We start from the raw sequence: 115,343 nt of genomic DNA on the forward strand, positions 1-115,343 counted from the left end.
GATGAGATTTCCCAGTATGTAAGACCCCTTGTAGACGACGAGGTAGATAGGTTCGGGGTGGAAGCGCGGCAACGTGTGGAGCTGACGAATACTAATCGGTCGAGGGCTTATCCAAGCAAGCTTTCCGTAAGGGAGCAGCAGCAGCTATATAGAGTTAGAGCTTCAGCGAGCTCATTTCGCATCCAGTTTTCAGGGTACAAACTTTGAAAGCCTGCCTAAGGTGGGCTTTTATTGTGAGAATCCTTGCAGTGTACTTACACTGCAGTTTATATACATACTAGGGGCCATAGCTCAGCTGGGAGAGCGCCTGCCTTGCAAGCAGGAGGTCAGCGGTTCGATCCCGCTTGGCTCCACCATTTTTTTATCATCATCAGGGCCCGTTGGTCAAGGGGTTAAGACACCTCCCTTTCACGGAGGTAACAGGGGTTCGAATCCCCTACGGGTCATCTTTATCCCATGGAGGCTTAGCTCAGCTGGGAGAGCATCTGCCTTACAAGCAGAGGGTCGGCGGTTCGATCCCGTCAGCCTCCACCATATTTCATATTGCGGAGCCGTGGTGTAGAGGCCTAACATGCCTGCCTGTCACGCAGGAGACCGCGGGTTCGAATCCCGTCGGCTCCGCCATTGCATGAGCCATTAGCTCAGTTGGTAGAGCACCTGACTTTTAATCAGGGTGTCGTAGGTTCGAGTCCTACATGGCTCACTTTCATTATCTTATGCGGTCGTGGCGGAATTGGCAGACGCGCTAGATTCAGGTTCTAGTGGTGTAACAGCCGTGGAGGTTCGAGTCCTCTCGACCGCACCACCTGCGGAAGTGGCTCAGCGGTAGAGCATCGCCTTGCCAAGGCGAGGGTCGCGGGTTCGATTCCCGTCTTCCGCTCCATCTTTATCCCCGCTTTACGGGATGTAGCTCAGCTTGGTAGAGCACCTGGTTTGGGACCAGGGGGTCGCATGTTCAAATCGTGTCATCCCGATAATAGGCATTTCCGGAAGAGACCTTCAATAGGTCTCTTTTTTTGTTGCTCCGAACCGATTTCGGAAAGTGACGGTCCCATCGCTTAGATGGTACAGCGGGACAAAGGGGTTTGGACATCACAGGAACGAAGTATGGAGGAAGACGGCTGCAGAGACGGTGATCTAAGAATGCGTGGAAGTGTGTGTTCCTACGCAGGTTGTAGCTATCTTTATGTATTTGCTTGCAAGTGCAGGAAATAAAGAGCCGGATCGGCCATAATGAAGGCGGAACCGAGTGTTGGAAGAAGGCAAGGGGGAGCAGGATAAAATCATGAGAACCGGCCAGATGGATCTGCTTGTATTGGGGAGTCCATTCTTCCAATAATACGTTCCGAAACAACCGGATCAAAAATACATTCGCGGATGGCATCAATATGACGAACGGCTCGTCCCATAACGTGATCGACAACAACTATGCCAGAGGAACCGGCGACGATGCGTTTGCCTTGTTCAGCGCTTCCGATGCAGGAGGTTCCTATAACACAGGGAACAAGTACGCGAATCTGACGGCAGTGAATGTAAGACGCGCCGCTGCTTTTGCGGTATACGGCGGTTCGGGGAACCTGTTCCAGAATCTCTACGGTGCGGATACATTAACTTATCCGGGGGTGACGGTGAGCAGTTACAGCTTTGGCTACAATACACTGGGCTTCGGTGACGCGGATACGGTATTCGACGGCATTACGCTGGACCGAACCGGCGGTGACTTCTGGACGAGTGTTGGCGCGGATGACAAGATCAATGACTACCAGAACTTCGGGGCGATCTGGTTCTATACCGGGGACCGGGCATTCAAGAATGTCGTGGTCAAAAATGTCGATATCAACAATCCGGTGTATTTCGGGTTCATGTTCCAGACCATGTATCCGAATGCGCTCCCGATGCAGAATGTGCGCCTCGAAAACATTACTATCAACAATCCGGCCCGCTATGGCATCAAGCTTGTGGTCCGTGCGGAGCAAGGACAAGGGCCGGTTGTCGGCGGAGCCAGCTTTACCAATGTGAAAGTGAATAACCCCGGGGTAAAAGCCATCTATGGGGAAGACAAAAGCCCGAACTTTAAAGTGGTCCGAGTGTCAGGAAACAACTGGTAATGGAGGTTTAAGTGAAAAGGAGCTCCGCACATGCTGCGCGGGCTCCTTTTCTTGAAATACTAGATATCTCCACCAGAGCTCGATCCTGTCTTCCTGTATTTCTTATAAATGCGCATCGTCCTTAAAGGACGGCGAAGCCGTTTATCTCGTGCCCTTCACCATCGGTGAACTCTTGGTGGGGCGGCGTGATTTACCGGGGCGGCAGCTTCCGTCTTTTGTAGCGCCCGTTGGCCTTCGCATACTGCAAGACGCGGCGGAACATCCGCTTGTTCTGAAGCTCGTTGAAGATCAGTGCATCGGGAGCCGTATTGACCTCGAGCACCCAAGGGTGCAGCTTCGTATCGATACCGAGATCGACGCCGAGCTCCCGGAATCCGGGGAAGCTCCTGCCGAGGCTGCGTGCAATGCGTACACCCAGGTTCTGCAGAGCTGCCGCATAGCGTCGTCTACGGGCAGGCGGAAGATGAGAGGCGAAGAGCACATGGAGCGGCAGCGGCCTTCCCTCACTGTGGAAGTTGGTTACCGCCCGCTTCGGATGGGCCAGCCTGCCGATAATGCCCGTGGTTCTCCAGCCCCTTCCCGGCGCCCGCTGTACCATGACCCTTATATCGAAGGGGCGTCCCTGCATCCGTAACAGCGGGATGCCTTGCTGCACAAGGTAGGGGCGGGAGAACTTGCTGCGGCACAAGGAAGCGTAGAAGAGGGGGAAGGATGTGAAGGTCCGGACCGTCTTGCCGTGCTGATATCGGAAGAACGTCGTCCCCCGAACTCTGCGCACCTCCACCCGGATCACGCCTTTGCCGCCGGAGCCCTTCACCGGTTTGACATACACCATGCGGTATTTGCGCAGCAGATACAGCAGGTTCGAGCGGCTCCAGAGACGCGTCTCCGGAATGAAGCCGCGCAGCTTCCGGCTGCGGAGCAGCCGCTTTGTTTTCGTCCATTTGCTCACCAAGGTTCGTTTGGCCGCCTTCAAGATAAGCAGTCTCCTTTACTGAAGGTATAGGTATTTCTTGTCTTCTCCCAAATCACCAGATTAGTGTATTCATGCAGCCGGAGGGAGAACAGGGGGAGGAGCCTGCAAAGGCATGCCGGATATGCAAAATAGGCGCTGCGGACGTAAGAGGTCCAGGTGATCAGGGGAGGGGCGGATGAGGGGGGACATAGAAAAAAGCCGGAAGCTCCCTGAAGGGGGATCCGGCTTTTTTGCGGGTGGTATGCTGCCTGGGAGAAGGGGCTCAGCGCTGCTCGTCGTCTTCTTTGCCATCCTTCCGCTCTTTCTCTTTCTCGGATAATTCCTTGTCGAGTTCATTATAGAGGAAGAAGGTCTCGTAACTGATGCCCATTTGACGGATAATATCTTCGACTTTCAAGGTTACCTTCATAATACCTCCGGATCCAAGTGGGGTGGGCGGTGCGGGGGAGCGGTGAAGTAAGGTTACCCAACATGGGTTGTAAGAGGAATATAGCAGATGGGGACTGAAAAGTATGTCGAAAGTCCTTAAAAAAACTTTAGAAGTTTGTCCTTCCAAGAGAATCAAGAACCCCGCCATAAGCCGTGGACCGTAAGCCCACGGGAAGAGAAGGGGATTACGGTCCTGGATTCAAGGGCGGGACTCTCCCGAAGGTCAGATTCTTGGCGGGACTCTCCCGAAGGTCAGATTCTTGCTATGACGTGGCGGGCGATCCAAACGCCGGCCGCGCCGGCCTGTGCCAGCCCCCGGGTCATGCCTGCTCCGTCGCCGCCGCAGAAGAGGCCGCGGATCTCGGTCTCGAACTGTTCGGTGAGCTTCGGGCGGGCAGAATAGAACTTGGCTTCCACGCCGTAGAACAGCGTATGTTCGGCTGCGATGCCCGGCGTTACTTTGTCCAGCGCCTGGATCATCTCGATGAGGCTCTTCATCGTAATATATGGCAGCACGAGACCAAGGTCGCCTGGCACGGCTTCCTTCAGCGTAGGCTCGAGGAAGCCTTCTTTGATTCGGTCCGGAGTAGAACGGCGTCCCCGTATAATATCGCCGTACTTCTGGATGATAACGCCCCCGTTCGACAGGTCGTTGGCCCGCCGGCAGATTTCCCTGGCGTATTCGTTGGGCTTATCGAACGGCTCCGTGAACTTGTGGGACACGAGCAGGGCGAAGTTCGTATTCGGTGAGCCTAGGTTCGCATCCTTATAGGAATGACCGTTGGCCGCCATGACGCCGCTGTGGTTCTCTACGACAACATGGCCGGAAGGATTGCTGCAGAAGGTGCGGACCCGGGTGCCGACCGACGTATTGTAGATGAATTTGCCTTCATACAAATGTTCGTTGATCTCACGCATGACAATATCGGAGGTCTCTACCCGCACCCCGACATCGACCTGATTGTTGAACATCCGGATTCTGCGCTTCTTGAGCACCTGGGCGAGCCAGGCGGAGCCGTCGCGACCCGGGGCGATCATGACGCTGTCGCTCTCGTAAGTCTCCCCGTTTGCAAGCACAATTCCTTTGACGATCTGCGTATCTCCGTCCTTCACGGTGATGATATCCTCGACTTCCGTCTTGAACTGCATGTCGATGCGCGGAGAGAGGTACTCGAAGATCGACTTCAGAATCTGCAGGTTCTGCTCCGTACCGAGATGGCGCACCTGTGCGCGCAGCAGCTTGAGGCCGGCCGCATAGCCTCTCTGTTCTATTTGCCGGACCGGCTCAGTGGTCGGGTCCGTCAAGTCGGGTATCGCGCCGTGATGCAGGTTAATGCCGTCGACATAGCGGATCAGCTCCAGCACCTGGGAGGGAGGCAGATAATCCGTCATCCAGCCGCCGAATTCGGTGGTGATATTGAATTTGCCGTCGCTGTAGGCCCCCGCGCCGCCGAAGCCGCTTGTGATTGAACAGGCTGGCAGGCAGCCTGCGAAGTCCTTTTTGCCCGCAGGAGGGGGGCAGAGGCGAATCTTCTCCTCGAGAATCGGACAGCTGCGCTTGTAGATATCGTGCCCTTTGTCCACGAGAAGCACCTTGGCTCCCGGATGCTTCAGCGTCATCTCGTAGCATGCGAATATGCCGGCAGGTCCGGCGCCGACTACGATGAAATCATACCTTTGACTCACAGGGGATCTCCGCCTTTATTATTCATAATGAAAAGCACCGGCGAACGAACAAATAAAAATCCCAGCTTCGCCGGGTATCACAAAGGAACCCGGTCGTAGCTGGGAAGTTATGGCTTCCCCGTAGAGACCTTCGGGCCAATTCCCGAAGATATACGACTGATTGATATATAAATATCATTTCATCCTTATAATAGTCGAACGTTATTCGTGAGTCAATAAGGAATGTTCGTTATTTATGTAAAGAAGAGAATAAAAAAAGGACGCTGAAATTCAGCGGCCTTTGGGTAGAGGCTTCCCTGCCGGGCCCGTGCAATCCTGGGGCTTGCAGGTTGTGCTTCCCTATGGGATGCGGACACCGGCTTTACTCTTCGTCCTGCACCGGTTCGGTCGAAAGCTTCATGCCGTTCTGTTCGTCGTGGTCGAGAACCAGATTCACTTCATGCGATTTCCCTGTCTTGGGGTCATACGATGTAACGCGTTCTTTCTGTTCATCCATGCGGATCACCTCCGCCTACTAGCATGAACCGGGCATGAGAAAATTATCCATGAGCAAGGCAGAGCTGCAAGCCTGATGCGGTCATCCGGGACGATCCGGCCAGCGGTTGGTCGGACGCTCCTTGGCGCTGCACACCAAAAGCCCGGCGGAAGGAGCAGACGTTGCTCTTTCCACCGGGCTTCGGAGGCACACAATTGGGCCGGATGCCTGGGGCTCCCGGCCGGCGCCATCCAGCGGCGGGGATTACTGCGGGATGTTGCCGCCGGCTATGCGGTCGCCCGAATTGCCGGATGGATCCGTCTTGTAATCATCCTCTGCCGCATGAATAACCAGTGACTTGCCGAGCAGGGAATGCTCGTCGCCCGCCGTCAAGGTGGCGCCCTCCACGATCAGCTCGGCTTTCGCTGTACCGTCCGCTTTCACTTCGAGGTTCATGAGGTCGCCGATGTGGGCGCCGTCCGGGTTATCGTGCCCATGCTTGGCTCCCTCGGGGTTGAAGTGGCCGCCGGCCGTCTTAAAGTCGCTTCCCTTGATCGCCGACTCATGCACGTGAATGCCGTGAAGCCCTGGCGTCAATCCGGAGACGCTTACGCTGATCGCGACGCCCTGCGGCGCTGCAGTCAGTACCGCGCTTCCGATATGCTTGCCTGCGGCATCGGTCAGCTGAACAAGTGGCTGGCCGATGGAGACCGAGGACGTGTTGCCGTCCCAATATACCGCTTCGGTGACCATCTGGCCGACCATGCGGAGCGGAACGTATGTAGTACCCTCATAGATCAGGGATGCCGGAACCTTGGTACCGTTATTGTCAAACTCGCCGTCTGGCGTCTTGTCCTCGCCGTTCACGAAAAATTTGAGCGGAGCGAAGGAGACGTCGATCGTCTGGGTGGCCGCATAGGATAAGCCGGAGAAGAAGAGCGTACCGCACAGGAAGGCGGCGGCAAGATGTTTTTTGCCGTAAGGTTGGTTTGGCATAAGTAATCCTCCAATTCATAAGGAAAATTTAGGATGTCATCCAGTCTATCCTACTATACCGCCAGAGAAGCTTCAACTTTAGTAGAAACTTCAACTTTTGATAGACTGGAAGGGAGTGAAGAATGCTTTCCTGAAGGTAACTAGGTAACGCCGATTTGCGTACTATCCGCTGGGAGAGCAGTAGGCTATAATTGCGCTGTAAAGAGATGAAAGCGGTACCCGGGGGACTGCCAAGGCATGATGCCGGCAGATCAACCGGGCAGCGAAAGGGAGATGAACCTTGAAATACAGACGCGTAGGGAACAGCGGGATTCAAGTGAGCGAAATCGGCCTCGGGAGCTGGCTGACGTATGGAACGGCAGCTGAGCAGCAAGCAGCGGACGCCTGCATCCGGACGGCCTTCGAGCAGGGCATCAATTTCTTCGATACGGCGAATGCCTATAACCGCGGGGCGGGGGAAGAAGCTGTGGGGGCGGCGCTGAAGTCCTACCGCCGGTCGAGCTATGTCCTGTCGACGAAGGTCTACTTCCCGATGGACAGCGGGCCCAATGACCGCGGCTTGTCACGCAAGCACATCATGGAGCAGTGCGAAGCGAGCCTCAGACGGCTGGGAACGGATTATATCGATATCTACTTCTGCCACCGCTATGATGACGGCACGCCGCTCGAAGAAACGCTCCGGGCGCTCGACGACCTGACGGCCCAAGGCAAAATCCTCTATGCGGCGGTCAGCGAATGGAGCGGTCCGCAGCTCGCGGATGCGGCGGAGATCGGCCGCAGGCTGAATCTGCGTCCGCTGATCGCGAACCAGCCGATCTACAACATGTTCGAGCGCTACATCGAGCGGGATGTCATGGGGGTAAGCGCCAGGCACGGTCTCGGCCAGATCGTATTCTCTCCGCTGGCCCAAGGCGTTCTGACAGGCAAATACAAGCCGGGTGCGGCGCTTCCGAAGGACAGCCGTGCAGCGAACGATGAGGTGAACGGCGTCATCCGCAGCTACCTCCAGGACCGGGTGCTGGAGAGCGTACGGAAGCTGGAGGACACGGCCGCGCGTACGGGGCTGACCCTGTCGCAGCTGGCGCTAGCCTGGGTGCTCCGCCGGCCGGAAGTGAGCTCGGCCCTGATCGGTGCGAGCCGCCCATCCCAGATTGAGGAGAACGTCAAGGCTGTGGAGGCGCAGCTTGGAGAGGACACACTGCAGGAGATCGAAGCCATTCTGCACGAAGTCCGTGATTTCGCACCGGCAAGGTAGGGCACACGCGGAAGACAAACGGGGGGGCGGCGCGTACACTGTGGGGGAAGGGAGGCTGCATACCAAGTGACCAGTCTGACCTACAACAACAAGTGGGTAAAAACCAAGTGGATGATGGGTAACCGGCAGCTCAGACCCCATGTTCCCCAGACAGAGCCTTTCACGAAGGCCCGTCTGCAAACCATGTTGAAGCGCTATCCCTCCTCCGTGTATTTCAAGCCGGTCCGGGGCTCCGGCGGCAACGGCATTGTACGGATTCAGCGGTTGAAGTCCGGGAAGTATCTGATGCGCCACCTGCAGGAGAGGAAGGTGCTGCCGTCGCTTGACAGTCTGTATGGCGTACTGAAGCGGTTCGCGGGCCGTCGCCCTTATCTGCTTCAGCGCGGTATCCGCCTCATGAAGACCAGAGGGAAGCCGTTCGACCTCCGGGTGATGGTGCAGAAGACGAAGGGCGGCAGGTGGCTGTCGACCGGGATCTTCGCGAAGATCGGCAAGCCGGGGAAGGTAGTGAACAACTATAACTAGGGAGGCCGGGTTGAGCTGCTTCCCGCTGTGCTCAAGGGTGCGGGAATCCCGAAGGAACGGCGTATCCGCATGAAGGGGCAGCTGAAGCGGATGGGATCGGAGGCGGGGCGCTGCTTCGACCGGCACCGCAGAGGCTTCCGGGAGCTGGGGCTCGATGTAGCGATCGACAAAAGCCGCCGCATGTGGATTCTGGAGATCAACACGAGGCCCCAGTTTTATCCCTTGAAATCATTCAAGGATGGGCGGATCTACCGGCGAATTTGCCGTTATGCCCGGCAGTACGGGAGAATGAGCGGCAGGTAGGCGGAAGCATGGCGGAAGAGGCGGCTGTGCTCTTGCAGGTTCCGTTCTCTTCGGGCGGGGGAATGCGGGGAGAGCGGCGCAAGGCAGGCAGCGGGTGAAGAGAGGGTCCCGGCGGTGCGGAAAAATAATTTGGCAGCGGGGCTGCAGAACTTGTTTCAAACGGCCCCCAGCGTGTAATGATGAGTATAACCTTATTCAAAGGAGACACATCCATGAACAAAGTACGCCATGTACTCTACGCGCTGATCCTGTCCCTCCTTCTGCCCGCAGCCGCTTTGGCTTCAAGCGACGGTTATACGCCCGTTCCTCCAAGCAGCAATACGCATCCTGCCTACATTACCGGCCTGACCCTTCAGGACGATTCCTTATATCTCGCCGCAGACTACATCCAGTGGTTCGAAGGTGACGAAGCGGACCGGGTGTTCGCGGAGAAAGAACCCGATTCGGGTCTGAGCCGGACGCCGAACGGTTACTATATCGTGAATGATAATCCGAAGCTGCGTACGCTGAAGGTAAGCGGTGATGCCAAGGTCCTCATGCAGATTTACAACCGGACAGGGAAGCCGGGCGGCGCCGACATCCGGTGGAACGAGGAAGTGACGCCGCAGCGGTTCGCGGAGATACTGAAGGAAGAGCCGTACCTGCTCGATTACCCGTACCATCTCGTTACCGAGAATGGAGAGGTCGTACGCATCGTGCAGCAGTATATTCCTTGAGCTTGAGCAATAGCTGATAAGATGAGAGAACCGGAGGCCGTCTGCAGGCTCCCTGGTTCTTTTTTTTCATTCCGCTTGAGGACTCCCCCACACTCCGGGATTTGTCCTGAGCAAGCTTAGGATTGTGCAAATATGGCTTAGCTTTGTCTATATTCGCTTCGGGGTCCCCCTTCTATAATAAAAACCAGGAAGACCAGCTCGCACATGTTCTAGGAGGGATAGATCCATGGAAACGGCACAACAGCCTGTCTTGTTGACGGATGAGCAGATGAGGACTTTTATTACGGAAGGATTCCTCATATTGAAGACGGATTTCCCCGAAGCGTTCCACCGCAGTCTGCTCGAAGGGCTGACACATGTCTATGAGAAAGAGGGGAATCCGGGCAATAACCTGCTGCCCCGGATCCGTGAGGTGCAGAAGGTATTCGATCACCCCGTTGTCACCGGCGCGCTGATAAGTGTCCTCGGCCCGAACTATATGATGCACACCCACCGGCACGGGCATTTTAATGCTTCCCCCAAAGCGGGGGGCTGGCATAAGGACAGCTATTGGGGCTACGAGCGTATGCGCAACCATCACCCCTGGTGGGCGATGATCATGTACTTTCCGCAGGATACGCCGGTGGAGCTGGGGCCGACGGGGATTATGCCAGGGACGCAGCATTACGAGTCAAGAACCTTCGAGGAAGACGACGTGCCGGGCGAAGCGCTCGCCAGCGGGGGAGCGGGGACGTTCGCACTTATCCATTACGATATCTGGCACCGCTCTACGCCCAATGTGCTCGGACAGGAGCGTTATATGCTGAAATTCGAGTTCATGCGGACGCAGGCTCCTGAGGCGCCGAGTTGGGACAACCGGGAAGCGCAGTGGAGGAGGCCTGCTGCGTTCAGCACGGAGATCGCGGAGCACGATCTCCTCTGGGAGGAGACGTGGAACTGGCTGTCGGGCCGCGTCGGGTCGCTTGCCGGCTCGGCTGCGGCGGAGGCGGAGGCAGGGCGGACGGCAGAGCTGGCGGCTCTGCTCGAGGCGGGGAGCGAGCCCCAGGCGCTGAACGCCGCCTATACGCTGGCCTGCCAGGGCGAGCCAGGCGTGCAGGCGCTGCTCTCTACGCTGGAGCACGGCAGCGAGCGCGCGTCGAGGCAGGCCGCGTACGGCCTCTCGGCGGCAGGCGCCGAAGCCGTCGACGGCCTGACCGCCGCGCTCGGCAGCCCGCAGACGCATACCGCCGTCGGCGCGGTGTTCGCGCTCGGCGAGCTGCGGCATCTCGCCGCCCGCAGCGTGCCCGCGCTGAACAGGCTGCTCGTCTCGGGCGCGCCGGAAGCGGTACGCCGTGCCGTGGCCGAGGCGCTGGGCCAGATCGGCACGCCGTCGGCGGAGGCCGTCGACGGGCTGTCGCGCTGCCTCGAGGATGCCGATGTGCAGGTGCGCTTCACCGCAGGCCTCGCGCTGTCCCGGCTGGGCGCTTCGGCGGAAGCCGCTGTTCCGCAGCTCGCTGCTGCGCTGGAGGATGAGAACCGCTATGTGCGGGGTCATGCGGCCGAAGCGCTGCATTATATCGGCACGGACCGGGCGAAGGACACGCTGATCCGCTTCCTGATGAACTCCCGCTGGTGCCCGTCCACGACGCCGCAGAGCACCTTCTATCCTTGAGGCTTACCTGGCGAGGGGGCGGGCTTGCACCAGGAGCAGCATAAAGCGTCCCGTCAGGGCGGAGTTGCCTCGATGGGATGATGGGCGCCCGGTCTGCGGCGTTATGCCGGACAGACCATTAGACAAGGAAAAACGGACCTCCGCGAAAGGAGGTCCGTTTTTATGTACATGATAAGTGCAGCGGAAGCTTACAGGCTGTTGAACGCGTCGGTGAGCACAGGGACAACCTGCGATTTGCGGGAGACTACGCCTTTGAGGACGGCTTGGTTGTTCTCCAGCGTCACATTGTACGCTTTCTCTACGGCATTCGTCTTGCTTCCGAGCGCCAGAGCGACGGAATCGTTGTTGAGGATATCCGTTACGACGAAGACGAAGAGGTCGAGGCCCTTCTCGCTGATGACCGCGTTCAGAGCGGCTTCAAGCTCGTCTTGACGGGAGAGGACGTCGTTCACGTCAACCGCGTTCACCTGAGCGATCTCAACCTTGGAGGAGCCCATAGTGAATTCCTTGGAGTCCAGGGAGATGAGCTGGGCGATCGTCTTGTCGCTGAGATCCGCGCCGGCTTTCAGCATTTCCAGGCCGTATCTCTCGGCGTTCACGCCTGCGATTTCGGCGAGCTCGCGTGCTGCAGCGACATCTTCTTCCGTGCAAGTAGGGGATTTGAAGAGCAGGGAGTCGGAGATGATCGCCGACAGCATCAGGCCTGCGATTTCTTTGCGGACCGATACGCCTTTCTCTTTGTAGATCTTCAGGAGAATCGTAGCTGTGCAGCCTACAGGCTCCGCGCGGTAGTACAGCGGGTAGCTCGTCTCGAAGTTAGCGATCCGGTGGTGGTCGATAACCTCCAGAACACGAACCTGATCGATGTCGCTCGCACTTTGCTGGCGCTCGTTATGGTCTACGAGAATGACGCTTTTCGTTTCATTCGCAACTGTGTCCACTTGGCGGGGGGCATCTACGCCGAAATGGTTCAGCGCATATTGCGTTTCCCCGTTCACGCTGCCGAGACGGACGGCTTCCACGCTTTGGCCGAGTTCCGTTTTCAGTGCAGCATAGGCGATAGCAGAGCAAATCGTGTCGGTATCCGGATTCTTATGTCCGAAAATCAGTGTTTTCTCCATGATCAGATCTCCCTTATACGTCATTTTATCGTAGAAATTGTACCATAGAATCCAAACTCCTACTAGATTATATCCCTAAAACCTCCTTATTCCAATTCCTTTACGCAGCTTATGGAAGATTGTCAAAAAAGCGCCTTAAACGAATCACCATTTTTTACATGATTTGTATGCGGATCCAAGGGGTATTTCTGCGGCGTCCGGTGCACTACAATAATAAATGTAAGCGCTGTCTATTTTAGGCAGACCAGTCATTCAAGGAGGTGATGTCCTTCCAGGATCCGTCTCTATGGCTGCACAAGCGTGTGCCGCCTCATGACAGGCAGGAACTGTAACCCGTTTCTTCCCTATCCCAAGGAGGTAGATTTCATGATCAAGAAAACTTGCAGTACGCTGCTCGCTGCGGCGCTCACGGGCGGTCTGCTCTTCGCTTCTCTCTTCCCGGCCGGCAGCCGGGCGGAAGCCGCTCCCGCCCCGTTCAACGATCTTCCCCCGCTGCAGCTCGTGAAGAACATGGCGCCGGGCTGGAACCTCGGCAATACGCTGGATGCCATTCCCACCGAGGGATCCTGGAATAACGCGCCGGTGACGGAAGCGGATCTCGATATGGTCCGCAGCGCGGGATTCAACTCGATCCGCATTCCGGTCACCTGGACGGATCATATGGGGGCAGGTCCCGACTACACGATCGACGCCGCCTGGATGGCGAGGGTCGAGCAGGTGGTGGACTGGTCGCTGGCCCGGGGATTCTATGTCATGCTGAACGTGCATCATGACTCCTGGCAGTGGGCGTACAATATGCCGGGGAATACGGCGGAGATGGAGAAGTTCAAGAAGGTATGGAGCCAGATTGCGGCACGCTTCAAGGACAAGAATGAGAAGCTCGTCTTCGAGATTATCAACGAGCCGAAGCAGACGTCCGCGCAGATGAATACGATCAACACCCAGACATTGCCGGTGATCCGCTCCTCCGGAGGCAATAACGACAAGCGGCTCGTGGTTCTGAGCGGAGAAGGGAACAACATCGAGAAGACGCTGAGCGGTCTCGTGCTTCCCAGCGACAGCCGGGTCGCCGTGGATGTGCACTACTATCCGTACCAGTTCACGACGAATTCGTGGAATATGCCGGTATGGAATATGCCCGAGAACAAGGCTGCCACGGAGAGCCAGTTCCAGCAGCTGCACGACAAGTATGTGGCGGCCGGCGTGCCGGTCATCTTGGGTGAATACGCGATGATGAGCGAAATCGTGTACGGACCGGAGGCGCGGTTCTATATGGACCACACGAATAAGACGGCCCTGAAGAACGGTATCGTCACGATGTTCTGGGATGACGGCTACAACGCGGGATTCGACCGGGTGAACAAGCGAATCAAGGAAGACCGGTACATCCCGTATATCCTCAAGTCGGCGGCCGGCGTTCCGAATTCCTTCGTCTGGCCCGCCGAGTTCTACATTAAGGCGGATGAAGCGGTGAAGGATTTCACGGCATCGCTCGACCTGAGTGGCAATACGCTGACCGGCGTCTACAACGGCTCCTCCCCGCTGGCGGCCGGGACGGATTATACGGTGAGCGGTACGACCTTCACATTGAAGGCAAGCTTCTTGAACCGGGTCCTGAACCCGTCCGTGCTCGGACAGAATGCGCAGCTGACCTTCAAGTTCAGCAAGGGGCAGGATAATATCGTGAACGTGAACCGCTATAAGGCGCCGACAGTCGCCCCGCTGACCATCGACAAGACGAAGCCGTTCACCGCGGATGTCGTTCTGCCGTTCAACTACAACGGAGTGAAGATCAAGCAGGCCAAGGCGTTCGAGAACGCGACGGGCGCTGCCGTGGACACCATCAACTCCTGGACGACGTGGCTGGAGGGCGGCGGGGACTATGTCTATGACAACCAGAGCACCGTGACGCTGCGCAAGGATTTTGCGAATATGTTCGACACGAATTCAACGGTCCGCTTCGAGCTGTGGCCGGAGGGCACAGTGGATCTGCAGGTCAATGTAGGCACAGGCAGCGGCGGCAATACGGGAAATGAGAACAATGCGGCGATCTCGCCGGTGTCGGCTTCTTTCGATAAGAACGCCGTCAATCAGGCAGATGTACCGGTGGCCCTCACACTGAACGGCCATACGCTGAGCGCCATCCGCAGCGGCTCGGGAGTACTTGCTGCGGGCACGGATTACACGGTGTCGGGTTCGGGGAGCTCCGTGAAGCTGCTGAAGACCTATCTGGCGAAGCAGCCGGTGGGCAGCCTGCCGCTTACCTTCGACTTCAGCGGGGGAGCGGACCCGGTGCTCACCGTTGCGATCACCGATACGACGGGAACCGGCGGCCTTCCCCCAGCAGGCAGCTTGAAAGTGCAGATGATGAACGCGGGTACGGCCGCGTCGGCCAATACGATCAGCCCGCAGTTCAAGCTGGTGAATACCGGGACGGACGCCGTATCCCTAGCGAACGTGAAGCTGAGGTATTACTACACGGCGGACGGGACGCAGGCGCAGAACTTCAGCTGCGACTGGTCGCAGGCCGGGTGCGCGAATATCGGGGGCACGTTCGTGAAGCTGCCCGAGGCGAAGCCGGGCGCCGACACGTATGTGGAGATTGGCTTCGGCAGCGGGGCAGGCACACTCGCGGCAGGCCAGAGCTTGAACGTGCAGACGCGGATCAACAAGAGCGACTGGAGCAATTATACGCAGACGGGCGATTACTCCTTCAATGCGGCGGCGACGGCTTATGCGGATTGGACGCGGGTGACCTCTTACCTGTCCGGCGCTCTGCAGTGGGGTGTGGAGCCGTAAGGGGGCTGGGGGGATCTGTCCGGTGGCGGCCCTCGCCCGCGCTGCTCAGACTGAAGAGGGTTTCGGGTACGCTGGAGTTGTAGGCAGCACGGACGGATAGCGGTAAGCCAGCGAAAGCCCGGGCCATAGTTCTCTACAGGAGTAGAGGCTCTGGCGCCGGGCTATTCGCTGCGGATGATAGGGCGGGCGGGTTTGGGCTATAATGGAGGAAGAGTACAAGGAAGCCGGGACCAGCCGAGGCTTGGGCGGCGTTCCTATCGGGTTGAACGGCGAGTGAACAGCTTCTTATTGCCGTTTGGGTCAGGGTGGGGTACAATGGTTCTTTTGAACGCGATCAAGTGACCACGAGAATCCATAAAACTAAAGAGTGCGCAGGTGACCAGTAATGATAGAGATCAAGGCATCCAAACTTAGCAACGGCGAATTTAACCGCGGGGTATTCGCCAAGCAGGATATTCCCAAGGGGACTATGTTCCATGAAGCTCCGGTCGTTCCCTACCTCAATGAAGACCATGAACACATCGAACAAACGATCCTGGCGGATTATGTGTTTGAATACGGGGCGAACCATACCGCCATTCTTCTGGGGTACGGCAGTCTGTTCAACCACTCCTATACACCGAATGCCACCTATGAGCTGAACTTCGACCAGCACACGGTGGACTTCTATGCCTATACGGATATCAAGGCGGGGGAAGAGATCCTGATCAACTACAATGGCGAAGTCGACTGCAATGATCCGCTGTGGTTCCTAGAAGAAGCTGCAGAAGAAGGCGGCGAAGTGAAGGAAGACGAAACCGAAGGCAAAAAAGAACAATAATCCTCAAGCTTCTAGCGCGGCGAAGCCACGTCCGAGTGCCGCGCGGGAGCACCGCTGCCCTCCCCAGCTCTGAAAATTCCCCAAGCAGGCAGTGCCAATTTTTAATGCGGAGGAAGAGCAGCATGAGCCAATTCAGCAATAGTTTTCATCTTAAAACGTCCGATCCAACCAAGGCAGTAACTCTTCTGAACGATGCTCAAGTAACAGGGTATGTCTATGAGGAGCACAATGGCTGGGTAACCTTCGCGGCCGAATATAAGGGTAGACATATCGATGAATTACTAAGTGAATATAATCCAGGCATCCTGGTTCATTATGTTTATCTTGAAGACCATATGTGGACATTAACAATATACAATAAAGACGAGCTTGTATTTCATTATAAGGCGGACTGGGCCGGATCAGCTTTACTTATAGAGAAGGATCTGTTCGATCTCGAATTTTTGGAAGAACTGGTGCTACAGCAAGGCAATAGTACAAGTGGCCTGGAACCAATCTTCGACTTTAAAGATAGCCCAATAAACGCTGAAAACCCGCCGGCCTATCTAATTGCACAAAGACTCGGATTATCTCATTTTGAATATGTATCCCCGGATTATTTGAGTAATTTGGACGAGGAACAGTTGGAGGAAGAGGGCATAGTCGCGGTTGGATTAGTATAGGAGGGTTATGCCGCGGAGGAAGGACCCGGATATAAACGCAAGGCTTCTCCACAACGGCTCAACACACCAAAAACCTTGCTTCGGCCTGTCGGCCTGAGCAAGGTTTTTGTGTGGGGGAGCGCGGTCACGGTTGGCGTCGGGTCCGCCAAGCCTGCGCGGCGGTGCGCAGCAGGATGGCGACACCGACCGACCCGGCCGCGCACAGCAGCAAGGAGAGGAGCGACCGCAGCGTGATGGAGGCCACCGGCGCGGTCAGGTCAGCGATCCAGACGGCTGCTTGGAGCACAAGGGCATGAGCCAGGTAAGCCGTGTACGAGTAGCTTCCCATGAGCTTGACGAGGCGCTGCAGGGAGCTCGGGGCATTCGCGGCGAAGCGGATAGCCAAGGCGTGCATGGCCACCACGGAGACGATCAGGAATACCGCCATGTGAGGCTGTACGAGGAACGTATCGTTATACCGCATAACGAGCTTCGGCTGGAGTTCAAAATGCGAGACGATCCGGTAGAGCAGATACAAAATGACGGCCGCGTAGGCTGCCAGGATCGCATAATGCCGGCGGGCAATCCATTCTTTCCACCGGGGCAGATATAGTCCGGCCGCGGCACCGAGCACGAAGTAGTACAGGAAATACCAGGCGTTGCGGTCCCTGTAGTCCCCGAACAAATCCGAGAGGACAGGCAGATGCAGGGCGATCATCGCGTCATCGACGAAGCTGTGGTGTCCGCTGTACCCGATGTACAGCAGGCCGAGGAGCACTAGAACCAGGGCGCCTTTGCTGCCCACCCAGCGGTCCACCCGGAGAATCGCCAGACGCAGCAGCGGAAACAAAAGATACAACTGGAACGTCATGATAATGTACCAGAAATGGTAAGAGGCTTCCCCGGTGAAGAGCAGCCTCCCGAAGGTTCGGGCGCCCTCCCAGGAAGCGAAAGCCGTCCCCCCCATAACCAGCAGCGCATACAGCGCGGCCCAGGGCAGGTAGGGCAGCAGGATATCCTTGCTCCGCTTACGGAGGAACGGACCGTACTCGACTCCGCCTTCGTAGTTATAGAACAGAACAAGTCCCGTAATAAAAATAAACAGCGGCACGGCAAACTTCGCGAGCAGAAGCAGGATGGCGAGCAGAACCCCATCGGCCAAAGGCAGATTCGGTGCATAAGCGTAATGACCGACGACATGCTGCATCACCACGGCGAGGAAGGCGAATCCGCGGAGGTAATCGATTTCTTCGATGACAGGCTTTCTTGGGCTCATGGGCTCTCCTTTAGGGGGGTATAGCATGCTTTCCATTATAGGCGGAATGGCGGCCGATTTCACCCCTGTATTTGGCAGGGGGAAGAGCGTCCCTGAACAGGGTAGGTTCCGTTATAATCAATATAAGGAACCCCTACGGGGCAACTCGTGGATGGACCCTGGAATCATTCTGTTCATAGAGCATATAGTTAGTAGCTTAGGTAACTCATGAGCTGCTTTATTCAATCTCTTGTTAGTGCCCGAGAAGACAACCAATGGAGGACCGGAGCCTTGATTCCACAAGTCAAAAAAACTAGCGATGATATGACCCTGAAGACCAAGTACCTGATGTACCCGGCTTCGCTGCTGTATGGCGCTACCATTGCGTTCGGCATTCCTTATCTGTGGAGATACGCCCTGCTGGCTCTGCTCACGGCAGCACTGACTTTCTTGATCGATGAGCCGATCCGGGGGCGGGTCAGAAAAGGAATTACGGTGCTGCTGTTTCTATTTTTGGTGGGGACGCTGACCGGCTTGGTGCTCATGGTGTTGAAGCTGCTCCTGCTGACAGCCTGGAATGGATAAAACCGAAGCGTTGGAGAGCCCTGCGGCTTCCTGGCCTGCTAGAGGGGACGTACGCTGGTACGGATAGGGGGTCAGCCCCCTATGCAAGAAAAAACAGGCGGAACGCACAGCGTTCCGCCTGTTAAGTATACGTCAAGCTATGTATTTGCAGTGGGATGCTCACTACCGCCAGTTATCTGCCGCTTAGCCCGGTGCCGCCGCCAAAGGAAGGCGCATACTGCAGCTCCTGGTCGAATGTTACATAATCGAGATTCACCATTAGCAGCAAATAACGCATTCCCGTCGCCGGATCGCTGATGATGATGTGGTCGCGGCCCGCGGCTTCGAGCCGCCCCTTGAAGATTTTGGCATTCCACTGCGAATTGTTCTCGTAGGTCATGTACAGCGTGGCGACTTTGCCGAGGTTCAGGCGTAGAATGTTCTCGATATAAGACTGTTCGATCGGGAGCTGGCCTGGCGCAGGAGGAGCGGAAGGGACTCCGGGTACCGGGTAGCCTGGAGGCCCTGGAGGCGGGAATGCGCTGCCGGGCATGGGTGACGGCATGCCATGGCCTGCCGGAGAACCGCCGGGTACGGCAGGATGGCCGGGGTGGCCCGCAGGGCCTGTGCCGATGGGATAACGGTAGTTGTACATGGTTCGAAGGAACCTCCTCAGAGCTCGCAGCGGGACGCTGCTTAATGGGATAAATGCATAGGCACACAATTCATTCTATGAGAAGACGCCGGATTTCTTGACTGGGCGGCCTTGTTTTTTTTGGGGGCGCCATCGCGGGAACGGTCCAGATGCCTGAGACCGGAGGCCTCCCCGGCGGTACTAGGGGAAGTTAGTACTTACCGTACGCTGCGGAAGTCTTACAATAAAGATAAGATCTTTGAATGGAATGGTGAGCGATGCGGGCATTGGTAACCGGCGGGACCGGGTTTCTCGGAGGAAGGCTGGCGCAGCGGCTGGCGATGCTGGGGTGGGATGTGACGGTACTGGGGCGGAGCGAGGAGAAGGGCAGGGCGTTGTCTAGGAAAGGGATCCGCTTTGTGCGGGCGGATCTCTGCGACCGGGAGCGGACCGAAGCGGCCTGTGCCGGGGCGGATACCGTGTTCCATTGTGCTGCGTTCACTTCGCCGTGGGGCGCAGCCAGCGAATACTACGCGAGCAATGTAACGGCCACCCGGCATCTGATCGGCGGCTGCCTGCGGCAGGGAGTAGAGCGGATGGTGCATGTGTCCACCGCCGGGATTTACTTCGATTACACGGACCGGCTGGAGGTAAGCGAGCGGAGTACGCTTCCCGCCCGCCCGGCGAATGCGTATCTGTATACGAAGCGGCTGGCGGAGCAGGAGGTGGAGTCGGCTGGCCGGCTCGGCCTGCGAACGGTGACCGTCCGTCCGCAGGCTATCATAGGCCCTGGCGGCGGGGCTTCCCTGCAGCGGCTGCTCCGGGCGAATGCCCGGCAGGGACTGCCTCTGATCGACGGCGGACAGGCGGTGGTGGACTTCACCTACATCGACAATGCGGTCGATGCGCTCCTTCTCTGCCAGGCGGCCCCCTCTTCGGCGCTGGGCCGGGTGTATAACATCTCGAACGGGGAACCGGTCCGTCTGGCGCATATCCTGCCGAGGCTGCTCGAGAGCCTAGGCGAGAAGCTGCGGGCCAGGCGGCTGTCTTATGGGGCGGCTTACGGGCTGGCAGCCGCGATGGAAGCGGCCTCCCAGTTCAGAGGAGGCCGGCCGGAGCCGCTGCTCACCCGCTACATGGTCGGTGTCCTCGGCCGCAGCCTGACGGTGGATATCCGTGCGGCCCGCGACGAGCTCGGTTACGACCCGCGGATTCTGGCGGCGGAAGGGTTGGTCCGCTTGGCCGAATCCCGGCAGCGGGGATGACGGATGCAGGGAGCGGCAGGGGGGCTCCGCGCTGGCTTTGGCCTTCTTCTTGTGCCACAATACGAAGTGCAGACGGGCAGGAAGAGGAGGGAGTTGGCGTGAAGAAGGGGAGCAAGGCAGGGCCTGCTAAGGTGTCCGGAGGGCCGATCGCACTCGTGACGGGAGCCTCAAGCGGTCTCGGGCTGCGCATTGCAGTGGCTTTGGCGGTGGAGGGTTACCTGGTGGTCGCCGCTATGCGGGATACGGGCCGGAGCGATGCGCTGCTGGCGGCTGCCCGCAGCAGCGGGGCGGAGGAGAGGATCGACTGCCGGGAGCTGGATGTGTGCGACGAAGAAGCCGTGAACCGGACGGTTCCCGCGGTCATGGCGGCGTACGGCGGATTGGATGTCCTCGTCAACAATGCAGGCTTTGCGGTCGGCGGTTATGTCGAAGACATCCCGATGGAAGCCTGGCGGGCCCAGCTCGAGACGAATTTCTTCGGGCTGGTCGCAGTGACGAGGGCCGTGCTTCCCGCGATGAGGCAGCAGCGAAGGGGCCGGATCTTGAACATCTCCTCGATCAGCGGAAGGGCGGGCTTCCCCGGGTATGCCCCCTATGCCGCTTCGAAGTTTGCGGTAGAAGGATTCAGTGAAGCGCTGCGGCTGGAGATGCAGCCTTATGGCGTGGATGTCGTGCTTCTCGAGCCGGGAGCCTACCGGACCGAGATTTGGCGCAAAGGCTTCGAGGGCATCCATGCGCCGGAGCCGTCGCCTTACCGGCAGGAGCTGGAGGGCATTCTACGCTATTCGCAGCGGGCAGCCGAGACGGCTCCGGATCCCCAGGAGGTGGCTGATGCGGTGCTCCGGGTGCTTCGCGCCCGCCGGCCGAAGCTGCGTTATCCGCTGGGGAAGGGCACGGCGATGACGCTGCTGGGCCGGGCACTGCTGCCGTGGCGATGGTATGAACGCCTTGTGAGGCGTACGCTAAGGTGAGAATTCGCGCCAGCCGGGGCCGGAGAGCAGGAGACACACCAATAAGCAAGAGACACCAATAAGCACGAAGCGCAGACCGGTTAGGTCTGCGCTTTGAGATGTACCCGCGTACAGCGAAGCGGCAGGCGGGTTAGATGGATATGGGAAATGAGAATAAGAAATCGGATCGGAAAGTTGAACCCGAAACCAGATTAGAAATTGAAATTGTCCGGATCCGGCCCGAAGCGCTTGTTCTGGTTGAGGCCGTCGATCCGGGTCATGTCCTCATCGGACAGTTCGAAGTCGAACACACCCGCGTTCTCTTCGATCCGGTGCTTCTTCACAGATTTGGGAATCGTCGCTATGCCGTGCTGCAGATCCCAGCGAAGAATCACCTGCGCCGGCGATTTGCCGTGTTTCTCGGCGATCTCGGCCAGCAGCGGCAGATCCAGGTTGCCTTGCATCAGCGGGCTCCATGCCTGCAGTTGAATGTTGTGCTGACGGCAGAACGCGCGCAGCTCCGTCTGCTGAAGCAGCGGGTGGAACTCGACTTGGTTTACGGCCGGTACTACACCGCTGTCTTCGATAATGTCCTGCAGATGATGGGGCTGGAAGTTGCTTACGCCGATCGAGCGGACATGGCCTTCTTTTTGCAGGTGAACCAGCGCCTTCCAGGTGTCTTTATACTTGCCTGCCACCGGCCAGTGGATCAAGAGCAGGTCGATGACCTGAAGCCCGAGCTTGCGGCGGCTCTCTTCGAACGCCCGGAGGGTGGAGTCGTAGCCTTGATCCCCGTTCCAAATTTTGGTGGTGACGAACAAGAGGTCACGCGGAATACTGCTCTCTTGAAGCGCTTTGCCGACCCCTTCTTCATTCTTATATGCGGCTGCCGTATCGATCAAGCGGTAGCCTGTCTCAATCGCGTTCGTGACCGCCTGCACGACCTCGTCGCCGTCTTTCGTCTGCCAAACGCCCAGTCCGAGCCAAGGCATATGTACGCCGTCGTTCAACAGTGTTCTGTCGCCGATTTGCTGATAAGTTGTCATGAATACTCGTCCCTCCCTGGTATCGTAAAAGGTATGGAGCTCCCTCACCGTTCATCATATCACAGCGGGGGAAAGCTTCAAAAATACGCAGACCTTAGCCATTCTTTACCCGCCGGACGGGCTGCCGAATCACGCAGAAGGAGGGAGGTCGGCTCATATACAAGATAATCGGCTTCACCGTCCTTTACTGATATAAAAAAACCGTAGGGCTGCAAGCCCTGCAGGTTACACCGCCAGATGCCTGCGCACCTGCTCCTCGCTCAGATCAGCCGAGCTGCCTTCGGCCACAATGCCCCCTTTATCCAGCACATAATAGTAGTCGGCAATGGAGGTCGCGAACGATAGGCTCTGCTCGATGAGCAGGACGGACATCGCGCGGCTCCGCTTGATCGACTCGATGACGCGCTCGATATCCATCACGATGGAAGGCTGAATGCCTTCCATCGGTTCGTCGAGCAGGAGCAGCTTAGGCTCCGACACAAGCGCGCGGGCGATCGAGAGCTGCTGCTGCTGTCCGCCGCTGAGATCGCCGCCTTTGCGGTGGATCATCTCGCGGAGCACCGGAAACTTGTCGAACACGTGCCCGGGAATGCCCGCCCGGCGCAGCCTGGCGTCCGCCGCTTCGAGGCCGAGCAGCAGGTTCTCCTCAACCGTCAGCTGCGGAAAGACGTCCCGGCCCTGCGGCACATAACCGATGCCCGCCTTGGCCCTTCGGTCCGGGGCTGACTTCGTATACTCCTGTCCCCCGTACAAGATGGAGCCGCGCTTCGGCTTGATGAGCCCCATGACGGTTTTCATCAGCGTTGATTTGCCGACACCATTGCGCCCCATCAGACAGACGACCTGCCCGGGGGGCACGGTGAGGGAGACATCCCGCAGAATCATGCTTTCCCCGTATCCTGCCTCGAGATGCTTCAGCTCCAGAGACGCGCCGGATGACGTCCCCGCAGCCTTCACGGATGCTCCTTCTGTGCTTACCGATGGTTCAGTCATTGCGCTCGCCCCGCCTTCCCAAGTACACTTCCGCCACGCGGTCGTTATTCTGTACTTCCTCCATCGTGCCTTCGCACAGGACGGATCCTTCGTGCATGACCGTTACGGTCTTGGCGAACTGCCGCACGAATTCCATGTCATGCTCCACCACCACCACGGTCTGCTTGTCGGAGATGCGGTGCAGCAGCTCGCCGGTCTTCTCGGTCTCGCTGTCCGTCATTCCCGCCGCCGGTTCGTCGAGCAGGAGCAGCTCCGGCTCCTGGATGAGCAGCATGCCAATCTCCAGCCATTGTTTCTCCCCATGGGAGAGGGAGCCGGCTTTCTCCTTCGCTTTGTCCGTGAGACCGATCATCCCGAGATAATGATGCAGACGCTCGCGCTGCTCCGGCGTCGTCTTGGCCACCAGGGTGCTGAGCAGGCCGCGCTTCTGCCGCATGGAGAGCAGCAGGTTCTCCTGTACGGTCAGCGTGATGAAGATCGACGGGGCCTGGAACTTGCGTCCGATGCCGAGCTGCGCGATCTGGTGCTCCTGATGCCGCGCCAGATCGGTCTGTCCCTTGAAGAGGACTTGGCCCTTGGAGGGTTTGACCTTGCCGCATAGGACATCGAGCAGCGTCGTCTTGCCTGCGCCGTTCGGGCCGATCAGAAAGCGCAGTTCGCCTGCCGAGAGGGCAAAGTCTAGTCCGCGGATCGCTTTGAATCCATCAAAGCTCACTTCGAGCTTCTCCACGCGGACGATAGGCTCGGATACGCCCTTCCTTGGTGACGTTTCATTATAATGCATAGCCATCGGCCTTCCTCCTTTTCGGATATCCCGGGGTAAGGTATGGATTAATGAATAGCGTCCTTGCATAGGGGATTGCGGCTGCTGGTCTTATTGCGGCTTGGACGGTTCCGTGTAAGCCAGTGGGGGTTTGGACCCCAGCATGCCGGCAGGCCGCGCTCTCCCGGTTCTCCATTTGTCCGCCGCGTCTTGGACGGTGCCTATGATGCCTTTGGGGAAGAACAGCGTGACGACAATGAACAGCGCGCCCATCAGGAAGGGCCAGAACTCGGGATACGCTTCACTGAACGTCGTCTTCGCCGCGTTCGTGATCACGGTGCCGAGGATGGCCCCGATTACGGTGGCCCTGCCTCCGATAGCGACCCACAGCACCATCTCAATGGAGGGTACGATGCCCATCTGGGCAGGGGAGATAATCCCTTCCTGCAGGACGAACAGGATGCCGGACAAGCCGGCGAGCCCGGCGGAGACACAGTAGATGAACACTTTATAGGCTACCGGGTTGTAGCCGATGAAGCGGACGCGGTTCTCCGCGTCGCGCACGGCCACCAGAATCTTGCCAAGCCGGCTGGAGGCAAGCCAGAGGCATAGGAGCAGCGTCAAGCCGACGGCCGCCACTGTCACGTAATAGAGCATGAGCTTCACGGCGGGATCGCCGAGCGTCAGGCCGAGGAACGTATCGAAGCTCGTCAGTCCGTTGGTGCCGCCCGTATAGCCCTGCTGTCCCACGAACAGCGTCACCGTGATGATGACGAGCGCCTGGGACAGGATCGAGAAGAAGGTGCCGCGGATCCGGTTGCGGAACGTCAGGTAGCCGAGCACGAAAGCTGCGGCGGCCGGTACGAGGATAGCCAGAAGCAGGGCCAGCCCCGCCGATTGGAACGGAACCCAGAACCAGGGCAGCTCTTCCACGCCGCTCCATGACATGAAGTCAGGCAGGCTGTCCGGGGATGCGGCCAGCTTCAGGTGCATTGCCATGCAGTAGGCGCCGAGTCCGAAATACACCCCGTGGCCGAGGCTCAGGATCCCCGTATATCCCCAGATCAGGTCGAGGCCCATGGCCAGTACGGCATAAGAGAGGAATTTGCCGAGCAGGGAGAGCCGGAATTCGGAGAGCACCATGGGAGCGAGCAGCATCAAGGCCAGGAGCCCCAAGCTGAGAATGAGTTTGGTCTTGGTACTGGAGCTGTGCAGCATCATGAGGGTCAGCACTCCTTCCTTATCGGTATCGATTAATCGAGCGCGCGCGATTTCATCGTGACCAGCCCCGAAGGCCGCCACTGCAGGAACGCGATGATCAGCGTGAAGACGATCACCTTGGCCAGCGTGGCGCTGGTAGTATACTCGAAGGCGGTGCTTAGCACGCCGATGCCGAGCGCTCCGGCTACGGTGCCGACCAGCTTGCCGACGCCGCCGAGTACGACGACCATGAACGCGTCGACGATGTAGTAGGTGCCGATCGAAGGTCCGATGGGCCCGAGCAGCGTCAAGGCACAGCCAGCGATCCCGGCCATGCCGGAGCCGAGCGCGAAGCCGAGTGCGTCCACGCGGCCTGTCGAGATGCCGAGGCAGGCGGCCATGCCGCGGTTCTGCATCACGGCCTGCATGCTGCGCCCGCCGCGGGTGCGGTAGAGATAGAGGTAGATGGCGGTGATGCAGACGATGACAAGGGCGATGATGAACAGCCGCTTATAGGGCAGGGTCAGCTCCGTGGTGAGGGCAAGGCCGCCTTCCAGCCACTCCGGCGCTTGGACGGCGACATTAGGGGCGCCGAAGATCGTGCGCGCCAACTGCTGCAGCACCAGGGAGACGCCCCAGGTGGCGAGCAGGCTGTCGAGCGGACGTCCGTATAGGAAGCGGATCAGCGTCTTCTCTAGCAGCCAGCCGATCGCCGCAGCGACGATGAAGGCGGCGAGGAGCGAGAGAATGAAGTAGTAGCCGAACGCCGAAGCGGGCAGCATCTTCTGGAAGAAGCCTTGAATCATGTACGTCATATAGGCGCCGATCATGATGAATTCGCCATGCGCCATATTGATGACGTTCATGAGGCCGAAGGTGATGGCGAGGCCAAGGGCGATTAAAAGCAGGATGGAGCTGAGCGAGATGCCGTTGAAGAGCTGGAGCAGAAGCAGGCTCATCGTCTATGCCTCCTTTGGGGCTGTTGAGTCTAATCGATTCGTGCAGGACGGGCAGGGCAGGGAGGTAAAACCGAGGGACTGCCCGAAGGCAGCCCCTTTTTATGTTTCTGTCTGAGGTTCCGAGGTCGTTGTCGCTTGTCACATGGTTCCTTGCGTTCCCCCTACTTCTTGGTCACTTTGGCGCCCCACGGGTAGCTCTTCAGGAAGGGGTCCGGCTTCTTCGGTTCCCCGGAGTTCCATACTTCCTTGAACTGTCCGTCCGCCTGGACTTCGCCGATTCTTACGGTTTTGTAGACGTGCTGGTTGTCGCCGTCGATCTTGACCTTGCCGCCGGGGGCATTCCATTCGATGCCCTTGGCCGCTTCCTTTACCTTGTCGACTTCGAAGGAGCCCGCCTTCTTCACCGCTTCCGCCCACAGATAGACGCCGAAGTAGCCGGCTTCGATCGGATCATCGGTTACGCGGTCCTTGCCGTATTTCGCTTTATAGGCTTCGACGAACTTCTTGTTCTCCGGCGTATCGGTCGTCTGGAAGTAGTTCCATGCGGCATAGTGTCCTTCGAGGACGGAGGCGCCGATCCCGCGGATTTCCTCCTCGGCGACCGAGACGGACAGGGTGGTGAGATCCTTGGAGGAGATGCCTGCGTCCTTCAGCTGTTTGAAGAAGGCCACGTTGCTGTCTCCGTTCAGGGTATTGAAGACGACATCAGGCTTTTCCTTCTTGATTTTCGAAATGATCGTATTGTAATCCGTATGGCCAAGCGGCGTATATTCTTCTGCAATCAGCGTTCCGCCCTCCGCCTTCAGCTGTTCCTTGATAATCTTGTTGGCCGTTCTAGGGAAGACATAGTCGGAGCCGAGGAGGAAGAACTTCTTGCCCTTGTTCTCGAGCAGCCAGGAGACCGCAGGTACGATCTGCTGGTTGGTGGTCGCGCCGGTATAGAAGATGTTCGGAGAGGCTTCGAGGCCTTCATATTGTACAGGGTAGAAGAACAGCCCCTTGTTCTGCTCGATAACCGGCAGTACCGCTTTGCGGCTCGCCGATGTCCATCCGCCGAAGATCACGACGGCTTTGTCCTTCTGGAGGAGCTTCTTCGTTTTCTCCGCAAAGGTCGGCCAATCGGAGGCGCCGTCTTCGACGATCGGCTTGATCTGCTTGCCGAGCACGCCGCCCGCCTTGTTGATCTCTTCGATCGCCATCAGGGTCGCATCCCGTACCGATACTTCGCTGATGGACATGGTTCCGGTCAGGGAGTGAAGAACGCCCACCGGGACGGTGTCGCCGCCGGATGCCGCAGTCCCGGACTTCGGTTCAGCGGTTGTGCCGGAACCGGAGGTGGCTGTCGGCTTGGCGGCGCAGCCGGCCAGCAACGCGGACAGCGACAAGCTGACGGCCAGTAGTGCGGTGAGTCCTCTTGTTCTAGGTTTCATTGATTCCACTCCCCCATAATGTTGGTAGTTCACCGTGAATCCTCATATCCAGGATGGAAAAGCCAGGAAGCTGAAGCAACTCACATGCCCTACTATAGGGGAATGATATTTGTGTGTCAATATAGTTAACATAAAATGTTTATCTTTTGGAATTTGTTCTTTTTGATCCGTCATGGTGTTATATATGCCTGATATATTTCCAAAATTCGGGGGAAAAGCGGATTATCTTATCTTTTTCATGTAATTTAAAATTACATAAAAGGTTTACAGAGGTTGGAATGGCGAATATAATAGAGATAAGAAAACATGAATATTCGGGTTTAAGAGCAAACGGTTGATTAATCGAAGGATAGGATGGAGGCCTGACATGTACCTGACAGAAAGGGAGAAGGAAAAGCTGTTGATTACGGTAGCGGCCGATCTTGCAAGGCGGCGGCTGGCCCGCGGCGTCAAGCTGAACTATCCGGAGAGCGTGGCGCTGATTACATCGGAGATTATGGAAGGAGCCCGGGACGGCCTCACCGTAGCCCATTTGATGCAGTATGGTACCACCGTGCTGACCTCAGACCAAGTCATGGAGGGTGTGCCGGAGATGATCCACGAGGTGCAGGTGGAGGCGACATTCCCGGACGGTACGAAGCTCGTCACTGTGCATCAGCCGATTCGTGCGCAAGCCGCAGCCGGCAGCGAGAATCCTTAGTAAGCAATATATGTAAGCATAGATGACATTACTACATGTCCGGGTGAATCCGGCACAGGGAAGGGAGCGGGAAGTTTATGATTCCAGGGGAATACCGCGTACGGACTGGCAGTATTGAACTCAACGCCGGCAAGGAGAAAGCGGATCTTATCATTGTCAATACGGGAGACCGTCCCGTTCAGGTGGGCTCGCACTACCATTTCTTTGAAGTGAACCGCGCCCTGCAGTTTGACCGTGAGGCCGCCTTCGGCATGCGTCTGGATATTCCGGCCGGTACCGCCGTCCGCTTCGAGCCCGGTGAGGAGAAGCCAGTGAAGCTGGTGGAGCTGGGGGGAGACCGGTTGTCGTACGGCTTGAACCATCTCTCCAGAGGCAGCGTGCGCCGGGGACAGCTGAGCGGACCGGTCCGGATTCGGTTGACCGAATGGGAGGAGGGCATGTAATTGGCGCATATGGACCGTAATGCCTACGCTCTAACCTTCGGGCCGACGACAGGGGATGCCGTGCGGCTGGCGGATACGGAATTGTGGGCGGTGGTTGAGGAGGACCGCACCGTCTACGGGGACGAGTGCAAATTCGGCGGCGGCAAAGTCATCCGGGACGGAATGGGGCAATCGAGCCGCCATACGCGGGATCAGGGCGTGCTCGACACCTTGATTACGAACGCGTTGATCATTGATCACAGCGGCATTGTCAAGGCGGATATCGGCATCAAGGATGGCCTCATCATCGGGATTGGCAAAGCGGGCAACCCGGATATCATGGACGGAGTGGATCCGAATATGATCGTCGGAGCTTCGACGGAAGTCATTGCGGGTGAGGGGAAGATCATTACGGCGGGCGGGATCGACACGCACATTCATTATATATGTCCGCAGCAGATCGAAACGGCGCTCTCTTCCGGTGTGACGACCATGATTGGCGGCGGCACGGGACCCGCGGCCGGCACAAGCGCTACGACCTGCACCCCGGGGGCTTGGCACATGTACCGGATGCTCGAAGCGGCAGAGGCGTTCCCGATGAATCTCGGCTTTACCGGCAAAGGGAATGCCTCGTTCCCTGAGCCCCTCGCCGAGCAGGTGGAGGCGGGAGCCATCGGCCTGAAGCTTCACGAGGACTGGGGGACGACGCCGGCAGCCATCGACACGTGTCTCGGTGTAGCCGACCGGTATGACGTTCAGGTCGCGATCCATACGGATACGCTGAACGAGTCGGGCTTCGTGGAGGATACGGTCCGGGCGATCGGCGGTCGTACGATTCATACCTATCATACGGAAGGGGCAGGGGGAGGGCATGCGCCGGATATTATCCGGATCGCCTCGGAGCTGAACGTGCTTCCCTCCTCCACGAACCCTACCCGTCCTTATACGGTGAATACGGTCGAAGAACACCTTGACATGCTCATGGTATGCCACCATCTCGACAGCCGGATTCCCGAAGACGTCGCGTTCGCCGACTCCCGGATCCGGCCTGAGACGATCGCAGCGGAAGACATTCTGCACGATATGGGCGTCTTCTCGATGATCTCCTCCGATTCCCAGGCGATGGGAAGGGTGGGAGAGGTCATCACCCGCACCTGGCAGACAGCGGATAAGATGAAGCAACAGCGCGGACATCTGCCTACACCGGATGAGGGGGCGGCCCCGGACCCACAAGAGGAGAATGACAACTTCCGCATCAAACGCTATGTGGCGAAGTACACGATCAATCCGGCGATCACCCATGGCATCTCCCATTTGGTCGGTTCCGTAGAAACAGGCAAGCTCGCCGATCTTGTCGTGTGGACGCCCGCCTTCTTCGGCGTGAAGCCCGACATGGTGGTGAAGGGCGGCATGATCGCCTTCGCCCAGATGGGCGATCCGAATGCTTCGATTCCGACGCCGCAGCCGGTCTTCGGGCGTCCGATGTTCGGCGCCTTCGGCCGCGCGCTGAACCACTGCATCACCTTCGTATCGCAGGCCGCTTACGATAAGGGCGTACACCGCGAGCTCGGTCTGCAGAAGCGTATCGAGCCGGTGAAAAACTGCCGCAGCGTAACGAAGAAGGATATGATCCATAACGGGGAGACGCCGAAGATTGAGGTGAATCCCGACACGTATGAAGTCAAGGTGGACGGGAAGGCCGTGACATGCGACCCGGTCAGCGTGCTGCCGATGGCGCAGCGTTACTTCTTATTCTAAGGAGAGGCCATGGGCAGAGCTGCTGAATTCGTACATAACACCATGGAAAGGGGCGCGGGGTATGCAGCACTTCGAGGGCTTCTCGTGGCTGGCCTATACGCAGCTTCTGGATTCGGCACTGCCGATCGGCGGATTCTCGCACTCGTTCGGACTGGAGACCTTGGTACAGGAAGGGCGGCTGGAGAAGCCGGAGCAGCTCAGGCGTTATATTGAAGAGATGCTCTTCCACAGCTGGGCGCCTGTCGATGCGTTGGCCGTCAAGGCCGTATACTTGTACGGAGCCGAGCGGCGGTGGGAGGATCTCTGGCTGGTCGACCGTACCCAGCATGTGCAGCGGGCGGCCAGCGAAACGCGGGAAGGCGTCGCCAAAATGGGGCGGAGGCTCTACCAGCTTGCGAAGTCGGTGTACCCGGACCTGGGCTGGGAGCCCTTGGCCGGAGCGATCGCCCGCAAAGAATGCATCGGCACCCATCCCCTGATCCACGGCTGGATCTCACGTGAGCTTGGTGTCCCGCTGGATAGGGCTGCGGAGGGGTACCTGTATACCTGCACGATGACCTGCATTAACAGCGGGCTGCGGCTGATGTCGCTCGGACAGACGGAAGGCCAGCGGCTGCTGGCCTCCCTTCTTCCTTTGATTGAGTCATCGTGGAAGACGGCGGCAGCGCTGGATCCGTTGGAGGACGGCTATGGGAGCAGTCCGCAGGCCGAAATCGGAATGATGCGGCACGAAGGGTTGTATTCCCGGTTGTTTATGTCCTGAAGAGGCAGCGGTACAGGGGAGGATTCTTTCCCTGATTTGTCCACTACTAATGTAACCCTAAGGAGGGCTTGACTATGTGCCAAGGCAGCAATCATCATCATCACGGATGGGAAACACCGGAGGGCCGCCGGCAGGAGCGGCCGATGCGCATCGGGATCGGCGGGCCGGTCGGATCGGGGAAGACCGCTCTGGTCGAGCGGCTGGCGCGCAGACTCGGCAGCAAGTACAGCATCGCTGTCATTACGAACGATATCTATACGAAGGAAGACGCGAATATTCTGATTCGGTCCGAAGCGCTGGCGGCCGACCGGATTATCGGCGTGGAGACCGGAGGCTGTCCCCATACGGCCATCCGTGAAGACGCTTCGATGAACTTCGAGGCGATCGAGGAGCTCGAAGGCCGCTTCTCCCATCTGGACATCATCTTCATCGAGAGCGGAGGAGATAATCTGGCTGCCGCTTTCAGTCCGGAGCTTGTGGACCGCTTCATCTATATCATCGACGTCGCTCAAGGCGAGAAGATCCCGCGCAAGGGCGGTCCCGGCATTATGCGTTCCGATATGCTCATTATCAACAAGATCGACTTGGCTCCGCATGTAGGCGCTTCTCTCCAAGTGATGGAAGAGGATACGGTGAAGATGAGAGGGAGCAAGCCGTTCGTCTTCTCCAACCTCTTCAACGGCCAAGGCTTGGATGACATCGTAAGCTGGGTGGAACACGAATACAGCCATGCCTAGGGTCACCGGCTCCATCGCGGCGGCTCTCACGCGGACCGGCGGAGCCACACAGCTGCAGTCCCATTCCCAGTCGTACCCGCTGAAGATCGCCAAGACGTTTCCGTTCCCGGGCCAGTCCCTGGGCGTGTATGTGATGGATGCTTCCCCGGGGATCATGGCCGGGGACCGCTACGATCTGCAGTGGCGATTCCGGGAAGGCACGCGCGCTTATATCACGAACCAGTCCTACACCAAGGTGCATCCTTCCCGCAGAGGGGAGGATCAGCCTTGGCATCCGAGCGCACAGCGGCAGAGCTTGGTGCTGGGCCCGGACAGCTACGTGGAGTATATGCCGGAGCCGCTGATGCTCTATGCGGATGCGGTACTGGATGCTGTCACCTCCATCGAGATGAAGAGCGGCTCCTCGTTATTCCTCAGCGATATCGTTTGTCCGGGGCGGAGCCATCGGGGCGAGACTTTTCACTACGAGCGCTACGCCAATAGGCTTACGGTGTCGTACGAGGATGAGCTCATCTTCAGCGGACGGCAGAAGGTAGAGCCGGGCAGGTCCGATCCGCGGTCTGTCTCCCGCTGGGATACCTATACGCATGCGGGCAGCTTGTATCTCTTCTCGGACCGGATCCGCACCGAGCATGCGCAAGCACTGCGTACCCGAATGGAAGAGCGGTATGCCGCCTTCCCACAGCTATACTTTGGCAGCTCGATGACCTATAAGCACGGTCTGGCGGTGCAGGTGCTCGGTCTGCGGGTATACGAAATCCAGGAGCTGCTGGAGGATGTTTGGGGTTTTCTCCGAAGTGAAATCTTCGGGCTGGAGCCCCTTCGGGTTCCGAAGTAGCCGGCACAACGTAACGTTCACGCAGTAGACCACTGCCGGGATCTTCGGATTCCGGCTTTTTGCCGTTCCGTTCTCCCGGCATGGATTGATTGATCTCAAGCCCCGCAAGGCAACTTGTTGCAAAGCGTTCATAAGTTGGGGGCGACATATCGACAATATTTTGAACTCCCCCCCTCCTTTGTTGTCAAACGTCCCCCTGGTTGATATTATTAAGGGGATTCGTTTAGCAAAGAACTGATGCATGCTACGATAGGTTTGTCTGGTTATAGAAGCTTCACACAAGGAGGTAACACGAATTGAAGGAACAAGCAAGCCTCGAACTGGGTGTCGAGACGGCGGCCGCAGCGGCGGATCCGGCGGCGGGGACGTCTGCCAGCTGGAGGGATTTCGTTCAATTGGCCAAGCCCGGCATCCTGTTTTCCAACTCCATGACGGCGTTCGGCGGGTTCTGGGTCGCTTCGGCTTGGAACATCAATTGGGTCACGATGATATTCGCACTGCTTGGAACCGCATTGGTCATGGCTTCCGGCTGTGTGCTTAATAATTACTTGGACCGCGATATGGACAACAAGATGGAGCGGACGAAGAAGCGGGCGCTGGTAACCGGCACGATCTCTCCGCAGACCGTGCTCTGGTATGGATTCCTCTTGGGTGTGCTCGGATTGGCTACGCTGTGGTTCGGCGCGAATCCGATCTCGGCACTGCTCGGTCTGATCGGACTGTTCCTCTACGTATGGATTTACACGGCCTGGTTCAAGCGGACTTCGGTCTGGAGCACTTTCATGGGAAGTTTCTCCGGAGCCGTACCGCCGATGATCGGCTATTGCGCCGTGACGCCTGAACTCGATGCCGGAGCATGGATTCTGTTCGGGATCATGTTCTTGTGGCAGCCGCCCCACTTCTGGGCGCTGGGCATCCGGCGGATGGAGGAGTACCGTGCCGCGGGCTTCCCGCTGCTGCCGGTCGTTAAGGGAACTTATATTACGAAGATGAGCATGATCCGCTATATCGTGCTGCTCGTTCCGGTTTCCATGCTGCTCTATGTGTATGAGTACGTGAATATTTATTATTTCTTAGCCGCGGCGGGTATGGGGCTTTACTGGGCATTCCTTTGTTTGAAGGGCTACAAACTCGACGGGGAAGAAGAAGTGCTCTGGGCGAAGAAGATGTTCATCTACTCGGTCAACTACTTGATGCTGCTCTTCATCATCATGATCGTGTGCACGAAGGGCGGACCGCTCGGCTAAAGAGAATCATCATACCTGTATGAATTAGGATCCCATGGCCTGCGCCTGGGATTTATTTTTTGAGCGAAGGGAAGAGAGCACATGCAGAGCAACGCATTTCGTACGGTTATCATTATTTTGCTGCTGGGGCTGATCGGTACACTGGGGTACATGCTGGTGAAGGGGAAGGAGAAGCAGATCGATGTCATCAAACCGGCAGCCGATTTCAAGCTGGAGAATCTCGACGGCCAGGAAGTGACGCTGTCGGGGACGCAGGGCAAGGCCAGATTGGTGTATTTCTTCTATTCGACCTGCCCGGACGTGTGTCCCCCAACCACCTATAATCTCTCCAAAGTGCAGGATGTGCTGAAGGAGAAGGGGGTATTCGGTACCAAGACGGCGATCATGTCCATCTCGTTCGATCCGGCCAAAGATACACGGGAGAGGCTGAAGGAATTCGCGGACCGATTCCATCCGGACTACAAAGGATGGTACTTCCTGCGGGGCGAGGAGAAGTATGTCATCGATCTGGCGAAGCAGTACGAGGTGCTCGTGGTGAAGAACCCGAAGGACGGTACGTTCACGCACTCGAATCTGTGGCTGCTCGTGGATGCCAAGGGACAGATTCGTACGTATTACAAAGGGGATGCCGAGGACCTGGACATTGAGCAGGTAGCCAAGGATTTGATCCAAATCTCCAAAGACTAGATTCATCCGGCGGCGGGCGTACCGCACACGGAGAGCCATTCTGCGTTCGAACCGGAGGCCCTGCCCATGACCTATCTTGTCCATATTCTGCTCCATAATGTGATCCCACTGACGATCATGATTGCCGTGGGCGTCATGCTCTACCGGGCCTTCAAGCTCGATATCAAGACTTTGTCCAAATTGAACTTCTATCTCTTCTCCCCGGCGCTCGTGTTCAAGATGCTGTACGAGTCGCAGCTCTCGTTGAACTTGCTGGGGCAGACGCTGCTGTTCTTCGGCGTGTATTTCGCCGCGATGTATCTTGTCATGGCATTGGTCATTCGCGTCCGCGGCTACCAAGGGGGAATGGTGCCGGCCATGCGCAACAGCGTCATCTTCTACAACAGCGCCAACTATGCGATTCCGCTGAACCAGCTTGTATTCGTAGGCGATGCGTTCACGCTGTCGATTCAGATTATCATCATGATGATGCAGAGCCTGCTGCCGAACACTTATGGGATCTATGCGGTGAATGCCTCGAAGAAGAACGATATGAAACAAACGTTCCGAACGATACTCACGCTGCCTGTTATCTATATCATTCCTGTCGCATTCTTCATGAAAGGATTCGATATTCCTGTACCGGGGCCGATCTATGCGCCGATTAACTACGTGTCGGATGCCTTCATTGCTACGGCGCTGGTCACCTTGGGCGTCCAGCTCGGCAGCATGAAGTGGCAGCTGAACTTCTCGGATGTCATGCTGTCCAATCTCTTGCGCCTCTGCATCGGTCCTGCCGTGGGCTTCCTGGTGGTGCTGCTGCTGGGAATCGAGGGAGTGATGGCGCAAGCCTTGGTGCTTTCTTGCGCCGTCCCGACCTCCCTTAGCTCGGTACTGATTGCAGTGGAGTACGACAACGAGCCGGAGTTCTCCTCACAGGTCGTGTTTTCCTCCACCATCTTCAGTATTTTCACCGTGACGCTTGTCATCTATCTTATGAAGTTTATTCCTTAGGTTAGTTCGGTGCGCTAAAATTTCTCGAAGGTCGGCAGCAGAGGAGGATACACGATGTATTCTTCCAAGCCGGCCTTTTCGAGCTGTTGGATCAGGTATTCGTCAGGCGTTCCTTCCACTCCAGCGTAGCCGCGGCGCGTATAGATTTGCTCCGCATCCGGGAAGGCATCGCGCAGAATGCCGCGTATTTTTTTGCCTGAAGCATCATTATCCGTAAAGAGAAACACCTCGCGGTCCTCCACTTTCTTCTTGAGCTCTTCGAGCCTCTGGGTATTCAAGGAACCGTAGGTGCAGAGAATGAGAATATCATCGGTAAGCAGCCGCCGCAGCCTGCTTTTGTCGTTTTTTCCTTCTACGATCAGAGCAATGGACATGGGAGATTCCTCATTTCGTGACAAGTTGGCCTCTCTCCGTAGTATAACCTGGATGGGGACCCATGCCCAATCCAGTAAGAATGGATTTCCCAAGAAATGTCGAATAGCGGAAGTTTGTCAGGCCTCCTCCCAGGCAGAAGGAAAGAGGCGGTCAAACGGCCAGTTCACCCGGGAAGGAGGGGGAGGCTCTACTACGATCGACCCTACAAGACAAACGGCTACGCCGTCCTTTAAGGACGATGCGCGTTTATAAAGTATATAAGATGACAGGATCGAAGCCCTGGCGAGATATAAATTCTTATATATTTAAAAGCAAAAGACCTGACACGAGTGCACGAGTGTCAGGTCTTTTGCTTGAGAGCTGCATAAATTGTATCGAAGTACTAGTTGATGAACTTTGCTGTCGTCAGAAGACGCTTCAGCATCGTAGCCGCTTGAGCACGGGTTGCCGTGTCGCGGGCACCCAGCGTGTCGTCGGTCAGACCGTCGACAATACCGGATTTGATAGCTGTGGCCACTTCCGCTTCGGCCCATACGATTTCATCGGAGTCGGAGAATTTCGCCAGCAGTGTGGATTGCTCGGAAGCTGTCACGGCAGGCTTCGCACCTGCGTAGTTCAGCGCACGGACAACCATAGCTGCGAGTTCTTCGCGGTTGATGGTTGCGTTCGGGCGGAAAGTACCGTCTTCGTAGCCATCGATAATCTTAGCGTATACGGCGGAGTTCACCGTACCGGAGAACCAGTCGCCGGATTTCACATCGCTGAAGGAAGAGCTTCCTGTCATCGTTTGGAGACCCAGGGAACGAACGACGAGTGCCGCGAATTCAGCGCGCGTGATGCTGCGCTCCGGTTCGAATGTCGTATCGGTTACACCGTCGACAACCAGCTTGTTAGCCAGCAGCTCAATGTTGTTCTGTGCCCAGTGTCCGCTGATGTCGCCGAAGCTCTTGTCGAGCTTGATCACCGCGTACACGCTGTTGCCGTTGCGTTTCAGGTCGGCATACGTCGAGCTGAATACCGTTGGTACGAAGGACAGCTTGTTCGTTGCCGTGTCGATCAGGACACCCGTTGTCGAAGACGCATCCACGGAAGCGGACAGCGGAATGTAACGGGAAACATAGTTGCTGCCGAGGTTGACTGGAGCCGTAGCGTTGTTTTTGCCTACGCCTGCCACGTTGAAGTCAACTGCGCCGGAAACAACCTCGCCGCCGAGCGCTTTAGCCGAAGCGGCTACGCTGTCAGCGATCGCTTGGCTTGCTTTGGCAACCGTAACTTTCACATTCAGCTCATCCGTCGTGACGGACAGCTGGGAAGCCAGGCCTTTGAGGTCGAGAACTTTAACCGGCAGCACGTAAGAGCCGTTCGTGCTCTTGACGATGACCTTTTTGTTGCTCGAAGTGAAGCCCACAAGTGCCTTCGCAGGGATCAGCGCGAATTCGCCTGTAATGTTGATCGTTACCGTATCATACTGGTTCAGCGAGCTTTTGAGCTGGTCGGCATTCACGGAACCGTCGGAGTTAGCGGAGATTTCGCCCGCTCCGGACGTGCTGCCGCCTCCTCCACCTCCGGGACCCCATCCGCCGCCGACGTAGTCAGTGCTACGATATACGGCCTTATATACGGATTTCGAGACATCCGATGGATCAATGAACTGCAGATTTACATAATCGTATGTTCCTGCAGTTACAGTGAAATCGAAGTACGTAATATTGGATACGTTACGGCTAGCATATGTAACTTTAGTTACATCCAATTTTTGTCCGCCGGGTGTATAAGCATATACAGATGGATATACACCCTCTTTATACACATCAAGATAAACTTGACCTGTAACCGTAGTATCTCTGTAAGTCGGCTCTCCACTGAATCCCGCACCAAAAGCGAGCACAGGCAGCAATACGGAGATGATCAGCATAAGAACAGTGACTTGCGCTGTCTTTTGAAGAACAGCAGGCTTCATTCGGGTTTCACTCCTATTCTGGTTTACAAATAATGAAGTTGAATCGTTGGTACGTTGAACAAATTTCCTGGACAAATGCATTCTCACCTCCTTCTTATCCATAAAATTCTTTGTTAGATGACTTCGACTGGACACGCCATTTTATGTCCGTCCTGCCATGTTTTGCACTGCGTAATCGAGGCAGTCTTAGGGGTATTACCCAAGCCCGTCCAGTACGAAACATCCTCGGTTACCAAACGTTCCCACGAATTGAAAGGTTGCAGCTCCGTGCAAAAATTTTTCCATAGTCCTCCATAAATAGGGGGAGAGTACCCTACTCGGAAGAGAGGCGGACGCCAAAAAGGCCGTCCGTAAAGGAACAGCCTTGAATGGCTCATCGAGAACCTACACGCGGATCGGATCTCGGGAGCGGCGCAGTGGAAGCAGCGATAAAGCGAACATGAGGCATAGGAACGCCAGGAAGTAGGACGAGACGTGCGACCGCAGCTGTCCGGCGAGCATGGGCCCGATGAAGGCGCCGATGGAATAGGAGATCGAGAGCAGGGAGAACACCCTGCCATACCTTGCGGACTTCGTGGAGGCGGCGAGCAGCGAGGCGATGGCCGGGAAGATGACCCCCTTGGCCATACCGATCAAGATCAAAGAGGCATACATGGGCAGTGGCCACCGGACCGACATGCCGAAGAAGATGAAGGCGAGCGCCAGGCTGCCGAAGGACACCCGTAGCAGAGGCGCGACCCGGCTGAGGAACAGCATGCTCAGCGTAACCAGCGCACCCAGGCTGACGAGGGAGAAAAAAACGCCGGAGGTGAGGATCGAGCCATGGGTCTCTTTCATAAGCGGCAGTTCGAAGAACAGAATGCCCTGCGAGCACGAGATGGACAAGGGGACCGTGAAGAACAACCAGGGAATGGGCCGGGCCTCGCCGGATGCGTCTCCCAGTGCATCGGGGCCTCCGCCGTGCGGCAGCGAGGAAGCGTAGAGGTCGGCCGCGGCCTTCTTGTACTGGCTCTCCCGGACGCCGATCCATGCCAGGATGCCGGTTGCGATGAGCCCCCAGCCCAAGAAGGTGAAGGAGCGCTCAAATCCGAATTGGGCGACAAGATAAGCGCCGGCCGCCGGGCTGAGCACGGAAGCGATCGTATGCACCATGCCGTTGCCGGCCATGAGCTTGCCCTGCTGCACACGGTCGGTAGCGATCTTGGCAAGCAGCGACAGGCAGGCGGGCGAGAGGAACGCGAGCACGAATCCGCTGATGGAACGGACCGCGAGCAGATCCCAGGGGTCGCTCACTTTGGACTGGGCAAGCAGCACGAGGCCTGCTACGATGAGGCTGAATACGATGAAAGGCTTGCTTCCGTATTTGTCGACCCCGTACCCGGCAAGCAGGTTGCCCGGGATATGAGTAATCGAGTAGACGCCGAGGATCATCCCGATAAAGGAGGGCGCCGCGCCGAGCGAGATGGCGAACGGGGACAGAATCGGGTATTGGGCATGAAGATCGAAGATCGCGACGAACATGAACAAATAGAGCCATACGGCCGTTTTCACCTGAATCACCTCGCATCATTGGTTGTCCGTTAGGAGTCCTTATCCATCTTACGTAGGGGCTGCTGCGGATAGTACAGGGATTTGGAGGGGCCGAAACCGTACGCGCTTCCCTGCGTTTAAGTAGGTAAAGAGGCAGAAAGCCTCCCAGGTCTTTTCCAAAAAAAAGTAATGAAGAGACCCTCACGGCTGTTGTATGATGAGTAGGCATAGAAAGCAGGACAGGAAAGAGATGGAGATAAGGGAGAGAGAAGGATCGTGGAATTCGTAACGGAGTTTTTGGCGCAGCGGTGGTATGTGATTGCCGGGGCGCTGGTCATACTGTTCCTAGTCATCAAATTGGTAAAAACCGTCATCAAATGGGTTATCATCCTGGCCGTTGTGGCGGCGGTCTACTTCTATGGAGCGAGCTATAAGGACCAGCTGCTCGAATACGGATCTGCCATCGGTTCCAAAGTGGCTGCCGACGTCAAGAACCAAGCTTACAAGACGGTAACCGAGGAAGCCAAGGAAGCGAAGTATACGCAGAACCCCGACGGGACTTTCACCGTGAAGACGAAGAGCATCCGGCTCGACGGCAAGCCCGGGGCGAGCGACGTGCAGGTGACATTCATGAATCAAACGTTCACGCTGAAAGTGGACGACGTATTGAAGCGGTTTATCGAAGGCGCCAAGGTCGGGACGTCAGGCTGAAGCGAGTCGCAGCCTAGAGAGGCGCTTGCTGCAGAATTCGCAGCAGATCCGGATGCCGGGAGGGCGGCAGGAAGGGGTGTAGTATGCACGTGTGGCAGTATGTAAGCCAGTTGAATATGGTCACGCTTCTGATCGCGTTGATCTTCGGCATTTCGGTCCTGCAGGGGCTGCTGCGCGGAGCCTCCTCCTCGGCCAAACGGCTCGCACTCATGGTGACGGAAGGAGCGGCGACCCTGCTGGGTCTCTTCCTCTCTTGGCAGCTTGCGGAGTGGGCTTCGCCGCAGATCCAGCAGCGGCTGGTGTCACTGGGCTTATCCATTCCTACGGATGAGCTCGGGTTCTGGAAGCAGGCGTATTATACGGCGGTGACGGGGCTGCGGGACTTTTCGCTGCTGCGGTTCGCGATCTTGTTCGTTATCGGCTACGGCCTCATCAAGCAGCTGCTCTACCGGTTGATCGATCCGTTCGTGAACGGCTGGCTGGCGGAGCCTGCGGCGGCTACGGAGCGCGAACGGAAGGCGCCTTCTTTCCTCAGTTCGCTCGTCGGCGGTGTGATCGGCGGCGTGACGGGTGCGGGCCGAAGCCTGATCATGATCGCGCTGCTGTTCATTCTGACGACCCTGCTGCCCCAGACGCCATTGTCGTCTTATATCGGTTCGTCGCAGCTGTACCAGAAGGGCGCGACGGAAGTGATCCGTCCCGTCACGGGAGACTTCATCGAGCAGAGGCTGCCGGTATTCACCCGTCAGGTCGAGCAGGAGTTCGCGGATATTCTGCAGCGCAAATACGAGGTCGTAGACGCGCATATCCCGGGCAATATAGCCGAGGCCGCCCAAGAAATTACGGCCAAAGGCAAGGATGAGGAAGAAAAAGCGAGACTGCTGTACCGATGGGTCGGGACGCGGGTAAAATACGACTGGGAGAAGGTCCGTCTCTACGAGGAGAAGCGAATCTGGAAAGAGCAGACGCCGGAAGACACCTTCGCCTCGAGGCAGGGCGTCTGTATCGACTTCTCCCGGCTATACGCGGTCATGGCCCGTTCGGCGGGGCTGGAGGTGAAGGTCGTCACCGGCCTCGGCTATGACGGAAGAGGCGGCTACGGGCCTCATGCCTGGAACGAGGTCTACCTGCCGCAGGAGAGGCAGTGGGTGCCGCTGGATTCCACCTGGGTGGCTTCCGGGGGGGACTGGTTCAACCCGCCGAATTTCCAGGAGACGCACATCAAAGATGTATAGCTCGCATGTGTCAGCATCGGTTCAAGCCGGTGTATAAAACCGGTGCAGCGGCAAGGGCCTGGAAGGAGCCGTAACGGCTTCCTCCGGTTTTTTTATCGTGGATTATTTTGTGGTACACTGAAAGGCAGTGGAAAGGTCGGGTGCATGCAAGTTGGGCAGAATCAAAAGATTGGAAGAATATGAAGCCGTGTTCTTTGATGTGGGGGATACGCTGCTGACCATCCCGGCGGCCCAGGTCATCATGGGACGGTTTTTAGCTGCGCGCGATTTTCACCCCGGCGAGGCAAGGATCGGAGAACTTTTTACGGAGGCGTTTCGTCTATTCTATTATGGCAAGGCCGTCGATGCGTTCGAGGAATGCACGCCTGAATCCGACCGGCAGTTCTGGATGAAGCTGTACCGGTATATTCTGGAGCATCTCGGCGTGGAAGAGCAGAAGTGGACAACGGAGCAGGTGCACGCCTGCTGTCATGAGCTCTATGATCTCTTCACTTCGCCCGAGCACTACTCCCTGTTCGAGGATGTGCAGGAAGTGCTCCAGTCGCTGGAGAGCCGGGGCTTTAGGCTAGGCATCATTTCGAATTTCGCACCGACCCTCCCCTCTATTCTGGAGAGCAAGGGGATCCTGCATTATTTCGACCCGGTCGTGGTATCCACGCTCGCGGGCCTGGAGAAGCCCGATCCTGCCATCTTCACGCTCGCGCTGAAAGAAGCGGGCCTGCATCCCTCGGATGTACTCTATGTGGGGGATCACGAGGTCAACGACGTGTGGGCGCCGGGCCAGGTCGGCATCGATGCCGTCAAGATTCTCCGCTATGATTATCATACCGGGGAAGGCATCCGTTCGCTGCGTGAACTGCTGACAATGTCATATCATTAGAAAACAAGAGGTCTCGTACTTATGAATACGTCCTTACAATCCAAGGAACCCGGCAAGCGCTCATGGGATACGAAGCGCATGCGGATGAATGTGCTGTTTTTTGCTGTGTTCGTGCTCTTCGCGATATTGGTCGTCCGTCTGGCCAAGCTGCAGTTTGTTCAAGGAGCGGAGCTCAAGCAGGCGGAGACCGAATTTACGGAGAGCTCGACGCCGATCCCGCCGATCCGCGGGAATATCTTCGACCGCAACGGGGCCCCTATGGCTTATACGGTCTCCACGCAGTCGCTCTTCTTCCGCATCACGGAGGGGGATCTCGGGGATCGGATGGATGAGATTATCTCGCTGGCGACGAGCCTGGAGAAGGTCTTCGCGGATTACGGAATCAAGAACGACAAGCCGCTGACGGCCGCCGAGATTGTGGAGCGGATGGATGTCGGGTTTGATATCAATAAGAAGGAGACCCACATCAACGGGTACTCCTACATGCCGCGCCGGATCAAGTCCGATCTGACTCCGCAGGAAATCGCGTACCTGCTGGAGCACCGGGATGAGCTGAAGTGGCTCGAGGTCACGGAAGAGAGCGCAAGGGTGTACGACGAGCGCAATCTGGCCGTCCAGCTCATCGGTTATCTGCGCCCCTTCTCTGCCGCGGTCAATGTCCAGAACTCCTACCTGAGTTCTTACCAGGCGAAGAAGGAAGAGTACCTGGGCGATGAATATGTAGGTTATGACGGACTGGAGTATCTGTATCAGGAAGAACTCCGGGGCCAGAACGGAACCAAATCGTATCCGATCAACGCAGCCCAGAAGATTACGGGGCCTTATACGCTGACTCCGCCGGTCAAAGGCAACAATCTGATCCTCTCCATGGACCGTGAGGTGCAGCAGGCCGCCGAGGATGCGGTAACGGAGCACCTGGCCGCGATGAAGAGGGCTCCCGGCGGCTCGGTGCTGGCCCAAGGGAGGGAAGCGGTGGCAGGCTATGCCGTTGCGATGGAAGTGGACACGGGCAAGGTGATGGCCATGGCGTCCATGCCGGACTACGATCCCAATATATGGCACGGGGGCGTATCCGGCTCGGAGTGGAGCGAGATCCGCTGCCGGTATCTCAACGGGGCGATCCGGGATCGGTGCGCCGATGTGCCCGAGAGCGAGATCAGCAAGCATCCGCCGTCCCTCGTGCCCCTGGGGTCGACCATCAAACCGCTGACCGTGCTGCTCGGCATGAACGAGAAGCTGTTCGGTCCGTATGAGACCTACAATGACACCGGATCCTATATCTACGGGAAAGACAAGAGCCGGGTGAATAACTCGGGGTTCAAAGCGAACGGCTATATCAACGCCTCCCGCGCGCTGGAAGTATCCTCAAATACCTTCATGGCGGCGATGGTCGGGGAGCGGCTCTATAACCGGGGCGGCAGCCCTTTGGATACTTGGGATAAGTATATGAAGATGTTCGGTCTCGGAGTCAAGACGGAGAGCGATCTCCCGGGCGAGAGTCCGGGCGACATCTATTATTACGATACCGTAAAGGAGGCCAGTATGCAGGCCGCGCTGGTGCAGGCTTCCTTCGGTCAGCAGGGTCGCTACACGGCGCTGCAGCTGGCCCAGTATACGGCGATGCTCGCGAATAAGGGCAAGCGGTTGAAGCCCCTCTTCGTGGACCGCATCGTCACGTACGACAACAAGCAGGTGGTCAAAGAGATGCAGCCGGTAGTCCTCAGCCAGGAGACATTCCCCGATACGTATTGGAATGTTATTCGAGAGGGCATGCTCAAAGTGTCGAAGACCGGCTTCGAGGGCAGCGAAGCGGATTATACCGTAGCCGCGAAGACGGGAACCTCCCAGATGTCGGTGGCCGGCAAGAGCCTGGAGAATGCCGTGTTCATCGCTTACGCGCCGGCGGAGAAGCCGAAGCTTGCCGTGGCGGTTGTGGTGCCGGAAGGCGGCTACGGGGCGTACGGAGCCGCACCTATTGCCAGGAAGATTTTTGATGCTTACAATGAACGCATAGGGCTTCATGGCACGCCGAAAGCCCCTGCAGGAGAGGAGCCGCAGTAAGGATGAAAAAGCCGATCGAGATGGAAGATCCGACGAAACAGGAAACGCAGAAACGACGTCATTTTACCATACGAATCAACCTGTTCTTCTTCTTCACCTTCTTCCTGTTCTCCGTCCTGATCGTGCGCCTTGCGATGCTCCAATTCGTCGAGGGGAAAGAACTGAAAGCCGAGAAGGACGAAATCAATAAGGCGAATACGCCGATCGCCCCGATCCGCGGGAATATCTATGACCGGCAGAAGGTGCCGCTCGCTTATACGACATCGACCCAGTCGCTGTACTTCCGCATTGAGCAGAACCAGCCGAAGGATGCGGTCGTGGCGCTCGCCCGGGAACTGGAGAGAATCTTCGCGACCTATGGACGCAAAGATGAGAAGCAGCCTACCGCCGAAGAGATCATCGCCGAGATGGATGTAGGCTACGGTCTTGATATGGTGAAGAATAATGACGCACCGAGTTATTATTCCGTACCGCGGCGGCTGAAGACCGATCTGGATAAGAATGAGATCGCCTATCTGATGGAGCATCGCGACGAACTCAAGTGGCTGGAGATTATGGAAGAGAGCATCCGGCAGTACGACTACGACAACACGCCGGCTGTCCAGCTTCTCGGCTATATGCGGCAGTTCTCCAGGGCGCGGGCCTCTAACTTGAACCTGGACTTGTACAAAGACAAAACGAAGACCAAAGGTTATCTCGATACCGAGTATGTGGGATATGATGGGATCGAGTATATGTACCAGGAGGAGCTGCGGGGGAAGAACGGGCTGAAGACGTATCCCGTGAACGCTGCCCACAAAATTATCGGCAAGGTGGACGTCACCCCGCCTACGAAGGGAAACAATCTGTACCTGACCATAGACAGGAATGTGCAGCTTGCCACCGAGAAGGCGATTACCGAACGTTTGGCGTGGCTGCAGGGGCCGGGCAGGTCCAACCGGTATGCCGCCAAAGGCTCGAATGCGGTTGCAGGCTACGCAGTCGCCATCGAGGTGAAGACGGGCAAAGTTGTGACGATGGCGAGTATGCCGGACTATGATCCGAAGGTCTGGTCAGGACCGATCTCGAACGAAAAGTATGCCGAAATTCAATCGAAGATCAATAATGGCACGATCACGACCGCTTATCCGGACTACCCCGAAGACAAGCTGAAATACCATCCGACGTCGATCGTTTACATGGGATCGGTCGTCAAGCCGCTTTCCGTGCTGATCGGATTGAATGAAGGCTTGTTTACAACCAATACCGTGTATCGTGATACAGGCGTCTTTACGTACGGGAAAGATAATAATGCTAAGCTGACCAACTCGGACGGCGCGGCTTGGGGCCCGATTAATGCCACGGATGCCATCTGGCACTCTTCCAACACCTTCATGTCGGCGATGATCGGACATGAGCTGCACCGCAGAAAAGGTACGGAGGCCGTAACGATCTGGAAAGATTACTTGGCCAAATTCGGCCTGGGTGTTACAACCGGCAGCGGGCTCCCTAGGGAGTATGCGGGACTCAGCGAATTCGAGAGCAATACCAAGGAATCCGTCCAGCAGCGTATGGTCTTCGCGTCCTGGGGACAGAACGAGAAGTATACGACACTGCAGCTGGCTCAATATGCGACCACACTCGCAACCCGGGGGGAGCGGCTGCAGCCCCTGCTCGTGGACCGGATCGAGACGTATGAAGGGCAGCTCATCAAGGAATTCAACGAAAAGGTCGTGCTGGACAAAACGGAGTTCCCCAAAACGTACTGGGATGCGGTGATTCGAGGGATGGCTAAGGTTGGCGTGCAAGGCTTCGACGACTTCCCTTATACACTCGCCCGCAAAACCGGTACGTCAACCCAGCGCGTGGCCGGCGGCAAGGAAATCGATAACGCGGTGTTCATTGCTTTCGCACCGATCGAGGATCCGAAGCTTGCCGTCGCGGTGGTTGTTCCCGAAGGGGGCTTCGGTTCCTACGGTGCCGCACCGATTGCCCGCAAGATCTTTGATGCTTACGATCAATATTACGGCCTGGACGGCAAGCCCAAAGGTCCGAAAACACCAGTCACAACTCCATAGGTGACCACTGCAGAACCTCCCTTGGCGGGAGGTTTTCTTTTTTATTTAATTGTTGCATAAGGGAAACTTATTTGTGTATAATAAAAATATAGTCGGGTGGGCAATAAATATTGTCCCATACAACAATTAAGGTCTAAGACAACTTTTTGACACCATATATATGGAGGAATAATACTATGACAAAGATTGGAGCGAAGGCTGTGAAACCGAAGACTCCCATGCCGTCCTCATGGAAACGGTTCATCATGACGATTCTGTTCCTGGGCTTGGCCGTCAGCCTCACGGCCTGCGGACAGGATGAAGCTGCCGGTGCCGGGGCATCCGGCAAAGTGAAGATCACGGCGACGACCGGCATGATAGCGGATATCGCGGGCGAAGTTGGCGGAGATGACGTGGAAGTGACCGGGCTGATGAAAGCGGGGGTGGACCCCCATTTGTATAAGGCGTCCCAAGGGGACGTGAAGAAGCTCGAGCAGGCGGACATTATCTTCTACAACGGACTGCATCTGGAAGGCAAGATGGTCGAAATCTTCGAGAACATGCAGAAATCGAAGCCAACCGTGGCGGTCTCGAAGAACATTCCGGAGTCGAAGCTACGCAGTATGGATGACGGCACCGCTTCGCATGACCCGCATATCTGGTTCGACGTCAAGCACTGGATGTCGGCGACCGAGACCGTCCGGGACGAACTGGCCCGCGTGGATGCGGGCCATGCGGAATCCTACCGGAAGAACGCCGAGGCCTATCTTGCGAAGCTCAAGGAACTCGACACCTATGCCAAAGAGCAGATCGCCACGATACCGGAGTCCCAGCGGGTACTCGTCACCGCGCATGACGCCTTCGGCTACTTCGGGGATGCTTACGGGATTAAGGTCATGGGGCTGCAGGGCATCTCGACCGCCTCGGAGCCCGGTTCCAAGGATGTGATCGACCTGCGCGATTATCTCGTACAGCACAAGATCAAGGCAGTGTTCGTCGAGTCGAGCGTCCCGAAGAAGTCGATCGAAGCGATGATCGAAGGGGCCAAGAAGCAGGGACATGACATACAGATCGGCGGGGAGCTGTTCTCCGATGCGATGGGGGCGGAGGGAACGGCCGAGGGGACGTACTTAGGCATGGTTCGTCATAATGTGGACACGATCGTGAAGGCATTGAAATAAGGGTGTCCCCACATATCAAGCGAGCGGCGCCCGAGAGCGCCGGCAGGGCAGAGGAGCGGAAGCGTTATGGGAGTATCATTATCACCGTTATCGGTAGAAGGCTTGACGGTAGCCTATCAGAAGAAGCCGGTGCTGCGGGATATCCGATTCGAGATTCCGGAAGGAAAGCTGATCGGTATCGTAGGACCGAACGGTGCGGGCAAATCTACTTTGATCAAATCGGTTCTCGGTCTCATCCCGCGCGTGACCGGCGAAGTATCGATCTACGGCCGGCCGTATGCGGAACAGCGCAAGCTGATCGGCTATGTCCCGCAGCGCGAATCGGTGGATTGGGATTTCCCGACTTCGGCCCTGGATGTCGTGACCATGGGCCGCTACGGCCATCTAGGCTGGTTCAGGCGGCCGGGAGCCAGAGAGAAGGGCATTGCCATGGACTGCCTCGAGAAGGTCGGCATGGCGGACTTTGCCGGACGGCAGATCTCGCAGCTGTCGGGCGGGCAGCAACAGCGCATCTTCCTGGCGCGGGCTTTGGCGCAGGATGCCAAACTGTATTTCATGGATGAGCCCTTCGTCGGCGTGGATGCGGCTACGGAGAAGGCGATCATCACCCTGCTGAACGAGCTCAAGAAGCAGGGCAAGACGGTGCTGGTCGTCCATCATGACCTGGCTACCGTGAAGGAGTACTTCGACTGGATCATGCTGCTGAATGTAGAGCTGATGGGCATCGGCCCGGTCAGTGAATGGTTCACCAAAGAGCATCTGCAGCGGACCTACGGCGGACGGCTTGCTCTCTTGGACCGGGACGATGAGGCAGTCATCGTCCAGGCGAGGTGAACGCCATGCTGACCTTACTCTTCGAGATGTTCCGGGACCCGAACGCCCAGTGGATTCTGCTCGGCAGCATGCTGCTTGGTCTCAGCAGCGGTGTGCTCGGCAGCTTCGCGTATCTCCGCAAGCAGAGCCTGATGGGCGATGCCCTGGCCCATGCCGCGCTGCCGGGCGTCTGTATCGCCTTCATGCTCACCGGGTCGAAGTCGATCTTCTTCTTCCTGATCGGCGCCGTCCTCGCCGGACTGACCGCCACGTTCGGTATCGGTTATGTGACGCGCCATACCCGGATCAAGCAGGACTCGGCCCTTGGGATCGTGCTCTCCGTCTTCTTTGGTCTCGGCATCGTGCTGTTGACCAAGATTCAGCATGAAGGCAGCGGCAACCAGAGCGGCCTCGACAAGTTCCTGTTCGGTCAGGCCGCCTCCATGGTCTTCAAGGATGTCGTGACGATGGCCGTGGTCGCTGCGCTGCTTGTACTCGTCTGCACGCTGCTCTTCAAGGAATTCAAGCTGCTGAGCTTCGACCAGGGTTTTGCCAAGGGGATTGGGATGCCGGTCGCTTTCCTCGACCAATTCATGATGTTCTTGATCGTCGTAGCCGTCGTGGTCGGCATTCAGACCGTCGGTGTCGTGTTGATGTCCGCACTGCTGATCACGCCGGCCGTGTCGGCACGCTATTGGACGGAGCGCCTCGGAGTGATGGTCGTTCTGTCCGGACTCTTCGGCGCGGTGAGCGGCTTCCTCGGCACGTGGATCAGCGGGGCGGCCAACAACCTGCCGACCGGGCCGCTTAGCGTACTGTCGGCAACGGCGCTGTTCGTCGTGTCGGTGCTCTTCGCTCCCCGGCGGGGGCTCGTAGCGAAGCTGCTGGAGCGGACGGCGGTCAAAAGAAACGTCGTCAGCGTGCAGCAGCCGCAGGTGCGCCTGAACAGCGTGCAGCAGCCGGTCTCGGCCGCAGGAGAGGAGGGAAGGCCATGAATGACTTTTGGATTATTCTTACGGCCTGCCTGGTGGCCTGCTCCTGCAGCATTCTCGGCTGTTTCCTGGTACTGCGGCGCATGGCGATGATCGGCGATGCGATCTCGCACTCCGTACTGCCGGGCATCGTCATCGCCTTCCTCATCAGCGGCTCGCGGGACTCGCTGTTCATGATGCTGGGCGCTTCCGTGATCGGCCTCTTGACCGTATTCCTTATCCAGTGGTTCCACCAGAGCGGCGTGCAGTCCGATGCCTCGATCGGTGTCGTGTTCACCGCCTTGTTCGCGCTCGGCGTACTGCTCGTCTCTATGTATACGCGTCAAGTTGATCTGGATCTCGACTGCGTCCTCTATGGAGAGATCATCGCCGTCCCATGGGAGACGCTGCAGCTCGGCGGCATAGACATAGGTCCCAAGGCGGTCTGGGGGCTCGGGCTGGTGCTGACGCTCAGCGTGCTGTGTATCGGCCTGTTCTACAAGCAGTTCAAAATCTGCGCGTTCGACCCGGCCATGGCGGCCGCGGTCGGCATCCCGGTAGCCTTGTTCCACTATCTGCTCATGGGACTCGTATCGGTGACGACCGTCGCCTCCTTCGAGAGCGTCGGTGCGATCCTCGTCGTCGGTATGCTGGTCGTCCCCGCGGCAGCGGCTTACCTGCTGACCGAAGTGCTCAGCCGCATGATCTTCTACAGCATGGGCATCGGCATCCTCAGCGCCGTGTCGGGATACTATCTCTCCGTCTCGCTCGATGCCTCCATTGCAGGGTGCATGATCACCATGGCCGGCGCCCTGTTCGTCCTGGCCCTGCTCTTCTCCCCCTCGCACGGCGTTCTCGTCCGCAAGTGGAGACAGAAGCGCAGCACCGCTGCCGGGACCTACTGAGTCTTCTACGCCCGTGCGCCAAGCGTGGCTGAATCCACAAGCAAAAGGCTCCTTCCCTGTGATGGGGAAGGAGCCTTTTGTGGTAGGGTCTGCATGGGTTTGCGGGTTGCAAATGCTGGGAACGGGTTGGCAAGTGTGGGCTGTGTTATGCTTCGTTCTTTGTCATAGCTGTTGTTCTTGCTATTGTCTGTGCTCTTGCCTTCGCTTAGGCACTTGCTTTGCCCTTGCACTCGTCCTTGCCCTTCCCCCTGCACAGCGAAGTATACCCTTTTTGAAAGTGACCTTTGAGCGAAGCTCAAAGGAACGCAAAAAGGGTATTACGAGTATCTCAAAAAGGGTATCACGAGCCTCCTACGAGCGTCCCCAAACCTTCCCGAACCCTTCCCGCGAACGCACCAGAAGCTCCTCCACCGGCTCAGCAGACGGCTGCGCCGTCAGCACTTCCTGCGCGACCACGCCCGTGTAGCCAATCTCCTGCAGCCCCTGCAGGAAAGCGGCGAGGTCAATTACGCCTTCGCCAGGGTAGACGCGGTCATTATCCAGCACCTCGGGCAGCGGCACATCCTTGGCGTCGTTGATATGCACATGCACGATCTGGTCCGCCCGCAGCTTGCGGATATCCTCTAGCGTGCCTCCGGTCGTATACCAATGATAGGCATCGTACAGCAGCCCCACATTGCTGCATCCGATCGCATCGATCCATTCGAGCGTTTCCCCGGCTGTCCAGATGAACGGATGCTTCCACCGGGTGCGCAGATGATGCGGGCCTACGAATTCCAGACCGAGACGAATGCCATATGCACCGAGAATCTCGGCGCAGGTACGCATCCGGCGGGTGGCGACAGCCATGAAACGGGCCGCAGGGTAGTCGGTTGAGGGCAGCACATAAGTGCAGCAGGAGGTTACCCCGAGCTTGGCAGCCGCTTCAGCGTCCTTGGCTAGGCGGGAGAGGCCGGCGCGGAACACGTCCTCCGTTTGTCTCCATTCCGGAGACAAGCCGATGGCGCCGATGATCACGCCCTGGTTCTGCAGTTCCTGCAGAACCACTTCGCTGCCGGCGGCATCGATCCACTCTTCGAGCTCCGAGCCGACGGCATCGACGGCACCGAACCCGTAGCGGGAGGCAAGGGAGACGAATGCGGGCAGGGGAGGGGGTTGGCCGAGTCCGGCCCGTGTAAGTCCTTTGATCATGAAGAACACGCTCCTTTTCCACGTACGATAGATAGGGACAACCTCTGGACGGGCAGCCCTTAGGCGCCTTCATTCTAACGAACCGGCCGCAGGCTGTCTACTCGGAAATCACGACATTCCCGTGCAAAAGGACGCCATTTCCTGAAAACGCTGCGAATATGGTATACTGTTGTATCGGACTATTACGTATGCGCTGACGGCGCGCCGCCATGCGGACACCGCAGCTTGAGGAGGAAGAACACCATATGTGCGGGATCACCGGCGTGATGTATTTTGAGGACCGCGTACCGTCCCCGTCCCTGCTGAAGAGCATGACCGATTGTATCGAGCACCGGGGACCGGACGATATCGGATTTTGGAGCGAGAGCCGCATCGGGCTGGGGTTTCGCCGCCTGTCCATCATTGATCTGAAGGAAGGACACCAACCGCTGGCCAACGAGGACGACACGGTATGGATCGCTTTCAACGGCGAGATTTATAACTATAAACATTTGAGGGACACGCTGCAGGCAAAGGGACACCAGTTCAAAACCCACAGCGACACCGAGGTTATTGTACATATGTACGAGGAATACGGCGAGGATTGCGTGAAGCAGCTGCGCGGGATGTTCGGGTTCGTCATCTGGGATCAGCGCAAGAAGCGACTCTTCGGGGCACGGGACCACTTCGGGATCAAGCCGTTCTATTACCGCAAAGACGGCAGCCGGTTCCTGTTCGGCTCCGAGATCAAGAGCATCTTGGCCGCCGGCGTGGAGCGTACGATCCACACCGAGAGCCTGCTCAACTATCTCACGTTCCAATACGTGCCGGAGCCGACCACGATGTTCGAGGGCATCTTCAAGCTGCCGCCGGGCCACAGCATCACGGTGACGGCAGACGGGGACATGAAGATCCGCCAGTACTGGGACTCCATGCTGGAGCCGCAGGAGCAGCAGTCGCTGGAGTCGTGCATTGAGCAGATCCGCGAGAAGCTGCAAGACTCCGTCGTCCACCACATGCAGAGCGATGTGGAGCGGGGCTGCTTCCTCTCCAGCGGGATCGATTCTACAGCCATCGCCGCCCACATGAGACGCATCGAGCCGATCCGCACCTTCTCCGTCGGTTTTGAAGGGGCGAACAACGAGACGATCATCGCCCGGCAGACCGCCCAGGCGCTGGGAACCGAGCACTATGAGAAGGTGATCACGCAGGAGGACTACTTCGCCACGTTGCCGAAGGCGGTCTGGCACCAGGATGAGCCGGTGGCCGATCCGTCGGCGATCGCCCTCTACCATGTGGCGCAGCTGGCGCGCCAGCAAGTGACGGTCGTCCTCTCGGGAGAAGGGGCGGACGAGCTGTTCGGCGGCTACCGCATCTACAACGAGCCGAATTCGCTGGCGCCGATCGAGCGGATGCCTTTTGCGGTGAAGCGCATGCTGAACGCACTGGCCCGGCTTCTGCCGGAAGGCGTCAAAGGCCGGAATTACCTGCTGCGGGGCACCACGCCGCTTGAGCAGCGTTTCCTCGGCAACGCCAAGATTTTCAGCGAGGATATGAAGGCGGAGCTGGTTCGCGTCGACCGCGATATGCTTCGCAGCTACAAGAATCCCGTGGAGATTGCCAAGACCTTCTACGACAAGAGTAAGCATCTGGATCCGGTATCCCGTATGCAGTATATTGACATGAACCTGTGGATGCCTGGCGATATTCTCATGAAAGCCGACAAAATGACCATGGCGCATTCGATCGAACTGCGTGTGCCGTTCCTGGACGTGGAACTCTACGAAGTATCCCGCCGAATCCCGGCGAAATATCGGATTGCCGGGGGGACGACCAAGTATGTGTTCCGCAAGGCGATGGAAGGCATCATCCCGGACAACATCCTGAACCGGCCGAAGCTCGGGTTCCCCGTGCCAATGCGCGATTGGATGAAAGGGCCGCAGGGGAATATCATCATGGAGCAGATCGCAGGCAGCGGCATTGAGGACTACATCCGCATGGATACCGTCCGGAACATGCTGTCCGCCCACCGCAGCGGCCATGGCGATTATGCCCGCCGCATCTGGACAGTCTACATGTTTGCCCTCTGGCACAACACCTACATGGAGGAACTGCCGAGCCCTTCCCTCGCTCATGCTCAGTAGACGGCAGCCTCACCTTCCGACCGGCCTGTCCGCCTAGCGGCGGCAGCGCCGGTCAGTTTGGCGTACGGGCGGCTGACGCACCAATAAATAGAATCGGAGTCCGCCGGCTAAGGGGCCTGGAAGGGGGCTGCCAAGCTCCCCTCCCGCGCCCTGACCGCCGGGCTTCTCTTATGGAGGAAGCCCCATGCAACGTTATAAACTTATTGCGCTAGACCTCGACGGCACCCTGCTGACCGACGACAAGAGCATCTCCGCGGAGAACCGGGCCGCGATCCTCGAAGCGACAGACCGGGGCGTAACCGTCGCCTTCTCCACCGGCCGGGGCATTCAGAATGCGCTGCCGTATGTGGAAGAGCTCGGCTTGAAGTCGCCAATCGTGACCGTCAACGGGAGCGAAATCTGGAAAGCCCCGGGGGTGCTGCACCAGCGCCATCTGCTCGATCGTGTACTGCTCCGGCGGATGCACCAGCTCTCGGTGCAGTATGATACGTGGTTCTGGGCCTACAGCGTCGGCGACATTTACAACAAGGACCGCTGGGCTACGGAGACGGAGATTGAAGAGAACGAGTGGCTGAAATTCGGCTACTACATCGAGAATGCCGAAGTGCTCGAAGTCATCCGCAAGGAAATCGAAAGCTGGGATCTCCTGGAAATTACGAATTCCCATCCGTTCAACATGGAATTGAATCCGAAGGGGATCAGCAAGGCGAGCGGGCTCGAGCAGGTATGCGGCATGCTCGGCATTACTATGAACGAAGTGATCGCTATGGGTGACAGCCTCAACGATGTGGCGATGATCCGCGCGGCGGGCTTGGGCGTGGCCATGGGCAATGCCCAGGAAGAAGTGAAGGCGCTGGCCGACACGGTCACGGTAACCAATGAAGAACACGGCGTGGCGCGCATTATCAGGGAGTATGTATTAACCTAAAATCGAACTGGAGTAGCACAGAAGAAGGGGGAATCAGCAAATGACCATTGCTGCTTGGACCATTATCGTTCTGTTGTTTGCGGTGGGCATGGCGGGAGCCGTGTACCCGATCCTGCCGGGAGCCCTGGCCATCTATGCCGCTTTCTTCGTCTATGGCTTCATGATCGGCTGGGAGCCATTCGGCTGGTGGTTCTGGATCGCGCAGACGACGCTGGTAGCGGTCTTGATGGTCGCCGATTATGCAGTGAACGCAGTCGGCGTGAAGAAGTTCGGGGGCAAGCGGGCCTCGGTCATCGGCAGTACCATCGGGCTGATCGTAGGGCCGTTCCTTATTCCAGTGGCGGGGCTGCTCATTGGCCCGTTCCTCGGAGCGGTCATCGGGGAGCTCGTGACGGGCACCGAGATGAAGCAGGCCGTACGCGCAGGCGTCGGCGCGCTCGTCGGTTTTTTCTCCGGTCTCGTGACCAAGGTACTCCTGCAAGGACTGATGATCGTCCTGTTTGTTGTCTGGCTGGTTTTTTAATACAAATGTAATAAGTATGGATATCGCGCCGCTTCTACCGTTTCGCACGTTCTTGGCAGACGTACAGCATCCCTCAAAAATGGCGAGGGCTGGCGTTTACCGTGGGTTCGGCAGGATCCAAGTGATGGAAGGAAGCGGTCCATGGGGAAGAAGGGAACCTTGTGTCATCATCTAAAGATTCGTTAGTGAAAGGAACGCTGATCCTGTCCCTGGCTGCCCTCGTGGCCAGGGCGCTTGGCGTGATTCAGCGGATTCCGCTCGTCGCGCTGCTTACTATGGCGGGAATGGCCCCGTTCGGGGTTGCGTTCAATCTCTATTCCGTGCTTCTTGTGGTGGCTACGGCGGGCATCCCGAGCGCACTCAGCAAAATGATCTCCGAGCGGACCGCCCTCGGCCGGTATGCCGAAGCCGACCGGATCTACAAGGCGGCGCTGCAGTTCGCGGTGGGAGCGGGTATTGTCATGGCCCTCATTCTATGGTTCGTAGCCCCCGCGTTCGCGGCAAGCAGCGAGCAGCCGAAGGCCGTGATGGCCATTCGGGCCATTGCCCCGGCGCTGCTCTTGTTCCCCGTCATCGCGATCATGCGGGGCTACTTCCAGGGCCGCCGGATGATGGCACCGAACGGGATCTCGCAGGTGATCGAGCAGATCTTCCGCGTCGTCACTTCCGTGGCGCTGGCTTACCTGCTGCTCGGTCGCGGCCTGGAGTATGCCGTCGCCGGCGCTTCGTTCGGCGGTGTCGTCGGCGGCGTGGCCGCTCTGGCGGTCATGCTGTACTACGGCCGCAAGCTCCGGAGACAGGATCAGCAGGAGAGGGACGGCAGTCCTGTGCCGCCGGAGCAGAAGGCTGCCGCGGCCGCACTGACCGCGGGTTCGGTCTACAGGCAGTTGTTCCGTCTGTCCGTGCCGATCGTGATCTTCTCGGTCACCGTGACACTGGTGTATCTGATCGATTCGTGGCTGGCTACTCCGCTGCTCAAGGAAGCGATGGGCGTGGAGGATGCCGGCCGGGTGCTCGGGATTCTGACCGGTCAGGCCCAATCGCTGGCCGGCATTCCGATCATTCTGGCCGTGGCGCTCAGCCAGTCGGTCGTACCGATCATTTCGTCGGCCTTCGCGCAGAACGACATGAAGCAGGTGTCGGAGCAGACAGGTAAAGTGCTGCAGCTGTCGATTCTGACCGGACTGCCCGTCGTTCTTGTGATCGCGCTGGCCGCCCGGCCGTTGAACTTCTTCATCTTCGAGAACGAAGCAGGGACGCTGATCGACGATAGGTTTGCGCCGGGTGTGATCGCGGCACTTACGATCACCGCGATCTTCCAGATCGTGATGCAGACCTCCGGAGCCGTCCTCATGGGGATGGGGCGGATGAAGCCGCTGATGGCCGGCGTCGGCATCGGGATCGCGGTCAAGCTGGCGGCCAGCTTCTTCCTGGCCCCGCTGCTGGGCATCTACGGCCTGGTCGCTGCTACCGCACTCTGCTTCATCGTGATGGCCGCAATCAACCTCAGCGTACTTCGCGGGGCGGTAGCTTACCGGGTGTTCTCGCCGCAGCGCTGGATGGGCCTTGTTGTCTCCACAGCGGCTGTCGCCGGTGTCGGTATCGCGCTCGACGTCTTCTGCCGGGATAACCTGAATCCCTTCGGCATCCTGCGGGCGGACAGCTTCCTGCAGGCTGCGGTCGTCTGCGCTGTCACTGGCACGGCCTACATCCTGCTGCTGTTCCTGACGCGCGTCATGACGCTGCAGGATCTGGACCGCATGCCGGGGCCGCTGCGCAAGCTGGCGAAGCCGCTTCAGCGCCGGTTCGGCCGGGCCGGGCAGAACGGTTGACGGCAGCCGCGGTGCCCGGAACCGTATCAAGGCGGGGCGTTTACATATAGGGCAGCGCATCGTGTCTTAGTTCAGCGACATGCCGGGAGGCGCGATGCTTATGCTCAGGGCCTTGAGATATGCCATGGCAGTGGCAGAAGAACCGGCCTCCACTAACTACATGCTCATAAGCAAAGAGCCCTGAACCGGCTCCTCTACGGAGGAAACGGTTCAGGGCTCTTTCGTGCAGCAAGTCCAATGGTTATCGCTTGGCTCATACGGCTTCACACGTTCCAGGCCACACCTGGGCCATCCTTCAAGGACGGCCCAGGTGTGGCCTGGAACGTATCTCATTGCAAAGTAGAAGCCGTATAGCCGCCGCCGCCGGTCTCGAACCTCGGGACCGGCGGCCTGCCATCCGGTTTGTGATGCCGGACGGTCATAGAGCAAGCTGCCGTGTGCGTACAGGTAGACATTCCTTATGGCAGCGGCGTGGCCGGTACGTTCGCGATTGTCACCGCTTCAGTGAACTTCGCGGAGCCGTTCTGCCGCAGACGCAGGCTGCCCGCGCCCGAAGCGCTCGGGTTGATCTGTACGTTCACGATCTTCTCGGCATGTCCGGCGGCATCCGCCGTCACCGAGAAGGTGGCGCTGTAGCCGTAGGAGGAAGGCCAAGTGCCGCTGCTGTTCTGCACTTTGGCTACCTGGGTGCCGGAGCTCGTGTAGATGCCGAGATCGTACCCGGAGACGGTGCTGCCGGGCGTCAGGCCGTTCAGGACGACCTTGATCTGGAATACGGCGTTGTTCGGGAGCTGCGCTTGATGAACGAACCCGTAGGCTGCCGTAGGCGTTCCACCGCCGCCGCCCGGTGTAGTGCCGGCGCCGTAGGAGCCTGCTTTGAACGTTGACGGGTCCCACCATTTGTAGCCCGCTGCCGGTGTCGCCCAAGGCTCAGCCTGCGGTTCCGTGGATGCGGATGGCTGCTCCCAGCTGTAGAGTGCGGTCGGCTGGTCGAGCGTAAGGCCCGGAACCTGGCTCAGCGATGTGTAGTTTTCTTTGGCCGCCAGCCAGTTCACGATATTGACGAGCAGCGTGCCGTCGTTCTGTTCCTTGAAGCCGTCATACGTCGTCTTCGACGCGCCTGTTTCTTCGCGCTTGTACTTCGGCGTCGCATCTTCCACTGGCGAGGAATCGCCGATGAAAGCGGCCTTGCCTCCGCCTACCTTCGCCACAGCGGCGTAAGGGCCTTCGGCTTTGCCTCCGCCGTTGTACACGCCTTGGTCTACGGCATTGCTCCACTTGGCCGTGGTCGACGGCAGATACACGATGCCCTTGGCTTTGTTCCCGTCCGTGATGGCAAGGGTCGAGCCCGCATGCATGGCAACCGTGGAGACGCCGGTTGTAATCCCGAACGCCTGCGACGGGGCGACGATCGAGTTGGCGGTTACGTCGCCGATGGCGTTGTAGCGGAACCGCACCCCGAAGTTCGATGACAGCCAGTCGGAGCTGGCTACGCCCTGCATAGCGGCAGAAGAGGCTTCCTCGCTGCTCATGCCCTTGGCCGGATTCGTCCATGCCCCGCGGCGGTAGCCGTTGAACACTTCCGACGCGTCCCAGCGGTTCTTATTGCGGTCCGCATTGTAATGGTCGGAGACGAAGAAGAGCGAACCGCCGCCCTGCACATACTGCAGCAGCGCCGCTTGTTCGGAGGTTTTATACGGAATGTTCGCTTCGCCGAGCACCACCACATCGTAGCCGGTCAAGTCGCCGGCAACCAGAGGCGTTGTTTTGCGCAGCTCCTTCACGTAATAGCCCTTGCCTGCCAGCGCATTCGCAAAATCGGAGAACCCGCCGTCGATCACCCAGTCCGCCGCGCCGGCCGTCTGGCCGTGCGTATTGTCGAAGAGCACCTTCTTGCCGTTCGGGCTTGCGGGGTTCAGCACGGGAGCCGGATCGTTCGGCCCTTCGGCCAGAGCTGCCGCAGGCAGCGATACGGCAGCGGCCAGACCGCCTGCCATCATCCATCCGCTAATTCGGCGCAGCAGTTTTCTCGTGTTCTTCCAATTCAACGTTATCTTCCTCCCAGTCATTCCTAAATTTGAGTATTTACGTCAGGAATACCCTCTTTCTTCATCGTACCACAAAGGGGTGGGACATGGTTTTAATCTTTTATAAAGGTCTTAGTTCCTCGCTTCATTCCAGCAGGTCTCCGGCCAATACCGCGAGTTCGATTCGTCCGAGGCCCGTGCCGTAGGCTTGGGTCATCTCGAAGGATGACGGAGGCTCGACTGTCCGGAAGTAAGCGAGCACCTCCTCGGTACGGAACCAATCGCCGGGCTCGGACGGGGCTATAGGGCGGTCGCTCCAGGCAGACTGCAGCGAGGGACTGTACAGCGGAAGAGCGCCGGGCCGCAGCCGGCAGCCGTCCAGCCGTTCCTTCAATTCGCCGCGGGGGATGCGAGGCCCTTGTCTCTTGGGAGCGAACAAGTGGGGCCAGAAGTCGGCACGCGATCCTGTATGCCTGCTTCCGGAGACGAAGCGCAGCACGCCTTGATGCACGGCCGGCAGACCGAACAGAATACCGTATAGTTTTTTGCCGACTTCGATACGTTCTTTCTTGCTGCTGAAGTCTTCCACGGTCACCCCGGCGAGCCGGATCAGACGGCCCTCCCGGTAAGGGAACACGACATGATTCAACTGCAGGAGGGATTGGGTATGAAAGAAGAGCGTGTCCAGCACGGTACGGCGGTAGAGGGGGTGGCGGACAACCCGGTCTTCGATATAATGCTGTTCGTTCACGATCAGGCCGATGGTCAGCGGCACAGACCTGCGGTCTTCCCAGAACTGCTCCCAGACTCCGCACATAAAACGCGATACGCCCAAGAGCGGCAGCAGGTGGAACAGCGGACGCCGCTGCCGTAGGCTCTCCTCGTAGAGCAGCAGCTGGGCGTACGCGTCCCGGAAAATAAGGGCATTGGCCCGTTCCAGGAACGCGAATACATTCCGGCGCTGCTCCTCGCTAAGCAGATAGGGGAGCAGTTCGCCCTGCAGGTCCGTCATGCTCCATCCTCCGTTGCGGGAGACCATATGGGCCAGCAGGGCCCAGTGCAGTTCGGGATGCCGCGCATACATACGGCCGTAAGCTTCCGTCCTTGTGACATTGTTGCGGTTCCACCCTTGGCTCTCCCCGCGGATCCGGTCGATCAGGAGCCGGTCCTCCAGCCCTGCATAGGCGGGGCCTGGTTTCTTGGCCGGATTCGGCAGCGCCTTCAATCGCTGACCCAGCGCTTCTACAGCAGAGGAAGGCACCTCCAGAGAAAAGGAAGTATCGAGCAGCGCTTTTTCGTAGGCTCCGGTATGCAGCTTGGCTTTCACCCACACGACGGCTTCCTCCGGCCACTCCGCAAGCTTCTTCAGCAGGTCTTTACCGCTCCAGCGGTGATTGCCGATAGTCAATCTCATCCCACCTAAAGGTTTCTTTAGCTACAATTCGTATACATTTATGTATCAAAAGTGCAACGTTTTGGATTCCGGTGCGTACAAAGGGTTATGAAATTCTTTACACATTATTCTTATGATTCCAGGAGGTTTGTATGAAAAGGAAAAATTGGAGCATGAAGCTCAGCGCCGCTCTGGCAGGCGCACTGCTTGTCCTGGCGGGCTGCCAGCCGGTTTCGAGTGTCGATGTGAACAAAGTGTTGAATGGCTCGTTCGCGGTGAAGTCGGGGGAAGGCCGCTCGACGGTTGCCTTTGAACTGACGCCGGATGGTTCTGCTACCACGACTGCCGAGCAGAAGAAAGCGCTCGAGCTCTTCGGCAAGATCAAGCTCGACATTACGGAGGCCAAAACGCAGGATGCCCTGCATGCCTCCCTCAAAGGAACCCTGGAATACTCCAAGGGGAAGATTCCGTTCCATCTGGAAGTGTCCGAGATGGACTACATCGTGTGGCTCGAGGGAGCGAAGAAGCCGATCGTGTTCAAGAACAACCCGGCGGCATTCCCGCAGGGCGCAGCGGGCGAAGTAGGTCTGTCCGTTCAGCTCCAGAAGCAGATCGAGGATCTTGCGAAGAAAGCGGTGGAGAAGTCGCCGGAGCTCGGCAGCTTCTTCGTGAATAACTTCCCGAATCCGAACAAGATCACGGCCGGCCCTGTTACGGAGACCGTGTACGGCGAGAGCTTGTCCCTGACGAAAGTGCATGCCGAGCTGTATGGCAGCGAGCTCGTATCGATCGTCAAAGGCTTCCTCACGAACGTGCTGGCAGATGACGCTGGTCTGAAAGCGTTCATCGGTACGCTCTACGACCTGTATGCTCCGCTCGTGAAGGCAGTCGTGGAGGAGCAGAGCAAGTCGGGCGGCAGTGATGAGATGAATGCGGCCATCGCTCCTTACCTCAATAACAAGACGCTGGCCGTCGAGTTCCTTCACACCTACATCAAGTCCACGCTGCAGAAGGCCGTAGACCAGTATGATCAAACGGCAGCGTCCCTGACAACTTCCCCTACCGGTGAAGGCCTGAAGCCGCTGCTGAGCGACCAGCATTGGTTCAAGGTTGATCTGTGGGTCGACAAAGACTACCTCCCGCGCAAATCCGCGATGGAGTGGAACTTGACGCTGTCGGAAGGCAAGGGCGACGGCATCAAGGGCATTAAAGTCACAAGCACTTCCGAGAACTGGAATGTGAACAAACCGGTTACCGTATCCAAAGTCGATGTGTCCAAAGGGGTAACCGAGTGGGAGCCGTCGAGCCGCTTCACCGCAGGCAGGCTGCTGGCTGCACTGGAGCCGAATTCCACGCTCTACAAGCTGCTGAAGGACGACCTGCATGTCACGCACAAGAACATTCGTCTGAACGCGGCTGAGGCGGGAGAGGTATACGGCACACAGCCGTATAACGATAACGGTACAGTCATGGTGCCGGTCCGCTTCGTCACCGAGCAGCTCGATGCCGATGTGAAGTGGAATGCCGAAGCCAAGAAGGTGACGATTACGGATCCGCTGAGCGGCTCGATCATCGAGCTGACGATCGGCAGCAACCAAGCTACGGTAGGCGGTAAGACGCTGACGCTGGAGAAGCCGGCCCAGCTTGTGAACAGTGCGACTTACGTGCCGGTCCGTATCGTATCCGAAGGAATGGGTGCAGACGTGAAGTGGGAGCAGGATACTCAATCTGTCGTAATTACACGCGAGTAGCCTTATCGGGTATAAGCAAGCCCCAAAAACCGTACCTTCCGGGGTACGGTTTTTGGGTGTGTGCGCTTCGGGCTGAGCAGAGGAAACGGCGGCCAGACACATAGAAGGCAGGTGGGGCACCGGTATAGTCCCGCTGCCCTTAGAGAAAGGAACGCTGCTGATGGCGCTGCGGGAGGGGGCGTCGGACCGATGGTTCCAAAAGGGGAAGGCCTGGCAGCAGGTCCCCAGAAATCGATGCCGCTGCGGCAGATGGACGCTCACCCGCCTTAACGCTCACCACGTCTCATCGCCTTGAGCTGCTGCGTTCCTTCCTCTCCAGCCCTGTCTACCGATACTCCCTCTTGGCCGGGCTGCGGCATGGCATGGATCACCGCCGGCTATACCGCAGCCCGCGAGTGCCGCCCGCTTCCGAGAGACACCAAACAGCCCCTTGATCCCGCTCCGTGGGGATCAAGGGGCTGTTTGGCTATGCTGCTGCGCGGCTCAGGCCTTCGTGTCCGGTTCCCTGCCGCCCGGGCGTTCGGAAGGCCGCGCGGAAGGAAGACGGCCGGCCCGCAGGGCGGCTTCCCGCAGGAGGAACTCGATGTGTCCGTTGACGCTGCGGAACTCATCCTCCGCCCAGCGCTCGAGCACTTCGTACAGCTTGGGGTCCAGGCGCAGGGGAAATTGCTTTTTGGATGCCATGCTCTGGGCCTGTTAGTAGAGACTGCCTGTGTTGATGATAGGATTCGCGGAGCGGTCCGAGACGATAGCGACCAGCAGGTTGTTGATCATGGCCGCTTTACGCTCTTCGTCGAGTTCGATGATGCCTTCCTGCTGGAGCTGGGCGATCGCCATCTGGACCATGCCTACCGCCCCTTCGACGATCTTGGCGCGGGCCGCGATGATCGCGGAGGCCTGCTGGCGCTGCAGCATGGCGCTGGCGATCTCGGTGGAGTAAGCGAGATGCGTCAGCCGCGCTTCAAGCACTTCGACGCCTGCCACGGTCAGCCGCTCCTGAAGTTCCCGGCTGAGCTCCTCGGCGACTTCGTCGGAGTTGCCGCGCAGCGAGTACCCGCTTTCATCGAAAGCATCATAAGGATATTTGCCCGCTACATGACGCAGCGCCGTCTCGCTCTGGATCTCGACGAATTGTTCATAATGATCGACGTCGAAGGTAGCCTTGGCGGAATCCGTCACGCGGAAGACCACGACAGCCGCAATCTCGACCGGGTTGCCCTCGATGTCATTGACCTTGAGCCGGGTGCTGTTGAAGTTGCGGACCCGCAGTGACACTTTCTTGCGGACGGAGAACGGAACCGTCATCCAGAACCCGCTGTCCTGAAGCGTGCCGGCATAGCTGCCGAAGTAGGTAATAACCAGCGCCTGGTTCGGCTGTACGATGGCGAATCCGGTCAGACAGGGAATCGAGGCGGCGAGCAGCAGGCCTCCAAGAATAGGCAGGGTCTCGGTGTACAGCAGCGTGAGACCGGCGGCATACAGAAGCAGGACGAACAGAATTCCCATGAATCCGCTCACGGCCCAAGCTTTTCTTTCCTTCATACGGCAGCACTCCTTCAAGTGTCATGTGGATGTGACACCTTATTTTGATATTTATATGATATCACTTTTTGAAATAAATGTAAACCAATCCTAGACATCTTCCGTTGGTTTGACAGACAGAACGGGGAATGCTACCCTAAGGCAAAACAATAGAAGGCGGTGCCATTCATGGAACAAATCCGTACCGATGCGGGATTCAGGGAGAAGGTCGGCGCCTCCAAGCCTACGATCGCCGTATTCAAGGCGACTTGGTGCAAGGACTGCCATTTTATCGAACCGTTCATGCCTCAGATCGAAGAAGCCTACGGGGACAAACTTACGTTCATCCACATTGACCGAGACGATCTGCCGGATCTCTGCTCCGAACTCAACATTCTCGGCATTCCAAGCTTTATCGCCTTCCGTGAAGGAAAGGAGCTCATCCGCTTCGTGAGCAAGCTCCGCAAGAGCAGGGAAGAGATCGAGGAGTTCCTGGACCGGGCTGTTCAGGTGTCCGAAGCGCTGCCGCAATAAACGGTCCGAAGCCATCCCTCTACAAGGAGGACGCACAGCAGCCCCCGCCGGCGAATGGGAAAGCCATCGGCGGCCGGAGGGCGGCTTTGAGCCGCATGCATGAATATCAGTCTGCCGGAAGCCTGTCCGGCAGGCTTTTTTTGTTAGCTAAGAATGTATATCTCGCCGGGGCTCGATCCTGTCATCTTACATATCTACTGAACGGGCATCGTCGTGAAAGGACGGCGAAGCCGTTTATCTTGTCTTCCGAAGGGAAGAGTAATAAGGGGCCGTCATGTCTGCTGAACAGGCCCGAGGCGGGTTCTGTTTCGATTCTATGAACACTCCTCTCCGGCTGATTCTTCTTTCAAGGCTTTGTAACAATTGCGCATGGATTCCGTTTCTGTTTATCGCTATAATGTAGAGGAGTCTCAGGCTTGTCAGATGGTGTCGACATTTCGAACGGGGAACCGTCCTTGTCTTCGCCACGGCATGCATCACTGATAATAGAAGCGGGTGAAGTTTGCATATGAGGATACAGAAATGGCTCAAGCAATTATCCTTTGCTTCCATGGCGGGAATGTTTCTGATTCTGGTCATGGGCGCGCTTGTGACCAAGACGGAATCCGGCCGCGGCTGCGGCGATGATTGGCCGTTATGCAACGGCAAGTTCGTGCCTGCCTATACGATTGAATCCTTTATCGAATACAGCCACCGATTTGTGGTGGGCGTCGTCGGCCTGATTCTTCTGGCCACAACGATCCTAGTGTTCCTCTGCAGTAAGCGCAAAGATGCGAAGTGGTATGTAGGGGGCGCGATGTTCTTCACGGTACTGCAGGCTATTCTGGGAGCGCTCGCTGTCATATGGCCGCAGTCCTCGGCGGTGCTTGCGCTGCACTTCGGGTTTTCGCTGCTCTCGTTCGCCTTCACGCTGCTCTTGTATCTGGTCTTCACCCGGTACGGCGAAGCGATGAATAAGGGAGACGGCACCCGCCTCTCCGGCGGTGTGAGAAGGTCCGTCTGGGCTGTCGTGGTCTATTCTTATGTCGTGGTCTATTTGGGTGCGTTCGTAAGGCATACGGAAGCCGTAGGCGGGTGCATCGGCTGGCCGCTGTGCAACGGCCAGGTTATTCCCGAGATGGTCGGGGCAACGTCCATCGTGTTTATCCACCGAGTTGCGGCTGCCCTTCTCGGTTTGTCGCTCCTGGCCCTGTTCCTGGTGGTCCGTACGCAGGCCGCGCCCGGCAGCGCGGTCTATCAGGCGGCACGGTTGTCCCTGGTACTCGTCATCTTGCAGATTCTGAGCGGCGGGTTCGTGACTCTGGCCATCGGCCATGACATCTATCTGCTTGCCAGTCTGCTTCACGCCGTGCTGGTATCGTGCTTGTTCGGCATTCTTTGTTATCTTGGCATTACATCGCTGTATACAGCAGAGAGAAGTACGATGCAGGCTTACGCGGCCCCCCGGCTGCCGTAAGTCTTCTTCTGCTTTCTACATAGACCAACAGGACGGTAGCCGCCGTCTTAGGGGAGGCATACTTAAGATGCAAGAGCCTGCATCATCATCCCGGCTGCTGCCGCATATCGGCTTCGTTATCGTCTATGCCCTGTGGGGAATTAACATTTGCTCCATGAAATTCGGAGGCGGCCAGTGGGATCCGCTTGTCTTCGGCGCCCTGCGGTATACGTCCATCCTTCCGTTCCTATGGGGATACACGTGGTGGTACTACCGGAAGCACCGAGACCGGCTGAAGCTGTACATCGCCCCGCGGGATCTGGTTATGGTGGCGGTGCTCGGCGTTGTGTCGGCCGTAGGCATGGAGGTGGTGCTGCAGTATGCGCTGCAATATTCCAATTCGGCGAACGGTGCGGTCCTCGGGCGCGGCTTCATGCCGGTTATTACCGCCTGCATCGCGTTGATGCTTAAGGACCTTCGGCTGACGCCTTCCGTTATGGCGGGGATCCCGCTGGCCCTTGGCAGTGTCATTCTGATCGTGGCCGGAGGGCCGAACGGATTCCATCTCGGTCAGGAGACGCTCCGGGGCGACGCACTTCTCTTGCTCCGCAGCTTTCTCGGTGCGCTGTATCTTATCGGGATGAACAAACTGGTAGGGCGCTATCCCCTGACGCTGCTCGTCTCCCTGGAGATGACGGCCGGGGCTGCAGCGCTGCTGCCGTTCCTTTTCCTGAACGCGGATGCCGCCTACCTCTGGTCCCGAACAGACCTGGCTTGGCTCTCCTTGTCCTATACGGCATTGTTCGCGACACTGGCCGGCTTCTCGATCCATAACTGGAGCCTGGCGCGGCTGGGGCCGTTCAAAGCCTCTGTATATGGGTATCTGCTGCCTGTAACAGCCGCAGCCGCGGGCTACGTCCTGCTCGGCGAGGAACTGGGATGGAACCAGTATGTAGGAGGAGCCGGCGTGCTCCTTGCCATGTATCTGGTTCAGCGGGACCGGATGCAGATTATGAAAGCCTCCGTGTCCTCGCCTGCCGGCGCGGCGGATAAACCGGTCTAATCCCTGTCCTTCGGAGGGCGTAGACGACCCAGAAAAGCTCCCTCTGCCCAAAGGCGGAGGGAGCTTTTCTGGATATTGCTATCTTTCGAGGGGAAGTGCGCCATGGCAGCAGGGCCTGTGGGCGAGCAGGGTTAAGCCTCCTCGGTCGCGAACACGACCGGTTCGTCCAGTACGCGCTCCTTCCGTGGGACACGGGGCTCCCGGAAGCTAGGAAGCAGAGCGAAGCGAACGGCGCCCAGATCGTCAGGCAGGGCAGGGGTGACGAGGAAGCTCAGGTGGGCTTGGGGACCACCGCCCTGAGAGCCGTTATGCCGAATCGAATATCCTTCCGCCGGTTCGACCGCGAGCCGAAGATTCGGTTGAATGGAATCGATCCGGTGTGCATCCTCCGCCTGAAGCTGGATTTTCAAATGGACCTCACTTCCGTTCTCATACTGCATCATATGCGTCAGTACATATTCAACCCCATCCTGAAGGGTTGTCTGCATCAGAGGGATGACCTGACGGAGAGCCCCGGGTTCGTAGGGCTGGTACTGAAAATCATTATGAGTATGAAACAACCCATGGAACAGCCACTGCAGCAGGGTGAAGTCCAGGCCATACTGCTCGCTCCATGCTTCGAGCATCGTCTTCGGAGGAATATACGGCTTACTCTCGGTTATCTGCTTGCGTTCATTCAGCAGCTGGACGATATTCTCGTCGACCGGACGAAGCCTTTCATCATACTCCACTTTTGTCAATCCGCTCCAGCGCATGGCTGATCACTCCTTCTTATCGAATTTTAAGGGCGCGCTCTGTGTCCAGCATACCACTGATTTACAGATGCTTCCATTCAGGTTTTCACCCCTGCCCTTTTCGGGTATACTACCTTGACATCTTATCTTTACTAATCGAACAACGGAGACGTGACCTATGCTGAGATCCCTATTCGGAGAACCACCCCGTCAAGAGGCGGGAGAACTGCAGGAGGCCAATCTGGCCATCCGGGAGTACCTGCAGAAACTAGCTGCCATCCCATCCCCCAAACAGTCGCCGCAAGAACGTAAATTCGTCATTTGGAGCCAAAGCTTTATCCGGGCCCTCGATGAATTGGAACAAAGCCAGTATGCGGCTGCCCGTTACGGAGAGCAGGTGGACAAAGCCTACATTGATCAGATGCCGGCGGAAGAGCTCGTGAATTATCACCGTCATATCTATTTCTACAAAAACGCCATTATCCGGTTATTCGCCATTCTTGATAAGCTGGGCTATTTCATGAACGAACGCTTCGAGCTGAGAACCGAAGGCATCAAACCGCGGTTCTCTTACTTCACGGTATTGCGTAATATGCATGAGAACGGGCTCTACCCGGATCTGGAGCAGATGCTGTTCGACCTCAAGGTGAAGCACAAGGAGCCGGTTACCCGCCTGCGCAACCAGCGCAACACCGAGATCCATACGATCAATGCGGACCTGCTCGATGACCTGCTTCAGGCAGCCGAGGCCAAATACGGCGAACGGACCCGGATCGAGACCGAGGATATTCGCGGCAATATGAAGGACTTGGATGAGGGCTGTCTCATGACCTTCCAGACCGTCGCCACAGCCTTCCGCTATCTTGTACATCCCCCTGCCGCAGAGGCACAGAAGGCCAGGGAGCAGGAGAAGGGCAGATAGAAAAGAGGAGAGTTGAATCCCATCCGGGCATCCACTATACTTTGAAGGAGAGGGTAGCAAGAGAGCTATTCGCAGTCCGGAGGTAGGCGTCATGGAACAGGGAAGAAGAACCGCACTCGTCACCGGAAGCGCCAAGGGGTTGGGGAAAATGACCGCGCTCCTGCTGGCCGAACAGGGCTTCAATCTCGTGATCAACTATGTGAACAGCGAGCGGGAAGCGGAGGAGCTCAGCGATTCGATTCGGGCCAGAGGAGCCGAGTGCCTGACAGTGCAGGGAAGTGTGGCCCGGCCGGAAGACCGGGAGCGGATCGTGGCGGAAGCGGCGGCACGCTTCGGCAATATAGATGTACTGATCAACAACGCCGGCCCCTTCGTCCGCGAACGGAGGCTGTTCCGGGAGTATGCAGCGGACGAGATGATGGAACTGATGCAGGGGAACTTGCTTGGCGTGATGCATTTGGACCATCTTGTGATTCCTATGATGCGGGCGAGGCAGTGGGGGCGGATCATCCACTTCGGGTTCGGCCATGCGTCGGAAGCGCGGGGATGGCCGCACCGTGCGGTGTATGCCGCAGCGAAGGTAGGGCTGGTGTCCTTTACGAAGACGCTTGCAGTAGAGGAAGCGGCGAGTGGGATTACGGTGAATATGATCTGTCCTGGAGATATCCGGGGGGATAACAAAGAGCGGATGATTCATGAGGTGGAGCATCTGCTGGACGCGGAATCGCCTAGAGGACGTCCGGGGACCGGAGAGGATATCGCCCGGGTTATTGGATTCCTGTGCGAGGAACGGTCCGACTTTCTCACCGGCAACATCATGGACGTATCGGGAGGGCTGGACCCGATCCGGGCCAACATCGCTCCAGGTACCCTGGAAGCCGGAAAGTAGGCAAGGTAACGCAAAATAATAGCCCTGCGCCTTCCGCACATGGTGCGGGGCACAGGGCTGTACTTTTCCGTATGACGGAGGATGGTTCTAAGGAGACCGGATTGTTCTTCTTAGAATACCTGCATGACCTCTTGTACGCCTTCTACTTCTTCCAGCAGGGCCCGTTCGATCCCAGCTTTCAGCGTGATGGTGGAGCTAGGGCAGCTGCCGCAGGCACCAACCAGGCGGAGTTTGACGATTCCGTCTTCGACATCAACGAGCTCTACGTCGCCGCCGTCGCGCTGCAGGAACGGACGCAGTTTATCTAGAACTTCAAGCACCTCGTCATACATCGTCGTGCTTTGTTGTGTATTCTCGCTCATTTGCATCATCTCCCTTCTTTCTTATATTATATTACAAACCGACCCAAAATAAAATGGCTCAGAGGCAGGAGAGCAACGGTATGAGACCCATTATTGAATTTTGCACGAACAATATGCACCATGGTACGGGAAAGCTGATGCAGAGGCTGGAGGCGAATCCCGACTATGATGTCATCGAATATGGCTGTCTTGGCAACTGCGGCGAATGTTACTTGGCGCCCTTCGCTTTGGTGAACGGCGAGAGTGTGGCGGCGCAGAATGCCGAAGAACTCGAGGCCGGCATTCTGCTCAAAATCAAAGAGATCGAGGATATGCTCGATCTCTTAGGTGACTGACTTTCTATCCCAGGTGGAACTTCGACATCCATAGGACACCGCTTTTGAGCGCACGCGGCATTTTGCCCGTCATTACGGTGCGCTTGCCCATCAGGCCGAAGCCTGATTTCTTGCCGAGCGAACCAAGAACTCCCTTGAGCTTGATTTTGCCGAGCCGGGGAGTTTCTTGTTTCCAGAGAGCCTGGAGCACTTCCGCGACCTGCTTCCCCTGCGCCTCCGCAGCTTGTCCGCTCGGAGAGAAGGGAAGCGACGCACAGTCGCCGACGACATAGATGTCCGTGTAATCAGGAAGCTGATGATATTCGTTGATGGTAAGCCGTCCTTGGTTATCCTTGGGCAGGTTCAGCTGCTGGACGATGGGACTTGGCTGGATGCCGGCTGTCCAGATCGTCATATCCGTGTGGATGATCTCCTGCTGGTTGTACAGCAGGCCGCTTTCGAGTCTTGAGAGAGAGACATGAGATCGCATCTCGATGTCATGCTCCGTCATCCACTCCCGGACGAATCGCTGCAGCTTCTCAGGGAAGGGAGACAGCACGCTGGCCCCGCGGTCGATGATCCGGATGTTCAGATCCGGACGGCTTTCGCGCATCTCCGCCGCCATCTCGACCCCGCTCAGTCCTCCGCCGACAATGGAGAGCTGGCCATAAGGAACGATATCATTGGCGCACTGGTACGTCTTCCTTGTAGCGGAGAGAGACTGGATACTGTTCGAAAATTCCTCCGCACCCGGGATGTTATGATACTTGTCCACACAGCCGAGGGCAATGACCAGCCAATCGTAGGAGAGCGGCTCGTCGTTCTCGAATCGGATGAGCTTGTTCTCCGGATCTACGGAGGTGACTTCTCCGTACTTCAAGATAAGTCTCGGATCCACAGGGAAAGATACCCGGATATCCTTATCGGAGACAGTACCCGCCGCAAGCGCGTAGTATTCCGTCTTTAAGCCTTGATAAGGCATCCGGTCGATGAGCATCATGACCGTATCCGGCGGCAGGTCTCCATCCAGAAGTTCTTGGGCTACGGTCAAACCGCCATAGCCCCCACCCAAAATCACAAGTTTTTTCATATGACGGCAAACCCTTTCTGTATTGCGTATTAATAGACCTTAATTTCGTTATAGAAGGTATCCCGTTCGACCGGGATCCGTCCGGCTCCCTTGATCAGGAACACGAGTTCATCCCGGGTCAAGCCTTCTGGTGAGAGGGCACCCGCTGCATGGGAAATCCGTTCTTGGATGATCGTGCCGTGCGCATCGGAAGCCCCGAAGGTTAGGGCAATCTGGGTCAGCTGCGTGCCAAGATTAATGAAGTAAGCTTTGATGTGTTGAATATTGTCGAGCATCAGGCGCGAGATGGCGATAGTCTTCAAATTGTCGTGTGCCGATACGCGGCGCTTAAGTCCGGCGCCACTGGCGGGTTGGACCGCATTCGGAATAAAGACCATGAAGCCGTTCGTTTCATCTTGCAGTTCACGGAGGTAGATCATGTGCTGGATACGCTCCTCCAGCGTCTCGATGGAGCCGAAGAGCATGGTGGCATGCGTCTTCATACCGAGCTTGTGTGCGGTACGCTGGATCTCCAGCCATTGGTCCGTAGAAGCTTTGTCTACCAGGTGCATTTTCTTGCGGTAGCGGTCCGAGAGAATCTCGGCGCCGCCGCCAGGCATGGTGTCCAGACCCGCGTCCATAAGCTGCTGCAGCACTTCTTTATAACTTACCCCGCTGAGGCGGGAAAAAAACTCAATCTCGGCAGCAGTATGCGCTTTGATCGTGACATTCGGATAACGCTTCTTCAAGGAGCGGATGCTCTCGAGGTAATACTCGAACGGGACGTTCGGGTTATGGCCGCCGGTGATATGGAATTCCTGCAGGCCTGGATGGTAATGCTTGTCAATATACTCAGCCATCTGATCAGGGGTCATCGTATAAGCGCCTTCTTCCCCTTCGTCCCGGCGGAAGTGGCAGAAAGCACAGTGCTCTTCACATACATTCGTGAAGTAGAGGCTCATGTTGTCTACGAAGTAGACCTTTTTGCCGTTCTTGCGCAGGTTCACCTGGTTGGCCATCTGACCAATGGTCAGTAAATCGTCCGATTCGTATAAGAATACCCCGTCTTCGAGGGTAAGGCGTTGGCCGTGCTCCACTTTCTCGGCGATTTCAGCCATACGTCTTTCTTGGCTGTTGATGATGGTGCTCATTGAATTACCCACCTCCATAAACTGTATAGGCGCCCGGCACACAAGGGACCGGAACGCGGAAGTATAACTGCCGGCTGGAATGATTTCTTTGCATGCAATGCTTTTTTGAACACAATATTCCTATTATAAACCTCCCATGAAGAAGGGGCAATACAGGAATCGACATAGCGCCGCCTTGACCCGGGACTCCGTGACAGGGATTCGAACTTTGTTGAAAAGGGCAGGTGGCAGCGCATCAAAAATATGGAGGATTTCCTATTTTCAATACGATTCCTTTTTAGTATACTTACTTCTTGGTATCTGAGAAGCACAATTTGCTGGCTATTCATTCCTCTATAAGGCGGTGCAGTGTTGCTCATCCCTGGTTCCCTTGATTTGCAGGCAAGCCTATCCCGTGAGATCGAGAAGCTCAGGGAGCAGTTGGTTACTCTGGGGATCCGATTCGGCCTCATGCACCCGGAAGTGCAGCAGTGCAGCCGACAATTGGATGAACTGCTTCTACAGTATTACGATATCGCCGGCCTTCGCAAAGATAAGCCCTCTTGAGCCGCGGTGCTGCAAGGAGTATAATTTAAAGTAAGCGGATGGATTCTTGCCCCGCGGGCTTATACTAGAACAATCTTCGAACCTTCAGGGTGCGTGATTGAATTCGTAAGGGAGGCTGAAGTCATGATTGCAATCAGCGAATCGGCTACAGATAAAATCAAACAAATGCTGGCGGCGGAAGAAGCGCCCAACCTGTTCCTGCGCGTCGGCGTGAAGGAAGGCGGATGCAGCGGATTTTCCTACGGCATGGGTTTTGACGATAACCAGCAGGATCAAGATAAGGTGTTCGATATTCATGGGCTTAAGGTCGTTGTCGACGAGGAGAGCTCCAAATACCTCTACGGCGTAGAAATCGATTACCAGGATTCCGGGATGGGCGGCGGCTTCACCATCAATAATCCGAACGCAGTGGCATCCTGCGGCTGCGGTTCCTCGTTCAAGCCTGCCGGCTATGAGGGAACGCCGGAGAAGTGCGACGAGTAAACGTTAAGATGATGCGGCATTTCTCAGCAATTCGCTTCCTAGAGTGAGCGGCTGTGGCGTTACACTGCCGCCGGCAAGCCGGATTTACCGAATGTCCATCGATCCCGTTGAGACCTCCTGACGTTTGTTCCGTATGAACCTTCGTTCGGGGGTCTCCTTTGTCCGCGGACTGGGGATAATGCATTCCTGCAGATACCGCGAAAGCGTTGGCGGCCACCTATACGAACCCTATATGAGAGGCGTCACTTTAGGCTATTATCTGTCATCTCTTCAATTGACATGCGCGGTAGCCCATGGAGGTCTGGCCGTTAGGTTAGGTTAGGTTAGGTTCTCGAAATACACAAAGCTATTCTCGCATGAGAATGGCTTTTTAAAGTTGATGTTACTTAAGCAGCGGGAGACATTTCTTCAGCTGGTCAGACGATCTGCCTGAACGGATAGAACTCCTTAATCTGAGTCCAAAGGTAATGTCCTTTGGCCGTCGCGTTCAGGAGCCCATCGTATACTGCGACGGGAACATCAATGAAGATATACACGGTCCCCGAATGAAACTTGACGCACAGCTCGCGGGTCTCCGGATTGTAGCCGATCCATTTTACATCCATCGACATAACCTCCTTCAACTGTGTAACGCTAACTTATGTGTGGCGGCACCCAACCTAGTGAATGTTTTCACATAATGTTGTGAAATAAATCACTTTGTATTGAGCATAATGGAAGGGGTACGCTTTGTAAAGAGGGCTGCCGAACTTATTTCTCTTAATTAACGCAGGGCAAGAAAAACCGCCGCAGGTCCAGGGGAGGACTCATACGGCGGTTTTTAAGTGTGCGGTGCGGTATTAGCGGTCGAGCAGCACCTGAATTCCTTTCACCACGTTATAAACGATCACCAAGCCATACAGTATGGCCACTGCAATCCCAAAAAGAAACAAGCCGGTAAGGGTAGGGGCGATCAACCATAAGATCACCATAAGAAACAGTGAGAAGAAAGGTAGAATATGGGAAATAAGGGCCTTCTTGGCGTGATACCGTACCTCGTAATCATTAGTGATGAAATAAACGACGGCTGGGATTAAAAATCCGGCAAAGAAAATGCTGAAATAACAAAGGGATGCCGTTATTTTCCGAGTATCCATGCTCTTATCCTCCTCTTTCTGAAGTGATGGGTATGTTCACGGTTCGAGGCCATATCTTTTGCTAGCATGCTAAGTAATACGTTTTATTGACCTTGTCGGTTCCGATCGATATGGCGAAAGACAAGGGTGATAGGCTTGAAGATAACGATCGTTTTTTTTTATCAACCCGAGACCTGCTCAGCTTGTGCATAACCTTGTCCACATAACCCCCTGCGTGGCGCTTGAAAATATCCAGTTATTAACACACTATACACATGTTGTGCACAGGAAGTTGTGGATAAGAGGAACGCTTGTTCTAATTTTCGGTGCGTGATAATATGATGGTACTTTAAGGAATAAGGTGATTCTTTCCATGAAATTGATTAGCAATGAGATTCTGGTGGATTCCTATTTCAAAGCCGTCAGTCTAAAGTTGGAAGAAGAGTTTGTGGAGCTGCTCCTTGAAGAAATTCACCGAAGAGAAATTAAATTAGACTACTATCAAGATGGCGAAGCCCAGGTGAGTTAGACCTGGGCTCTTTTTTTGCCAGCTCAAAAACGCCCCGTCCGGTCGGAAGGGGCGTGAAGTAAGCTAGAGGTATTACATTTTCATATTGGAGCTGTGGCCAGGGGATAGCTTCGCCGTAGGATCAATGTACACCTTGGCATTGTTGATTGCTGTAGGCGCTTCGCCGAAACCGACGGCAATGAGCTTCAGCTTGCCTGGGTAAGTGGTGATATCGCCTGCAGCGAAAATGCCGGGGATGTTCGTTTCCATACGGGAGTCGACTACGATGGACCCATTGTCGATTTGGAGACCCCACTCGGCGATAGGCCCGAGGGAAGAGACAAAACCGAAGTTCACGATGACAGCGTCCACTTCATGCACGGTTTCTTCGCCGCTCTTCACATCCTTGAGCGTTACCTTCTCGATCAGGTCTTCGCCTTCCAGCTTGGTGATCTCCGTAGGCGTGATGATTTGAACTTTGGAGTTCATCAGGTTCTCCACGCTGTGCTCATGAGCGCGGAACTTATCGCGTCGGTGAATGAGCTTCACGGAGGCTGCGATCGGCTCCAGCATGAGGGCCCAATCCACCGCGGAGTCGCCTCCGCCGCTGATCAGCACATGCTGGCCCTGGAACCGGTTCAGGTCGCTGACGAAATAGTGCAGGTTCTTCTTCTCGAACCGGGCCGCCTCGGGCAGCTCCAGCCGTCTTGGTTCGAATGCGCCGACACCCCCCGTGATGATGACTGCACGGGATTGGTGTGTGCCTTTGTCCGTCGTCACTTCGAAGAGACGCTCATCCTTCTTGTCGACCTTGAGCACCTTCTCTTCGAGGCAAACCGAAATAGGGAAATGTTTCATCTGGTTATGGAGATTGTTGACGAGCTCCTGCGCCGTCACCTTGGGGAACCCTGCCACGTCATAGATGTACTTCTCGGGATACAGGGCAGCGAGCTGTCCGCCGAGCTGCGGCATGCTTTCGATGATTTTAACCGATGCCTGACGCATGCCTCCGTAGAATGCCGCGAACATACCGGCCGGGCCGCCGCCCACAATAATAATGTCAACCACTTCGCTGTTCATGATGAAATGATGCACCTCCGTAACATGTTTATCCATTTTATTATAGTCGCACTTATCCGGTATGAAAATACGAGTTCCTTTTTTCATGCGAACGATTTATTTGATTGGTCTGATAAAATATTTAAATCGAATTAAAAAAAGGAACTCGGGGAAGGGAGGCTGATCCTTGATAGGATGCCGATTTTACTGGGATTTTAATCAAAATAAAGCTTGCTATTTCACACATATCATTATATTATTTCAGGTGAATTGGTTAAAACTGTTTCTTAAAACGCACTTGACAAGCTTATAATTTACGTAATTGAAGTGAAAAATAGGCAGAGAAATCTATTTTTTGGCTTTGCTTGTGTAAAATTTCACAAATTGTTTTGGCTGATCTTACAATAGAGAAAATTTAATGTGATGGAAGGGATAGAACCATGAGTCGAATTCCTAGAATAGTCATTTTGGGCGCAGGATACGGAGGCATTGTAACGGCTATTCGTTTGCAGAAAGAGCTGAACTACAATGAAGCGGATGTAACGTTGGTCAATAAACATGACTACCACTATATCACAACCCATCTGCACATGCCGGCTGCCGGTACGGACAATCCGGAGAACGCGCGTGTCAACATCTTGAAGCTGATTGATGAGTTCAAAATCGACTTCGTGAAATCTACTGTAGTGCAGATTCGTCCCCAAGAGAAGAAAGTGATTCTTGAGGAAGGCACGCTGTCATACGATTATCTGGTTATCGGTCTCGGCGGCGAGCCCGAAACGTTCGGCATTCCGGGTCTTAAGGAATATGCCTTGAATATCCGCTCGATCAACAGCGTACGCTTCATCCGCGAGCATATCGAATATCAGTTCGCAAGATTCAAGCGCGAGCCATCCCGTACGGACTACTTGACGTTTATCGTCGGCGGTGCCGGCTTCACGGGGATCGAGTTCGTCGGCGAGCTGGCGGACCGCATACCGGAACTGTGCAGAGAGTTCGACGTCGATCCGTCCCTGGTTAGAATATATAATGTAGAGGCAGCTCCTACGGCCTTGCCGGGCTTCGACCCTGAGCTCGTGGATTATGCTATGAACGTGCTGAAGAACAAGGGTGTAACGTTCAAGATTGCGACAGCCATCAAAGAATGTACGCCGGAAGGCGTGGTGCTTGCCACAGGGGAAGAAATCAAATCGGCCACCGTCATCTGGACGGGCGGCATCCGCGGCAATCACATGCTGGATGAAGCCGGATTCGAAACGATGCGCGGACGGATCAAGGTGGACGAAACCCTGCGTGCACCGGGGCATGAGAACGTCTACGTGCTTGGGGACTGCTCTATTGTTATGAGCCCGGAGGGGCGTCCGTATCCGCCTACCGCCCAAATCTCGATGCAGCAGGCGGATGTCTGTGCGCACAACCTGGTAGCCCAGATCCGGGGCTCCCAGCTCAAGGGCTTCGAATATAAGCCGAAGGGGACAGTGGCCTCCCTGGGACGCGGCGAAGCCATCGGGATTGTCGGCTCCAAGAAGATCAAGGGAGGCACGGCGGCGGTGATGAAGAAGATCGTCGATCTGCGGTACCTGTACATCATCGGAGGCATTCCGCTTGTCCTGAAGAAAGGCCATTTCTAAACGTGCGGCACTGCAGTGTCCAAGTTCGGGGGCTGTTGTCCCGCAGCGAGCTGGACCGCTACAACGCGCTGATCGATGTAGGCCACTACCTGGAAGCGCAGGACCGGTATGATTTGGTACATACCGTCCAGAAAGAAATCGATATTCTCATCCTCCCCGCCATCGAACGGCTGAAGGAGAAGTCACGCCAGCGGGACCGCGATACGGAAGAATACCTCCGCCGTAAAGAAGTCGAACGGCAGATGGCGCTTCTCGAAGCGGAAGACGAGGAATAACAAGTGTGCCCAGCCCTGTTTTACCGGTACTCCGGTAGCAGGGTTTTTTGATGTCTTATCCTACCTTGGTCCTGATATCACTTATGGAATCATCTGCTTGTATCTTTCTCTCTACGAATCTCTTACTCTAGGGCTATCAACTACATAACCCACCTACGAGGAGAGACATCATGAGAAAAAGTTCCATTCTGGCCGCGTCCTTAGCGGCATTGCTGCTGGGATCCCTGGCTGCCCCGGCAGGCACAGTGAAAGCGGTTTCTAGTAAAGTTGTTCTTGGCTATTATAACGTTTATTATGCCGGAGATACGCAGTCGTATAATTCGGTTTCCAGCTACGGTACTTATTTTAACTCGATGTCTACGATGACCTTCAGCGCGGATGCTGCGGGTAATGTAACCGGCACTGCTCCTGCGAACGCCATTACGCTTGCCGCCTCCAAGGGGATCCAATCTTATGCCGCTGTTACGAACCAGGCGAACGGAGCGTTCAGCTCTACCGTAGCCCATGCGATTGTTAGCGACCCGGCCATTCGGGCGAACACAGTGAGCCGGATCCTGGCCCTGGCCAAATCGAACGGCTACCAGGGCGTAAACATTGACTTTGAGGATATGCTGGCAACAGATCGTCCCTACTTTAACCAATTCATCAGCGAGCTGTCCGCCACGATGCGGACGAACGGACTGAAGACCGTGGTCTCCGTTATCGCGAAGACCAGCGATTCCCCTGGGAGTGCTTGGTCCGGCGTGTATGATTACAACGCCCTGGGACAGAATGCGGATCTCATTCAGCTTATGACTTATGACCAGAACGGCCCATGGGGTGCACCGGGCCCTGTGGCAGGGCTGCCATGGGTGGAGTCCGTACTGAAGTACGCTGTAACCCAGATTCCTTCCGTTAAAATTATGATGGGGCTGCCCGCTTACGGCTATGATTGGAACACGACTACGAATACAGGGCATAAGGCGGTAGCTTGGAAAAGCCTTCCTGCACTGCTGACCAGCACGGCTGCAGTACCAAAATGGGACGCCCTACAGCAGTCCCCGTACACTACCTACACGGCGGCGGACGGCTCCTCGCATACCTTATGGTATGAGAATGCGGAGAGCATCGAAGCCAAGGCGCGCCTCGCCAATATCTATAATCTGGCGGGCGTGTCGATGTGGTGCCTGAGGTTGGAGGACGAGTCGTTCTGGAAGGCAGTGCAGTCCGGATTGAACACGACGGCAACGACGACGAGCCCGACGACAACGACGACGAGCCCGACGACAACATCGACGACGAGCCCGACGACGACGAGCCCGACGACCACGGCGACGACGAGCCCAACGACAACGACGACAACGAGCCCGACGGCAACGACGACGAGTCCGACGACAACGACGAGCCCGACGACAACGACAACGACTAGCCCGACTACCACGGTTGTTTCAAGCAAGACTTCCCTTACACCGAGCAAGAGCACTTATCTGGCAGGTGAAACGGTGTATATTACAGCCAAGGTAACCGATGCGTCCGGCAAATCGGTCTCTGCGGCTTCGGTTACGCTCTCCGTCACTTCTCCGGCAGGCACAGTAACGAAGTACGCGGGCACGACCGATGCAGCAGGAGTCAAGAAGTTCGTGATCTACACGTCGAAGAAGACGGTGAAGGGACTTATAAAGCCCAGGCAGCCACAGCGGCCTCCACGAAGTACACTGCAAGCTCGGCTCTTGCTTCCTACATCATTAAATAGAAGAACATGTGCAAAAAAAAGAAAGCCGGATTCCCAGGTTCAAGGGATCCGGCTTTTTCTTCTATCGAAAGCTTATGATCGTATTACAGCTTCAGCATAGCGGCCATTTTCTCCTGGTCGAGCAGGTTGCCGACATAGAAATCGCCGAATTCGCCGAAGCGGGCGCTGGTCTCGTCGAAGCGCATCTCGTGCACGATCTTCTTGAACTGCAGCGGGTCTTCCGCGAACAAGGTTACGCCCCATTCCCAATCGTCAAGGCCGATCGATCCGGAGATGATCTGCTTTACCTTGCCGGCGTAACTGCGGCCGATCGTACCGTGGCCGCGCATGAAGTTGCGGCGCTCCTCAGCAGACAGCATGTACCAGTTGTCGTTGCCTTCGCGGCGTTTGTTCATCGGATAGAAACAGATATGCTTCGCTTTCGGCAGCGTCGGCTTCAGGCGGGCCAGAATATCCGGATCCTGCATCGGATCGGTGCCCGGCTTCGCCATATAGCCGCCAAGCTCGACGACCGAAACATAAGAATAGGTAGGCACCGTAACTTGGGCGAAGATCGTCTTGTTGAACTCCGTCTCAAGCTCATTCAGCTCGTCAAGCGTCTCGCGAAGGTGCATAAACACAAAGTCGGCCTTCTGCCCGACGATCGAGAAGAATGCGGTACTGCCCTGCTTGGCGTCTTCTGTATCCTGATAGCGGCGAAGCAGGCCGTACAGCTCGTCCTCCGCGCGGCCTCTCTCCGAAGCGGTCAGACTCTTCCAGGCGTTCCAGTCGATTGCGCGGAAGTCATGCAGGGCGTACCAGCCTTCCAGTGTGTTGACGACATCACTCATGTGGATCTCTCCTTTGTATGTAGGGGTAGTTAGTTATGCGCTCCGACAGTCCTTCTTGCTCCATCATTGTAGCGAAAAGCGCTCCAAAGGGCAAATAAACCCAGGTGAAGATTCTCTGAACATGCTATGGAAAAGAAGTATGGGAAAGGGTAAAATCCGGACGGCCAAATTCCGATGTAAGTGTATAAGAAGAGAGGAGGACGGCCGCATGCGGACTATCAGTACATTTCACCTGGGCATTCTATGGGGAGTCCTCCTCAGTCTGCCCCTGTGGGCAGCGATCATCGGCTGGTTCCAGCTGATCTGGTCGTTGTTCGCAGGATAGCGCGGCCAGCTCTTTCAAGTTCAACAAGCGTTCACTTTACCCTGATGAGGTTTTTATATACAATGAAGCCATAAGGATAAAAGGGAGTGTTCGCCTTGCTGCAGTTGATTATCGTCACCGTGCTGCTTTTCGTGCTTTTCTTCGGGCTCGGTTTTATACTAAACATGCTCATGAAAACCACCTGGTTTCCCATCTACGGATACATCGCCCTTCTGATCGGGCTTGTCATCTACTGGGGCTGGGGGACCGGCTCGCTGACATCGAACATCACGGAGTACGCGTTCGCGGATTACATCCCCGCCTTCGGCGGCCTGATCGGCGCCATCCTGAGCGGCTCCACGATCAAGTATTTGCGTACGAACGGATATAAGATGTTTTAAGATTGCAGCTACCGGCCCTGCCACTCTTGGCAGGGCTTTATTTAACTAAACGCGCGTCATCCTAAGGACGGCGAAGCCGTTTATCTCGATCCGGCCGATCGGCGCACCGCTTCCGATAACCGGCATAGCCTGCTTTTTCCTTCTACAAGGATGGGGCTACCTATGCTAGAATGAAGAGTAAGACTCAACACATGGATGGGGTTAGACCTGAATGCGGATTACGAACGGGCTCCACTTTTCTGAATATCACCGCTTCTGCGTGCTGCGGGACTTCTCGCTGAGTCCCTTGGATTATAAGGTGCTTTCGACGATGTACCAGCCGATGATCGGCGCTTATGCCATCGCGGTCTACCAGACGCTCTTCCAGCAGATACCGGCGGACAAGGTCGGCTGCTCTGCGATGGAGCAGCAGCGCAAGCTCTTCATGGCGCTGGAGCTGGAGTCCGGGGAGCGGGGGCGCCAGCAGTTCATTGAGATGACGTCGAAGCTCGAAGCCGTAGGGCTTCTGAGGACCTGCAGGCGGTTCGCGGCGGCTTCCGAGGACTATGTCTACGAATATACGCTGTACGCGCCGCTGCCGCCGGGCGAGTTCTTCCGCAATCAGCACCTGACGCTGCTGCTGAGGGACAAAGTCGGTAAATTCACCGTATTCGCCCTCCGGGATGAGCTGCTGCAGCCGGTCTCCGAAGATCTCAAGGAGGCGAACACCGAGAACTTGTCGGTGCCGTTCTATGATCTGTTCCGGCTCAACACGCAGGTCATCGATTACGAGCTGGAGCAGGCGTTCTTCGAAGCGTCGGCGGCCGGGGCTAAGGAGACCAAGCCGGAGCTTGCACCGAAGGGCTTCCAGTATGCGGAGATCATTATGCATTTCCCGAGCTACTCCATGAACCGGGAGTACGTGGAACAGCTGAAGTATGAGCCCGAGCAGATGGCGACGCTGAATTTTGTGGCAAAGAAATACAACTTGTATCTGACGGATTTGTGCCGGCTGCTGGATGAGGACGGGGTGTTCGATGACCGGGGCCAGATTAACCTCGATCTGCTGCAGGCCAAGGCCAACCAGACCTTCTTGGCCGACCGCAAGCGCAGCGACGAACGCAAACTGGTTCTGGCCAAAATGAATGACGGCCAAAAGCCGAAAGACGGCCAGTCTGCCGCGGGCGACAGCAACGAATCTTTGGGCGATAAAGTAGTAGAGATGGAATTTTATCTCGAAGTACCCGATAAGTTTCAAGGCGAATGCAATCAGCACCAATATAACTACATCCTGCGCAACGAACCTTATACCTTCCTGCTCGACAAGATTTTCTCCAACGGCTCGGTGCCGACCAAGCTGCTCGAGATCATCGCCGAGATCGTGCTCGTGAACGGGCTTCCGGAACCGGTAATCAACGTACTTATACATTATATTTATGTGAATAAAAGATCTTGGTCCAAGACCTCGATTGTCCTCACCGCTACCGACATGCTCGGCAAGCAGGTACAGACCTTCGAAGGGGCGGTCCAATATATCCGGGAGCAGGAGAAGTTCCAACAGCAGCAGAAGGCCCGGGGGGCGGCAGCAGCCGGCGGGGGAACCAGAGGAGGCCGGGGACGCCAGAAGCCGGTCATTCCTATGGTGAAGGAATCGGCGCCGAAGAAGCTGTCGGCTGCGGAGCGTGAAGAGCTTCGGCGGATGGCCGAACAGCTCGACAGGCAGCGGGTTCGCAAAGAATAGCAGCAGGACATCTTGGGAGGGGTGAAGACGGGTGGAATCGCTTGGAGAATTGCTGGGCAGGGGACAGGGACGCAAGCTGCTCAAGCAGGCGGAGGACAAGCTGCGCGAAGTGGCGACCGATCCGCTCATTGTGAAGCTGAGGCAGAAGCACCCCCAGCTCGATTATCAGACGATGAAGCTTAACCTGAACAAGCTGCATCAATATGTGAAGGAATACGAGAACTGTTCGAATTGTCCGGGGCTTGACCGCTGCCCGAACGACATGCAGGGACATTACTCGATGCTGTCGGTGGAAGCGGGAGAGGATCGCACGAGAGTCCATGACCAGAAGGTGGCCTGCAAGAAGTTCCTCGCCCATGAAGCGCAGCAGTCGGTCCGCAAGCGGATCCGCAGCTTCTATGTGGACGAGCGGGCCCTCTCCGAAGGCTATTCGACGATCGAGATTATGGACAAGGATGACGAGAGGGAACCGGCCGTAGCCCAGGTGCTGCGCTACATCTTCCGGACCAGGCAGGAAGGACTCCAGAAGAACGGCTTGTACCTCGAGGGGCAGTTCGGCACGGGCAAGACGTTCCTGATGTGCTACATGCTGCATGAACTGGCGCTCGACGGGTACACGGGGGCGATCGTCTATATGCCGGATTTTGCGGAGGACCTCAAGTCCATGTTCAATGATCCGCAGAGGTTGAAGGAGACCATCGACATCCTGAAGGATACGGATCTGCTCGTCTTTGACGATATGGGGGCGGAGAACCTGAATCCGTGGCTCCGGGACCATGTGATGGGAGCCATCCTCAACTACCGGATGAACCGCAAGCCCACGTTCTTCACCTCGAATCACGACCTCGATGCGCTCGAGAAGCACTTCAGCTTCACGAGCAAGGACGGGGACGAAGAGTTCAAGGGCCGGCGGATCATGGACCGGATCCGTCCGTTCGTGGAAGTTGTGACGGTGGCCGGGTACAACAAGCGGGGCGCGGTATCCTGACATAGGACAGCCTGCCCGTACTGTAGCCGTATGGCGATGATAAATAACAATGCAAGATAAACGACCTCGCCGTCCTTTAAGGACGATGCGCGTTATTAAGATATATAAGATAACAGGATCGAACCCTGGTGAGATATAAAATCTTATATATCTTATATATCAAAAAAGCCTCTTGTGCCTTGGCGGCACAAGAGGCTTTTTTATCGTTCATGGACCGTTGCTCGGCGGCAGGCTTGCTTGCCAACCCTCTTACTTAACCAGCAGCGAAATGATGGTAGCTGCGATACCCATCAGGAAGAGGGCTCCGAAGAATACGCCAAAGCCAATCGCCGTATCCATCAAATCGTCCCGGCCTTCCTCGTACACGTGCAGTTCCGGATGCTTCGAATCGTTGGTCATGACAAGTACCTCCTTGACACACATATAGAATTAGTATACCCAAATTTCAAGATGCATGTAAAGGACAGGAAGTGACAATTGTGCAAACTTTGGTCCGGTTGAAAAGTGGGATTGATGTGGTATACTTTACATATGGACATTATTCCGCCTAAAGGAGAGAGTTGAACTATGGCTATCGTAAATGTATCTGACCAGTCCTTCGGAGCTGAAGTAGAAGGAACCGGTACAGTTCTTGTTGATTTTTGGGCTCCTTGGTGCGGTCCCTGCAAAATGATCGCTCCTGTGCTTGAGGAGCTCGATAAAGAGATGGGCGAGAGTGTCAAGATCGCCAAAGTAAACGTGGATGACAATCCGGAATCCGCATCCCGCTTCGGCGTGATGAGCATCCCGACGCTGATCGTCTTCAAGGACGGCCAGCCGGTAGATAAAGTGGTCGGCTTCCAGTCCAAGGATGCCCTCAAGAACGTACTGGGCCGCCACCAATAAGAGGCAGCGGGGTATCTCGCCGTGATCCGGATAGCAGAGCCGCTTGGCGTTTCGCCTCCCGGATCATGAACCAAAGCTCTTTTTCTGCTATGCCGGGGAAAAGAGCTTTTTGCCGTTGTCCCTCCGCTGGAGGTATGGGGAAAGGGGAGAAGCAAGGAAGATGGCTACATCACAGGGAGAGCTCGGTCCGGAAGAGCGCAGGAAGCTGCGCGAGACCATCAAGAACAAGCTGGCACTCGTGCCGGAACAGCCCGGCTGCTACCTGATGAAGAACCGGGACGGCACCGTGATCTACGTTGGCAAGGCCAAAGTGCTGCGCAACCGGCTGCGTTCTTATTTTACGGGGAGCCATACGATTAAGACGCAGCTGCTCGTCAATGACATTGTCGACTTTGAATATATCGTGACAGCAAGCAATATGGAAGCCCTCATTCTCGAATGCAATTTAATCAAGAAGTATTATCCTCGGTATAACGTGCTGCTCAAGGACGATAAGTCCTTTCCCTATATTAAGATTACGAACGAGAAGCATCCGCGGCTGGAGGTCACGCGGCGGGTAGTGAAGGACAAAGGCAAGTACTTCGGGCCGTACCCGAACCCTTATGCAGCGAATATGACCATGAAGCTTCTCGAGCGGTTGTATCCGCTCCGCAAGTGCCGTACCCTGCCGGATAAAGTATGCCTGTACTATCATCTGGGCCAGTGCGTCGCCCCCTGCGAATACGAGGTCGAGCAGGAGACCTACGACAAGATGGTGACCGAGATCGCCAAGTTCCTGAACGGCGGGCATAACGAGATCAAGAAAGACCTCAGCCGGAAGATGCAGGAAGCGGCGGAAGAGCTGAATTTCGAGCGGGCCAAGGAGCTGCGCGACCAGATCCAGCATATCGACACCGTCATGGAGAAGCAGAAGATCACGACGATCGATACGATAGACCGTGATGTGTTCGGGTTCGCTGTGGAGAAGGGATGGATGTGCGTACAGATCCTCTATATGCGCCAGGGCAAGCTGATCGAGCGCCATGCGTCCATGTTCCCGTATTACGGCGAAGCGTACGACGATTTTCTATCCTTCGTCACCCAGTATTACAGCGACAATCCGGCGCTGCCCAAAGAAGTGTTCCTGCCTTCTTCGGAGGAGGATGCCATGGAGGATAGCGAGGCGTCCCCTTCTGCGTCTGCGGCAGCGGCAACTCAAGCAGCCGAGAGTCCGGGCGAGTCACCGGGCCAACAAGCTGATGAGGAGGGCACGCCGGAATCCAAGACCTTTATCAAGGATGCGCTCGAGAGCTGGCTGAAGGTCAAGGTACATGTGCCGCGCCGGGGCCTCAAAAAAAACATGGTCGATATGGCCGTGGACAATGCGAAGGTAGCGCTCGACGAAAAATTCCGGCTGATCGCAAGGGATGAGGAACGGACCGTCAAAGCTGTCGAGAATCTCGGCGAATATCTCGGCCTCGGCATCGTGCGGCGTATCGAGGCCTTCGATAACTCGAATATCCAGGGATCCGACCCCGTCTCCGCGATGGTCGTCTTCACGGACGGGAAGCCGGACCGCAAAGAGTACCGCAAATATAAAATCCGCACGGTTCAAGGACCGGACGATTACGAAACGATGCGTGAGGTCGTACGCAGGCGCTATGAGCGGGTGTTGAAGGAAGGGCTGACACAGCCCGACTTGATTGTCATCGACGGCGGGCGGGGCCATATGTCCGCGGCGATCGACGTGTTGGAGAACGAGCTGGGGCTCTTCATTCCGGTCTGTGGTCTCGTGAAGGATATCAAGCATAAGACGGCCCAGCTGCTGATGGGCGACCCGGCCGAGATCGTTCCTCTGCCGAGGGACAGCCAGGAGTTCTATCTCCTGCAGCGTATTCAGGAGGAAGTCCACCGCTTTGCGATTACGTTCCACCGCGATATCCGGGCGAAGTCGATGGTCGTCTCTACACTGGACTCGATTCCGGGCATCGGGGAGAAGCGGCGCAAGGCGCTCCTGAAGCATTTTGGATCCCTCAAAAAAATAAAAGAGGCTCAGCCCGAAGACTTTAAGCCTCTTGGTATCGGAGAGAAGCTGGCATCCCAGATTCTCCAGTCCTTGAACGGTTCGGATGGGGAAGCTACGGCTGAGGAGACGGAGGAGGAAACAGGGTCTGCGTCTGCGGAGACGACGGAGGCTTAGGCCCGAGCCCGGCATGCAGCCAGGAGAGCAGCCATCCGACGAGGGCGGGTACGAGCAGATACAGCGCCCCGATGGCCGTCTGTACGGAGCTGCCCGTCATCATCAGGGACAGTCCCATGAGGATGCTGTCCATCGCCGCATGGGCGAAGACCGCGGTCAGGAGGCCGTAGCGCAGGAATACGTAGCCGAAGATCAGCCCGATCACGCTAACTTCGACGAGCCGGGTATATACCGGGTAGATCGGATACTGCGTGTGGCTCATTGCCCAGATGATGCTCGGCAGAAGAACCGCCAGGAAGCGGCTTCTAGTCAGCTTCAGGACCAGTGCGATACCTAGCAGCCTGTATACCGCTTCCTCCGAGATGGCCGCCGCCCAGGCCATCAGCGGGAAGAGACCGGGAACCTGCATATTATAGATGGAGTCCGAGGGCTCGCTGACGGCCCAGACGTCGAACAGCTCGGCAGCGGCGAAGAACATCACCTGCTGCAGGCCGAGTACGAACAGACAGAAGAGGTACCCGCGGATCATGGCCGTCCGGACGCTGCCGCCGAATGAAGCGTCACTCCATACCGGCCAAGGGTTCAGCCCTCTCCGCAGCCAGAGCTGTCTTCCGGCGAGGAGGGAGAGATAGGTGGACACGGCAAGGAACAGCACGAAGATGTTGACGAACCATAAGTAGAAGACGGCTTGCGGCTCGGACGGGCCGCTTCCGTGTTCCGTCCGGAAAGCAGGGAACATGTTAAAGTTATTAAGAATATAAACCCCCGCAAAGACCAGGGACAGGATCAGTCCGCGGCCGAACCGGATCTCCCGCCGGCTGCGGATGATCAGGACGAAAGCCGTAAGGGTCATCACGGTGGAGAGCCCCATCGAAATCCAGGTCATCAGGGAAGCCTTGTCATCCTGCGCATCCTGCCAGGCGATGAAGGAGGCGGGGGGAGGGAACTCGGGACGGAACAAGGTGATCCGGCCCCGGGTTTCTTTGACGTGCAGCTCAAGGGCGGTGTCTCCGATCGCGTCCGTCTTGCTCCGGTAGATTCGCAGTGCACCCGGAGACGGCTCGCCCGCTCCGCTTTCCTCTATGACAAAGTTGCCTGGAAGGTAGCCCATCGCTTCCATCGTTTGGCGGATGGCCGCTTCGGTGTCCAGGGGAGCTTCAGAAGATACTCCCTCGCTGCGGGCGGTCGCGGAACGGCCTGTCTCCCAGCCGATGATGCTAAGAGTCGTATAATTCACCTGAATGTAATGCGTTCTCCCGGTTCCGGGATCCCCGATCTCCACTTCGTAGTAGTCCAAGGGCAGCTTCTCGCCGAACCGCTTTTGATAGTCATCGTACAGCCGTTCTTTCTGTAAATACCCGCTGCGCTGCGCTGCGGCTTGATAGATTACGCTCGTCTCGGGTGCGGCGTTCTGGAGGCCGAGGCGGCTTCTGGCGAAGGTCACTGCGGCCTCCGCCGCTTGGGCTTGGTTGATGGAAGGCGTGCTTTCCGTCACTTCCTCCATACGGTCCGCATCCTCCATATACGGACTTAGGAAGGAAACGCCAAAATAAAGGAGGCATCCGATAACGGCGAGCAGAAGAAGCGGCGGCTCCTTGAATCGTTGGGACATGGGTAGCTCCTTTGCTTGGCAGAGTTAGTTGCAGAGTCAGGTACATTATATTCTTCTAAATTAGCATACATGCTTCTGTGAAATCCAATGATTTCAAGAGCAAGAACCGGAAAACAGGTGATAGGAAGAGCGTCTATGGTTAGTTAACGCTTACAAGGATCTATTCCTGCTGAAAATCGTGCGTTTTAAGGGATTAACAACTTTGTGCTCCGGGATAAAGAGGATTATAATTCAAATCAATTGAATATAAAGCCGAATTTCTTAATGAAAACGGGGGAACCATGAGTTTAGGGGTGAATTCAACGGAAGGCCGCTCTCGGCCCGAAGATGATAGGATGCCTGTAACATCCGAATCCGTCAGCTAACCTCGTAGGCTTTGTTACAGGAACCTATTTATTTGACATTGGGTTTCCAGTGTCTTTTTTGTTGTCCAAAAAGCCTGATGAGGAAGAGCCGAGGTGTACGCCGTGAAACCCGCAGCCAAAAAATTCGAGCTGAAGCCCCCGCAGATTCTGGTGCTGGGATTTGCCGCCATTATTCTGATCGGGACGATCCTGCTGATGCTGCCAGTCTCCTCCGCAAGCGGGATGCCGACGCCGTTCCTGGACGCCTTATTTACGGCGACCTCCGCAACCTGTGTAACCGGGCTGGTCGTAGTGGATACGGGCACGCACTGGACCGTGTTTGGACAAATTGTCATTATCCTGCTTATCCAAATCGGCGGACTCGGATTCATGACCATGGCGACGCTGTTCGCTTTTGTGCTGAAGAAGAAGATCTCGCTGAAAGAAAGGCTGATCCTGCAGGAAGCCATGAACCAGGGATCCATGGAGGGCATCGTCCGGCTGATCCGCAAGGTTATCCGCTACTCGCTTACGATTGAAGCGATAGCCGCCGTTATATTCTCCATCCGTTGGTCCTTTGATCTGGGCGTGCCGCGGGGCATCTATTATGGCATCTGGCATGCGATTTCGTTCTTTAATAATGCGGGGTTTGACTTGTTCGGCCCGATCACAGGCAAGTTCAGCTCACTCACATCTTATGCGGATGATTGGGTGATTAATCTGGTTGCAATGATGTTAATTATTCTCGGGGGTCTCGGATTCATCGTCATCTCCGATCTTATTGACTATAAGAAAGTCAGGAAGCTCTCCCTGCACTCCAAAGTAGTATTGAGCGCGACCGGGTTTCTCATCGTGATCGGTACGGTCGTGATCTTCATCTTCGAGTTCACGAATATGAAGACCCTGGGGCCGCTGAGCTGGTCGGGCAAGTTCCTGGCTTCGCTCTTCCAGTCGGTCTCTCCGAGAACCGCAGGGGCCAACTCGGTGGATATAGCGGGATTGCGCCAAGCGACCCAGTTCTTCATCGTCATCCTGATGTTCATCGGTGCCTCCCCCGGCTCGACGGGCGGAGGGATCAAGACCACCACCTTCACTACGCTGATCGGAGCGATCGTGGCCATGATCCGCGGCAAGGAAGATATCGTGCTGTTCCACTACCGTCTCGGCAAGGACCGGATTCTGAAGGCCATCACACTGACGATGATTGCGCTGTTCCTGGTCATCTTCGTGACGATGCTGCTCAGTACAACAGAAGACCACGCTTTCCTAATGATTCTGTTCGAAGTCACTTCAGCCTTCGGCACCGTGGGATTAACGATGGGGCTGACCCCGGACCTGACTGAATTCGGCAAGGTGATGATTGCCTTGATGATGTTCGCCGGCCGTCTGGGCCCGCTGACCTTGGCTTATGCGATCGGGCCCAAAACCGAAAAAGAACTGTACCGTTACCCGGAAGGTAAAATTACGATTGGATAAGGGGATTAACCGCAGATGAAACGCAGCCAATACGCTGTCATCGGACTGGGCCGCTTCGGCTCCTCCGTAGCAAAAGAACTTATGAAGCTCGGCTATGAGGTGCTGGGGATCGATAGGGATGAAGAAGCGGTCGAAGAAATGGCCGACAAACTGACCCATGCCGTGGTAGCCGACGCTACGGACGAGGAAGTGCTCCGGTCGCTCGGCATCCGGAATTTCGATTGCGTGGTCGTATCGATCGGCGATGATATCCAGTCGAGCATCCTGACGGCAATCCTGCTTAAGGATATCGGCGTGGGCACGGTCGTGGCCAAGGCGCTCTCGGAGCTCCACGGCAAGGTGCTCGGCAAAATCGGCGTGGACCGGATCATCTATCCGGAGCGGGATATGGGCATCCGGGTCGCTCATCAGCTCGTATCGCCGAACCTGCTCGATTATATCGAACTCTCCAAGGAGTATACGATTGCCGAACTCGCGGTGCCGAGCTGTCTGTCCGGCCGCTCGCTGAAGGATCTGGATACAAGGGCGCGGTACGGCTGCAGCGTGGTGGCGATCAATAAGAAGAGCGGAGTCATCATTGCTCCGACGGCTACGGACACGGTGGAAGAGAAAGATATCATGGTGATTATCGGGACGAACCAGCAGATCGAGACCTTCGAGAATGCGGTCATCCGTTAATCCGGCTCCTCTATATAAGAGTGAGGCCGGGCCAACACGCTAAGTTGAATTGCAAAGGTGGAACCCACAATGGAGCAAGGCGTCTCCTTGGATCATGTGCTGTATTTACTTGTCGTCATTCTTCTGACGGGCATGCTGTTCGGTAAACTGTCCGGCTTGCTGAAGCTGCCCGACGTAGCCTTGTTCCTGATTGCCGGCATGGGACTCGGACCGCTGCTTCACTGGATCGAGGAACCGAGCTCGTCGTTCACGAACCAGTTCATCCTTACGATCGGCTCGGCACTCATCCTATTCGACGGAGGCCGGAATATCCGGCTCAGCGGCCTCAAGAAAGTGTGGCTTACGTTGACCCTGCTGAGTGTCCCGGGCGTGATTATTACCTGTGCGGTGGTGGCTGCCGCTTCTCACTGGCTGCTGCATCTCCCTTGGCTGTACGCTCTTCTGCTTGGCGCCATCATCTCGTCCACCGACCCGGCTACGCTGATTCCGGTGTTCAAGCAGGTGCGGGTCCGCGCCAAGGTGAGAGAAACGGTAGAGAGCGAATCCGCCTTCAATGACGCAACCGGCTCCATCCTAACCTTCACCCTGCTGGGCGCCATCACCGGAGGGGGAGCGATCTCCGTGGGCAGCTCCGTGATGGAGTTCCTGGTGACGGCCCTGGGCGGTATCGGGATAGGAGTGGCCCTTGGCCTGCTCTGTGCCGCTCTTGCAGCGCACCGCAGTTATGGACTGCTCCGGGAGTATTCGGGCATCCTGATGCTGGTTACCGCAGTAGGAGCCTATCTGGCCGGCGAAATGCTGCACGTCAGCGGATTCATGGCGACCTTCGCGGCCGGGCTCATCTGGGGCAATGTCGATCTCTTCCGCCTGGATTTCACCGCGCAGAAGCAGGAGCTGCACCATCTCGCCGAGAACCTTACGGTTCTCATGCGGATGCTTATCTTCGTGCTGCTCGGCAGCCAAGTGGACTTCGGCGTCATCATGACGTACCTCTGGCCGAGTCTCGGTGTTATCGCCATCTTCATGCTGGTCGCAAGGCCGCTCACTGTGCTGATCTGCGCCCTGCCGGACAAGCGGGCAGAGTGGGAGCGCAATGAAATCCTCTTCATGTTCTGGGTGCGTGAGACCGGTGTGATCCCGGCGGCCCTGTCCGGCATGGTGGCCGGGATGGGTGTGGCGCATGCGGACATTATCGCATCGGTGACGTTCATGGCCGTGCTGCTTACGATTGTGCTCCAGGCCGGTACGACCGCGTATGCGGCCCGGAAGCTGGGGCTGGAAGAGAAGAGCGCATAAGGCAGGCACCGGATAGTAAGCCACCTATTATAATAGGAAGAAACATCTACCGGTCAGCCGCCTTCGGCACGGTAATGCTTGATGGCATGGTCGATGAACCGGCGAATGGAAGGCTCGAGAACGGCCTCCTCTGTGAATAACAGAGAGGTCGTTCTTTTGGTTTGTTCGAGCTCCGGAATGAAGCAGACGCTGACTTCATTGTCCGCGAGCCAGTCGTGCCGGACATACGACTCGGGCAGAAGCGTAGCGGCTTTGCAGGTGGAGACCAGGCGGATGATCGCTTCGAACGAATCGATCTCCATCTTCACGTCAGGGTACACTTCATACCGGTGGAACATCTCATCCATGAGCACGCGGTACCAGGTCCCGCGGGAGAAGAGAATCATCGGCAGTTCATGCAGGTCGCGGATATCGATGTCCTCTTTGCCCTGCAGGGGGTGAATTTCGGGCAGCACGAGACAGAGGTGGTCATCGAAGAGCGGGACACAGGTTAGCGCCGGGTCATTCATCTGGGAGGCGACGAGTCCGATGTCCACCTTTTTGTCTTTGACGAGCGGGACGATCTCATGGGTCTTGCCTGTCACGGCCTTGATGTCGGTGTGCGGATAGGCGTGCGTATAGATGGTAATCAGTTCGGGCAGCGTAGACTGCAAGGTCGTCAGGGAAGCGCCGATCACGATGCTGGCCGGTTTGCTGTCGGTCGTATAGGCCTGCAGCGCTTGGCGGAGCTTGCGCTCGAGCCTTTTTTGCTCGATGGCGTACTCATAGCAGATCTCGCCGGCCCGGGTGAGCTCCAGCCGCTTGCCCCGGCGCTTGAAAAGCGCCGTACCGAGTTCCTCTTCGAGCCTCATGATCTTACGGGAGAGAGCCGGCTGCGAGATATTGAGAAGCATAGAGGCTTTATTGAGGCTCTGCTGCTCGACGACGGCGGCGAATTCGATCAGATGCTCCATACAGGTATGTGGCCCCCTATTGTTATGCATAATGGTTATAAGCCGATATAAATAATCTGCACTTCCATTATAAGCGAAACGGGAGTAGTATGGTAATGTCACGGACTGTTCACAAAAATTGCCCCGAACTGCATAAAAGATTGTCGATTCATGGAAAATATGATGAGGGTAATTGGTTGACGCTCCAAGTATGCGGGAGTACAATGGTAAATGGTTTTGACGAACGGTGACAAGCCTTATCTTGAGGGGGGAACGGATTGTAATGTTTAAAAACTCGTATTATTCTCGAAAGCTGCATTCATTGTTAGGTGTTATCCCGGTCGGTTTCTTCCTGATCGAACACCTGCTGACGAATTACTCAGCGTTCAAGGGCGGGCATGAAGGATTCCTGGAACATGTCGAATGGCTCCATGGCCTTCCGCTCGTGCTTGTGCTGGAGATTTTCGGGATTTGGATCCCGCTGGCCTACCATGCCATCTATGGCTTGTATGTGGCTTACACCGCGCGCAACAACGTGAATAACTACGGTTACTTCCGTAACCAGATGTTCTTCCTTCAGCGCGTAACCGGTGTCATCACCTTCATCTTCGTAGCGTTCCACTTCTTCCAGACGCGGCTTCAGATCTCGCTCGGGAATGTGGCGCAGGAAGCGATCGGCGTGCAGATGCACAGCATCGCAACCGACACCGTTAATTTTGTGCTCTACTGTATCGGGATCGTGGCTGCCGTATTCCACTTCAGCAACGGTATGTGGTCATTCCTTGTCAGCTGGGGAGTTACAGTCGGCCCGCGGGCACAGCGCGTATCCAGTTATGTGTGGATGGGCGTGTTCGTAATCATGTCTATTATGTTCATTCTGTCTCTGACGGCCTTCACGGATCCGCAGTTCCAGCAAGTGCCGCAGATGGCTACGCACTAAGGGGGAACGGACAATCATGGCGAATTCAAAAGTTATTGTAGTCGGTGGGGGCTTGGCAGGCTTGATGGCGACCATCAAAGCGGCAGAGGCCGGCGTTCACGTCGACCTGTTCTCCTTGGTACCAGTGAAACGTTCTCACTCCGTCTGTGCGCAGGGCGGCATCAACGGTGCCGTCAATACCAAAGGGGAAGGCGACTCGCCTTGGGAGCACTTTGACGACACGGTATACGGGGGCGACTTCCTTGCGAACCAGCCGCCGGTCAAAGCGATGTGCGAAGCCGCACCGGGCATCATTCACCTCATGGACCGGATGGGCGTTATGTTCAACCGGACGCCGGAAGGCTTGCTCGATTTCCGCCGTTTCGGGGGAACGAAGCATCACCGTACCGCGTTTGCGGGCGCCACGACGGGCCAGCAGCTCCTGTACGCGCTCGATGAGCAGGTACGCCGCTGGGAAACTGCAGGTCTCGTCAAGAAGTACGAACACTGGGAGTTCCTCGGCGCAATCCTCGATGACGACGGCGTATGCCGCGGGATCGCAGGACAAGACCTGCGCAGCATGGAAGTGAACACGTTCAAAGCCGATGCGGTCATTCTGGCAACCGGGGGCCCCGGCATTATCTTCGGCAAGACGACGAACTCTGTCATTAACACCGGCACCGCGGCTAGCGCCGTGTACCAGCAGGGCGTACACTATGCCAACGGCGAGTTCATCCAGATTCACCCGACGGCGATCCCGGGCGACGACAAGCTGCGTCTGATGTCCGAATCTGCACGGGGCGAAGGCGGCCGCGTATGGACTTACAAAGACGGCAAGCCATGGTACTTCCTGGAAGAGAAATACCCGGCATACGGCAACCTCGTGCCGCGGGATATCGCAACGCGTGAGATTTTCGCGGTCTGCGTAGACATGAAGCTCGGCGTCAACGGCGAGAACATGGTATACCTGGATCTGTCTCATAAAGATCCGAAGGAGCTGGATGTGAAGCTCGGCGGCATCATCGAGATCTACGAGAAGTTCATGGGCGATGACCCGCGGAAGATTCCGATGAAGATCTTCCCTGCAGTTCACTATTCCATGGGCGGCATGTGGGTCGACTTCAACCAGATGACGAACATCCCGGGACTCTTCGCCTGCGGCGAGTGCGAGTACCAGTATCACGGCGCGAACCGTCTCGGCGCGAACTCCTTGCTGTCGGCGATCTACGGCGGCATGGTTACCGGGCCGAAGGCGATCGAGTACATCAAGGGTCTGGACAAATCCGCCGAGGACATCTCTTCCTCCGTATTCGACCGTTATGGCAAGCTTCATACGGACAAGTACGAAGGCATCCTGAAGATGGACGGCAAAGAGAACGCGTATGTGCTGGGCAGAGAGCTCGGCGAGTGGATGACCGACAACATGACGGTTGTTCGTTACAACAAGAAGCTGGAGCAGACGATCGCGAAGATCAACGAGCTCAAGCAGCGCTACAAGAACATTAACATCAACGATTCGGCGCGTCACAATAACCCGGGCGTAGCTTATACACGCCAGCTGTGGAATATGCTCGAACTCTCCCATGCGATGACGCTCGGCGCCCTGCTGCGTGACGAGAGCCGCGGAGCACACTACAAGCCGGACTTCCCGGAGCGTAACGACGAGCAGTTCCTGAAGACGACGAAGGCGGCATGGACGGCCGAAGGCCCCCAAATCTCGTACGAAGAAGTCGACGTCTCTCTTATTGCACCGCGTAAGCGTGACTATACGACCGATAAGAAGAAGGGAGGTCATTAATCATGGCCGAAGCAACCGCAGCTGCAAGCAGGAAGGTTAAATTCATCGTCACCCGTCAGGATTCGACGGAGGGCAAGTCCTATACCGAGGAATTTGAAGTGCCTTACCGCCCCAACATGAACGTCATCTCTGCGCTGATGGAAATTCAGCGGAATCCGGTGAACGCTTCGGGCAAGCAAACGACGCCGGTATGCTGGGAATCGAACTGCCTCGAGGAAGTGTGCGGCGCCTGCTCCATGGTCATCAACGGCAAGCCCCGCCAAGCCTGCTCGGCTCTGGTCGACAAGCTGGAGCAGCCGATTCGCATTGCGCCAATGTCTACGTTCCCTGTCGTGCGCGACTTGGTCATCAACCGGGAGCGGATGTTCTCGGCTCTGAAGAAGGTCAAGGCGTGGATTCCGATCGACGGTACGTACGATCTGGGGCCGGGACCACGGATGGCCGAGTCCAAGCGCCAGTGGGCCTACGAGCTGTCCAAATGCATGACCTGCGGCGTCTGCCTCGAGTCCTGTCCGAATGTCAACGACAAGACGGACTTCATCGGGCCGGCGGCCGTATCCCAGGTCCGCCTGTTCAACTCGCACCCTACGGGTGAGATGAATGCGCATGAGCGGCTCGAAGCGCTGATGGAAGACGGCGGGATCGAGGGCTGCGGTAACTCGCAGAACTGCGTGCGTTCCTGCCCGAAGGGAATTCCGCTGACAACGTCGATCGCGGCGATGAACCTCGATACGACGAAGCATTTGTTCAAGAAATGGCTTGGCGTGTAACAGGTCTTATCCGGCTTCTCTTCGCTGCGGTTGCAGGGAAGGGAAGCTTTTTTCAATAGTTAAGAATCTGTAGAGTGTTATGAAAAGCATTGACGCATAGAAATGGAGGGAGTACAATGAATTTAAACGTTTCAATTATTCGAATGATGGATTTTATTCCTGATTCCAACGGGCGAAAGGGGCCAAGGGAGAGATGAGCAGAAAACGCCAGATTACCATCGTAGACCTCGCTGAAGCCGCTGGCGTTTCGATTGCAACCGTCTCGAATGTGCTCAACCGCCGGAATGTGCCGATGTCAGAGGAAACGATCCGCAAGGTCGAGGAGGCCGCCGAACAGCTGGGCTATCGCCGCAATGTCATGGCTGCGAATCTCAGCCGCCGCAAGTCCTATGAGCTCGGCATGCTGGTTCCCGGCTTCGCGGGCTATTACGGCCGTTTCGCGGAAGAGATGCAGCGCATGGCTCACCTGCACGGTTACCATCTATCTGTGTTCTCGGCTGCCGGATTCGATCCGGAGATCGAGAAGCGGCATCTCGACGTGCTGCTGCAGCGCCGGGTCGACGGATTGTTCTGCCACGGCCTCGCGATGTCGCAGGAAGCCACTCGGCAGATTGTCCGTGACGGGACTCCGCTGGTGCTCTTCAACGGCTGGGGGTGGCCCGGGGACATCGCCATCGGCGCCGTGAACCTGGACTTTGCCGGCGGGGTCGAAGCGGCGGTGAAGCATCTCTACGAGAGCGGCTGCCGACGGATCTATTATCTCAGCCGGCCGGAATCGCATGCGGTGGATCTGCAGCGGCGGATCGGATTCCAGGCAGGCCTTGGAGGACTGCCGGAGAGGGTACTCTCCGGGATCCTCGAGATACGAGGGTATCCGGCCCCGGTAGAGGAGGCAGTGGAGCAGCTCGGCGGACAGGCATCCGGCGAAGGTCCGGTAGGTGTGATCGGCTTCGACGATTTTGTGGCTTTTGCGTTCTTGTCCGCTGTGCTCAGCCGCGGCAGCCGGGTTCCGCAGGATTACAAGATTGTCGGGATCAACAACGATCCGCTGGCTGCGGCTTGTTATCCGGGTCTGACGACGCTAGATATCCCCTATCATGAGCAGGCGGAGCTCGCGATGAAGCTCATGCTCGAGAAGCTGGGGAGCAAGGATGAGGACGGGGCGGGAGAGCGGCCGGCGGACCGGAGGACGGAAGATGCGTCCGGAGCGGATACGCCGGAGATCCGGATTCCGCTGAAGCTGATCCCCCGGATGTCCACGGAGCCCTGAGGAACCAAGGAACGGAACCCATCTTCAACCCGTAGAGGAGTGTCTGGCGAATGACATTGTGGCAGCAGGCAATAGAAGATGCGGTAGCAAAAACGAAAGCGAATATCGACCGGTTCGGAGACCGATTCCCCCATGTGGGCGAGAATGGCAAGTACATCCTGAACGACAACACGGATTGGACCGAAGGGTTCTGGTCCGGCATGCTGTGGCTGTCTTACGAGTACTCGAAGGATGAAGCCTTCCTGCAGGCAGCCCGGAGAACGGTCGACAGCTTCCGCCGCCGGCTCGATACGAATACCGTGCTGGACCATCATGATATCGGCTTCCTCTATTCCCTCTCCTCCAAGGCCCAGTGGCTGATCGCGGGAGACACGGAGGCGAAGAAGCTGACGCTGGAAGCGGCAGATGTCATGATGCGCCGCTGGCGTCCGCAGGGCGGATTCATCCAGGCTTGGGGCAAGGAAGGAGACCCGCAGAACGGCGGCCGGATAATCATCGACTGCATGATGAACCTGCCGCTCCTGTATTGGGCATACGAGCAGACAGGCGATACGAAATACCGGGATGTAGCCGTCTTGCATGCCGATAAGTCCCGGCGGTTTCTGGTCCGCGGAGACGATTCGTCTTACCACACCTTCTACTTCGATCCGCAGACCGGAGAGTCGCTGCGCGGCGGTACCGCACAAGGCTACCGGGACGGTTCCACTTGGACCCGCGGGCAGGCCTGGGGCGTCTATGGCTTCGCTTTATCCTACAAGTACACGAAGAATCCGCTGTATCTCGAGACCTCCCGGCGCTTAGCCCGGTTCTTCTATGAGCATCTGCCGGAGGACAGCGTAGCGTATTGGGATTTCGATGCACCGGTGAATGGGGAGACGAAGCGGGACAGTTCCGCCTCTGCCATCGCTGCGGCCGGTACGATCGAGCTGCTCTCCCACCTCGGAGAAGATCATGGAGACCGCGCCTTCCTGGAAGCTGCGCTGCACCGTTCGATGACCTCGCTTATCGAGAATTATTCCACGATGGGGCAGACGGATGCGGAGGGGCTGCTCGAGCGCGGCTCTTACAGCGTCCGCGAGAACAAGTCGCCGGATGATTATATGAGCTGGGGCGATTACTTCTACCTGGAGAGCCTGCTGCGTCTCGAGCGCGGAATCCCCGGCTACTGGTACGAACGGGCTTAGCCCTTGTCTTTATTCCTTAGTTATAGGACATGATCTTCATGACCAAACCCCCTCTTCCGTTGAACTGACAGAAGAGGGGGTTTGGTTTGTCGATGGGGGCCGTTCTTCATTAGGCGGAGGGGATGTTCGGATTCGCAAGCCTTAGGAGAAACTCTGCCCTTCTTCCTTATGTCGGAGGAACTCCCGGCCATATTCACCATGCGGGTGGATGGTCGCATGCTCCGTCTGGATGGTCGAATGCTCGATCCCGTACTTCTCCTTCAAGGTCTCGTTAATGGCGAGAATGATGCAGAAGGGTTGGACTTTTTCGTCGACGAAGACATGGGCGGTCAGCGAATAATGGTCGCTCGAGACGGCCCACAGATGCATCTCGTGCACATCCTCGACACCCTCCACCTTCCCGATCGCCGAACGGATTTCATCGAGATTGAACCGGTCCGGTACTGATTCCATCAGAATCAGATAAGATTCCTTGAGAATCTTGACGCCGCCGGCGAAGATAATCCCGCCGATGACCATGCTGACAAGCGGGTCAACCCAATGCAGACCTGTAAAATAGATGATGACAGCCGATACGATGACGCCAGCGGAACTTAGCAGATCGCCGATGAAGTGCCATAAGGCGCTCTGGATATTAAGGTTCTCTTCTTCCTTCATGCTCCGGCTCAGCACAAGCGTCAAACTCAGGTTCACGACGAAGCCGATGGAGGCGATAACGAGCATCAGCTTGAAGTCGATCGGCTGGGGCTCGATGAACCGGCGTCCGCCTTCGATGAAGATACCGATCGCAATCACTGCCAGGGCCAGCCCGTTCAGGAACGAGGCGATGATCTCGAAGCGGAGGTAGCCGAAGGTGAACTGCGCATTGGGCGGACGCGAGGCCAGATAGATGGCCGCCATGCTAAGCCCGAGAGCGATGACATCCGAGATCATATGGGCGGAATCCGAGAGCAGCGCCAGAGAATGGGACAGCAGGCCGCCTACGATCTCGACGACCGTGAAGAATGCCGTGAGCAGCAGCGTAATCCAGAGCGTTTTCTTGGAACGGGATTGTTCCTTAACATGATGAAGATGATGATAGTCGTACATGGGATCACCGACCTTTCCTACAGTGTATTCCTTGGGCCGTCCGGCCGTTCCTGGCGCATGGCAGGGGATAAGCCTGCCTGTTTCCTATGCATTGGCTTGCGCTAGTAAAGCAAACGGAAGGGATTTTATAGATTGGGAATATGCTTCGGATTATACGTCAAGGCCCGTATTTTGGCAAATACTTTAATTGATAGGCATTTTCAGTCATTTGAGACTGATTTTCATTATAAATACCCGCTATACCGCTTGAATGGTCTTCTTTTCTCGTTATTATGATAGTAGTTATCATTATCAGAATAGCGCTTTCAAAATTGTTACACAATTGCAATACTCCTGTTACGTTGTTTTCATGTGGAGGATGTATTATAAATCTCAAGACCCCCTTTTTAATATATACACCTTAAGGCCCTCCCCGTTGGAGGGCCTCTTTTTTTGTAGAGTGCGTGAAAAACTTCGATAGTAAGGGATTCAAGCTGGTGGGGGATTCTCGATTATTTCGCTTGGGGACAAATGGGGAACGCGGCGCGAACAGGTGAGCCCTGGGGATTTACCGGAATACTACGGTTCCTGATCCGCCGTCTACAGTCGGTTGCGCCGCTGGACAATCGCCGCATACATCTGGCGATCATCGTTTTGGGGGTCTCCCTCCTTGTAGTTTTCTCTGCTGGGCAGCAGGTTCTTGATTTTATCCCATTGCTCGTCACGTAGTTCATATCTATTATTTATCCATGTTATTGGGCCAAAGCTTGCATACACGCCCTAGTTCGGGTCCATCAGCGCGAAGCTAGTGCAAAAGGGTGATCCTTAAGCAAGCGATTGGGCGCGGTACGTGGCGGATTGACCACCAAGATCCACGCAGTCGTCGATGTTCTGGGTAACCCGTTGCGTTGTGTGCTGACCGGAGGCCAATCCCAAAGTAAACCATCTTTCAAAAAAACGTTGAAACGTTTCCAAGAAAGTGTTATTATTTGTCTATCAAGGAAAGAAGCAGTGTGCATCCGGGAGGTATAGGCTTGTCAAACTTGAAAGATGTAGCGGAATTGGCCGGGGTGGGGGTTGGTACCGTATCGCGTGTCATCAACAATCATGCTTCAGTCAAACCGAAAACTCGGGAGAAGGTCCTGGAAGCGATTAAGCAGTTAAATTATGTACCCAATGAAATCGCCAGGAACTTTAAAATGCAAAAATCAAATCTAATCGCGCTGCTGCTGCCAAGCATATGGAATCCATTCTTCTCGGAGCTTGCATATTATATCGAGGACGAGCTGGACCGCGAAGGATACAAATTAATCTTGTGCAACAGCGGAGGCAAGCCGGCAAAGGAACTGTATTACTTCGATATGCTCAGTCAGAATAAAGTAGCTGGGGTTCTCGGTATTACCTATAACGATATTGAGAGCAGACTGGATACGGAAATTCCAATCGTCAGCATCGACCGTCACTTTTCCAAATCCGTTCCCTGCGTAACGTCAGATAACTATACCGGCGGCCGGATTGCTATGAGGGAATTGTACAGGGCGGGTGTTCGTAAGCCGGCTTTCCTGGGAGTTCAGACCGCGGTGTTCAGCGAGACGATGCTGCGGAAGAAGGGGTTCATTGACGAGGCGGAGACACTGGGGCTGGACTATATCGTCTACGAGGAGCCCGATCCTGTAATGGACGATCTCAAATACTTCGGTAATTTCTTCAAGGTTAGAGAGCATCGCGAGGTCGATGGCGTATTTGCAATCACGGATATTTTTGCGGCCAAATACATCGATCAAGCGCAGAAGTACGGGATCCGTGTTCCTCAGGACGTGAAGGTGATCGGTTACGACGGCATTCAGGATAACACGCTGTTTCATCCCATTCTATCAACGATTCGCCAGCCGGTAGAGGAGATGGCCCGCACCTCGGTGAGGCTGCTTCTGAGCCGGATCGCGGGCGAGTCGGTTTCGCTGGACACCATTCGGATTCCAGTACAGTTCAGGCCCGGGGAGACAACGTAGCTTCTTAAGCAGGGCCTGATTTTTTCGCTTGATTTGGAAACGTTTCAAAAAAACTGGATTTTTAATTAGGGATTTGGAAACGTTTCAATAAACAAACGTAAAACCGTTTCCTATTCGTAAAAAGGGGGGCACTGGATTTCTAAAATGGGAACGTTTCAATACATACCGAAGGTGAGGTAAAACCAATTGAATTCAAGTCGTTTAAAAGCGATTGCGAACAATTATCAGCTCTATCTTTTTTTACTGCCCACGCTTTTGTATTTTGCAATATTCGCTTATTGGCCTATGTACGGGGTCATCATTGCGTTTAAGGATTTTTCCGTTACCAAAGGAATTCTGGGAAGCCCCTGGGTAGGGTTCGAGCACTTCCAGCGATTCTTTACCTCCTATAACTTCAAAGAACTGATCGGCAATACGCTTGGGCTCAGTGCGCTCGGTCTGATCGTGACCTTTCCACTCCCCATTGTTCTGGCATTGCTGTTGAATCAAGTTTCAAACCTGCGTTTTAAAAAGTTCGTTCAGACCACGGTCTATGCCCCTTTCTTTATTTCGACGGTCGTCTTGTCGGGGATGATTCTGGTTTTCCTATCACCCACGGGGATTATCAATCAAGCTATCGTACATTTGAACGGTAATGAACCGATTCTGTTTATGTCCCAGCCGGAGTATTTCAAAGCCATTTATATCTTATCCGATGTGTGGCAGGGGACAGGATTCAGTGCCATCGTCTATATTGCGGCCCTGGCCGGCGTGAATCCAGAAGTTCATGAGGCGGCCATCGTCGATGGCGCGACGAAGTGGCAGCGCATCTTGAATGTCGATCTGCCTTCGATCATGCCTACGGCTATTATTCTCTTGATTCTGGCTGTCGGAAATGTGATGGGAGTAGGCTTCGAGAAGGCGTATCTGCTGCAGACACCGACCAATTTACCGAGCTCCGAGATTATCTCAACCTATGTTTACAAGGTGGGCCTGAAGCAATCTCAGTACAGCTTCTCCGCTGCGGTGGGTTTATTTAACTCGGTCATTAATCTTGTACTGCTGGTAGCCGTTAACAAAACCGCCAAAAAATTTTCCAATACAAGCTTATTCTAGGAGGGACGAACCGTGTCCGTCGGTCAGACCAAATTAACGTTAAGATCGCGAAACGATTTGATCTTCGATATTCTGAACTATTTGATTCTGTCAGTAATCGCTCTTATTGTACTGTACCCCTTGTATTTCGTCTTTATCGCTTCCATCAGCAACCCCACAACAGTTCTCAATGGGGAGATGTGGATTTGGCCGAAAGGCATTACGATGGAAGGCTATTCAAGAATCATCCAAGAAGGCAGCATTTGGAGAGGGTATCAAAATACCATTCTTTATACGAGCGTCGGCACTATCATTAACGTCCTGCTCACGGTAATGGCAGGCTACGCCTTATCGCGCAAAGATTTATATGGACGCAGCACGATCATGGTATACCTGCTGGTCACGATGTTCTTCTCCGGTGGGTTGATCCCCACTTATCTCGTCATCAAGAAGCTGCATCTGATCAATACGATGTGGGCGCTCATTCTGCCTAAGGCTGTTTCCCTCTTTAATGTCATCATCGCCCGCTCGTTTTTCCAGGATACGATACCGGTTGAACTGCTTGAGGCAGCGAAGATGGATGGATGTTCGGACGTTACTTTTTTTGCCAAAATCGTGCTTCCGCTCTCTAAAGCCATTATTGCCGTATTGGCTTTGTTCTACGCCGTCGGGTACTGGAACTCCTTCTTCGACGCTCTCATCTACCTGGGGGACGAACGAAAGTATCCGCTGCAGCTGGTGCTGCGCAACATCTTGGTCATCCAGAACGAGCTCGCCAGCCAATTCGTGACCGATGTCGAATCGGCGGAGGTCCAGCAGCGGGTAGCCAGTCTGCTAAAGTATGGCGTCATCGTGATTGCTTCTCTGCCGTTACTCGTCGTATATCCCTTTATCCAGCGTTATTTTGTTCAAGGGGTCATGATTGGCAGCGTGAAAGGATAATCCGCCGAGTTCACCACATAGAAGGTAAGCGTACTAAAGGGGGGGGTCCAGAATCAAAGCTGGCTATCGAAGGTAAAAGGGCGGTTACTTGATCAGCGTACACAAAAAGGGAGGAAAAGAAGTTGAAAAAAAGATATGCTGCATCTGTTGTGCCATTGGTCGTGGCAAGTCTGCTGGTTAGCGCATGCAACCAAGATGATTCGAATTCATCTCCATCAAAAGAAGGCGGTACCCAGGCAGCAGATATCAATATGACCGGATACCCGATTGTAAAGGATAAAGTCACACTGAAGTTCGTATCCCCCAAAAATCCGTTAGCTCCGAGCTTCGGCGAAATGGCCTTCTTCAAGACTCTTGAGGCGCAATCCAATGTACATATTGAGTGGAATAATATCGCAAGCGACGGCTACCAAGAGAAGAAGAACCTGCTTCTGGCGACCAACGATCTTCCGGATGCCTTCTACAACGCGCAGTTCTCTGATTTCGACTTGATTAAATATGGCAGCGAAGGAACCATTATTCCGCTGGAGACTCTGATCGATAAGTACATGCCGAATCTGAAGAAGTTGTTCGAGGCCCGTCCCGATCTGAAAGCAGTGGTTACGGCGCCCGACGGGCACATCTATTCTTTGCCTTACGCTGAAGAGATGAACCTGATTAATATGCCGAACCAGATGTTCATCAACAAGAAGTGGCTGGATCAATTGAATCTGAAGGTCCCGACGACGCTGGATGAGTACCATGACGCCTTGAAGGCGTTCAAGGACAATAATGTGAACGGCAAGGGGACGGTCATTCCGCTGTCCTGGTGGTTCCAGGGCTGGTGCGGGAACGAAGGAGATCTGCTTGGCATGTTCGGAGCGCCGGATGTGACGACGGACGACCACCGGATCGTCAAAGAAGGGAAGGTCCACTATTCGCTGGCTCTCCCCGAATACAAGGAAGCCATGGCCTACTACCATACTTGGTACGAAGAAGGATTGATCGATAAGGAAATCGTCAGCATGGATGCGGAGAAGCTGAAGGCGAAGGGCAAAACCGCAGATGAGACTCTTGGATCCTTTATTTGGTGGGAAGGAGCAGAGATTGTCGGCGAAGATAGAATGAAGGATTATGTCTTGATGCCGCCTCTCAAAAATAAAGAAGGCAAGATTGTCATCGGCAAAACCAACTATTCCGAATACTCACGCGACTCTTTCGTAATTACGAAGGAGAACAAGCATCCGGACATAACCGCTCGTTGGGTAGACCAGCTGTATGATCCTAAGACGGCGATTGAGGCGCACTGGGGACCGGTCGGCGAAGTATACAAGGAAGAGAACGGCAAGCTTGTGAACCTGCCGGTTCCGCAAGGGACAACGGCTGGGGAGTACCGTATTAAAGTGGCGCCAGGCGGACCGGTTGTTATTACGAAGGACGCATTCGGCAAACTGGTGGACATGGAGCCGCGTGCGAAGCAGCGGTTGGACGAGCTGCAAACGTATTACTTCCCGCACCAAGTAAAGGAAAATTATCCTTTCGTCTTCTTCTCCGCCGAAGACCTGGAACAAATCAACCAAATCGAGACGCAGCTCAAAGAGTATACGAAGCAAATGAAAGCAAAGTGGCTCATGGAAGGCGGCGTCGAGAAAGAATGGGACGGCTACCTGAAGAAACTGGATCAGATTGGACTGCAAAAGCTGCTCCAAATCTACCAAAAGGGCTACGACGATTTCAAGAAGAAAAACAACTAAAGCAAGCTTGGCTTTAACATTAGGAAGGATGAACACGAATTGAACACTCCATACCTGAACGGAAAATTTCAGAATGAAAAATTCCAGAATCAAAAATTCCAGAACGAAAAGTACCGGCCGCAATTTCACTTTACACCTTCGGCCCACTGGATGAATGACCCGAACGGCATGGTTTATTTCGAAGGGGAGTACCATTTGTTCTATCAGCATCATCCGAATGGGACAACGTGGGGGCCGATGCATTGGGGGCATGCAGTCAGTACGGATCTTGTGCATTGGGAGCATATGCCGATCGCGTTGAAGCCGGATCACAACGGTTTTATATTCTCGGGCAGCGCTGTAGTGGACTGGAAGGATAGCAGCGGCTTCTTCGGCGGCCGGCCGGGCCTTGTGGCGATATTCACACACGCTGATCAGTACCCGGATTCCGACCGCCCCAGACAGCAGCAGAGCCTGGCCTACAGTTCGGATCAAGGCAGAAGCTGGACGATGTACGAGAACAATCCTGTTCTAGCAAACGAGCTGCATACGGATTTCCGGGATCCCAAAGTATTCTGGCACGAGCAGAAGCAGCATTGGGTCATGGCGCTGGCTGCCGGCGATCATATTCAGTTCTACACCTCGAATGACTTGAAGAGCTGGACCTTCGCAAGTGAATTTGGCAGAGCGGAAGGGTCACATGAGGGAGTTTGGGAATGCCCCGATCTCATCGAGCTGCCGATCGAGGGCTCGGAAGGCCAGCGCAAGTGGGTACTGATTGTCAGCATCGGAGATCATCCCGATTATCCGGAGGGCTCCAGAACGCAATATTTCATTGGTCAGTTCGACGGAATAGCCTTTACGAATGAGAACGCTTCGGACACGGTGCTGTGGCTGGATCACGGCCGGGACAATTATGCCGGTGTTACCTGGTCGGATGTCGAGCGGCCGGATCAAGCGAAGCTGTTTATCGGCTGGATGAGCAACTGGAAATATTGCAATCTGACGCCAACGAAGGAATGGAGAAGCGCCATGACGCTTCCGAGAGAGCTCAGGCTGCGACGTACGCCGTCCGGCATTCGAGTGGTGCAGCAGCCGGTGTCGGAGCTGCAGGGATTGAGGCAGCAGGAGCAGAGCCGGCAATGGGGAGGCGTAACCCTTCGTCCCGGGGATAATCTACTGAAGGATTTGAAGGGTGATCGATACGAACTGATTTGCGAAATTGACGCTGGTGGTGCAGAGGAAGTAGGGTTTCATCTTCGAACCTCGGATACAGAGAAGACGGTAGTCGGATATCGTGCTGCAGAGAGAAAGCTGTTCCTCTGCCGAACCGATTCTGGCGAAAGTGAATTTCATCGTGAGTTTGCTTGCAGGCATGACGCCCTGCTTGAGCCCTTCGAAGGCCGAATTCGTCTTCACTTATTCGTCGACCATTCTTCTATTGAGATCTTCGCCAATGATGGGGAAATAGCCATGACCGACCAAATCTTCCCTGACCCTGCAAGCGTAGGTCTGGAGCTGTATGCCATTGGCGGTGAAGCGACCATTCATCGATTGGACTTCCATCCGCTTCAATCCATCCATTCGTACGCACCGATATCAAGAGTATAAGGCGGCAGCCGTTTTGTTCTCTCCAAACTATACAGCGACAAGGTATAGGATGGGGAGAATGAAATTATTCAATATGTAAGCGCAATATTTGGATCTAGGGAGGACAGACTCTTGAACAAAAAGAACATTCGTTTCAGCCTGATCCATACGATCATCCTATCGTTACTGCTATCGGCAGGATGCCCGGGATTCCCCCTGGACAGAGCCTATGCTGATGATTCCCCCTCTGCAAATGCAAATGATACGGTAACGTCCGTTGCATCCTTGGTATATGCGAATCCCACTGAGCCGGATTTCACACCTGCGAATGCTAATCATACGGTATCAACGTCTGTTGCATCCACGGTATATGCGAACACCCTTGCGAACCCCGGCTTTGAAACCGGAGATATGACGGGTTGGACGGTGATCGAAGGAAGTGCATTCGGACCTGACAGCGTATCGGAAGAAACCATGTACTGGGCTGAAGGGATTCCCTATGGGCAGGAAGGCAACTACCATCTGAATGGATGGAAATATGAAGAATCGGCCACAGGAAGGGTACGTTCTTCCACGTTCACCTTGGGTGGTTCCGGATGGATTACATTCATGCTCGGCGGCGGCAGACACACGGATCGGGATTATATTGAAATCAGCAATGCGGATACGGGTGAAGTGTTGGCACGCTACGGGAATACGGAGTGGAGCGCGGAGAATTTTCCGAACGTAGAGCTCGGGCTGCACTTAGCAAACCTGGTCAAATATAAGGCGGATTTGAGCCCCTATATCGGACAACATCTGTATATCGATATCGTAGATCACGGTACTTCGGATTGGGGAGTTCTGTTCGTGGATGCCATGAATACATACCATGAGACCAAACCAAGTGAAGGCGTGCGAGCCGATAATTTGTACGATCCCGGCGTGAAGGAAATTCAAAATCCCGGCTTTGAAACAGGAGATCTCAGCGGCTGGACCGTTGTGGAAGGAGAAGCTTTCGGTCCGGGCAGCGTATCGAATGAAACGACCTATTGGGATGAGAAGATCCCTTATAACCAAGAAGGCGGTTACCATCTGAACGGCTGGACCTATCCGGAGGAGAAGACGGGAAAGCTGCGTTCGACCGCGTTCAAGCTGGGCGGAACCGGCTGGATAACATTCCGACTGGGGGGAGGTAAACATACGGATTTGGCACATATCGATGTCTATGATGCCAAGACCGGCGAGCTGGTGGCGCGATACGGAAACACGGAATTCACGGATATGAACTTCCCGCATGTCGACCAGGGTCTTCGGCTGGCGAATATGGTGCAGTATAGAGCGGATTTGCGGGCGTATGTAGGTGAGAATTTATATGTTGAGATTGTAGACGATGCCACAAATGATTGGGGAGTCGTATTCGCCGACGACTTCAAGACTTATCTCACGGATACGCCGACCGGTGGCGTGCTTGCGAAGAATCTGTATAATCCAGTCCGGTACGAGCTGCGCAATCCCGGCTTTGAATCGGGCACCCTGCTGGGCTGGACGGTGGTCGCCGGCAGCGCATTCGGACCGGGCAGCGTGTCCGGTGATTCGACCTGGTGGGACGAGAACATCCCCTATGGCCAGGAAGGCAGCTATCATCTTGACGGCTGGAGGTATGACGAGAAGAACACCGGGATCCTGCGTTCGTCTACGTTCACCTTGGGCGGAAGCGGCTGGATTACCTTTAAGCTGGGCGGCGGCAAACACACCGATCTGGTGCATGTGAACCTATACAATGCGGATACGGATGAGCTCATCGCCCGTTATGGAAATACGGAGTTCAAGGATATGAATTTTCCGAATATCGATCAAGGGATGCGGCTTGCGAACATGGTTCAGTACAAGGCGGACCTGTCCAAGCACCTGGGTGAGAACCTCTATCTTGAGCTGGTCGACAATGCCGAATCGGATTGGGGGATGATGTTTGCGGATGCTTTCTTTACCTACCATGAATCGGTACCGACGGATGGCGTTCTTGCAGCCAATTTATACTCGACAACGCCTGAGACCATTGAAAACCCAGGTTTCGAAACTGGAGACTTGAGCGGTTGGACCGCGGAGGGCAACGCGTTTACAGGCTCGCTGACCGATCAGTCCAGTTATGGTGACCCTGCAGCGCCCTATGGTCAGGAGGGTACCTATCATGTGTCCGGCTACGGTAAAGCGGACCAAGCTACGGGAACGTTAACATCCCGTCCCTTCAGGCTCGGCGGAACGGGATTCGTCTCTTTTCTTGTGGGAGGCGGAGCTAACCCGAACCACCTTTACGTGGCCCTGGTCCGGACTTCCGATCAAGCCGTGTTGATGAAAGCGACCGGGACCCAGTCGGAGCAGTATACCCGCACCCGTTGGGATGCAGCGCCTTATCTCGGCCAGGAGGTCTATATTCAAGTTGTAGACGGGGATCCGGCCGGACATATCAATGTCGATGATTTTCAGGTCAAAGGATCCGGTCTGATCGGCAGCTGGCATTTGGACGAAGGTCAGGGAGCGGCGGCCAAGGACGATGTCCGCAATAAGAATGATGCGGTTCACTATGTATTCAACAATGCCAAATACAAACCGAACAGCGAACCTTTATGGAGACAAGGCGCGGCCGGCAAAGGGCTGCTCTTCGATGGATATTCCACTTGGATAGCCAGACCTGCGAATGAAATCGCCAAGCCTACGGATGAAATCACCATCGAATCCTGGATTGCTCCTAGGTCTTATGAGTGGGGAGATGGGGGGAAGCTGTCGGCGATCGTCAATCAATATGACAGTGATACCCGCACCGGCTACATTCTTGGCATGGGCCGTCATGGCAAGTGGTCGTTCCAGGCAGGGATTAACGGAAAATGGACGGAGGTATGGGCCGATGAAGACAAGCCGCTCCCCAAATTCGAGTGGTCTCATATCGCTGCTACCTACAGTAAAACCGACGGGAAATTGAAACTGTATTTGAATGGCGAATTGGCGGGTACCGCTGCGGCGGAGAAGAAGCTCCCCATCTCTCCGGCAAACCAAGATTTCATGATTGGTAAGAATAACTCCGGCGTTGTGATTAACGGGGCCTTCACCGCCAATATGTTTAACGGCATGATCGATGAAGTGAAAGTGTTCAATCGGTCTCTGACGCAAGAGGAAATTCAAAACGACTATCATACCGTCACGTCGAATTTTGAGGGAGGCATTGCTCCTGCGCCTTCCATGGACTTCGACCGGAGCGTTTACGATGGAGACCGCTACCGGCCCCAGTATCATTTGATCGCGCCCGGCCACTGGATGAATGAGCCGCATGCTCCGCTCTACTTTGACGGCAAATACCACATCTTCTACCAGTTTAATCCGCAGGGTCCTTACTGGCACCAGATTCATTGGGGGCATGCGGTGAGCGAGGATATGGTGCACTGGAAGGATATGCCCGTTGCTCTTGCCCCGGAGGCAGGTTCGGAAACCCCGGACGGGGTGTGGTCCGGCAGCGCGGTTGTCGACGACCATGGCAATCCTGCGTTGTTCTTTACGGCAGGGGATGACAAGGCTTCGCCCAACCAGGCGACGGGACTTGCCAGGAGCACCTTCACGAATGACGGTGATGTCAACCTGAAGAATTGGGTTTACCACGGAACACCGGTTACCACTCAAGCGCCTAACCTGCCGGCAGACGAAGGCGAAGTGTGGTTCGGCAATTTCCGGGACCCATACGTATGGAAGGACGGGAACACGTGGTACCAACTGGTAGGGTCCGGAATCAAGAATGTAGGCGGAACGGCTTTGCTGTATACCTCGGAGGATATGGTTCACTGGACTTACAAAGGTCCGTTCTTCGCCGGCAATGATGAGAAGTACCATAAAACCGGGCAGGTGTGGGAGCTTCCCGTATTGCTTCCGCTGGGCAAGGACAGCAGTGGAACCATGAAATATGCCTTTTTTATTAATCCGTGGTTCGACCACTATGATGCAGATAATGTGAAGTATGTTTTCCACTGGATTGGCACCTGGGATAAAGTCAACAACAAATTCGTTCCCGATCACGAGGAACCCCGCATGTTCGATTTTGGCGAACATTTTACCGGGCCGAGCGGTATGGTGGATGGTCAAGGACGTTCGATCTTGTTCAGCATCACGCAAGACCGGCGTACAGAACAGCAGCATTCGGATTCAGGCTGGGCGCATAATGGCGGGCTGCCGCTTGAGTTATCCCTGCGCAGTGACGGCACGCTGGGTGTAGAGCCAATTACCGAGCTTCAATCTCTCCGCGGCCGGAAGCTGGTAGACCTGTCACAGGCTTCCATGGGGGCCGCCAATGCCAAGCTGGCTCAAGTGCAGGGCGACATGCTGGAGGTTGTCCTGGAGGCCCGAATCGGTGCAGCGAACAAGGTTGGTATCTCGCTGCGGAAGACCGCGGACGGCAAGGAGGAGACCCCATTGGTCTACGATGCAGAACAACAGACGCTGAGCCTCGATAGATGGAAATCTTCTCTCGATCCGGACGTACAGAAGGGGATCCAAAGCGGCAGGATGGAGCTCGATGGGGATATGCTGAAGCTGCATATCTATCTCGATCGTTCGATGCTGGAGGCCTATGCCAACGGGAAGAATAGCATCACCTCCCGCATCTATCCGACACGCGCAGATGCGCTCGGCCTTCGACTGTGGAGCGAAGGGGGACAAGCTTCCATTGAGAGATTGCAGGTATGGGAGATGAACTCCGCTTATGGAGATACGGTGCCAGCCAGCTGGCCGGCTCCTGGGGTTCAGAAGACGCCTGTCGGCGAACTGCCCAATGCCGATTTCGAGAAGGGCGATTTGTCCGGATGGACGGTGGAAGGCAGCGCATTTTCCAATGGGAATGTCGTCCAGGTGAATGATTGGGGCTGGGGTGGACCCTTTAATCAGGCCTCAGTGGCAAAGGATCCCGAGCGCTATCATTTGTGGGGATTTACGCCGGAGATCGGAGATGCTGCGATAGGTTCCCTGACAACTCAAACCTTCACGTTAGGCGGGGATGGCAGGGTCAGCTTCCTGGTTGGCGGCGGCAAGGATATTGATCAACTCTATGTTGCCCTTGTTCGTGCTTCGGACGGCGAAATTCTAATGAAAGAGACTGGAGACAACAATGAAGCCTACCGCCGTGTAACGTGGGATGCTTCGGCGTACAAGGGAGAGCCGCTTTTTATTCGGGTTGTCGACCAGGGGACAGGCGGCTGGGGGCATATCAATTTTGACAATCTGAATGTTCCGGTGGCGTTGAAGGGGAACAGCCGATCTGGCACTTCTGGGGGGATAGCCATGGATCCGAAACCGGACGTGGTGAGCCTCCCACAGGCCGATCGTGATGGCAAAGTCTCTGTTTCGATTGATAATGGGGCCAAGCAGGCTGATCTTCCCGGGGATGCAGCCGCCATTACCAACAAGAATATCATCGAGATTTCCAATGACCATGTGACGGTTACCATTCCAGGCAGCGTACTGGTGAAACTGCAGAGTTTCCTGCCGGCAGACGAACTGAAGGATGCGACGATTTCCCTTAGGATGGAGCCCGTACCCTCGGCGGATCAAACCATGCTGCTGAACAAAGCGGGAGAGAAGTCGAAGGCGAAGCTGACCGCTGCCGGGGAGATGCTGGAATTCTCGCTTGCCATTGTAGGCAAAGACGAAGTGGAAAAGACATTATCCCAGTTTGACGAAAGGATTACAATTTCATTTAAAGTCTTACATGATGTCAAGACAGAGCTCCTGGGCGTCTACTGCATCGAAGATGACGGTTCTATGGAGTATGCGGGGGGCCGGATGGAGGAGGATGGCAAGTGGGCTGCGCGAGTCAGCCACTTCAGCAAATATGCCGTTGTCAGCTTCGATAAGAGCTTCTCCGATGTGAGCGATTCGTTCTGGGCGGCGGGAGTCATTAAGGAAATGGCTGCCAAACACATCCTAGAAGGGATCAATGAGACGCAGTTCACACCGAACCAATCGGTGACTCGCGCCGAATTCACCGCGTTGATCGTGCGGGCACTTGGCCTTAGGGCGCAAGGAGCCGTGACGTTCACAGACGTGGCGCCAACAAGCTGGTACGCCGGTGCAGTGGCGGCTGCCGGTGAAGCAGGATTGGTGACCGGGCTCTCGGATACCAGGTTCGCGCCGGATGCGGCCCTTACCCGTGAGGAAATGGCCATCATGCTTGTACGTGCCTATGAGAAGCACGCTAAAGGCGCCAAGGCGGACGAGGTCCAAGCCAAAGGCTTTGCTGACGAAGGAAGCGTCAGCGCCTGGGCGCTGGATGCAGTAAGAAAAGCGCAGGCACTGGAGCTTATTAACGGACGCGGCAGCGGTCTATTCGTGCCCAAAGATCAGGTGACCCGCGCGGAGAGCGCGCAGGTGATTGCCCAATTGGTAGTGTGGTAATGGCGGGAAGGCAAGCTCTACGGGCTGCTTGCCTTCCAAGAAAGTAATGATTCGAGGCGGGGAGGAATCCTCTTGAGGATGGAAGTGGAAGACATCATTCGTGAAGTACCTGAGCTAAACCGCGAATGGTTGGGCGTTGAGACGCTAAGTGGAGGCTTGTGCAACGAAACTTATAAGATACAAACCAAAGGGAAGGCCTACGTGCTTCGCATCAACAGCAGGCAAAATGAATATGTAAACCTGACCCGCCGTTCAGAAATCGAAGTCATGAAGATGGCAAACCGAGAAGGATTTTCGCCTAAAGTCATCTCTAGTGCTGTACCTGAACAATACGTAGTCACGGAGTTTATCGAAGGTCGAATGGTAGCGAAGGATGATCTGAAGGACCCTGCCGTCAAGGGAATGATCATGGATCGTCTCAAACGAATACACCGCATGGAGGATCAAGGAAGAATATGCAGCCCTTACGACTTGATTTATGGCTACCTGAAAGGCGCCGCTTTGTTTCAAGTCAAGCATCCGGAGGGATTAACCCGAATCTTGCACCGGGTAGAGACCATTGCACATAGGCGGAGTAATGACAAGGAATATAACAACAAGTTTTGTCACAATGATTCGTTTTTGTGCAATATGATCTTTACCGGCGACCAGCTGCAAATCATTGATTGGGAGTTGTCGGGAAGGGGGGATGTGTTTTTTGAGTTGACTCTCATTCCGTTCACGAACGGATTCAGTGAAGAAGAGGAGCGGGAATGGCTACGGTTATACTTCGGACATGCCGAGGAGGATGCCTTTCACATTCTGCAGGACATGAAATACGTTTCTATGGTCCGTGAGGTGGCGTGGGGCTTATTTTACAGTGGACTGGCGAAGGACTCGAAGCATCATGAATTTGATTACTACCAATTCGCCGAATCCTGCATCCAGCGAATAGAACAAGGGATTTATCAGCTGTAGCAGTGATGAATGTGATCGATGGGGCAGACCGCACGACAGGGTTGGAGCAGGCGAGTACGGATGTGCTCGCCGCCGCCTATCAAAAGGCGATTGCGCTCGGGCTTAGCAGGGAGTTCATTCTTCTGCTGGAAAAAGAACTGTTACGAAGAGCGTCCGAGCGGCGAGGCTCCTGAGAACGATATCCAAGCAGGAGAGGGGGTGATGGATGCCGCGATTAAGTATTATCGTCATCATCAAGGAGGGAACGAACTTACGGAGATTCATGTAGGCGGTTACATTCAGCTGACAACCCAAAGGAGGAAACACATGTTTCATCGTACAAAATGGCTGAGCATCATGCTCTCTATGTCTTTAGGTCTCATGTCATGCCCCTTTACTCAGCATACCCAGGCAGCTGCAGCAGCAACCATTGCCCAGTGGAAGTTTGATGAAGGAAGCGGGAATACCACGAAGGAAACGGTGGGAAACACGAATGACCCCATCCATTATGTGTTCAATAACGCGGTCTATAAACCATCCA

The 115,343-nt window shown here is 56.1% G+C and carries 101 protein-coding genes, 8 tRNA genes, 1 rRNA gene, 2 pseudogenes and 2 riboswitches (1 of these 114 running past the window's edge); of the genes and pseudogenes, 78 read left to right on the forward strand and 34 right to left on the reverse strand.

Translation table 11 applies throughout. The features are described from left to right. From O9H32_RS22870 to O9H32_RS22915, 10 genes are all read left to right on the forward strand, one after another. Window positions 1-115, forward strand: a 23S ribosomal RNA gene (locus O9H32_RS22870); the annotation flags it as partial. A gap of 165 nt (window positions 116-280) precedes the next feature. Then, window positions 281-356: transfer RNA gene (locus O9H32_RS22875), tRNA-Ala, on the forward strand. An 18-nt stretch (window positions 357-374) separates the two neighbouring features. Beyond that, window positions 375-446: transfer RNA gene (locus O9H32_RS22880), tRNA-Glu, on the forward strand. Window positions 447-458: 12 nt separating this feature from the next. After that, window positions 459-534 (forward strand) — tRNA-Val (locus O9H32_RS22885). Between the two features lie 13 nt (window positions 535-547). After that, window positions 548-624 (forward strand) — tRNA-Asp (locus O9H32_RS22890). 6 nt (window positions 625-630) lie between these two features. Continuing rightward, a tRNA-Lys gene (locus O9H32_RS22895) sits at window positions 631-703 on the forward strand. A 15-nt stretch (window positions 704-718) separates the two neighbouring features. Beyond that, a tRNA-Leu gene (locus O9H32_RS22900) sits at window positions 719-805 on the forward strand. Window positions 806-808: 3 nt separating this feature from the next. Continuing rightward, window positions 809-883, forward strand: a tRNA-Gly gene (locus O9H32_RS22905). Between the two features lie 17 nt (window positions 884-900). Further along, window positions 901-974, forward strand: a tRNA-Pro gene (locus O9H32_RS22910). A gap of 336 nt (window positions 975-1,310) precedes the next feature. Beyond that, the gene (locus tag O9H32_RS22915) at window positions 1,311-2,108 is read left to right on the forward strand and encodes a hypothetical protein (RefSeq protein WP_269868442.1); all 798 of its coding nucleotides are present in this window, start codon (window positions 1,311-1,313) and stop codon (window positions 2,106-2,108) included. 190 nt (window positions 2,109-2,298) lie between these two features. Here O9H32_RS22915 and O9H32_RS22920 read toward each other — a convergent pair whose 3' ends face one another. The 5 genes from O9H32_RS22920 to O9H32_RS22940 all read right to left on the reverse strand — a co-directional run bounded on the left by O9H32_RS22920 (window position 2,299) and on the right by O9H32_RS22940 (window position 6,670). Then, window positions 2,299-3,060, reverse strand: a complete 762-nt coding sequence (locus tag O9H32_RS22920) for a YheC/YheD family protein (protein ID WP_269868443.1) — start codon at window positions 3,058-3,060, stop codon at window positions 2,299-2,301. A 286-nt stretch (window positions 3,061-3,346) separates the two neighbouring features. Beyond that, window positions 3,347-3,493: a hypothetical protein gene (locus O9H32_RS22925; RefSeq protein ID WP_269868444.1), complete on the reverse strand. Its 147-nt coding sequence runs from the start codon at window positions 3,491-3,493 to the stop codon at window positions 3,347-3,349. Between the two features lie 272 nt (window positions 3,494-3,765). After that, a complete protein-coding gene (locus tag O9H32_RS22930) occupies window positions 3,766-5,199 on the reverse strand; it encodes an NAD(P)/FAD-dependent oxidoreductase (protein ID WP_269868445.1) in 1,434 nt (477 codons plus the stop codon). A gap of 76 nt (window positions 5,200-5,275) precedes the next feature. Further along, a riboswitch (purine riboswitch) is annotated at window positions 5,276-5,375 on the reverse strand. Window positions 5,376-5,560: 185 nt separating this feature from the next. After that, the gene (locus O9H32_RS22935; protein WP_269868446.1) at window positions 5,561-5,695 is read right to left on the reverse strand and encodes a hypothetical protein; all 135 of its coding nucleotides are present in this window, start codon (window positions 5,693-5,695) and stop codon (window positions 5,561-5,563) included. Between the two features lie 243 nt (window positions 5,696-5,938). Next, complete coding sequence (locus O9H32_RS22940; protein WP_269868447.1) at window positions 5,939-6,670, reverse strand: superoxide dismutase family protein; 732 nt, start codon at window positions 6,668-6,670, stop codon at window positions 5,939-5,941. A 280-nt stretch (window positions 6,671-6,950) separates the two neighbouring features. Between O9H32_RS22940 and O9H32_RS22945 the strand changes: the two genes are divergently transcribed. From O9H32_RS22945 to O9H32_RS22965, 4 genes and pseudogenes are all read left to right on the forward strand, one after another. Continuing rightward, window positions 6,951-7,925: an aldo/keto reductase family protein gene (locus O9H32_RS22945; protein WP_269868448.1), complete on the forward strand. Its 975-nt coding sequence runs from the start codon at window positions 6,951-6,953 to the stop codon at window positions 7,923-7,925. Between the two features lie 66 nt (window positions 7,926-7,991). Continuing rightward, window positions 7,992-8,753: pseudogene (locus O9H32_RS32940) on the forward strand (YheC/YheD family protein). Window positions 8,754-8,965: 212 nt separating this feature from the next. After that, window positions 8,966-9,469 (forward strand): hypothetical protein, encoded by a 504-nt coding sequence (locus O9H32_RS22960; protein WP_269868451.1) that lies wholly within the window; start codon window positions 8,966-8,968, stop codon window positions 9,467-9,469. Window positions 9,470-9,695: 226 nt separating this feature from the next. Further along, the gene (locus tag O9H32_RS22965) at window positions 9,696-11,120 is read left to right on the forward strand and encodes a HEAT repeat domain-containing protein (RefSeq protein ID WP_269868452.1); all 1,425 of its coding nucleotides are present in this window, start codon (window positions 9,696-9,698) and stop codon (window positions 11,118-11,120) included. A gap of 188 nt (window positions 11,121-11,308) precedes the next feature. Here O9H32_RS22965 and O9H32_RS22970 read toward each other — a convergent pair whose 3' ends face one another. Continuing rightward, window positions 11,309-12,241, reverse strand: a complete 933-nt coding sequence (locus O9H32_RS22970; protein ID WP_269868453.1) for a manganese-dependent inorganic pyrophosphatase — start codon at window positions 12,239-12,241, stop codon at window positions 11,309-11,311. A gap of 366 nt (window positions 12,242-12,607) precedes the next feature. On the opposite strand from O9H32_RS22970, the gene O9H32_RS22975 reads away from it, so the two are divergent. The 3 genes from O9H32_RS22975 (at window position 12,608) to O9H32_RS22985 (ending at window position 16,522) form a co-directional block, all read left to right on the forward strand. Continuing rightward, the gene (locus O9H32_RS22975) at window positions 12,608-15,040 is read left to right on the forward strand and encodes a cellulase family glycosylhydrolase (protein ID WP_269868454.1); all 2,433 of its coding nucleotides are present in this window, start codon (window positions 12,608-12,610) and stop codon (window positions 15,038-15,040) included. Window positions 15,041-15,425: 385 nt separating this feature from the next. Further along, a complete protein-coding gene (locus O9H32_RS22980; protein ID WP_269868455.1) occupies window positions 15,426-15,860 on the forward strand; it encodes an SET domain-containing protein in 435 nt (144 codons plus the stop codon). 122 nt (window positions 15,861-15,982) lie between these two features. Continuing rightward, the gene (locus O9H32_RS22985; RefSeq protein WP_269868456.1) at window positions 15,983-16,522 is read left to right on the forward strand and encodes a hypothetical protein; all 540 of its coding nucleotides are present in this window, start codon (window positions 15,983-15,985) and stop codon (window positions 16,520-16,522) included. 124 nt (window positions 16,523-16,646) lie between these two features. Here the strand turns inward: O9H32_RS22985 and O9H32_RS22990 are convergent, their stop codons facing one another. Then, window positions 16,647-17,777, reverse strand: coding sequence for an acyltransferase (locus tag O9H32_RS22990; protein ID WP_269868457.1), 1,131 nt, complete (start codon window positions 17,775-17,777; stop codon window positions 16,647-16,649). Window positions 17,778-18,047: 270 nt separating this feature from the next. Here O9H32_RS22990 and O9H32_RS22995 point away from each other — a divergent pair, with 270 nt between their 5' ends. Further along, window positions 18,048-18,341, forward strand: a complete 294-nt coding sequence (locus tag O9H32_RS22995; protein ID WP_269868458.1) for a hypothetical protein — start codon at window positions 18,048-18,050, stop codon at window positions 18,339-18,341. Window positions 18,342-18,513: 172 nt separating this feature from the next. On the opposite strand, the gene gerQ is transcribed toward O9H32_RS22995, so the two are convergent. After that, entirely contained in the window at window positions 18,514-18,975 is a 462-nt protein-coding gene (gene gerQ, locus O9H32_RS23000) for a spore coat protein GerQ (protein WP_269868459.1), read from the reverse strand. A gap of 257 nt (window positions 18,976-19,232) precedes the next feature. Here gerQ and O9H32_RS23005 point away from each other — a divergent pair, with 257 nt between their 5' ends. Together O9H32_RS23005 and O9H32_RS23010 are read left to right on the forward strand one after the other, a co-directional pair. Continuing rightward, on the forward strand, window positions 19,233-20,219 hold the full coding sequence (locus O9H32_RS23005) for an NAD-dependent epimerase/dehydratase family protein (protein ID WP_269868460.1): 987 nt from the start codon (window positions 19,233-19,235) through the stop codon (window positions 20,217-20,219). 98 nt (window positions 20,220-20,317) lie between these two features. Beyond that, window positions 20,318-21,190, forward strand: a complete 873-nt coding sequence (locus tag O9H32_RS23010; RefSeq protein ID WP_269868461.1) for an SDR family oxidoreductase — start codon at window positions 20,318-20,320, stop codon at window positions 21,188-21,190. A gap of 191 nt (window positions 21,191-21,381) precedes the next feature. Here O9H32_RS23010 and O9H32_RS23015 read toward each other — a convergent pair whose 3' ends face one another. The 6 genes from O9H32_RS23015 to urtA all read right to left on the reverse strand — a co-directional run bounded on the left by O9H32_RS23015 (window position 21,382) and on the right by urtA (window position 27,560). Next, window positions 21,382-22,215, reverse strand: coding sequence for an aldo/keto reductase (locus O9H32_RS23015; RefSeq protein ID WP_269868462.1), 834 nt, complete (start codon window positions 22,213-22,215; stop codon window positions 21,382-21,384). Between the two features lie 225 nt (window positions 22,216-22,440). Continuing rightward, window positions 22,441-23,208 carry an urea ABC transporter ATP-binding subunit UrtE gene (gene urtE, locus O9H32_RS23020; RefSeq protein WP_269868463.1) on the reverse strand — a complete coding sequence of 256 codons (768 nt, stop codon included), beginning with the start codon at window positions 23,206-23,208 and terminating at the stop codon, window positions 22,441-22,443. Further along, window positions 23,201-23,998 carry an urea ABC transporter ATP-binding protein UrtD gene (gene urtD / locus O9H32_RS23025; RefSeq protein WP_269868464.1) on the reverse strand — a complete coding sequence of 266 codons (798 nt, stop codon included), beginning with the start codon at window positions 23,996-23,998 and terminating at the stop codon, window positions 23,201-23,203. The genes urtE and urtD overlap by 8 nt, the downstream gene beginning before the upstream one ends. Before the next feature lie 84 nt (window positions 23,999-24,082). After that, a complete protein-coding gene (gene urtC / locus O9H32_RS23030; protein ID WP_269868465.1) occupies window positions 24,083-25,192 on the reverse strand; it encodes an urea ABC transporter permease subunit UrtC in 1,110 nt (369 codons plus the stop codon). Window positions 25,193-25,224: 32 nt separating this feature from the next. Continuing rightward, entirely contained in the window at window positions 25,225-26,130 is a 906-nt protein-coding gene (gene urtB / locus O9H32_RS23035; protein ID WP_269868466.1) for an urea ABC transporter permease subunit UrtB, read from the reverse strand. Window positions 26,131-26,291: 161 nt separating this feature from the next. Further along, entirely contained in the window at window positions 26,292-27,560 is a 1,269-nt protein-coding gene (gene urtA, locus O9H32_RS23040) for an urea ABC transporter substrate-binding protein (protein WP_269868467.1), read from the reverse strand. Between the two features lie 367 nt (window positions 27,561-27,927). Between urtA and ureA the strand changes: the two genes are divergently transcribed. The 9 genes from ureA (at window position 27,928) to O9H32_RS23085 (ending at window position 35,705) form a co-directional block, all read left to right on the forward strand. Next, entirely contained in the window at window positions 27,928-28,260 is a 333-nt protein-coding gene (ureA, locus tag O9H32_RS23045; RefSeq protein WP_269868468.1) for an urease subunit gamma, read from the forward strand. Between the two features lie 77 nt (window positions 28,261-28,337). Beyond that, entirely contained in the window at window positions 28,338-28,703 is a 366-nt protein-coding gene (locus O9H32_RS23050) for an urease subunit beta (protein ID WP_269868469.1), read from the forward strand. Window positions 28,704-28,712: 9 nt separating this feature from the next. Further along, window positions 28,713-30,440, forward strand: coding sequence for an urease subunit alpha (gene ureC, locus O9H32_RS23055; protein ID WP_406627368.1), 1,728 nt, complete (start codon window positions 28,713-28,715; stop codon window positions 30,438-30,440). 61 nt (window positions 30,441-30,501) lie between these two features. Then, window positions 30,502-31,203, forward strand: coding sequence for an urease accessory protein UreF (locus O9H32_RS23060; protein WP_269868471.1), 702 nt, complete (start codon window positions 30,502-30,504; stop codon window positions 31,201-31,203). Window positions 31,204-31,277: 74 nt separating this feature from the next. Next, complete coding sequence (gene ureG, locus O9H32_RS23065) at window positions 31,278-31,940, forward strand: urease accessory protein UreG (protein ID WP_269868472.1); 663 nt, start codon at window positions 31,278-31,280, stop codon at window positions 31,938-31,940. Continuing rightward, the gene (locus tag O9H32_RS23070) at window positions 31,933-32,778 is read left to right on the forward strand and encodes an urease accessory protein UreD (RefSeq protein WP_269868473.1); all 846 of its coding nucleotides are present in this window, start codon (window positions 31,933-31,935) and stop codon (window positions 32,776-32,778) included. Before ureG ends, O9H32_RS23070 begins: the two co-directional genes overlap by 8 nt. Before the next feature lie 296 nt (window positions 32,779-33,074). After that, complete coding sequence (gene cyoE, locus O9H32_RS23075) at window positions 33,075-34,025, forward strand: heme o synthase (protein WP_269868474.1); 951 nt, start codon at window positions 33,075-33,077, stop codon at window positions 34,023-34,025. Window positions 34,026-34,106: 81 nt separating this feature from the next. Further along, complete coding sequence (locus O9H32_RS23080) at window positions 34,107-34,712, forward strand: SCO family protein (protein WP_269868475.1); 606 nt, start codon at window positions 34,107-34,109, stop codon at window positions 34,710-34,712. A 66-nt stretch (window positions 34,713-34,778) separates the two neighbouring features. Beyond that, window positions 34,779-35,705 carry an AEC family transporter gene (locus O9H32_RS23085; RefSeq protein WP_269868476.1) on the forward strand — a complete coding sequence of 309 codons (927 nt, stop codon included), beginning with the start codon at window positions 34,779-34,781 and terminating at the stop codon, window positions 35,703-35,705. A 14-nt stretch (window positions 35,706-35,719) separates the two neighbouring features. On the opposite strand, the gene O9H32_RS23090 is transcribed toward O9H32_RS23085, so the two are convergent. The 3 genes from O9H32_RS23090 to O9H32_RS23100 all read right to left on the reverse strand — a co-directional run bounded on the left by O9H32_RS23090 (window position 35,720) and on the right by O9H32_RS23100 (window position 39,591). Continuing rightward, window positions 35,720-36,079, reverse strand: a complete 360-nt coding sequence (locus O9H32_RS23090) for a toprim domain-containing protein (RefSeq protein WP_269868477.1) — start codon at window positions 36,077-36,079, stop codon at window positions 35,720-35,722. 383 nt (window positions 36,080-36,462) lie between these two features. Continuing rightward, window positions 36,463-37,584 carry an S-layer homology domain-containing protein gene (locus O9H32_RS23095; RefSeq protein WP_269868478.1) on the reverse strand — a complete coding sequence of 374 codons (1,122 nt, stop codon included), beginning with the start codon at window positions 37,582-37,584 and terminating at the stop codon, window positions 36,463-36,465. A gap of 840 nt (window positions 37,585-38,424) precedes the next feature. Continuing rightward, on the reverse strand, window positions 38,425-39,591 hold the full coding sequence (locus O9H32_RS23100) for an MFS transporter (RefSeq protein WP_269868560.1): 1,167 nt from the start codon (window positions 39,589-39,591) through the stop codon (window positions 38,425-38,427). A gap of 255 nt (window positions 39,592-39,846) precedes the next feature. Between O9H32_RS23100 and O9H32_RS23105 the strand changes: the two genes are divergently transcribed. The 9 genes from O9H32_RS23105 (at window position 39,847) to O9H32_RS23145 (ending at window position 50,363) form a co-directional block, all read left to right on the forward strand. Continuing rightward, complete coding sequence (locus O9H32_RS23105) at window positions 39,847-40,281, forward strand: hypothetical protein (RefSeq protein WP_269868479.1); 435 nt, start codon at window positions 39,847-39,849, stop codon at window positions 40,279-40,281. Between the two features lie 83 nt (window positions 40,282-40,364). Continuing rightward, entirely contained in the window at window positions 40,365-41,516 is a 1,152-nt protein-coding gene (locus tag O9H32_RS23110; protein ID WP_269868480.1) for a transglutaminase-like domain-containing protein, read from the forward strand. Window positions 41,517-41,667: 151 nt separating this feature from the next. Next, the gene (locus O9H32_RS23115) at window positions 41,668-42,396 is read left to right on the forward strand and encodes an HAD-IA family hydrolase (protein WP_269868481.1); all 729 of its coding nucleotides are present in this window, start codon (window positions 41,668-41,670) and stop codon (window positions 42,394-42,396) included. A gap of 21 nt (window positions 42,397-42,417) precedes the next feature. Then, window positions 42,418-44,457: a peptidoglycan D,D-transpeptidase FtsI family protein gene (locus tag O9H32_RS23120; protein ID WP_269868482.1), complete on the forward strand. Its 2,040-nt coding sequence runs from the start codon at window positions 42,418-42,420 to the stop codon at window positions 44,455-44,457. Window positions 44,458-44,459: 2 nt separating this feature from the next. Next, entirely contained in the window at window positions 44,460-46,514 is a 2,055-nt protein-coding gene (locus tag O9H32_RS23125; RefSeq protein WP_269868483.1) for a peptidoglycan D,D-transpeptidase FtsI family protein, read from the forward strand. 176 nt (window positions 46,515-46,690) lie between these two features. After that, the gene (locus tag O9H32_RS23130; RefSeq protein ID WP_269868484.1) at window positions 46,691-47,674 is read left to right on the forward strand and encodes a metal ABC transporter solute-binding protein, Zn/Mn family; all 984 of its coding nucleotides are present in this window, start codon (window positions 46,691-46,693) and stop codon (window positions 47,672-47,674) included. A gap of 66 nt (window positions 47,675-47,740) precedes the next feature. Beyond that, the gene (locus O9H32_RS23135; RefSeq protein ID WP_269868485.1) at window positions 47,741-48,508 is read left to right on the forward strand and encodes a metal ABC transporter ATP-binding protein; all 768 of its coding nucleotides are present in this window, start codon (window positions 47,741-47,743) and stop codon (window positions 48,506-48,508) included. Window positions 48,509-48,513: 5 nt separating this feature from the next. After that, window positions 48,514-49,482: a metal ABC transporter permease gene (locus tag O9H32_RS23140; RefSeq protein WP_269868486.1), complete on the forward strand. Its 969-nt coding sequence runs from the start codon at window positions 48,514-48,516 to the stop codon at window positions 49,480-49,482. Next, the gene (locus O9H32_RS23145) at window positions 49,479-50,363 is read left to right on the forward strand and encodes a metal ABC transporter permease (RefSeq protein ID WP_269868487.1); all 885 of its coding nucleotides are present in this window, start codon (window positions 49,479-49,481) and stop codon (window positions 50,361-50,363) included. Before O9H32_RS23140 ends, O9H32_RS23145 begins: the two co-directional genes overlap by 4 nt. A gap of 351 nt (window positions 50,364-50,714) precedes the next feature. On the opposite strand, the gene O9H32_RS23150 is transcribed toward O9H32_RS23145, so the two are convergent. Beyond that, window positions 50,715-51,554 (reverse strand): sugar phosphate isomerase/epimerase family protein, encoded by an 840-nt coding sequence (locus O9H32_RS23150; RefSeq protein WP_269868488.1) that lies wholly within the window; start codon window positions 51,552-51,554, stop codon window positions 50,715-50,717. 245 nt (window positions 51,555-51,799) lie between these two features. Here O9H32_RS23150 and asnB point away from each other — a divergent pair, with 245 nt between their 5' ends. From asnB to O9H32_RS23170, 4 genes are all read left to right on the forward strand, one after another. Beyond that, window positions 51,800-53,677, forward strand: coding sequence for an asparagine synthase (glutamine-hydrolyzing) (gene asnB, locus O9H32_RS23155; protein ID WP_269868489.1), 1,878 nt, complete (start codon window positions 51,800-51,802; stop codon window positions 53,675-53,677). A gap of 184 nt (window positions 53,678-53,861) precedes the next feature. Next, on the forward strand, window positions 53,862-54,605 hold the full coding sequence (locus O9H32_RS23160) for a Cof-type HAD-IIB family hydrolase (protein WP_269868490.1): 744 nt from the start codon (window positions 53,862-53,864) through the stop codon (window positions 54,603-54,605). Between the two features lie 40 nt (window positions 54,606-54,645). Further along, complete coding sequence (locus O9H32_RS23165; protein ID WP_269868491.1) at window positions 54,646-55,128, forward strand: DUF456 domain-containing protein; 483 nt, start codon at window positions 54,646-54,648, stop codon at window positions 55,126-55,128. A gap of 161 nt (window positions 55,129-55,289) precedes the next feature. Further along, entirely contained in the window at window positions 55,290-56,960 is a 1,671-nt protein-coding gene (locus O9H32_RS23170; protein ID WP_269868492.1) for a putative polysaccharide biosynthesis protein, read from the forward strand. Window positions 56,961-57,418: 458 nt separating this feature from the next. Here O9H32_RS23170 and O9H32_RS23175 read toward each other — a convergent pair whose 3' ends face one another. Both O9H32_RS23175 and O9H32_RS23180 read right to left on the reverse strand, forming a co-directional pair. Further along, a complete protein-coding gene (locus tag O9H32_RS23175; protein WP_406627367.1) occupies window positions 57,419-59,029 on the reverse strand; it encodes a DNA-binding protein in 1,611 nt (536 codons plus the stop codon). Window positions 59,030-59,132: 103 nt separating this feature from the next. Then, window positions 59,133-60,395 (reverse strand): DUF2515 domain-containing protein, encoded by a 1,263-nt coding sequence (locus O9H32_RS23180; RefSeq protein WP_269868493.1) that lies wholly within the window; start codon window positions 60,393-60,395, stop codon window positions 59,133-59,135. Window positions 60,396-60,532: 137 nt separating this feature from the next. On the opposite strand from O9H32_RS23180, the gene O9H32_RS23185 reads away from it, so the two are divergent. Further along, window positions 60,533-62,131 carry a copper amine oxidase N-terminal domain-containing protein gene (locus O9H32_RS23185; RefSeq protein ID WP_269868494.1) on the forward strand — a complete coding sequence of 533 codons (1,599 nt, stop codon included), beginning with the start codon at window positions 60,533-60,535 and terminating at the stop codon, window positions 62,129-62,131. Window positions 62,132-62,614: 483 nt separating this feature from the next. Here the strand turns inward: O9H32_RS23185 and O9H32_RS23190 are convergent, their stop codons facing one another. Then, window positions 62,615-62,815, reverse strand: coding sequence for a hypothetical protein (locus O9H32_RS23190; RefSeq protein WP_269868495.1), 201 nt, complete (start codon window positions 62,813-62,815; stop codon window positions 62,615-62,617). 12 nt (window positions 62,816-62,827) lie between these two features. Continuing rightward, complete coding sequence (locus O9H32_RS23195; RefSeq protein WP_269868496.1) at window positions 62,828-63,673, reverse strand: SPFH domain-containing protein; 846 nt, start codon at window positions 63,671-63,673, stop codon at window positions 62,828-62,830. Window positions 63,674-63,841: 168 nt separating this feature from the next. Here O9H32_RS23195 and O9H32_RS23200 point away from each other — a divergent pair, with 168 nt between their 5' ends. From O9H32_RS23200 to O9H32_RS23210, 3 genes are all read left to right on the forward strand, one after another. Continuing rightward, on the forward strand, window positions 63,842-64,186 hold the full coding sequence (locus O9H32_RS23200; RefSeq protein ID WP_269868497.1) for a thioredoxin family protein: 345 nt from the start codon (window positions 63,842-63,844) through the stop codon (window positions 64,184-64,186). Window positions 64,187-64,694: 508 nt separating this feature from the next. Continuing rightward, window positions 64,695-65,642: a COX15/CtaA family protein gene (locus O9H32_RS23205; RefSeq protein ID WP_269868498.1), complete on the forward strand. Its 948-nt coding sequence runs from the start codon at window positions 64,695-64,697 to the stop codon at window positions 65,640-65,642. A gap of 67 nt (window positions 65,643-65,709) precedes the next feature. Then, the gene (locus O9H32_RS23210; protein WP_269868499.1) at window positions 65,710-66,684 is read left to right on the forward strand and encodes a DMT family transporter; all 975 of its coding nucleotides are present in this window, start codon (window positions 65,710-65,712) and stop codon (window positions 66,682-66,684) included. A 131-nt stretch (window positions 66,685-66,815) separates the two neighbouring features. On the opposite strand, the gene O9H32_RS23215 is transcribed toward O9H32_RS23210, so the two are convergent. Continuing rightward, the gene (locus O9H32_RS23215) at window positions 66,816-67,415 is read right to left on the reverse strand and encodes a hypothetical protein (RefSeq protein ID WP_269868500.1); all 600 of its coding nucleotides are present in this window, start codon (window positions 67,413-67,415) and stop codon (window positions 66,816-66,818) included. 181 nt (window positions 67,416-67,596) lie between these two features. Here O9H32_RS23215 and O9H32_RS23220 point away from each other — a divergent pair, with 181 nt between their 5' ends. Next, complete coding sequence (locus O9H32_RS23220; protein ID WP_269868501.1) at window positions 67,597-68,340, forward strand: Cthe_2314 family HEPN domain-containing protein; 744 nt, start codon at window positions 67,597-67,599, stop codon at window positions 68,338-68,340. Between the two features lie 91 nt (window positions 68,341-68,431). Then, entirely contained in the window at window positions 68,432-69,229 is a 798-nt protein-coding gene (locus O9H32_RS23225) for an SDR family oxidoreductase (protein WP_269868502.1), read from the forward strand. A gap of 110 nt (window positions 69,230-69,339) precedes the next feature. Here O9H32_RS23225 and O9H32_RS23230 read toward each other — a convergent pair whose 3' ends face one another. Beyond that, entirely contained in the window at window positions 69,340-69,591 is a 252-nt protein-coding gene (locus O9H32_RS23230) for a NifU family protein (protein ID WP_269868503.1), read from the reverse strand. Between the two features lie 80 nt (window positions 69,592-69,671). On the opposite strand from O9H32_RS23230, the gene O9H32_RS23235 reads away from it, so the two are divergent. Further along, window positions 69,672-69,926: a YuzB family protein gene (locus O9H32_RS23235; protein ID WP_269868504.1), complete on the forward strand. Its 255-nt coding sequence runs from the start codon at window positions 69,672-69,674 to the stop codon at window positions 69,924-69,926. Between the two features lie 4 nt (window positions 69,927-69,930). On the opposite strand, the gene O9H32_RS23240 is transcribed toward O9H32_RS23235, so the two are convergent. Next, complete coding sequence (locus tag O9H32_RS23240) at window positions 69,931-70,995, reverse strand: NAD(P)/FAD-dependent oxidoreductase (RefSeq protein ID WP_269868505.1); 1,065 nt, start codon at window positions 70,993-70,995, stop codon at window positions 69,931-69,933. 29 nt (window positions 70,996-71,024) lie between these two features. Further along, the gene (gene mqnE, locus O9H32_RS23245; protein ID WP_269868506.1) at window positions 71,025-72,125 is read right to left on the reverse strand and encodes an aminofutalosine synthase MqnE; all 1,101 of its coding nucleotides are present in this window, start codon (window positions 72,123-72,125) and stop codon (window positions 71,025-71,027) included. Between the two features lie 348 nt (window positions 72,126-72,473). Here mqnE and O9H32_RS23250 point away from each other — a divergent pair, with 348 nt between their 5' ends. Together O9H32_RS23250 and O9H32_RS23255 are read left to right on the forward strand one after the other, a co-directional pair. Then, a complete protein-coding gene (locus tag O9H32_RS23250; RefSeq protein ID WP_269868507.1) occupies window positions 72,474-72,671 on the forward strand; it encodes an aspartyl-phosphate phosphatase Spo0E family protein in 198 nt (65 codons plus the stop codon). Between the two features lie 123 nt (window positions 72,672-72,794). Continuing rightward, window positions 72,795-73,154 carry a HesB/IscA family protein gene (locus tag O9H32_RS23255; RefSeq protein WP_269868508.1) on the forward strand — a complete coding sequence of 120 codons (360 nt, stop codon included), beginning with the start codon at window positions 72,795-72,797 and terminating at the stop codon, window positions 73,152-73,154. Window positions 73,155-73,570: 416 nt separating this feature from the next. On the opposite strand, the gene O9H32_RS23260 is transcribed toward O9H32_RS23255, so the two are convergent. Both O9H32_RS23260 and O9H32_RS23265 read right to left on the reverse strand, forming a co-directional pair. Continuing rightward, window positions 73,571-73,759, reverse strand: a complete 189-nt coding sequence (locus O9H32_RS23260; RefSeq protein ID WP_269868509.1) for a KTSC domain-containing protein — start codon at window positions 73,757-73,759, stop codon at window positions 73,571-73,573. 234 nt (window positions 73,760-73,993) lie between these two features. Further along, entirely contained in the window at window positions 73,994-74,290 is a 297-nt protein-coding gene (locus O9H32_RS23265) for a DUF4870 domain-containing protein (RefSeq protein WP_269868510.1), read from the reverse strand. 352 nt (window positions 74,291-74,642) lie between these two features. Here O9H32_RS23265 and sda (O9H32_RS23270) point away from each other — a divergent pair, with 352 nt between their 5' ends. Then, window positions 74,643-74,798, forward strand: a complete 156-nt coding sequence (gene sda / locus O9H32_RS23270) for a sporulation histidine kinase inhibitor Sda (RefSeq protein ID WP_269868511.1) — start codon at window positions 74,643-74,645, stop codon at window positions 74,796-74,798. 72 nt (window positions 74,799-74,870) lie between these two features. On the opposite strand, the gene O9H32_RS23275 is transcribed toward sda (O9H32_RS23270), so the two are convergent. After that, complete coding sequence (locus tag O9H32_RS23275; protein ID WP_269868562.1) at window positions 74,871-75,857, reverse strand: NAD(P)/FAD-dependent oxidoreductase; 987 nt, start codon at window positions 75,855-75,857, stop codon at window positions 74,871-74,873. Between the two features lie 419 nt (window positions 75,858-76,276). Between O9H32_RS23275 and O9H32_RS23280 the strand changes: the two genes are divergently transcribed. The 3 genes from O9H32_RS23280 (at window position 76,277) to O9H32_RS23290 (ending at window position 79,574) form a co-directional block, all read left to right on the forward strand. Continuing rightward, on the forward strand, window positions 76,277-77,467 hold the full coding sequence (locus O9H32_RS23280; protein ID WP_269868512.1) for an NAD(P)/FAD-dependent oxidoreductase: 1,191 nt from the start codon (window positions 76,277-76,279) through the stop codon (window positions 77,465-77,467). Between the two features lie 2 nt (window positions 77,468-77,469). Next, entirely contained in the window at window positions 77,470-77,742 is a 273-nt protein-coding gene (locus O9H32_RS23285) for a hypothetical protein (RefSeq protein ID WP_269868513.1), read from the forward strand. Window positions 77,743-77,912: 170 nt separating this feature from the next. Next, window positions 77,913-79,574, forward strand: a complete 1,662-nt coding sequence (locus tag O9H32_RS23290; RefSeq protein ID WP_269868514.1) for a glycosyl hydrolase family 18 protein — start codon at window positions 77,913-77,915, stop codon at window positions 79,572-79,574. Here O9H32_RS23290 and hemQ read toward each other — a convergent pair. After that, a complete protein-coding gene (gene hemQ, locus O9H32_RS23295) occupies window positions 79,558-80,304 on the reverse strand; it encodes a hydrogen peroxide-dependent heme synthase (protein ID WP_269868515.1) in 747 nt (248 codons plus the stop codon). The two genes, O9H32_RS23290 and hemQ, sit on opposite strands and share 17 nt — an antisense overlap. A 420-nt stretch (window positions 80,305-80,724) precedes the next feature. Between hemQ and O9H32_RS23300 the strand changes: the two genes are divergently transcribed. The 3 genes from O9H32_RS23300 (at window position 80,725) to dnaI (ending at window position 83,717) form a co-directional block, all read left to right on the forward strand. Further along, on the forward strand, window positions 80,725-81,009 hold the full coding sequence (locus O9H32_RS23300) for a YuiB family protein (protein ID WP_269868516.1): 285 nt from the start codon (window positions 80,725-80,727) through the stop codon (window positions 81,007-81,009). A 211-nt stretch (window positions 81,010-81,220) separates the two neighbouring features. After that, a complete protein-coding gene (locus O9H32_RS23305) occupies window positions 81,221-82,729 on the forward strand; it encodes a replication initiation and membrane attachment family protein (RefSeq protein WP_269868517.1) in 1,509 nt (502 codons plus the stop codon). A 31-nt stretch (window positions 82,730-82,760) separates the two neighbouring features. Beyond that, window positions 82,761-83,717 carry a primosomal protein DnaI gene (dnaI, locus tag O9H32_RS23310; RefSeq protein WP_269868518.1) on the forward strand — a complete coding sequence of 319 codons (957 nt, stop codon included), beginning with the start codon at window positions 82,761-82,763 and terminating at the stop codon, window positions 83,715-83,717. Between the two features lie 249 nt (window positions 83,718-83,966). Here dnaI and O9H32_RS23315 read toward each other — a convergent pair whose 3' ends face one another. Beyond that, on the reverse strand, window positions 83,967-84,116 hold the full coding sequence (locus tag O9H32_RS23315) for a YqzM family protein (RefSeq protein WP_269868519.1): 150 nt from the start codon (window positions 84,114-84,116) through the stop codon (window positions 83,967-83,969). 168 nt (window positions 84,117-84,284) lie between these two features. Between O9H32_RS23315 and trxA the strand changes: the two genes are divergently transcribed. Beyond that, window positions 84,285-84,602: a thioredoxin gene (gene trxA / locus O9H32_RS23320; protein WP_269868520.1), complete on the forward strand. Its 318-nt coding sequence runs from the start codon at window positions 84,285-84,287 to the stop codon at window positions 84,600-84,602. Between the two features lie 160 nt (window positions 84,603-84,762). Next, window positions 84,763-86,781, forward strand: a complete 2,019-nt coding sequence (uvrC, locus tag O9H32_RS23325; protein WP_269868521.1) for an excinuclease ABC subunit UvrC — start codon at window positions 84,763-84,765, stop codon at window positions 86,779-86,781. Here the strand turns inward: uvrC and O9H32_RS23330 are convergent. Next, a complete protein-coding gene (locus tag O9H32_RS23330; RefSeq protein ID WP_269868522.1) occupies window positions 86,720-88,393 on the reverse strand; it encodes a CPBP family intramembrane glutamic endopeptidase in 1,674 nt (557 codons plus the stop codon). The genes uvrC and O9H32_RS23330 overlap by 62 nt on opposite strands. Window positions 88,394-88,633: 240 nt before the next feature. Continuing rightward, a riboswitch (cyclic di-AMP (ydaO/yuaA leader) is annotated at window positions 88,634-88,784 on the forward strand. Between the two features lie 76 nt (window positions 88,785-88,860). Between O9H32_RS23330 and O9H32_RS23335 the strand changes: the two genes are divergently transcribed. The 3 genes from O9H32_RS23335 (at window position 88,861) to O9H32_RS23345 (ending at window position 92,187) form a co-directional block, all read left to right on the forward strand. Next, window positions 88,861-90,213 carry a TrkH family potassium uptake protein gene (locus O9H32_RS23335; protein ID WP_269868563.1) on the forward strand — a complete coding sequence of 451 codons (1,353 nt, stop codon included), beginning with the start codon at window positions 88,861-88,863 and terminating at the stop codon, window positions 90,211-90,213. 15 nt (window positions 90,214-90,228) lie between these two features. After that, window positions 90,229-90,891, forward strand: a complete 663-nt coding sequence (locus O9H32_RS23340; RefSeq protein WP_269868523.1) for a potassium channel family protein — start codon at window positions 90,229-90,231, stop codon at window positions 90,889-90,891. A 69-nt stretch (window positions 90,892-90,960) separates the two neighbouring features. Further along, window positions 90,961-92,187, forward strand: a complete 1,227-nt coding sequence (locus O9H32_RS23345) for a cation:proton antiporter (RefSeq protein ID WP_269868524.1) — start codon at window positions 90,961-90,963, stop codon at window positions 92,185-92,187. Window positions 92,188-92,240: 53 nt separating this feature from the next. Here O9H32_RS23345 and O9H32_RS23350 read toward each other — a convergent pair whose 3' ends face one another. Then, complete coding sequence (locus tag O9H32_RS23350; RefSeq protein ID WP_269868525.1) at window positions 92,241-93,140, reverse strand: LysR family transcriptional regulator; 900 nt, start codon at window positions 93,138-93,140, stop codon at window positions 92,241-92,243. Window positions 93,141-93,402: 262 nt separating this feature from the next. Here O9H32_RS23350 and O9H32_RS23355 point away from each other — a divergent pair, with 262 nt between their 5' ends. From O9H32_RS23355 to O9H32_RS23375, 5 genes are all read left to right on the forward strand, one after another. Next, window positions 93,403-94,059 carry a succinate dehydrogenase cytochrome b558 subunit gene (locus O9H32_RS23355; RefSeq protein WP_269868526.1) on the forward strand — a complete coding sequence of 219 codons (657 nt, stop codon included), beginning with the start codon at window positions 93,403-93,405 and terminating at the stop codon, window positions 94,057-94,059. Between the two features lie 16 nt (window positions 94,060-94,075). Beyond that, the gene (gene sdhA, locus O9H32_RS23360; RefSeq protein WP_269868527.1) at window positions 94,076-95,836 is read left to right on the forward strand and encodes a succinate dehydrogenase flavoprotein subunit; all 1,761 of its coding nucleotides are present in this window, start codon (window positions 94,076-94,078) and stop codon (window positions 95,834-95,836) included. A 2-nt stretch (window positions 95,837-95,838) separates the two neighbouring features. Beyond that, window positions 95,839-96,606, forward strand: a complete 768-nt coding sequence (gene sdhB, locus O9H32_RS23365) for a succinate dehydrogenase iron-sulfur subunit (RefSeq protein ID WP_269868528.1) — start codon at window positions 95,839-95,841, stop codon at window positions 96,604-96,606. A gap of 193 nt (window positions 96,607-96,799) precedes the next feature. Continuing rightward, entirely contained in the window at window positions 96,800-97,876 is a 1,077-nt protein-coding gene (locus tag O9H32_RS23370; RefSeq protein ID WP_269868529.1) for a LacI family DNA-binding transcriptional regulator, read from the forward strand. A gap of 50 nt (window positions 97,877-97,926) precedes the next feature. Then, the gene (locus O9H32_RS23375; protein WP_269868530.1) at window positions 97,927-99,060 is read left to right on the forward strand and encodes a glycoside hydrolase family 88 protein; all 1,134 of its coding nucleotides are present in this window, start codon (window positions 97,927-97,929) and stop codon (window positions 99,058-99,060) included. 141 nt (window positions 99,061-99,201) lie between these two features. Here the strand turns inward: O9H32_RS23375 and O9H32_RS23380 are convergent, their stop codons facing one another. Then, window positions 99,202-100,149: a cation diffusion facilitator family transporter gene (locus tag O9H32_RS23380; protein ID WP_269868531.1), complete on the reverse strand. Its 948-nt coding sequence runs from the start codon at window positions 100,147-100,149 to the stop codon at window positions 99,202-99,204. An 816-nt stretch (window positions 100,150-100,965) separates the two neighbouring features. Between O9H32_RS23380 and O9H32_RS23385 the strand changes: the two are divergent. The 10 genes and pseudogenes from O9H32_RS23385 to O9H32_RS23430 all read left to right on the forward strand — a co-directional run. Further along, a pseudogene (locus tag O9H32_RS23385) lies at window positions 100,966-101,061 on the forward strand (IS5/IS1182 family transposase); the annotation flags it as partial. 101 nt (window positions 101,062-101,162) lie between these two features. Then, window positions 101,163-102,137 carry a LacI family DNA-binding transcriptional regulator gene (locus O9H32_RS23390; protein WP_269868532.1) on the forward strand — a complete coding sequence of 325 codons (975 nt, stop codon included), beginning with the start codon at window positions 101,163-101,165 and terminating at the stop codon, window positions 102,135-102,137. A 186-nt stretch (window positions 102,138-102,323) separates the two neighbouring features. Continuing rightward, on the forward strand, window positions 102,324-103,232 hold the full coding sequence (locus O9H32_RS23395; RefSeq protein ID WP_269868533.1) for an ABC transporter permease: 909 nt from the start codon (window positions 102,324-102,326) through the stop codon (window positions 103,230-103,232). 12 nt (window positions 103,233-103,244) lie between these two features. After that, window positions 103,245-104,153, forward strand: coding sequence for a carbohydrate ABC transporter permease (locus O9H32_RS23400; protein WP_269868534.1), 909 nt, complete (start codon window positions 103,245-103,247; stop codon window positions 104,151-104,153). A 122-nt stretch (window positions 104,154-104,275) separates the two neighbouring features. Further along, window positions 104,276-105,886: an ABC transporter substrate-binding protein gene (locus O9H32_RS23405; RefSeq protein WP_269868535.1), complete on the forward strand. Its 1,611-nt coding sequence runs from the start codon at window positions 104,276-104,278 to the stop codon at window positions 105,884-105,886. A 39-nt stretch (window positions 105,887-105,925) separates the two neighbouring features. Then, window positions 105,926-107,476, forward strand: a complete 1,551-nt coding sequence (locus tag O9H32_RS23410) for a glycoside hydrolase family 32 protein (RefSeq protein WP_269868536.1) — start codon at window positions 105,926-105,928, stop codon at window positions 107,474-107,476. Window positions 107,477-107,866: 390 nt separating this feature from the next. Beyond that, window positions 107,867-113,866, forward strand: a complete 6,000-nt coding sequence (locus O9H32_RS23415; RefSeq protein WP_319946949.1) for a GH32 C-terminal domain-containing protein — start codon at window positions 107,867-107,869, stop codon at window positions 113,864-113,866. 78 nt (window positions 113,867-113,944) lie between these two features. Then, window positions 113,945-114,823: a choline/ethanolamine kinase family protein gene (locus O9H32_RS23420; protein ID WP_269868538.1), complete on the forward strand. Its 879-nt coding sequence runs from the start codon at window positions 113,945-113,947 to the stop codon at window positions 114,821-114,823. Window positions 114,824-114,828: 5 nt separating this feature from the next. Continuing rightward, a complete protein-coding gene (gene sda, locus O9H32_RS23425; RefSeq protein ID WP_269868564.1) occupies window positions 114,829-114,996 on the forward strand; it encodes a sporulation histidine kinase inhibitor Sda in 168 nt (55 codons plus the stop codon). Window positions 114,997-115,129: 133 nt separating this feature from the next. Then, on the forward strand, window positions 115,130-115,343 hold the 5' portion of the coding sequence (locus O9H32_RS23430; protein ID WP_269868539.1) for a GH32 C-terminal domain-containing protein. The gene runs 3,608 nt beyond the window's last position; the window shows 214 of its 3,822 coding nt (coding positions 1-214); its start codon is at window positions 115,130-115,132; its stop codon lies beyond the right edge, outside the window.

The organism is Paenibacillus caseinilyticus, from assembly GCF_027533645.1.
Taxonomy (GTDB): Bacteria; Bacillota; Bacilli; order Paenibacillales; family NBRC-103111; genus Paenibacillus_G; species Paenibacillus_G caseinilyticus.

What these genes read in the sequence shown, in the direction of transcription:
- O9H32_RS22925 (WP_269868444.1), bottom strand. Translation starts at nt 3,493, where the DNA reads ATGAAGGTAACCTTGAAAGTCGAAGATATTATCCGTCAAATGGGCATC.
- O9H32_RS22935 (WP_269868446.1), bottom strand. Translation starts at nt 5,695, where the DNA reads ATGGATGAACAGAAAGAACGCGTTACATCGTATGACCCCAAGACAGGG.
- O9H32_RS22940 (WP_269868447.1), bottom strand. Translation starts at nt 6,670, where the DNA reads ATGCCAAACCAACCTTACGGCAAAAAACATCTTGCCGCCGCCTTCCTG.
- O9H32_RS22960 (WP_269868451.1), top strand. Translation starts at nt 8,966, where the DNA reads ATGAACAAAGTACGCCATGTACTCTACGCGCTGATCCTGTCCCTCCTT.
- O9H32_RS22965 (WP_269868452.1), top strand. Translation starts at nt 9,696, where the DNA reads ATGGAAACGGCACAACAGCCTGTCTTGTTGACGGATGAGCAGATGAGG.
- O9H32_RS22970 (WP_269868453.1), bottom strand. Translation starts at nt 12,241, where the DNA reads ATGGAGAAAACACTGATTTTCGGACATAAGAATCCGGATACCGACACG.
- O9H32_RS22975 (WP_269868454.1), top strand. Translation starts at nt 12,608, where the DNA reads ATGATCAAGAAAACTTGCAGTACGCTGCTCGCTGCGGCGCTCACGGGC.
- O9H32_RS22980 (WP_269868455.1), top strand. Translation starts at nt 15,426, where the DNA reads ATGATAGAGATCAAGGCATCCAAACTTAGCAACGGCGAATTTAACCGC.
- O9H32_RS22985 (WP_269868456.1), top strand. Translation starts at nt 15,983, where the DNA reads ATGAGCCAATTCAGCAATAGTTTTCATCTTAAAACGTCCGATCCAACC.
- O9H32_RS22990 (WP_269868457.1), bottom strand. Translation starts at nt 17,777, where the DNA reads ATGAGCCCAAGAAAGCCTGTCATCGAAGAAATCGATTACCTCCGCGGA.
- gerQ (WP_269868459.1), bottom strand. Translation starts at nt 18,975, where the DNA reads ATGTACAACTACCGTTATCCCATCGGCACAGGCCCTGCGGGCCACCCC.
- O9H32_RS23005 (WP_269868460.1), top strand. Translation starts at nt 19,233, where the DNA reads ATGCGGGCATTGGTAACCGGCGGGACCGGGTTTCTCGGAGGAAGGCTG.
- O9H32_RS23015 (WP_269868462.1), bottom strand. Translation starts at nt 22,215, where the DNA reads ATGACAACTTATCAGCAAATCGGCGACAGAACACTGTTGAACGACGGC.
- urtE (WP_269868463.1), bottom strand. Translation starts at nt 23,208, where the DNA reads ATGACTGAACCATCGGTAAGCACAGAAGGAGCATCCGTGAAGGCTGCG.
- urtD (WP_269868464.1), bottom strand. Translation starts at nt 23,998, where the DNA reads ATGGCTATGCATTATAATGAAACGTCACCAAGGAAGGGCGTATCCGAG.
- urtC (WP_269868465.1), bottom strand. Translation starts at nt 25,192, where the DNA reads ATGATGCTGCACAGCTCCAGTACCAAGACCAAACTCATTCTCAGCTTG.
- urtB (WP_269868466.1), bottom strand. Translation starts at nt 26,130, where the DNA reads ATGAGCCTGCTTCTGCTCCAGCTCTTCAACGGCATCTCGCTCAGCTCC.
- urtA (WP_269868467.1), bottom strand. Translation starts at nt 27,560, where the DNA reads ATGAAACCTAGAACAAGAGGACTCACCGCACTACTGGCCGTCAGCTTG.
- ureA (WP_269868468.1), top strand. Translation starts at nt 27,928, where the DNA reads ATGTACCTGACAGAAAGGGAGAAGGAAAAGCTGTTGATTACGGTAGCG.
- O9H32_RS23050 (WP_269868469.1), top strand. Translation starts at nt 28,338, where the DNA reads ATGATTCCAGGGGAATACCGCGTACGGACTGGCAGTATTGAACTCAAC.
- ureC (WP_406627368.1), top strand. Translation starts at nt 28,713, where the DNA reads ATGGACCGTAATGCCTACGCTCTAACCTTCGGGCCGACGACAGGGGAT.
- O9H32_RS23060 (WP_269868471.1), top strand. Translation starts at nt 30,502, where the DNA reads ATGCAGCACTTCGAGGGCTTCTCGTGGCTGGCCTATACGCAGCTTCTG.
- ureG (WP_269868472.1), top strand. Translation starts at nt 31,278, where the DNA reads ATGTGCCAAGGCAGCAATCATCATCATCACGGATGGGAAACACCGGAG.
- O9H32_RS23070 (WP_269868473.1), top strand. Translation starts at nt 31,933, where the DNA reads ATGCCTAGGGTCACCGGCTCCATCGCGGCGGCTCTCACGCGGACCGGC.
- O9H32_RS23080 (WP_269868475.1), top strand. Translation starts at nt 34,107, where the DNA reads ATGCAGAGCAACGCATTTCGTACGGTTATCATTATTTTGCTGCTGGGG.
- O9H32_RS23085 (WP_269868476.1), top strand. Translation starts at nt 34,779, where the DNA reads ATGACCTATCTTGTCCATATTCTGCTCCATAATGTGATCCCACTGACG.
- O9H32_RS23090 (WP_269868477.1), bottom strand. Translation starts at nt 36,079, where the DNA reads ATGTCCATTGCTCTGATCGTAGAAGGAAAAAACGACAAAAGCAGGCTG.
- O9H32_RS23110 (WP_269868480.1), top strand. Translation starts at nt 40,365, where the DNA reads ATGCACGTGTGGCAGTATGTAAGCCAGTTGAATATGGTCACGCTTCTG.
- O9H32_RS23120 (WP_269868482.1), top strand. Translation starts at nt 42,418, where the DNA reads ATGAATACGTCCTTACAATCCAAGGAACCCGGCAAGCGCTCATGGGAT.
- O9H32_RS23125 (WP_269868483.1), top strand. Translation starts at nt 44,460, where the DNA reads ATGAAAAAGCCGATCGAGATGGAAGATCCGACGAAACAGGAAACGCAG.
- O9H32_RS23130 (WP_269868484.1), top strand. Translation starts at nt 46,691, where the DNA reads ATGACAAAGATTGGAGCGAAGGCTGTGAAACCGAAGACTCCCATGCCG.
- O9H32_RS23135 (WP_269868485.1), top strand. Translation starts at nt 47,741, where the DNA reads ATGGGAGTATCATTATCACCGTTATCGGTAGAAGGCTTGACGGTAGCC.
- O9H32_RS23140 (WP_269868486.1), top strand. Translation starts at nt 48,514, where the DNA reads ATGCTGACCTTACTCTTCGAGATGTTCCGGGACCCGAACGCCCAGTGG.
- O9H32_RS23145 (WP_269868487.1), top strand. Translation starts at nt 49,479, where the DNA reads ATGAATGACTTTTGGATTATTCTTACGGCCTGCCTGGTGGCCTGCTCC.
- O9H32_RS23150 (WP_269868488.1), bottom strand. Translation starts at nt 51,554, where the DNA reads ATGATCAAAGGACTTACACGGGCCGGACTCGGCCAACCCCCTCCCCTG.
- asnB (WP_269868489.1), top strand. Translation starts at nt 51,800, where the DNA reads ATGTGCGGGATCACCGGCGTGATGTATTTTGAGGACCGCGTACCGTCC.
- O9H32_RS23160 (WP_269868490.1), top strand. Translation starts at nt 53,862, where the DNA reads ATGCAACGTTATAAACTTATTGCGCTAGACCTCGACGGCACCCTGCTG.
- O9H32_RS23165 (WP_269868491.1), top strand. Translation starts at nt 54,646, where the DNA reads ATGACCATTGCTGCTTGGACCATTATCGTTCTGTTGTTTGCGGTGGGC.
- O9H32_RS23175 (WP_406627367.1), bottom strand. Translation starts at nt 59,029, where the DNA reads ATGACTGGGAGGAAGATAACGTTGAATTGGAAGAACACGAGAAAACTG.
- O9H32_RS23185 (WP_269868494.1), top strand. Translation starts at nt 60,533, where the DNA reads ATGAAAAGGAAAAATTGGAGCATGAAGCTCAGCGCCGCTCTGGCAGGC.
- O9H32_RS23190 (WP_269868495.1), bottom strand. Translation starts at nt 62,815, where the DNA reads ATGGCATCCAAAAAGCAATTTCCCCTGCGCCTGGACCCCAAGCTGTAC.
- O9H32_RS23195 (WP_269868496.1), bottom strand. Translation starts at nt 63,673, where the DNA reads ATGAAGGAAAGAAAAGCTTGGGCCGTGAGCGGATTCATGGGAATTCTG.
- O9H32_RS23200 (WP_269868497.1), top strand. Translation starts at nt 63,842, where the DNA reads ATGGAACAAATCCGTACCGATGCGGGATTCAGGGAGAAGGTCGGCGCC.
- O9H32_RS23205 (WP_269868498.1), top strand. Translation starts at nt 64,695, where the DNA reads ATGAGGATACAGAAATGGCTCAAGCAATTATCCTTTGCTTCCATGGCG.
- O9H32_RS23210 (WP_269868499.1), top strand. Translation starts at nt 65,710, where the DNA reads ATGCAAGAGCCTGCATCATCATCCCGGCTGCTGCCGCATATCGGCTTC.
- O9H32_RS23220 (WP_269868501.1), top strand. Translation starts at nt 67,597, where the DNA reads ATGCTGAGATCCCTATTCGGAGAACCACCCCGTCAAGAGGCGGGAGAA.
- O9H32_RS23225 (WP_269868502.1), top strand. Translation starts at nt 68,432, where the DNA reads ATGGAACAGGGAAGAAGAACCGCACTCGTCACCGGAAGCGCCAAGGGG.
- O9H32_RS23230 (WP_269868503.1), bottom strand. Translation starts at nt 69,591, where the DNA reads ATGAGCGAGAATACACAACAAAGCACGACGATGTATGACGAGGTGCTT.
- O9H32_RS23235 (WP_269868504.1), top strand. Translation starts at nt 69,672, where the DNA reads ATGAGACCCATTATTGAATTTTGCACGAACAATATGCACCATGGTACG.
- O9H32_RS23240 (WP_269868505.1), bottom strand. Translation starts at nt 70,995, where the DNA reads ATGAAAAAACTTGTGATTTTGGGTGGGGGCTATGGCGGTTTGACCGTA.
- mqnE (WP_269868506.1), bottom strand. Translation starts at nt 72,125, where the DNA reads ATGAGCACCATCATCAACAGCCAAGAAAGACGTATGGCTGAAATCGCC.
- O9H32_RS23255 (WP_269868508.1), top strand. Translation starts at nt 72,795, where the DNA reads ATGATTGCAATCAGCGAATCGGCTACAGATAAAATCAAACAAATGCTG.
- O9H32_RS23260 (WP_269868509.1), bottom strand. Translation starts at nt 73,759, where the DNA reads ATGGATGTAAAATGGATCGGCTACAATCCGGAGACCCGCGAGCTGTGC.
- O9H32_RS23265 (WP_269868510.1), bottom strand. Translation starts at nt 74,290, where the DNA reads ATGGATACTCGGAAAATAACGGCATCCCTTTGTTATTTCAGCATTTTC.
- sda (WP_269868511.1), top strand. Translation starts at nt 74,643, where the DNA reads ATGAAATTGATTAGCAATGAGATTCTGGTGGATTCCTATTTCAAAGCC.
- O9H32_RS23275 (WP_269868562.1), bottom strand. Translation starts at nt 75,857, where the DNA reads ATGAACAGCGAAGTGGTTGACATTATTATTGTGGGCGGCGGCCCGGCC.
- O9H32_RS23280 (WP_269868512.1), top strand. Translation starts at nt 76,277, where the DNA reads ATGAGTCGAATTCCTAGAATAGTCATTTTGGGCGCAGGATACGGAGGC.
- O9H32_RS23290 (WP_269868514.1), top strand. Translation starts at nt 77,913, where the DNA reads ATGAGAAAAAGTTCCATTCTGGCCGCGTCCTTAGCGGCATTGCTGCTG.
- hemQ (WP_269868515.1), bottom strand. Translation starts at nt 80,304, where the DNA reads ATGAGTGATGTCGTCAACACACTGGAAGGCTGGTACGCCCTGCATGAC.
- O9H32_RS23305 (WP_269868517.1), top strand. Translation starts at nt 81,221, where the DNA reads ATGCGGATTACGAACGGGCTCCACTTTTCTGAATATCACCGCTTCTGC.
- O9H32_RS23315 (WP_269868519.1), bottom strand. Translation starts at nt 84,116, where the DNA reads ATGACCAACGATTCGAAGCATCCGGAACTGCACGTGTACGAGGAAGGC.
- trxA (WP_269868520.1), top strand. Translation starts at nt 84,285, where the DNA reads ATGGCTATCGTAAATGTATCTGACCAGTCCTTCGGAGCTGAAGTAGAA.
- uvrC (WP_269868521.1), top strand. Translation starts at nt 84,763, where the DNA reads ATGGCTACATCACAGGGAGAGCTCGGTCCGGAAGAGCGCAGGAAGCTG.
- O9H32_RS23330 (WP_269868522.1), bottom strand. Translation starts at nt 88,393, where the DNA reads ATGTCCCAACGATTCAAGGAGCCGCCGCTTCTTCTGCTCGCCGTTATC.
- O9H32_RS23340 (WP_269868523.1), top strand. Translation starts at nt 90,229, where the DNA reads ATGAAACGCAGCCAATACGCTGTCATCGGACTGGGCCGCTTCGGCTCC.
- O9H32_RS23345 (WP_269868524.1), top strand. Translation starts at nt 90,961, where the DNA reads ATGGAGCAAGGCGTCTCCTTGGATCATGTGCTGTATTTACTTGTCGTC.
- O9H32_RS23350 (WP_269868525.1), bottom strand. Translation starts at nt 93,140, where the DNA reads ATGGAGCATCTGATCGAATTCGCCGCCGTCGTCGAGCAGCAGAGCCTC.
- O9H32_RS23355 (WP_269868526.1), top strand. Translation starts at nt 93,403, where the DNA reads ATGTTTAAAAACTCGTATTATTCTCGAAAGCTGCATTCATTGTTAGGT.
- sdhA (WP_269868527.1), top strand. Translation starts at nt 94,076, where the DNA reads ATGGCGAATTCAAAAGTTATTGTAGTCGGTGGGGGCTTGGCAGGCTTG.
- sdhB (WP_269868528.1), top strand. Translation starts at nt 95,839, where the DNA reads ATGGCCGAAGCAACCGCAGCTGCAAGCAGGAAGGTTAAATTCATCGTC.
- O9H32_RS23370 (WP_269868529.1), top strand. Translation starts at nt 96,800, where the DNA reads ATGAGCAGAAAACGCCAGATTACCATCGTAGACCTCGCTGAAGCCGCT.
- O9H32_RS23375 (WP_269868530.1), top strand. Translation starts at nt 97,927, where the DNA reads ATGACATTGTGGCAGCAGGCAATAGAAGATGCGGTAGCAAAAACGAAA.
- O9H32_RS23380 (WP_269868531.1), bottom strand. Translation starts at nt 100,149, where the DNA reads ATGTACGACTATCATCATCTTCATCATGTTAAGGAACAATCCCGTTCC.
- O9H32_RS23415 (WP_319946949.1), top strand. Translation starts at nt 107,867, where the DNA reads ATGACGGGTTGGACGGTGATCGAAGGAAGTGCATTCGGACCTGACAGC.
- O9H32_RS23420 (WP_269868538.1), top strand. Translation starts at nt 113,945, where the DNA reads ATGGAAGTGGAAGACATCATTCGTGAAGTACCTGAGCTAAACCGCGAA.
- sda (WP_269868564.1), top strand. Translation starts at nt 114,829, where the DNA reads ATGAATGTGATCGATGGGGCAGACCGCACGACAGGGTTGGAGCAGGCG.